We start from the raw sequence: 111,408 nt of genomic DNA on the forward strand, positions 1-111,408 counted from the left end.
CCTCGTTGCCGGGCTTGAGCCCCGCCTTCTCGAACTGCTGCTGCAGATAGGCGAGCGTCTTGGTCTCGCCCGCGCTGCCCGGCGCGCGTCCTTCGAACGCGTCCGACGACAGAGTCTTGGTAACCTCCTTCATCGTCTCGACGGAGATTTGCGGCAGGGTCTGCGCAGTGGCGGGCGCCGCGGCGGCGAAGAGGAGGGCGGCGAGGAAAGGACGGCGCATCAGGAACTCCGGCATGGCGACATGCCGCGTCTTGTGCCGCGAGGTGGGGGGCTTGTCCACGTTCGTAATCCCCGCGCGTCGCGCCCCGGCGCTATCCCGGCAGCGGGCGGGATGTGCCCTTGCCCCTTGACCACGAAAAAAGGCGGCCCCGACGGGACCGCCCTTTTCGATCGACCGCCGAACGGCGCCGTGGCGCCGCCGGTTGGCCTCGCCTTTGCTCAACTTAGCGCGAGTAGAACTCGACCACCAGGTTCGGCTCCATCTTCACCGGATAGGGCACCTCGTCCAGCGTCGGGACACGGACCAGCGAGACCTTAGCGTTGCCGTCGGCGGCGACGTAATCGGGAACATCACGCTCGGCCAGGCCCTGCGCCTCGAGCACCAGCGCCATTTCCTGCGCTTTCTTGCCCAGCGAGATCTCGTCGCCGACGTAGCAGCGGCGCGACGCGATGTTGCACTTCACGCCGTTGACGCGGATGTGGCCGTGGCTGACGAGCTGGCGCGCGGCGAAGATCGTCGGCGCGAACTTGGCGCGATAGACGATCATGTCGAGACGCTGCTCGAGCAGGCCGATCAGGTTCTGGCTGGTGTCGCCCTTCATGCGCGCCGCCTCGGTGTAGCAGGCGCGGAACTGCTTCTCGGTGACGTCGCCGTAATAGCCCTTGAGCTTCTGCTTCGCGCGCAGCTGCAGGCCGAAGTCGGAAACCTTGCCCTTGCGACGCTGGCCATGCTGGCCCGGGCCATATTCACGCTTGTTGACGGGGCTCTTCGGGCGGCCCCAGATGTTCTCGCCCATGCGCCGGTCGAGCTTGTACTTGGCGCTTGCACGCTTCGACATAATGATTCCTTGGCAACTACAACGACGTGATCCTGCAGCTTGGGCCGCAGGGGTGGTCCCGGTATCGCGCTGCTGGTCTCCAACAAGGAGGGCAGGCCCGCCGCTTCACCGGGATGCGGGGGCGGTTGCGAAGGCGCGCGCCTAGCGGGCGGGACGCGCGAAGTCAAGCTGGACAGGATGATGCCGCCCCGGCACAGGCGGGCGCATGACGACGATCCTCGCCGGCCCCGACTGCACCACCATGACCGAGGTCCGCGCCGGTGTCGACGCGCTCGATCGCGAGCTGGTCGCGTTGCTCGCGCGCCGATTCGCCTATATGGACGCGGCCGCGCGCATCAAGCCGCAGCGCGGTCACGTCCGCGACGAGGCGCGCAAGGCGCAGGTGATCGCCAATGCGCGCGCCGAGGCGGTGCGGCTCGGCGTGCCCGAAGAGGCTGTCGGCGAGCTGTGGGAGCTGCTGGTCGAGGCGTCGATCGCCTACGAACTCTCAGCGTTCGACCGGCGGGGCGGCTGATCGGTCCGCCGTTTTAATGCGGGGCGCGGCGCCGCGACGCGCTCGCCCGGTGCCCGCTCCTCCGCCGTGCCCCGGACTTACGGCTTGCGGAACTTGTAGACGAACTGGTCGGTGTGGCCGCGGATGGCGGGGTCGAACACCGGCTTGCTGTGGTCGTCGGCGGGGTTGGCCAGCACCTTGCTTTCGCCGACGAAGCGGAAGCCGACCGATTCGACTTGCCGGCGTACCAGGGTCGGATCGATGCGATGCTTGGTGCGGGTGTTGGCGAGGCCGGTGCCGGCGGCATCGGCGTGATCGATGATCACATAGGTGCCGCCCTTCTTGAGCAGCTTGTACACGGCGGTGTCGAAGGCGCGCAGCACCGGCTCGCCCGCGCCCGCATTGGGCACGTCGTGGTAGTTCTGCACGGTCCAGAACAGGTCGACCGGCTGCGGCGCCGTCGGCAGGTTGGTCGGCTGCACCTCCGCGGTCACGTTGGCGAGGTTGCGGGCCTTGAGCGCGGTGAGGCTCTTGTCGGCGCGCGCCGCCGCCGCGGCGGGCCAATAGGCGAAGACCTTGCCCTTGGGACCAACGACGCCGCTGAAGATGCGCGTCCAATAGCCGCTGCCCGGCAGGTAATCGATCACGGTGTCGCCCGGCTTGGCGCCGGAGAAGGCGACGACGGCCGCCGCCTGGCGCCGTTCGTCGTCACCCTGCTGGTCGACGCGGGCCGGATCGGCGAGCGCGCGCGCCACCATCCCGCCGGACGCGGGCGCCTTCGACGCATTCGTCTGCGCCTCGAGGCCCTGGGTCGTCGCCGCTCCCGCCAGCGCCATGACCGCCACCGCACCGATCCACCGCATCATCCGTCTCCATCGCTGGTTTGCGCCGTTCGCTACACTAAATGAATGCGATGAGCGATATCCGCGACGCGATCCAGGATCAGGTGCATCGGCTGGTCGGCTTCGGCGACGGCGGCGTCGACCTAAGCCGGCCGCCGGGTGACGACGGCCTGTTCGGCCCCGCCTCCGCTGCATGGCGGGTCCATGGCGACTTCACCGCGATGATGGCCGGCGGCGTCGCCGCCCTGCTGCTGCAGATGCTGCATCCCGGCGCGCTGGCGGGCGTGTGGGATCATTCGAACTTCCGCCAGGACATGCTTGGCCGGCTGCGCCGCACCGCACAGTTCATTTCCGGCACCACCTATGGCGCGACGGCGACGGCGGAGGCGCTGATCGACCGGGTCCGATCGATCCACGATCGCGTCGCCGGCACGTTACCGGACGGGACGCCATACAGCGCCAACGATCCCGCACTGCTGACCTGGGTGCATGTCGCAGAAGTCGCGATGTTCCTCGCCGCCTATCGCCGCTATCGCGACCCCGACGTGTCCGGGGCGGAACAGGACCGCTATCTGGCAGAGATGGCGACGCTCGGCGAACGGCTGGGCGCAACCGACGTGCCGCGTTCGCGCAACGAGGTGGAGGCCTATTTCCGCTCTGTACGCCCGCAACTGCGCGCCGACCACCGCACGCGCGAAGTGGCACGGGCCCTGATGCGGCAGCAGCCTGCCAGTGCGACGCTTGCCCCGGCGCAGGCCCTGATGCTCGAAGGCGGCATCGCGCTGTTGCCCGACTGGGCGCGGGCGATGCACGGTCTCGGCCGATCGCCGATCCACCGCCCGGTGGTGCGGGCGGGGATGGCGGGTGTCGGATCGGTGCTGCGCTGGGCGCTTACGGACGGGTCGGCGAAGCGCGCCCGGGCGCAATAGCGCTCCCTCCCCGCCGGCGTGACGCGCCGATCAGCCCTTGCGCGCGACCTGGAAGCCCGCAAACGATTGGCTGACGGGCATCAGTTCCAGCGAATTGATGTTAAGATGCGGCGGAAGCGTCGCGATCCACAGCACGGTCGCGGCGATGTCCTCGGCCGTCATCGGCTCAGCGCCGGCATAGAGCGTATCGGATGCCTGCTTATTGCCGCCGGTGCGCACCAGGGTGAATTCCGTCTCGACCATTCCAGGCTCGATCGAGGCGACGCGGACGCCGGTGCCGTGCAGGTCGGACCGTAGGCCGAGCGTGAATTGCTTCACGAACGCCTTCGTCCCGCCATAGACGTTGCCGCCGGTATAGGGGTAGGTGGCGGCGACCGACGACAGGTTGATGATCCCGCCCTTGCGTTCGATCAGCGTCGGCAGCAGCCGGTGCGTGATCGCCACCAGGGCGGTGACGTTGGTGTCGATCATCGTGCGCCAGTCGGCGAGGCTCGACTCCTGCGCGGGCTTGGTGCCGAGCGCGAGACCCGCATTGTTGACGAGCAGGTCGATCCCGCGGAATCCTTCGGGCAGCGCCTCGATCGCCGCCCCTGCCGCGTCCGCATCGCGCACGTCGAAGGCGGCGGTGTGGACCCGGCCGTCGAAGGCGGCGGCAAGCGCCTCGAGCCGGTCGGCACGACGGCCGGTAGCGACGACCTGCCACCCGGCGCCTGCCAGCGCGCGAACGGTGGCGGCGCCGATCCCGGCAGTGGCGCCGGTGACGAGTGCGGTCTTCATGTCTGCCTCCCTTGCCCGGGCATGATGATGGCCCGGCATGATCGTGGACTCGCCGCCATCCCGGATCGGTCCGGGACGGCGCGCGCGGTCAGACGTCGAGGTTCGCGACGTTCAGCGCATTGTCCTGGATGAATTCGCGTCGCGGCTCGACCACCTCGCCCATCAGCTGGGTGAAGATCATGTCCGCGGCCGAGACGTCGTCGCTGGTGACGCGCAGCATCGACCGGTTCGCGGGATCGAGCGTGGTTTCCCACAATTGCTCCGCGTTCATCTCGCCCAGCCCCTTGTAGCGCTGGATCGACAAGCCCTTGCGCCCCGCCGCCAGGATGGCGTCGAGCAACTGCGACGGGCGCGCCACGCGCGACTCGCCGCGCGCGAGCGTGGTCGGCACCTGCGCCTCCTCGTCGGTCGGATCGTCCGAAGCCTCGGCATGGCCCTTCATCGGCACCAGCTTGCCCGCGGCGGCGAAGCTGTCCGCCTCCTCGCTCGCCAGCGTGTGCAGCTTGCGCGCCTCCGCACTCGCCAGGAAGGTCGCCTCGACGATGTGATGATCGGTGACGCCGCGCCACAGCCGTTCGAAGTGGATGCCGCCATCCTCGGTCAAGCGCGCGGTCCAGGTCGCCTCGTCGTCGCCCGCGTCGAGCCGGCGGGTCACTTCCGCGACGCTCGCCCCGCGCTGGTCGCGCGTGAACGTCGGGTCGAGCGCGCCGCCCAGCGCAAGCACCTCGATGATCGAGGGATCGTAGCGGCGCGGCACGTAGCGCATCAGCGTGCGCATGCGCCGCGCATGATCGACCAGCGCCTTGAGATCGCCGCCGGAGCGCGGCCCGCCTGCGGTCTCGAACACCATCGAGCCGACGCCCGCCTCGACGAGATAATCGTCGAGCGCGGCATCATCCTTCAGATAGACTTCCGAACGGCCGCGCGTCGCCTTGTACAGCGGCGGCTGCGCGATGAAGAGATGCCCGCGTTCGATCAACTCGGGCATCTGCCGATAGAAGAAGGTCAGCAGCAACGTGCGGATATGCGCGCCGTCGACGTCCGCGTCCGTCATGATGACGATCTTGTGATAGCGCAACTTGTCCGCGTTGAACTCGTCGCGGCCGATGCCCGTGCCCATCGCCTGGATCAGCGTGCCGATCTCCTTCGAAGAGATCATCCGGTCGAAGCGCGCGCGCTCCGTGTTCAGGATCTTGCCGCGCAGGGGCAGGATCGCCTGGAAATGCCGGTCGCGTCCCTGCTTGGCCGAACCGCCCGCCGAATCGCCCTCGACCAGGAACAGCTCTGACTTGGCCGGGTCCTTTTCCTGGCAATCGGCGAGCTTGCCAGGCAACGAGGCGATGTCCATCACGCCCTTGCGCCGGGTCAGTTCGCGGGCGCGCTTCGCTGCTTCGCGCGCCGCGGCGGCGTCGATGATCTTGGCGACGATCGCCTTGCCGTGCGCCGGATTCTCCTCGAGATATTCGGCGAGCTTGTCCGCCATCAGGCTTTCGAGCGGTGCGCGCACCTCCGACGAGACGAGCTTGTCCTTGGTCTGGCTGCTGAACTTCGGATCGGGCAGCTTGACCGAGACGATCGCGGTCAGGCCCTCGCGCATGTCGTCGCCGGTCAGCGTCACCTTCTCCTTCTTCAGGAGCCCGGATTTTTCGGCGTAGTTGTTGAGCGTGCGCGTCAGCGCGGCGCGGAACGCCGCGATATGCGTGCCGCCGTCCCGCTGCGGGATGTTGTTGGTGAAGGCGAGGACGTTCTCGTAGTAGCTATCGTTCCACTCCAGCGCCACGTCCATGCCGATCGCGTCGCGTTGGCCGCTGATCGCGATCGGTTCGGGCATCAGCGGCGTCTTCGACCGATCCAGCCACTTCACGAACGCGGCGATGCCGCCCTCGTAATAGAGCTCGACGGTCTTGGGCTCATCGTGCCGCGCATCGGTGAGGAACAGGCGGACGCCCGAATTGAGGAAGGCGAGCTCACGATAGCGATGCTCGAGCTTGTCGAAATCGAATTCGGTGATCTTGAACGTCGCCGGGCTCGGCAGAAAGGTGACGCGCGTCCCCTTCTGGCCCGGCGCTGCCTGGCCGACCACGCGCAGCGGCGCGACGGCATCGCCATGGGCGAAGCGCATGTAATGCTCCTCGCCGTCGCGCCAGATCGTCAGGTCGAGATGTTCGGACAGCGCGTTGACCACCGACACGCCGACGCCGTGCAGACCGCCGGACACCTTATAGGCATTGTCGTCGCTGGTATTCTCGAACTTCCCGCCCGCGTGCAGCTGCGTCATGATGACTTCGGCCGCCGACACGCCCTCTTCGGGATGGATGCCGGTCGGGATACCCCGACCGTTGTCGGTCACGCTGACCGAGCCGTCGGCGTTGAGCTGGATGTCGATCCGGTCGCAGTGGCCCGCGAGCGCCTCGTCGATCGCATTGTCGCTGACCTCGAACACCATGTGGTGGAGGCCCGATCCGTCGTCGGTGTCGCCGATGTACATGCCCGGCCGCTTGCGCACCGCATCGAGGCCCTTCAGCACCTTGATCGAGGAGGCGCCGTATTCGCTATTCTGAGGTTCTGCCATGGCAGCCGATATAGGGAGCGGGTGCCTGTAACGAAAGCGAAATGGGACCAGGCACGCCCGCCGTCATCCCGGTTTTCGCCGGGATGACGGGGCTGCAAGCCGTTCCGGTCAGTAGCGAGCGAATTCCGTCGCGCGGCGGCCGAGCAGGGTGACTTCCACGCGCCGGTTCTGGCGCATACCCGCGGCGGTCGCATTGGTGGCAACAGGATCGCGTTCGCCATGGCCGGCGACGCTGAACCGCGCGCGCGTCACGCCCATCTGATCGAAGGCGGCACGGACGCTGGCGGCGCGACGCTCGGAAAGGTCCTGGTTGTGCGCGTCGGTGCCGCGGCTGTCGGTATAGCCGTCGATCGCGACGCGTATGCCGGGGTTGGCGCGCAGATAGGCGGCGAGCGGTCGCAGCTTCTCGATCGCGCCGGGGCGCAGCCGGTCGCTGTCAGTCGCGAACAAGACGTCTTCGGACAGCGTCAGCGTCGCCCCGCGCGGCGTCTGACGGAAGCCGTAGTCGTGCATCGCCTGGCGGTCCCAGCCGCCTGGCGCTCCACGCTCGATGATCGTCGTCCGCTCTTCCACCACCGTTCCCCGGCGGGTCGCATCCCAGTCAAAGCGGTCGCGACGCGGCCCCGCCGCCTGCGCAAAGGCGCGATTGGCGGCGTCCGCCTCGCGCGGGGACAGGATCCCATCATGATTCCAGTCGAAGTTGCGCATCACGAAAGCCCGCCCGCGCGGATTTTCGCGCAGCTCCGGAAACAGCATGCGCACGCCCGGTCCCACCAGGCGATACGGCCGGTCGCCGGGACCCCAATCCCAGCGGCCCTGCTCACCTCGGCCCTGCGCGCTCGCGGGCGTGGCGATGCCCGCCACCAGGGCGGCGGCGGTCGCGGCGGCAGTGATCAGCATCTTCATGGCGATTGTCTCCTTCTCGTCCCCGCTCTGAGCCGGGGAAACGTGACCGAAACGCCGTGAACACGCGATGAGCCGCACCGACAGGAGGGGTTCAGCCGCCACCCAGCGCGATACGGGTCGCCTCCGCCCCGATCGCCTCGAACAGCGCGGGTTCGGTCCCCGTCATCCACACCTGTCCCCGACCGGCCAAGCGTTCGAACAACGCGGCGCGGCGGCGCGGATCAAGATGCGCGGCCACCTCGTCCAGCAGCAGCACCGGCGGGCGGCCGACGCGCGCCGCGACCAATTCGGCATGGGCGAGAACGATGCCGAGCAGCAGCGCCTTCTGCTCGCCGGTCGACGACAAGGCCGCAAGCTGCCGCTTGCCGAGATGCGTGACGACGAGATCGCTGCGATGCGGGCCGACCAGCGCGCGCCCCGCCGCCGCATCGCGGGCGCGTCCCGTCCGCAGGTCGTCGAGCAGGCGGTCGGCACCGCCCTGCCATCCCTCCAGCAAAATTCCGGCGCGCGCGAACGGACCTTCCGGCTGCTCCGCCAGCGCGTCAGCGAGGAGGTCGACGGTGTTGCGCCGCGCAACTTCGAGCCGCTCGCCATGCTCCGCCATCTGCGCCTCGAGCGCCGCGAGCCATGCCGGATCGGGACGCCCCTCCTCGGCAAGCAGGCGGTTCCTCGCGCGCATCGCCGCCTCGTAGCGCGCGGCATGCTGGCCGTGCGCCGGGGTCAGCGCCAGCGTCAGACGATCGAGGAACCGCCGCCGCTCGCCCGCGGGCTCGACGAACAGCCGATCCATCGCGGGGGTCAGCCACAGGACGGTGATCCATTCCGTCAGCGCATTGGCAGTGGCCGCCGCGCCCTGGATGCGCGTCAGCCGCCGGTCGGGCGCGCTGGCCAGAGCTCCGGTCGCCAGTTCGACGTCCTCGCCGCCCAGCATCGCCGCAACGCCGAAGCCGCCGGGGCCGCCCTGCCGCGCCATGTCGGCGAGCGGCGCGCGGCGCAGCCCGCGTCCCGGCGCGAGCAGCGACACCGCCTCCAGCACGTTGGTCTTGCCGGCGCCGTTCTCGCCCGTCAGCAGGACGAAGCCCGGACCGGGCGTCAGCAGCAGCGCCGCATGATTGCGAAAGTCGGTCAGGGCGAAGCGCGACAGCATCGCGCCTGCGCCTAGCAGGATTGGCGCCGCTTAGGCGAGCGCGGCGGCGCGTTCCTTCATCGCACTGGCATAGGACGACAATTGCTCGCCCAGTTCGACCTGCGCGCGCTTGTAGGCGGCCGGCTCGGCGATCCGCAGCCGGTCGCGCGCCGCGTCGAGCGGCTCGTCCATCAGCGCCTCATAATCCTCACCCAGCAGCCACGCGGCGCGCTTGCCATTGCGATAGCCTTCGATCACCGCCTTGGCGAACAGCCGGTTGCCCGTGACCCGCAGCGACTTGAGCGCCGCCCCGCCGGCGATGAACGCCCAGCCCAGGCCCCGCGTCTGCGCATAGGAGAAGGCGACGAGGCACGCCTCGCCCATCGTCTCGTCGGCCTTGTAGCCGGTCAGCACATGCCAGATGTCGTGGACGTCCCGCGTGCGCCGCCCCATCCAGGCATAGGGATGCTCGACGTCGACGTCGCTGGGCTCGGCGCGGCTGACCTCGACCAGCCCGTCGGCCGAATAGCCCGTCGTCTCCAGGAAGTCGCGATAGGCGGCTCCGACCGTTCCGGGCTTGAACCCCGCGACCCAATCGCGATCGGAGAAACGCCGCGCCAGCTCGACCTGACGCACCGCCATCCGGCCGCCGTCGGCGCTAGCGATCAGCCGGCCATAAGCCGCCGCCGTGTCGCCGACGTTGAGCGCGCGCATGATGCGGAACACCTGCGTCGTGTCGTCGCCGTTCGCGAGCAGCGTGCGCAGCGCCCCGAAGGCGACTCGCCACTGACGGCGGCCGGTCGTGCCGGGGAAGGGGGGAAGCTTGGCCATCGGACTCGGGCTCCTACTTACAACAATGTCAGTATATCGTCGGTCTTCCCCGAAAACAAGAAGGGCCGCTCCTGTCGGAACGGCCCTCCACAATCGCCAGGTCGAGCCGCCGCGGCGGCTGCCCGTATTGCCGTCACACCCGCATCGGCATCAGCACGTAGAGCGCGGGCGCCTTGTCGTTCTCGCGGATCAGCGTCGGCGCCGCGGCGTCGGCCAGGTGTACCTCCACCGTATCGCTGTCGATCTGCCCGAGAATGTCGAGCAGGTAGCGGCTGTTGAACCCGATCTCGAACGGCAGCGCGGTATAGTCGCCGGGGACTTCCTCCGCCGCGGTGCCGTTTTCCGGGCTGGTGACCGACAGCGTGATCCGATCGCGGTCCAGCGCCATCTTGACCGCCCGCGTCTTTTCCGTCGCGATGGTCGAGACGCGGTCGACGCCTTCCATGAAGCTCTTGGGGTCGAGCTTCAGGATCTTGTCATTCGCGGTCGGGATGACGCGGCTGTAATCGGGGAAGGTGCCGTCGATCAGCTTGGAGGTGAGGATCGCGCTGCCGAGATCGAAGCGGATCTTCGTCCCGGACAGCGAGACGCCGACCGAACCGTCGACCTCGTCGAGCAGCTTGCGCAGCTCCGCGACGCATTTGCGCGGCACGATGACGTCGGGCATGCCCGCGGCACCCTCCGGGCGCGGCAGCGTGACGCGGGCGAGGCGGTGGCCGTCGGTAGCGGCGGCCTTCAGCGTCGGCTCGCTGCCGTCATCGGCGACGTGCAGGAAGATGCCGTTCAGATAATAACGCGTCTCCTCGGTGGAGATCGCGAACCGCGTCTTGTCGATGATCTGCTTCAACGTTTCCGCCGGAATCTCGAACTGCGTCGGCAGCTCGCCCTCGGCGATCACGGGAAAATCGTCGCGCGGCAGCGTACCCAGGCTGAAGCGCGCGCGCCCCGCGACGATCGTCATCCGCCCCTCGGCCGCCGTCAGCTGGACCTGCGCGCCCTCCGGCAACTTGCGCGCGATGTCGAACAGCGTGTGCGCCGACACGGTGGTCGCGCCCGGCTGGTCGACCGCCGCCTGGACCGATTCGTTGATCTGGAGATCGAGATCGGTCGCCATCAGCCGCAGTGCGCCCTCGACCGTCGCCTCGAGCAGCACGTTCGACAGGATGGGAATGGTGTTGCGGCGCTCCACCACCGACTGGACATGGCTCAGCCCCTTGAGGAGCGTCGCGCGTTCGATCGTCGCCTTCATGATAGTAAAACCCCCGTCCCCCGAGTCCGGGGCGTGTCCATCCATAGCTCTACCCACGAAAAAGGGATCGGAGCAAGCACTCCGACCCCTCCCCCGATTCCGGTTAACGCGGCGTTAGCGCGGGCGGCTTTCCACGACGCCGGCCAGCACCGCCGCTCGCTCAGAAACGCATGCCGACGCCGGCGACGATCTGGTGCCGATCAGCGTCGATGTCGTAGCTGCCCACCGAGCCGTTGGCGCGGCCGTAGTTGGAATAGCGGTACTCGCCCTTGATGTAGGTATTCGCGCCCATCTGATGCTCCAGCCCCGCGCCGAGGCGGAAGCCGTCGAGGTCGGTATGGTCGCGCACCTCGGTCGTGCCGCTGGTGTAGCGCGTGTCGATGCGCGCGTTGGTGTAGCCGCCCTTGGCATATGCGAGCGTCGTCGGGTTGAGCGGGAAGCCGACGCGCGCGCCGAGATAGACGTCGCGCCCCATGCCGACGCGGAAGCGATCGCCCTGGCTGACGAAATTGTCGGTGCGCGCGTCGGTGGTCGATCCGGTCAGTTCGCCCTCGGCGCCGACGACCAGATTGTTTAGCTGCACGTCGTAACCGACGCCGCCGCCATAGACCAGGCCGTCGCTCGACCCGTGACCGTCCTTCAGCGCGTCATAGCCCGCGACGCCTTCGATGCGCAGACCGGTGAACGGTGCCCCCGTGGTCTGCGCCGCGGCGGGGAACGCGGACAGGGCTGCGCCGGCAAGGGCGACGGAAAGGATGAGGTTACGCATGACGATACTCCGTTACAAAAGATGCTGTTCACACACGCCCGACCGTCTCGCGGCGCGGGGACGGATCCAATGGGCCAGCGCTGCTGTCGTTGCATGAACCTCACCTAAACGCGCAAAGCCGTTGCTTTTCGGCCACAGCCGGGGACACAGAGAGGTCATGAGCCACGCCGATACGCCGCGCCGCGGGCGCGATTTCATCGCCCGTCACGGCGAAACCGTGTTCAACGCCGCGCAGCGTCTGCAGGGCGATGCGCCGCACACGCCGCTGACCCGTGCGGGCTTCGCGCAGGCCGACGAGATCGGCACAGTTTTGCGCAACCTGTTGGGTGCACGTCCCGCTCTGGCTTTATGGGCGTCGCCGACCGGCCGCGCGTTGCAGACCCTGGCGGTGATCGCCGAGCATCTCGAGCTCGATTGGCATGCGGCATGCACCGATCCGCGCCTGATCGAGATCGGCATGGGCAGCTGGGGCGGCCGCTATTATGCGGATGTGATCGGAGAGGTCGGCCCGGTCGTCACCCCCGACGGTTTGCTGCGGCCGGCGGCGGATGGCGAGGATTATCCGGCCATCGCCGCGCGTGTCGCCGGCTGGCTTGCGGCGACGCACGACGATCCGGGCGATCGGCTGGTGATCAGCCACGGCATCACCAGCCGCGTCCTGCGCGGCGTGATGACGGGGGCGCCGGTGCATCCTGCATTCGCCACGCCGATCGCTCCCGGCCTGCCGCAGGGATCCCTCGTCATGGTCGAGGGCGCGCGCGAGTCGCTGGTGCATCGCGGCACCGGACACGCGCCGACGTGATCGCGCGGCTGCTGCCGGCCATGCTGCTGCTTGCCGTGCCGGCCGCGGCGCGCGAGACGATCGGCGTTTATCAGGGCTGGGGCGCGTTCCGGGATGCGACGCCGGCGCGCTGTTTTGCCATTGCACGCCCGGTGCGCGCGGGCGGTCGCGCCGGAGGCTGGACGAGCGTCGGGACCTGGCCGGGCGGCCCGTTGCGCGCGTCGCTGCACGTGCGCCTGTCGCGCGCCCGCGATCGTTCGGCACCGGTGACGTTGACTGTCGGTGAGCGGCGCTTCGCGCTCGTCGCCAACACGCGCGACGCCTGGGCGGCCGACGCGCCAAGCGATCGCGCGATCGTCGCGGCGCTGCGCGGCGGCCGCAGCATGAGCGTCGAGGCGGTCGCGCCGGGCGGCGCCCCCTTCGCCGACGTCTACCGTCTTGCCGGTGCCGCAACCGCCATCGACGCGGCGGGAATCGCCTGCCTCGGCGCATAAAGGCAAGATCGGCCGAGCCGTCCGCGCCGCGGGGCGGCTATCGCGTCGATCGCCACGACACGGGGAATGGGATGAACACGAAGACGACCCGTCGCTATCACGAGCGGATGCACAGGGTGCTCGATCATATCGAACGGCATCCCGACGCCGATCTGTCGCTCGACCGGCTGAGCGCGCTCGCCGCTTTCTCCCCGCATCATTTCCATCGCCAGTTTACCGCCTACCTCGGCCTGCCGCTCCATCGGTACGTCCAGCTGTCGCGATTGGAGCGTGCGTCGCACCGGCTCGCCTATCGCGCGGGCGAAACCGTCACGACGGTCGCGCTCGACGCGGGCTATGGCGCGCCAGATGCCTTCGCCCGCGCCTTCCGGGCGCGGCTGGGCCAGGCGCCGGCAGCCTTCCGCGCCGCGCCCGACTGGGCATCGTGGCATGGGGCACTTGCGCCGCTCACCCTCGCCAGGAGAAACTTGGTGACCGTTCCCACCCCCGCCGATGTCGTGGTCGTCGATCGCTCCGCCGTTCCGGTCGTCGTTCTGGAGCATCGCGGCGATCCCGCTCGGCTCGGGGAGACGATCCGCCGCTTCATCGCCTTCCGCAAGACCAACCATCTGCCGCCCGCGCGGCACGATACCTATAATCTCTTCCATACCGATCCGGAGGCTGTGGCGCCGGCGGACCACCGCCTCGGCCTTGCGGTCGCCACCGATCACCTCCCCACCGACGAGGAACGCGCCGCCGGCTTCCACCGCGACGTCGTCCCGGCCGGACGCGCCGCCATGCTGCGCGTGGTCGGCGGCGACGCCGCGCTCGCGGCAGCGGCCCTCGTGCTGTATCGCGACTGGCTGCCGCCGAGCGGCGAAGCCCCTGCCGACGCGCCGCTCTATGGCCGACGCCTGTCCTTCTTTCCCGACGTGCCCGAGAGCGAGGCGATGATGGAACTCTACCTGCCCCTGCGCTGAGCCTTTCCGGGCGGGAGTGGAAATCACGGCCGTTTTCGCCTATGTGCGCGGGCATGCTGACAGTGTCGTCCCCGCCCATGCCCATTCCGGGCCATATCGATCCTGTGCCCGTGCCGCGCGCGCCGTCGCTGCGCGAGGACGGGCGCATCGACCTGATCGGCCTGTCGAAGGAGCAGCTGCGCACCACGCTCGCCGAGGCGGGGTTGGACGCGCGCCAGGCGAAATTGCGCGCCAAGCAGATCTGGCACTGGCTCTACAACCGCGGCGCGACCGAATTCGCGCAGATGACCGATATCGCCAAGGCGCAGCATCCCTGGCTCGCCGAGCGGTTCGTGATCGGCCGCCCCGACGTCGTCGAGGCGCAGGTGTCGAACGACGGCACGCGCAAGTGGCTGCTGCGATCGCCGGACGGCCAGGATTACGAGATGGTGTTCATCCCCGATGCCGATCGGGGAACGCTGTGCGTGTCTAGCCAGGTCGGCTGCACGCTCAACTGCCGCTTCTGCCACACCGGCACGATGCGGCTGGTGCGCAACCTGACGCCGGGCGAGATCGTCGGCCAGGTAATGCTCGCGCGCGATGCGCTGGGCGAATGGCCGAGCCAGCCGGAGGGGCGCCTGCTCACCAACATCGTGATGATGGGCATGGGCGAGCCGCTCTACAATTTCGATGCGGTCCGCGACGCGTTGAAGCTGGTGATGGACGGCGACGGCCTTGCACTGTCGAAGCGCCGCATCACCCTGTCGACCAGCGGCGTCGTGCCGATGATGGCGCGGGCGGGGGAGGAGATAGGGGTCAATCTCGCCGTCTCGCTCCATGCCGTGACCAAGGACGTTCGCGACGAAATCGTGCCGCTGAACAAGAAATACGGGATCGAGGCGCTGTTGCAGGCGTGCGCCGACTATCCCGGCGCCAACAATGCGCGGCGCATCACGTTCGAATATGTGATGCTGAAGGACAAGAATGATTCGGACGACGACGCGCGGGAACTGGTGCGCCTGCTGCGCCAGTACAAGCTGCCCGCCAAGGTCAATCTGATCCCGTTCAACCCCTGGCCCGGCGCGCCGTACGAATGCTCGACGCCGGAGCGCATCCGCTCCTTTTCGAACATCGTGTTCGAGGCGGGGATCTCCGCCCCCGTGCGCACCCCGCGCGGCCGCGACATCGATGCCGCCTGCGGACAGCTCAAGACCGCCGCCGAGAAGAAGAGCCGCGCGCAACTCGACCGCGAGGCGGACGAGAAGATGGCCGCCATTGGCTGACGCCGCTTGATCGACGCGCCATCGCTCACGCTGGCGGGCGGCGCCGGCGTGCTCGGCGGCGCGATGAACGCGCTGGCGGGTGGCGGATCGTTCGCGACCATGCCGACGCTGATCGCGCTCGGCCTGCCGTCGACACAGGCCAATGCGACCAGCAATGTCGCGGTCCAGCCGGGTGCGATCGCCAGCGCCTGGACCTATCGCGCCGGGCTCGCGCCGATCGGCGGGGTCGCCGTCCGCACCCTGTCCGTCGTGACCTTCCTGGGCGGACTCGTCGGCAGCCTGCTGCTCGTATGGACGCCGGCGCGCGCGTTCGACGTCATCGTGCCCTGGCTGCTGCTCGCCGCGACGGTCGCGATCGCACTCGGCCGCCATGCCGCCGACTGGGTGGCGAGCCGCTTCCGCGCCGGTCCGCGCGCGGTGATGGCGGGGCAGGCGCTGCTGGGCGTCTATGGCGGCTATTTCGGCGGTGGCGTCGGCATGATGCTGACCGCGATGTGGGGCGTGCTCACCGGCGCGCATCCCGCCGTCCTCGCCGCGCCGCGCACGCTGATGCTCGCCGTCGCCAACAGCGCGGCGACGATCATCTTCGTCGTCTCCGGCGTGATCGCATGGCGCTACTGCCTGCCGATGCTGGCCGGATCGATCCTCGGCGGCTGGCTCGGCGCGCTCGTCGGATCGCGGGCACCCGCCTGGGCGATCCGAGGCTGGACATTGCTCGTCACCGCCGTGACCACGGCGGTGTTCTTCTGGCGCGCCTACGGCTGAGCGGACAGGCTCACCCCGGCCGGCGCATCCGGAACAGCGCGTCCTCGCCGATCTCGAAATAGTCGGCGGGGCCGCCGCCGCGCAGGATCGGGCGCGCGCGGGCGGTCTGATAGACGCCGTCCTCCAGCATCGCACGATCGATGTGGATGCCCACCGCCTCGCCGATCACCAGCCATTGGTCGAGTTCGCGCCCCTCCTTCGTCTCCAGCCGGATGAGCTGGGTCAGCCGGCATTCGAACGACGCGGGGCTCGCCGCGACCCGCGGCGGCGCGATCAGCCGCGACGGCGCGGTCTCGATCCCCGCCAGCGCGAATTCGTCCACCGCCGGCGATACGCTCGCCGCGCTCGCGTTCATCGCCTCCGCGAGGTCGCGCGTCGCGAGGTTCCAGGTGAAGGCGCCGGTCGCAGCGATATTGGCGACGCTGTCCTTCCACCCCATCGACGAGAAGGCGATCAGCGGCGGCGTGTAGTTGACGAGGTTGAAGAAGCTGTACGGCGCGAGATTGGCGACGCCGTCCTGCGACACGCTGCCGATCCAACCGATCGGCCGCGGCGCGACGATCGCGTTGAGGGGATCGTGCGCAAGGCCGTGGCCGGCGCGGGGTTCGTAGAAATGCCATTCGGTCATGACGCAAATTCTGCTACACATGGATCATGATTGCGCCAGCCCCCGATGTCGCCCGGACCGGGTCGCCACCCGGCACGATCCTGCGTCGCCATGCCCTGACGACGCGACTATGGCACTGGATCAATGCGATAGCCTTTTTCATCCTGCTCGGTTCGGGGCTCGGCATCTCGAATGCGCATCCCCGACTCTATTGGGGTCGCTATGGCGCCAACTTCGACCATGCCTGGGCGCAGCTGCCCCGTTTCCCCGCATGGCTGACGATCCCGTCGAGCTACAATCTCGCCATCTCGCGGCGCTGGCACCTCTTCTTCGCGCTCGTCTTCGCCTTCGGGCTCGCGGCGTTCATGATCGCGAGCCTGCTCAACCGACATTTCCGGCGGCTGCGGCTGACCCGCGCCGACGTCAGCCCGGCGCATCTGGCCGAGGACGTGCGCGATCACTGGAACTTCCGCTTCCACGATGCGGATGATCCGGCCGCGTACAATTCGCTGCAGAAGTGGAGCTACATCCTCGTCCTCTTCGTCGCATTGCCGGTGATGATCCTGACGGGGCTCGCGCTGTCGCCAGGGATGGACGCTGCCTGGCCGTGGCTGCTCGACCTGTTCGGCGGCCGCCAGTCGGCGCGGTCGGTGCACTTCATCGCGGCAAGCCTCCTCGGCGGCTTCGCGGTGATCCATCTCGTCCTCGTCATCCTGGCGGGCGCGGGCAACGAACTGCGTTCGATGATCACCGGTCGATGGAGGGTGCCCGAATGATCCTGCCACGCCCCTCTCTTCACCGGCGCAACCTGCTGGCCGGTGGCGCCGGGCTGCTGCTCGCCGGCTGCGACAAGGTGATCCAGCAGCCCGCCGCGCGACGAATCCTGTTCGCCGGCGACGACATGCACAAGGGGCTGCAGCGCGCGCTGACGGACCGCGGCGCGCTCGCGCCGGAGTTCCGTCCGGACCAGATGTCGCCGATTTTCCGCGCCAACGGCACGCGCGACCCCGGCACGCCCGCCTATGCCGCGATGGTGGCGGACGGCTTCGCCAGCTATCGCCTCGCGGTCGGCGGGCTGGTCGACCGGCCGCTGTCGCTGCGGCTCGCCGACCTCGCGGCCATGCCCTCCCGCTCCCAGATCACGCGGCACGACTGTGTCGAGGGGTGGAGCGCGATCGGCCAGTGGCAGGGACCGATGCTGGGCACCGTGCTCAAGGCGGCCGGCCTGCGCCGCAGCGCGCGCTACGTCGTCTTCACCTGCGCCGACCTCTACAACGGCCAGCCCTATTACGAATCGATCGACACGATCGACGCCTTCCATCCCCAGACGATCCTCGCGCTCAAGATGAACGGGCGGCGGCTGGAGGTCGCGCATGGCGCGCCGGTGCGCCTGCGCGTCGAACGGCAACTCGGCTACAAGCATGCCAAATACGTGACCGGGATCACCGCCGTCGCCAGCCTCGACGGCATCGGCAAGGGCCAGGGCGGCTATTGGGAGGATAACGTCGACTACGACTGGTACGCGGGCATCTGAGCCTCCCGCACGCGGCGTAAAGATGAAATAGCCGTAACCCTTACCAATGTCGGTTGCGCTCTGCCCCTGCGGGTCGTTACGGACACGGGCCATGGCGCTGATCGACACCTTCCTCCGCCGCGCTGTCACCCGCGGCGAACTGACCCTCCACCGACCCGGACATCCTGCCGTCACCTTCGGCAAGCCCGACGCCGACCTCGGCCATGTCGTGCTGCGCTTCCACAATGACGGCGTCGTCCGTCGCATCCTCGCCAATCCGTCGCTGGGCGCGGGGGAATCGTACATGGACGGCGGGATCAGCGTCGACGGCGACGACATCATGCGCCTCGTCCGGCTGATGACCGCAAACGACCCGTGGGAAGCGGGGCAGGACCGGCTCGGTGCCTCCGCCCCCGCGCGGGCGGCCGCGGCGGTCAAGCACCGCATCGACCGCGTCAACATGGAGCGCCGCTCGAAGCGCAACGTCGCGCATCACTACGACCTGTCGGCGCGGCTCTACGACCTGTTCCTCGACCGCGACAAGCAATACAGCTGCGCCTATTTCACCGATCCCGCCAATACGCTGGAGAAGGCGCAGGAGGACAAGCTCGCGCATATCGCCGCGAAGCTCGCGATCCGGCCCGGCATGCGCGTGCTCGACATCGGCTGCGGCTGGGGCGGAATGGCGCTCTACCTCAACCGCAAGTTCGGGGTCGAGGTGCTCGGCGTCACGCTGTCGGAGGAACAGCTCAAGATCGCGCGCGAGCGCGCGGCGGCGGCGGGCGTCGCCGACAAGGTGCGTTTCGAACTCATCGACTATCGCCGGGTCGAGGGCAAATTCGACCGCATCGTCTCGGTCGGCATGTTCGAGCATGTCGGGCCGCCGCAATATCGCACGTTCTTCACCAAGTGCCGCGATCTCATGACGGCGGACGGCGTCACCCTGCTCCACACGATCGGCCGGCTCGGCAAGCCCGGCGTCACGGACGACTGGACCGCCAAGTACATCTTCCCCGGCGGCTACAACCCGGCCCTGTCGGAAATCATGACGGCGTTCGAGGGGCTGCGCATGTTCCTGACGGACGTCGAGGTGCTGCGCCTGCACTATGCGCACACGCTCCACGAATGGTACCGCCGCACCGTCGCGGCGCGCGATGCGATCGTCGGCCTCTACGACGAGCGCTTCTACCGCATGTGGACCTTCTATCTCGCCGGCGCCGCGATGGCGTTCGAGAATGGCGGGATGTGCAACTACCAGATCCAGTTCTCGCGCAGCCGCACCGAACTGCCGATCACGCGCGACTATATGATCGAAGGCGAGCGCGCGCTGCGGGATTGAGCCTGCCCCTCCCGCCGGGGAAGGGGCGCCGTCACCGACCCTGCGGCGCCGCGCCCTTGCCGCCGTCGATCACCGCCGCGCGCGCCGCGGCACGCTCGTCCAGGCTGATGACGCCGTCGTGGTTCAGGTCGTAGCGCGAGGCGATGGCGCGGAACAGGCCCTGCATCTCGTACAGCGAGACCTTGCCGTCGTGATTCGCATCGGCGGTGACGAACCAGCGGTTGGCGAACATCTTCGCCTGATCCGGCGACATGCGGCTCTTGCCGACGTCCATCCTGGCGACGCGGGCGTCGATCTCCTCGCGGCTGAGGAAGCCGTCGTGATTGGCGTCGGTCCGCTCGAATTCGGCACGGATGCGGGGATCCACCTTCATCCCGCCGTGTGCCGCCTTTGGCTGGACCTTTTGCGGGGTTTTCGCCGGCGCCTTGTCCGCGGCCATCGCGGGCGTCGCGGCGAACATCAGGGGCACGAGCAGGAACAGGCGCGACATCAAGACTGGTTTCCGTTTTTGCGAACGACCGCCGGCGCCTAGCGCCGTCCGCCTAAACCCGATGTGAACGCAACCGTTGCACCTGCGGCGGCTTCGCCCTAGGGGCGCGGCGACATACCCCTTTCCCAAGTGCCGAAGGATGCTGCCGTGGCCGATCAGATCAACCGCGTCGTTCTTGCCTATTCGGGCGGCCTGGACACGAGCGTGATCCTGAAATGGCTGCAGCAGACATACAAGTGCGAGGTGGTGACCTTCACCGCCGACCTGGGTCAGGGCGAGGAGCTGGAGCCGGCGCGCCAGAAGGCGCAGATGGCGGGCGTCAAGCCGGAGCACATCTTCATCGACGATCTGCGCGAGGAATTCGTGCGCGATTACGTCTTCCCGATGATGCGCGCCAACGCGCTCTACGAGGGGCTGTACCTGCTCGGCACGTCGATCGCACGGCCGCTGATCGCCAAGCGCCAGATCGAGATCGCGAAGATGGTGGGTGCCGACGCGGTCAGCCATGGCGCGACCGGCAAGGGTAACGACCAGGTCCGCTTCGAGCTGGGCTATTACGCCCTCAATCCCGACATCAAGGTGATCGCGCCGTGGCGCGAGTGGGACCTGACCAGCCGTACCAGGCTGATCGAGTTCGCGGAGGCGCACCAGATCCCCGTCGCCAAGGACAAGCGCGGCGAATCGCCCTTCTCCACCGATGCCAACCTGCTTCACACCAGCAGCGAGGGTAAGGTGCTGGAGGATCCGTGGCAGGAGGTGCCGGATTACGTCTACAGCCGCACCGTCAATCCCGAGGACGCGCCGGATGCACCGGAATATATCACGATCGACTTCGAACGTGGCGACGGCGTCGCGCTGAACGGCGAGAGCGTGTCGCCGGCGACGCTGCTCACCCGGCTGAACGACCTCGGCCGCAAGCACGGCATCGGCCGCCTCGATCTCGTCGAGAACCGCTTCGTCGGCATGAAGAGCCGTGGCATGTACGAGACGCCGGGTGGCACCATCTATCACCTCGCGCATCGCGGCATCGAGCAGATCACGCTCGACCGCGGCGCGGCGCATCTCAAGGACGAGCTCGCGCCCCGCTATGCCGAGCTGATCTACAACGGCTTCTGGTTCTCCCCCGAGCGCGAGATGCTGCAGGCGGCGATCGATCACAGCCAGGCGAAGGTTTCGGGCACCGTCCGCCTGAAGCTGTACAAGGGCGGCGTCTACATCGTCGGCCGCAAGTCACCCAATTCGCTGTACTCGGAAAAGGTCGTGACCTTCGAGGACGATCAGGGCGCCTATGACCAGCGCGATGCGGCGGGCTTCATCAAGCTCAACGCGCTGCGCCTGCGCCTGCTCGGCCGGCGCGACGACTGACAGCCCTCCCCTCCCGCCAGCGGGAGGGGATCTCATCACCGCCGCACCCATCCCACATCAACGCGGAAGCGCTTGTCGGCACCCAAGCCGGCGCACTAAGGCGGTATGATGCAGGATCAACAGCTGCACTGGTGGCAGACGCGCAGTTTCGTCGTGGCGATGGTGATCGTCGCGATCATCCCCTTGCTGTGGCCGCAGATCCCGCCGCTGGTCGATCTGCCCGGCCATATGGGCCGCTATGCCGTGCAGCTCGACGGCGGCCGGCATCCGTGGCTCGCCGACTGGTACAATTTCCAGTGGTCGCTGATCGGCAATCTCGGCATCGACCTGCTGATCATCCCGCTCGCGCCGATCTTCGGGCTGGAGCTGGCGGTCAAGCTGATCGTCATCGCCATCCCGGCGCTGACCGTTTCCGGGCTGCTCTGGATCGCGCGCGAGGTCCATGGCCGCATACCGGCGACCGCACTGTTCGCGCTGCCGCTAGCCTACAGCTATCCCTTCCAGTTCGGTTTCGTGAACTTCGCGCTGTCGATGGCGCTGGCGCTCAACCTGTTCGCGCTGTGGCTGCGCCTCGCCCGGACGGGGCACCTGCGCCTGCGCGCCGCCCTGTTCGTGCCGCTGTCCTGCGCCCTGTGGGTATGCCACACGTTCGGCTGGGGCGTCTTGGGCGTGCTCGCCTTCTCGGCGGAGATGATTCGCCAGCACGACCAGATGACGGACCGCGGACCGCGCCATTGGGCGAGGGCGTTCGTCCGCGCGGGGCTTGGCTGCCTGCCGCTGTCGCTGCCCTTCCTGCTGATGGCCTTCTGGCGTTCGGGCGACCATGTCACCGGCCAGACCACGGACTGGTTCAACTGGCAGGCGAAGATCAACTGGGTGACGATGGTGCTGCGCGATCGCTGGATGGCGTTCGACATCGTGTCCGTCACGATCCTCTTCGTCATCCTCCTGAAGGGGGTGCGCGATTCGCGGGTCGAATATTCGCGCAACCTCGGGCTGTCGGCGCTGTTCCTGCTCGCCGTCTATCTGCTGCTGCCGCGCATCGTCTTCGGCTCCGCCTATGCCGACATGCGGCTCGCGCCGTTCGTGCTGGCGATCGCGGTGATCGCGCTGCGGCCGAAGCGCGGCCTGTCGCTGCGCGGTGCCTCGACCTTCGCGGCGCTCGGCCTCGCCTTCTTCGGCGTGCGCGTCGCGGCGCAGACGGCAAGCTATGGGCTCTATGCGCAAAGCTACGACCGTGCGCTCACGGCCCTCGACCACGTGCCGGTGGGCGCGCGCCTGGTGACGATGGTCGGCCGGCATTGCTATGACGACTGGACCTATTCGCGGTTCGAGCACATCCCCGGTATCGCGCTGGTCAGGCGGCATGCCTATGCGAACGACCAATGGTCGATGGCGGGCGCCCAGTTGCTGACCGTGCGCTACACCCCGGCCGGGCGCTTCGCGCACGATCCGTCGGAGATCGTCACCGACCGGCGCTGCCGGGGCGAATGGTGGCGGCCGCTGAAGCTCTCGCTCGCGATCCTGCCGCGCCAGGCCTTCGACTACGTCTGGCTGATCAATCCGTCCGACTATGGCCCGGAATTCGTCGCCGGCATGACCCCGATCTGGCGCGAGGGCCGCTCCGTGCTCTACCGCATCGACGACCGTCGCCAACCGGCGATCCCGATCGATCCGGCTTGGCTGCCGCCGCGGCGCAGGCCGCTCGCCGCCCCCTCGCCTATTCCGCCGCGCGCCTGAACGGCGCGAGTTCGGCGAGATAGGCCTGGTCGCTCTCGACCGCGGCACGTTCGCGCACCAGAAAGTCGGAGACGGCACGGCGAAAGCCCGCGTCGGGTATGTAATGCGCCGACCAGGTCGGCACGGGGACATAGCCGCGCGCGAGCTTGTGCTCGCCCTGTGCCCCGGCCTCGACCGTGCGCAGGCCGCGCGCGATCGCGGCATCGATCGCCTGATAATAGCAGAGTTCGAAGTGGAGGAACGGCACCTCCTGCGTGCACCCCCAATATCGGCCGTAGAGCGTATCGGCGCCGATCAGGTTGAGCGCCCCGGCGATCGGCACGCCGTCACACTCCGCGAGGATCAGCAGCACCTTGTCCCCCATCGTCGCGCCGAGCAGGTCGAAGAAGGCGCGGGTGAGATAGGGTTGCCCCCATTTGCGGCTGCCGGTGTCCTGATAGAAAGCCCAGAAGGCATCCCAATGCGCCGGCTGTATCGCCGCCCCGGAAAGATGGCGGATCGTCAGCCCCTGCACCGCCGCCGCACGTTCCTTGCGAATCGCCTTCCGCTTTCGGCTGGCGAGCGCATCGAGGAACTCGTCGAAGCTGGCGTAGCCCTGGTTCGCCCAATGGAACTGCGTTCCCTCGCGCACGAGCCAGCCCGCCTGTTCGAACAGCGGGATCTGATCGGGCGCGACGAAGGTGGCATGCGCGGACGACAGGTCGTGCCGGTCGGTGACCGCCTCCAGCGCGGCGATCAACGCCGGTGCCGCCGCCGGATCGCGCAGCAGCAGCCGAGGCCCCGGCACCGGGCTGAACGGCGCGGCGACCTGAAGCTTGGGGTAATAGCTACCGCCCGCGCGTTCCCACGCATCGGCCCAGGCATGGTCGAAGACATATTCGCCCTGGCTGTGCGCCTTGGCATAGGCCGGCGCGATCGCGGCGGGCAGACCGTCGGCGCCGTCGACGACGATCGGGATCGGCTGCCACCCCGAGCGCCCACCGACGCTGCCCGAATCCTCGAGCGCGGCGAGGAAGGCATGGCTGACGAACGGATTGGCCGTGCCCGCGCAGGCATCCCATTGCGCAGCGGGAATGGAACGGACGCCGTCGGCGAGGCGCGCGACGAGGTCGGTCATGCGGCGAAAGGGCTCGGACTCATCGCGTGCCGATATAGGGTCGTGGGGAAGGCATTCCAGCGCTCCCCACGCTTTGACCGCCGCAGCGCGACCCGCGACGCCGGACCGTCACCCCAGCTGCACGATCGCGTCGATCTCGACTGCGGCACCAAGGGGCAGGACCGGCACGCCGACCGCGCTGCGCGCGTGGCGACCCTCGTCGCCGAACAGCGCGACCATCAGCTCCGACGCGCCGTTCGCGACCTTCGGCTGGTCGGTGAAGTCGGCATGCGAGTTGACGAAGACCCCCAGCTTCACGATCCGCTTCACGCGCGAAAGATCGCCGTTCAGATACTTCTTCAGCTGTGCGACGATCATCAGGCCGCAGGCCCGCGCCGCCGCCTGACCGTCCTCGAGCGAGACGCCGTCGCCCAGCCGGCCGGTGATCAGCTGCCCGTCCCTGAACGGCAGCTGCCCCGACAGATGCAGCATGCCGGCGGCCTCCACGATGGGGACGTAGGCGGCGACGGGCGCGGCGGCCTCCGGCAGCGAAAGGCCGAGTTCCTCGAGCTTGCGGGCGATACGGTCGGTCATCACGGGTCCTTTGCTAGAGTCTGATCCACGTGCATGGAAGCGGTCCAGCTTCGCTGGATCGCACACCAGATTGCTGCGCCCGTAGCGGGATCAGGCCTCGGCCGGCAAGACCGGCGCCGCCGGCACGCCCGCCGCGAAGCGCGCCGCGATCCAGTCGGCCGCCTCGCGCCAGTCGTCGATCCGCGCATGCGCATGCGGCGCTGGCGGCACGGCTGGCGCCATTGCCGGTTCCGCGATCAGGTGCAGGCGATGGACCTGCGGCGCATGCCGCGCGACCGATTCGTGGTGCACCGCCAGATCGTCGACGAAGACGGTGACGGGATCGCCATGCTCGGCCACCAGCCGCGCGACCGGATCGCCCTTGCCGCCCTGGTTGCATTCGACGCGATGGTCGATGCCGAATTGTGCGAGCTGGTCGATGCGGGCGGTACGGCAATCGTCGGTCAGATTGGTGAGAATGACGATCTGTGCCTGCTGCGACAGCCGCGCCAGTGCCTCGGCGGCATGCGGCACCAGCGTCTGCCGGTGCATCTCGCGGGGGAAGAAACCGCCGAGCAGCCCCCACATCTCCTCGCGGGTCGGGGCACTGCCGTCGGCGCGCCGCATGGAATTGGCGAAATCGGCACCATCGGGGGTGAAGGCGATGTCATGCGACTCGCGCAGCCACACGCCGAAATGCCGCACCATGTGCAAAAGCACCTCGTCGCAATCGCAGATCAGAAGCGGCTTCATCACGTCTCCAGCTGTTCGCGTGCGCGTACCAGCGCCGCCGGTGGCACGCCGATCGCCGCCGCGCAGGCGACGAGATCGGGCTCGTGCGATTCGAGGAAATTCAGCGTCGCGGCGAGGACCGCCGGATCGCCCGCCCGGCCGCGCAGGTCGTCGGGATCCAGGCCGGTGACGGCCAGCAGACGTCCCGCACGGTCGCCGTCGCCGAGCGTCCAGACCAAGGCCTGCAGCGCCAGCGTCGCGGGTTCGGGGATGTTTGTGTCGGACGCGCGCATTGCCTACACGGTGTTCAGTGGAAAGGACGGTGTGCGAGGTGGCAAAAAGGATTCTCGTTGTCGAGGACAACGAGCTGAACCTGAAGCTGTTCTGCGACCTGTTGCGCGCGCATCAGTTCGCCGCCGAGCCGGTGCGCGACGGGCGCGAGGCGGTGGCGCGCGCACGCGACTTCGCCCCCGACCTGATCGTCATGGACATCCAGATGCCGCACGTCACCGGCTACGAGCTGATCCTGGAACTCAAGGCGGACGAGGCGCTGCGCCATATCCCCGTCATGGCGGTGACCGCCTATGCCGGCCGCGACGACGAGGATCGCATCCGCGCCGCTGGTGCCGCCGCCTATGTCTCCAAACCCATCAGCCTGATGCGCTTCATGGATGCGGTGAACGCGCTTCTCTGATGGTCCGGCCGCGCCGGCCGGCGGCCGCCGAGCCATCAGCGCACCAGCATCCATATCGCCATCGCCACCATCATCAGATTCTCGGTCAGCGACAGCGCGCCGAGCGGCACGTTGCTGTCGCCGCCGACGCAGGCGCATTTGAGGTCGCGGCCGTCGACATAGACCGCCTTGATCACGGACACCGCACCGATGCCGCCGATCGCCAGCGCCACCGGCACCGACAGCCAACGCGCCGCCCCCGCGATCATCAGCACGCCCGCCAGCCCCTCCAGATAGGGGTAGAGATAGGCATAGGGCACCCATCGGCGCGCGAGCAGGTCGTAGTTGAGGAACATCGTCGAGAACCGCTCGACATCCTGCAGCTTGAGCAGCGCGAGCACCGCCATGCTGAACGAAACGAACCATTCGCCGGCCCGCATCGTCCACGGCGTCCCGAAGGCGGCGGTGCTGGCGGCGAGCGCCATCAGCGCCGTCATCACGAAGACGGCGACGACCGGCCGATAGGTCGTCGCCTTCGGATCGGCTACCCGCTTGCCGAAGAACCGCCGCAGATCGTCGAAGCCGCCGACCCGCACGCCGTCGATGAACACCTGCGGCGTGGTCCGGACATCGTGAGCGGTCTTGAACGCGTCGGTTTCCGCCCGCGTCGTCAACCAATGGTCCTCGACCGCGAAGCCCCGCCGCCGGAGCAGGTCGAGTGCCTTGAGGCCGAACGGACAGACATGCCCGGGCATCACCATCCTGTAGAGAACGGCACTCGGGCGTGAGGCTCGTGACATGGATCGGCTCCTGGCGACGCTGGCACGGACCATGTGGGAGGCGGCCCCGCCGCTGCCAACAGCGGTCGGGCACGATCGGACATCGGCGACGACCAGTCCAAAAAACCAAGGGCGGCGGCTTCGATCGAAGCCGCCGCCCCCAGCCCGTAGTGACGCGATACAGGGCGGCCGGACGTTCCGGCCGCCGCAGCCCTCTTTGCCCGCAAAAGATGAACGCAACCTGTCCGCAACCGCACCGAATTAAGGCAAAGCGCACTTCATGCGGCGCCCGCGTCCGGGTCGCGCGCCTCCAGCGAGAGACTGATTCACGTGCGTGAAAGTGGTGCCGGCTCTCAGCCCACCGGCCGCCCATCCAGGATACGCTGTGTAGCCGGCCGGGTGGGGGTGGGGCCGGTACCGCGCCGATCCAGCTTTGCTGGATCGCACCCTAGCCGGAAGCAGACGGCGCGGAACGCGCCTGGGGCCGGCATGGTCGACATCACGACGAAAGCCGCCGGCACCATCACGGCACCGGCGGCTTTCGTCGATCCGACACGTCGGCAAGGGCGGCGGACCGCCCGCGACGCGCTTACTTGATCTTGGCTTCCTTGAACTCGACGTGCTTGCGCACGACGGGATCATACTTGTTGAAGCTCAGCTTCTCGGTCTTGGTGCGCGGGTTCTTCTTCGTGACGTAGAAGAAGCCGGTGTCGGCGGAGCTGACGAGCTTGATCTTGACGGTAGTCGGCTTGGCCATGGCCTGTATTCCTGAAAACGCATAAGAGCGGCGGCACGGACGCCACCGCTCGATCAGCCGCGGCGCATGGCGGATAGCAGCGGCAAAGTCAACCGCGGCGACACGCGGCGACAAGGGCACGGCCGCTTAACCATGAGGTTACCACCGTCGTGCGACCATGCGCCGACAAGGAAAGACGAAGCAGGGGGTGGATCATGGCAGGAACTGTGGAGGCGTCGCATCTCGCCGCGGTCAGGGCGGATCTCGCGGCGCGAATCGCGGCGATCGACGATCGGGCATCGCGCAGCGCGGCATGCGAACTCGCGCGTGACGTGGACGCGATCCGGCTGATCGCGCATCGCAACGGTCTGGCCCCGGCGGTGACGGTCGCGCATTTCCTCGATTCGGCGCTCGCGCGCGGCGACCATGGCGCGCTGGTGCATGGCTGGCTGGCCATTCTGGGCGATGCGGTGGCGTGCGAGCGACAGGACCTCGCCGCCTGCGACGCCTTTGCCGCAGCCTGCTCGGTCCGCCTGGCGCACTGATCGGCGCATGGACGCATTGATGGCGGCGCTGCTCGCGGCGGCCCTCGGCCAGATCGGCGACCGGCCCGCACGACTCGCGGCGATCCTTGCCGACCGCCACGCACGCGCCGGCGCCGTCATCGTCGCGAGCCTGGTGGCGCTGGCTGTCGCGTCGGGCATAGCCGCGACGCTTGGCGCGCTGCTCGCCCCGAGGCTGACGCCGGAGGCGCGTGCGCTGTTCGTGGCGCTCGCGCTGGCACTGCAGGGTGCCGGGATGCTGTTCTCCGCCAAGGCGCCCGAGCGGCTCGAACGGTGGCGGCTCGGCGCCTTCGGCACCAGCCTGGCCGGACTGTTCATCCTCGCCTTTGGCGACGGCGTCCAGTTCGTCATCCTCGCGCTGGCGGCGCGCGCAGGCGAGCCGCTGTTCGCGACGATCGGCGCCACCATCGGCGGGGTCGTGCCGCTTGCCGCCGCCGCGACACTCGGCGAGGCGGCGTGGCAGGCGCTGCCGCAGCAGCTGTTCCGCCGCATCGCCGCCGTGGCCTTCCTGAGCGCCGCGGCCTGGCTGGCACTCAGCGCGCTTCGCCTGATCTGACGCGTCGATCAGACAGGATGGGAATTCTCCTTCGACCCAGAGGGAGCCATCGGGCCATCGGATCGTTGCCGCAACGATTTTAAAACCCCAGTCTCGGGAGACCCATGATGGCCGATACCGATCCGGCGCTGCGCACGCCGACCGATCTCAGCAACACGCGATCCGTCGCCGACGCGCTCAATACCGCGCTCGCCGATTGTTTCGCGCTCTACCTGAAGACCAAGAATTTCCACTGGCACGTCTCGGGCCCGCATTTCCGCGACTATCACCTGCTGCTCGACGATCAGGCTGCGCAGGTCCTCGGCGTCACCGACGCGATCGCCGAGCGGGTTCGCAAGATCGGCAACACGACCCTGCGGTCGATCGGCGACATCAGCCGCCGTCAGACGATCGCCGACAACGACAAGGATTTCGTCGACGCGCAAACGATGCTCGCGGAACTGCGCGACGACAATCTGAAGCTGGTCGAGGCGTTCCGGACCGTGAAGGACGCCGCCGAGGATGCGAAGGACAATGCCACCAGCGGCATCGTCGACGAATGGACCGACCAGGCGGAAGAGCGCGCCTGGTTCCTGTTCGAGGCGAGCCGCAAGGGCTGATCCGCCGGAACATGGCGGCCTTCCACCGGTTCACTCGGTCAGGAGGCTGCCATGCTGAAGCTTGCACTCATTTTCCTCGTCGTCGGCGTGCTGCTGGGCGTGCTGGGGTTCGGCGGGATCGGCGGTGCGTTCATCGGGATCGCGAAGATCCTGTTCTTCATTGCGATCGCGCTGTTCCTGATCTTCCTCGTTCTCGGCCTGATCGCCGGCAAGACGGTCAGCGACGCTATCGACTGACCCCGCCGCCGACGGTAATCAGCCACCAGTCCGGCGGCGCGCCCAGGCGGATCGGCGCGGTGCCGCCACCGACCCCCGCGGTCACGATGACCGTCCGCCCCGGATCCTCGATCCGCCCGCATCGATACCGCGGATCGTACAGCCGCTGGCCGTTGGTCGGGCTGACCGTGATCGCGCCCCGCCCCGTCGGCCACACGACCTGGCCGCAATGCGTGTGGCCCGCCAGCAGAAGCGGCGCCTGACCCGCGGGGAGGCGCGGGATCACGTCCGGCGAATGCGTGACCGCGACCATCGCGCCCGTGCCCGTGCCGGCAAAGGCGCGCGCGATGTCGTCGTGCCCGCTATACGCATCGTCGATGCCCACGATCGTCACCGGCCCGGCCCTGACGCTCTGATTGGCCAGCGTCGGAATGCCCGCCGCGCGCAGCGCGCGCCGGACGTGGTCCGCGCCCGTCCAATGATCGTGGTTGCCGAGTACGGCATACCGCCCGGTCCGCGCGCGCAGCTTCGACAGCGGCACGGTCAGGCGCGCTGCCAGGCCCGCCCCGCCGGCCGCATCATGGCCGATGACGAAATCCCCCGCGAGCACGACCAGGTCGGGACGGCGGCCATTCACCTGGTCGACGATCCGCGCCAGCCTGTGCGCGTCCATCGCGCGATTGCCGATATGGATGTCGCTGATCAGAGCGACAGTGAGCGGCGGCGCGCCCGCGGGCCAGTGCGGCAGCGCGACGCGGGTCGTCCGCACGATCGGGTCGGCGACGATCTCGCGCGCGCCGATACCGCCCAATAGGGCGAGCGACAACGCCCCCGCCAGCAACGTCGCCCAGACCGTCCGCCTCCGCCATCCCATCGAGGCGACGATAGCGGGAGCGCTTGGCCACGCCTATGCGTTCAATGGCCATGCACGCCTTCGCCGCGCTCCTCGACTCTCTCATCTACACGCGCGGCCGCAACGCGAAGCTCAAGCTCATCGTCGACTATCTCCACACGACGCCCGATCCCGATCGCGGCTGGGCGATGGCCGCGCTGACCGGGGATCTCGACATTCCGGGTATCAAGCCGGCCGTCGTGCGGGCGCTGATCGAGGCGCGGGTCGACCCCGTGCTGTTCCGCATGAGCCGCGACTATGTCGGCGACACCGCGGAGACGGTAGCCCTGCTCTGGCCCGCCCCCGTCCCCGCCCCCGCCGGGCCACCGCTGACGGTGGCGACGGTGGTCGAGACGCTGCTCCACCTGTCGCGCTCGGACGCGCCCGCCGCGCTCGCCGGCATGCTCGACCGACTCGATGCGGAGGAGCGGTTCGCGCTGCTCAAGATGGCGACCGGCGCCTTGCGCATCGGCGTCTCCGCGCGCCTCGCCAAGACCGCGCTCGCCCAGGCCTTCGACCTCGACGTCGATGCGGTGGAGGAGGTGTGGCACGGCCTCGCGCCGCCCTATGAGCCCCTGTTCGCCTGGGCTGCGGGCGGCGCGCAGCCGACCGCCGCGGACGTGCCCGTGTTCCGCCCCTTCATGCTCGCGCACGGGCTCGAGGATGCGCAGGTCGACCTCGCCGATTATGCGGCGGAATGGAAATGGGACGGCATCCGCGTCCAGATCGTCCACACCGCCGGCCAGACGCGCCTCTACAGCCGCACCGGCGACGACGTCACCGCCAGCTTCCCCGACGTCGCGGCGGCCTTCTCCACGCCGGGCGCGGTCGACGGCGAACTGCTCGTCAAGGGCGAGGCGCAGGGCGGCACGCTGGAGGACGGCGGCGGCGCGGCGAGCTTCAACGCGCTGCAGCAGCGACTCGGGCGCAAGCAGGTGTCGGCGAAGATGCTTGCCGACTATCCCGCCTTCGTCCGCCTCTACGACATATTGTTCGACGGCGCGGAGGACCTGCGGCCACTGCCCTGGACCGAGCGCCGGGCGCGGCTGGAGGCGTTCGTCCCGCGCCTCGACCCCGATCGATTCGACATCAGCCAGATCATCGCCGCCGACAGCTTCACCGCGCTGGAGGCGATCCGCGCCGGCGCGCGCGACGCGGCGATCGAGGGCGTGATGCTCAAGCGGCGCGACAGCCCCTATGTCGGCGGTCGCCGCGCCGGCCTGTGGTACAAATGGAAACGCGATCCGCTCACCGCCGATTGCGTGATGATGTACGCGCAGCGCGGCAACGGCCGCCGCTCCTCCTATTATAGCGATTACACCTTCGGCTGCTGGACCGAGGAGGGCGAGCTGCTGCCCGTCGGCAAGGCCTATTCGGGGATTACCGACGAGGAACTGCGGATGCTCGACAGCTTCGTCCGCCGGAACACGGTGCAGCGCTTCGGCCCGGTGCGGGAGGTGGAGAAGACGCTCGTGCTGGAGATCGCGTTCGATTCGATCCACGCCTCCAGCCGGCACAAGTCCGGCGTCGCCATGCGCTTCCCGAGGATCGCCCGCATTCGCACGGACAAGCCGGCGGCGGAGGCGGACCGGGTGGAAACACTGCGGCGGCTGGTGACGTAGGACCACATCGGATCGCCCTCCGCTTTCTCAAGACCGGCGGCGTGCGCGGCACCCGTGGGATGGCACAGTATGCCGCGTCCGCTGAATTGCCCGATCGACCCGCCAATCCTATGTCCACGGGCTTGTCGCGGAGCACCCGCCGCGCGTGTATACCGCACGAGGAACACGGCGTTGCGACGGGAAAGGCCAGGCATGCCCGACGTTGGCGAGGAGCCCTGCTTCGGTTGCGGCGGACGGTTTCCAGCCATGTCCGGGCCGACGCACAGCTATATGCTGTCGACCCCCGGCTGCTGGTCTTCCTATGGTCGCCTGCTCGCGCGTGAATACGAGAATCCGGCCTTGTTCGGGGCCGTTCACAGGCTGACCGTCGACGCTTTTGCCTTGCAGCATCCCGGTGATGCCACCGACCGCCGCGCGGTACAGTCCGTATGGGTACATTATGCCGCCTTGCGGCTCGCTTTCGAACACGGGCGTGCGCACACCGAGATCACGCGAATCATGCAGACGCTTGCGCGGGGCACGTTCGCTCCCTGGCCGGAAGTGCCGAAGGGGTTCGATATGACCCACGCCGACGTGATCGCGGCAGCGGAAACACTGCACGCCTCGATGGTTCGGGATTGGGCGCGGTGCGCCTATGCCGCATGGGCGGCCCTGAGCCGTCCGACCGACATGCTGCTCGAACGACTCGGCGTATAGCTGGCGCTACCCCGCCGCGGGTTCCAGCTTCACCTCGAAGATCGTCGGCCACAGCTTGCCCGTAATGAACAGCCGACGGCCCTTCTCGTCCCACGCGATGCCGTTCGGCACGGCTTCCGGATCGGTCGCCTTCACTTCCGCGATGATGGGCCGGAGATCGACGACCGCGTCGACCTTGCCGCTGTTGGGGTTGATCCGCACGATCCAGGGCGTGCGCCAGACGTTGGCGAGGATCCGGCCGTCGATGAGCTCCAGCTCGTTGAGCTGATCGACCGGCTTGCCCCGGATCGTCACCGCCAGCCGACCGGTGACGCGCATCGTCGCCGGATCGAAGCGCTTCAGCGTCGCGCTGCCGTCGGATTCGATCAGGCTCTTGCCCTCGTTCGCGAGGCCCCAGCCCTCGCCCGGGAAACGCGCGGTGCCGATCGGGCGGAGCGTCTTGCGGTCCCAGCGGTGCGCGACACCGTCGTGCCAGGTGAGGCTGATCAGCTGGTCGCCCCAGCGGGCCAGCCCCTCGCCGAATTGCGCGGGCGGGATGGTCGCACGGGCCAGCACCTTGCCGTCGGCGAGCCGTACGCGCCGTACCTCCGATTCGCCTTCACGGCCGACGCTTTCGTAGAAGCCGCCGTCGGCGAAGATCAGCCCTTCGGTAAAGGCGCGCGTATCGTGCGGATATCGCGCGACGACATGCGCGACGAGCAGCGGGACGGGTGCATCGGCTGCAGGCGGCGCGGCTTGCGGCATCGGCGCGGCGGCACCGGCAAGCAGCACGGGAAGGGCGGACAGGATCGACCAGAAACGCATTGGCAGGCCCCCAGAACACGAACGGCCCGCCCGGACAATCCGGACGGGCCGCCGTCATCACATCAGGATCGGTTCGATCAGCTCGCCGAGGACAGGTTGACCGCAGCGTACTTGCCGCGACGATCGACCTCGATCTCGAACTGCAGACGGTCGCCCTCGTTCAGCGTCGGCATGCCGGCGCGCTCGACGGCCGAAATGTGGACGAACGCGTCGGGCTGGCCGTCGTCGCGCTGAATGAAGCCGAAGCCCTTCATCGCGTTGAAGAACTTGACCGTGCCGGTCGCCTTCTCGCCGGTCAGCTGTCGCTGCGGGCCACCCGCGCCGCCGCGCGGACCGCGGTCACCGCCGCCGAAGCCACCCTCGCGCGGTTCGCGCGGGGCGCGCTCCTGCACGGGCATCGGCTCGCCGTCGATCTTGAGCTCGGTCGCCGAAATGCGGCCGCCACGGTCGACGAGCGTGAAGCCGAGCGGCTGACCCTCGGCGAGACCGGACAGGCCGGCCTGCTCGACAGCCGAGATGTGGACGAACACGTCCTCGCCACCGTCGTCGCGAACGACGAAGCCAAAGCCCTTCTGCGCATTGAAGAACTTGACGACGCCGGTGCCCTCGCCGACGACCTGCGGGGGCATGCCGCGGCCGCCGCCGAAGCCGCCACCACCGCCGCCGAAGCCGCCACCGCCGCCGCCGCCGCGGTAACCACCACCGCCGCCGCCGCCGCCGAAGCCGCCACCGCCGAAGCCGCCGCGGTCGCCACCACCGAAGCCGCCGCCGCCGAAGCCGCCACGGTCACCGCCGCCGAAACCACCGCCACCGAAGCCGCCGCCGAAATCGTCGCCACCGAAGCTGTCGCGCTTGTCGCGACCACGTCCGCCACGATTGCCGCGGCCACCCTTGTCGTAACTCATAAACCTGTTCGTCTTCCCGGTTCGCCCGCATCCGATCCTGTCGAAGAACCCGTGCGCCGGACGACGAACGCGAGCCTTCGGGCGCGAAACCTTTTGCGCCATGCCCGAACCCATAGCGCACAAAGCAAGCCCCTGCGAACAAATTCGTCGCGTCCGGGGTGCGTTTGGTGTCAATACTTGCGCGGGCGTGGCCGGAACGGCACAGCCTGGGATAATCTTTCGGCTTTCCCTGTCGATCGCAACGCGCGCACGCCTCGCCCATTGAGCCGGCTGGCCGCACGGCGTAGGGGCGATTCGCATGACCGTTTACTTCCACGAGGAAGACCTCCCCGCCGACGTCTTCGCCCCCGGTGCCGCGATCGCGGTCGACAGCGAGACCATGGGTCTCATCACGCCGCGCGACCGCCTGTGCGTCATCCAGCTGTCCGACGGCGGCGGCGACGAGCATCTCGTCCGCTTCGCGCCGGGCAGCGACTATGCCGCGCCCAACCTGAAGGCGGTGCTCGCCGACCCCGCCCGGCTCAAGCTGTTCCATTATGGCCGCTTCGACGTTGCGGCGATCCAATATTATCTCGGCATCCTGGCCGCACCCGTCTGGGACACGAAGATCGCGTCGCGCCTGGTGCGTACCTATACCGACCGCCATGGCCTGAAGGAGCTGGTGCGCGAGCTGCTGGGGCAGGATCTGTCGAAGCAGCAACAGTCGTCCGACTGGGGCGGCCCCGAGCTGAGCGATGCGCAAAAGGATTATGCGGCCAGCGACGTGCGCTTCCTTCACCGGCTGAAGGACGAACTGGAGCGGCGGCTGGTCCGCGAGAACCGGATGGCGCTCGCCCAATCCTGCTTCGACTTCCTGCCGACCCGGGCGGCGCTCGATCTCGCCGGCTGGCCGGAGATCGATATCTTCGCTCACGCGTAATAGCCGCCATGTCCGACGTCGCCATCCGCGCCCGTACCGCCCGCCAGCGCTGGGCCGCCCCCGGCAGCCGTCACGACCGGCTGATCCGGGTGCTCGGCACCAGCCTGCCGATCGCGATCGGGGTGCTGGCGGCGTTCCTGGTGATGGCGCCGCTGACCGCGGGGAGCGAGGTATCGTTCGTGCTCGACAAGAACAAGGTCGAGGTCGCGCACGAGCGAATGAAGCTCCAGGCGGCGAGCTATCGCGGCCTCGACGATAAGGGGCAGGCGTTCCGTCTCGACGCCGGGTCCGCGGTCCAGCAATCCTCGTCGGTGCCGATCGTGCAGATCAATCGCATGGCCGCCGACCTGCAGCTGGCCGATGGCCCCGCCACCCTGCGCGCCGACAAGGGCAATTACGACCTCAACAGCGAACAGCTGCGCGTCCAGGGCCCGATCGCGGTGCGTGCGCCGAATGGCTACAGCCTCGACACCACCGATGCGGTGGTCGACCTCAAGTCGAAGACGGTGGAGAGCGACCGGCCGGTGACGGGCACGCTGAGCAACGGCCGCTTCCGCGCCGACAGCCTGCGCGCCAATCTGGATGATCGGCGCGTGCGGCTGGACGGCAATGTGCGCTTGCGGTTCTCGCCCGCAGGGGCGAAATAGCGCGCCATGCGATTTTCCGCCCAGATCCCGCTGTTGCTCCTCGCCGTCGCCGCGCCGCTGTCGGCGCAGCAGCGTCACAACTCGGACGCCCCGGTCAACGTATCCGCCGACAGCGCGGAACTGCAGGACAAGCAGCACCGCAGCGTGCTGTCGGGCCACGTCGTGATCCAGCAGGCGGAAATGACGCTGAACGCCGCGCGCGTGACGCTGGCCCTGACCGGCGAAGTCGTCGGCGGCAACCCGCAGATTTCGCGCGTCGACGCGGCTGGCGGCGTCCTGGTCCGCCGGCCGGGGCAGACCGCGCGCAGCCAATATGCGATCTACGACCTCAACCGCCGCGTGATCACGATGATCGGTGCAGTGACGCTGACGCAGGGCGGCAACACCGTCAACGGCGGCCGGCTGACGATCAACCTCGACACGGGTCGCGCGGTGATGGATGGATCGTCGGTCGCGGGCGGCACGGCGTCCGGCAGCGGCGGCGACACGGGCGGCGTCGTGACGCAGGGCGGCGGACGCGTCACCGGCACCTTCTCGGTGCCGAAGCGCAACTGAGCGGCGATCGATCGGGATGCCGCCGCGTTCCGTCCGCATCGGCACACGCGGGGGCTTTCCTCCCGACGCGTAACGGGTCATGACGGCGACCGACGCGTCAGGGCATGCACGAATCCTGCCAAGCGATCGGCATGCGCGGTAAAGCGACGAGGATGTAAGGACGATGGACGCCGTATCCGACCTTCACGCCGCCGGGGCGATCCACGAGGCACCGACGTCGCGCGGCCTTCAGGTCGTGTCGATCGCCAAATCCTACGACAAGCGGGTCGTGCTCACCGACGTGTCGGTCAGCGTCGACCGCGGCGAGGTGATCGGCCTGCTCGGACCGAACGGCGCCGGCAAGACGACCTGCTTCTATTCGGTGATGGGGCTGGTGAAGCCCGATTCAGGCCGCATCATGCTCGACGGCGAGGATATCACCCGCCTGCCGATGTATCGCCGCGCGATCCTGGGCCTCGGCTATCTGCCGCAGGAGACGAGCATCTTCCGCGGCATGTCGATCGAGAAGAACATCTCCTCCGTCCTCGAGCTGGCCGAGCCCGATCCGGCGGAGCGCACGCGCAAGCTCGACCGGCTGCTCGACGAATTCGGCCTCACCCGCCTGCGCGCCGCGCCGGCGATGGCGCTGTCGGGCGGCGAGCGGCGGCGGGCGGAGATCGCGCGGGCGCTGGCCGCGGAACCGTCGATCATGCTGCTCGACGAGCCGTTCGCGGGCATCGACCCGATCTCGATCGCCGACATCCGCGACCTGGTGAAGGACCTGAAGCGCCGCGACATCGGCGTGCTGATCACCGACCACAACGTCCGCGAGACGCTCGACATCGTCGATCGCGCCTACATCATCTATGACGGGCGGGTGCTGTTCACGGGCAGCCCCGAGGAACTCGTCGCCGACGCCAATGTGCGCCGCCTGTACCTGGGCGAGGGTTTCTCGCTCTAGTCATGCGCGAAGGGCGGTACCCCTTCCCCTCTCCGGTCGGCAGAGGGACCAGCCGCCAGGAGGCGCGGGGCCATGCCGGGCGCGGCGCGATGTCCTTCGGGGCCCACCCGATGCCGGGCATGCCATGAGCCTCGCGCCACGCCTCGACCTGCGCCAGTCGCAGTCGCTGGTGATGACGCCGCAGCTGCAGCAGGCGATCAAGCTGCTGGCGCTGTCCAACCTGGAGATCGAGGCGTTCATCGCCGAGGAGATCGAGAAGAATCCGCTGCTTGAGGCGCCGCAGACTAACGAGATCGTGCGACCCGAACGGCCCGAGGCGGAAGAGCCGGCCGGCGCCGACGCACTGGTGACCGGGGCGGCGGCGGCCGACCCGCTCGACGTCGACTATGCCACCGAAAGTCACCAGCAGGACAGCGTGGCGGACGGGGGCGGCGGCTTCGACGGCGCGCTCTCCATGAACGGCGGCAGCGGGGGCGGTCTGGGTGGCGAGGACGCACCCGACCTCGACAGCTTCGCTGCCGCCGACATCAGCCTCGCCGACCATCTCCTCGCGCAGGCGGGGGCGGTGGTCGACGCCGCCGACTGGTTCATCGCGCAGCATCTGATCGACCAGCTCGACGAGGCGGGTTACCTCACGGTGCCGCTGCTCGACGTCGCGAACCGGCTTGGCACGCCCCGCGCCCGGGTCGAGCGCGTGCTCGCGCAGATCCAGTCGCTCGATCCGACCGGCGTCGGCGCGCGCGACCTGGCGGAATGTATCGCGCTTCAGGCGAAGGAGGCGGACCGTTACGACCCGTGCATGGCGCGGCTGATCGACAATCTCGACCTGCTCGCGCGCGGCGAGATCGCGCGGCTCAAGCGCATGTGCGGCGTCGACGACGAGGACATGGCGGACATGATCCGCGAGCTGCGGAGCTACGATCCCAAGCCCGGATGCCGTTTCGGCGGCGAGCCCGCGCCCGCGGTGACCCCGGACCTCTTCGTGCAGAAGACGAGGAACGGCTGGGGCATCGAACTCAACGCCGCGACGCTGCCGCGCGTGCTGGTCAACCGGCGCTATTACCACGAGCTGGCCCATGGCCCGCAGGACAAGGCGTCCAAGGCGTGGCTGACCGACGCGCTCGCTTCGGCCAACTGGCTGATCAAGGCGCTCGATCAGCGCCAGCGCACGATCATCAAGGTCGCGGCCGAGATCGTGAAGCAGCAGGAGGCATTCTTCCTCCACGGCGTCGCGCATCTCCGGCCGCTGACGCTCGCCAAGGTCGCCGAGGCGATCGAGATGCATGAATCGACCGTCAGCCGCGTCACCAGCAACAAATATCTGAGCTGCGCGCGCGGCGTCTTCGAACTCAAGTACTTCTTCACCAGCGCGATCCAGGCGGCGGACGGCGGCGATGCCGTGTCGGCGGAGGCGGTGAAAAGCGCGATCCGCGCGCTGATCGCGAACGAGGGCGCGAAGATCCTGTCCGACGACACTTTGGTCGAGCTGCTCCAGGCCAAGGGCTTCGACATCGCCCGCCGCACCGTGGCGAAATACCGCGAGGCGATGGGCATCGGCAGCTCCGTCCAGCGCCGCCGCGCCAAGGCCCTTGGGGGATAAGGGCGCATCGCACATTTTTGCCTCGATGCTTCGCCCCCTCTTCGCACCTCACCCATCATGCTAGGTTCGCGCCGACCATAACGCGGGAAGATGTCGGCCATGCGCGGGGCGTAATCGGATATTCGACGGCGGCGGCCTTGCTGGTACCGCTGGGTTCCGTAGGAGCGGACCAGCCGCTCGGCGACATCTGGCGGCGGCAGAGCGAGGCGATTGTCGTGACGGCCTGCCCAGCCGGCGGTGACAGCGATAGCAGTTGCCGCGGGCTTTTGGCACGACGCGGGAAGCAGGCGGTCCGGCTCGGCGCAGGCTATAATGTCGGCAAGGTCTTATGGTCGGGGAAAGCGAGCGCGGCGTCACCGGACGTCGTCCTACTGGGCGACAGCGGGGGCTCTGGGGGGGCGGGCGATCTCTTTGCCGTCACCTTCGCCGATCCGATCCACGTCCGCCGGCTTCAGGGCGAACGCATGGACTGGGCGAGGGCGCAGCGCGCGTCGAACCGGCTGCATCTCGAGGTCGCCTTCAACATTGAGTATTTCAACGGCGTGCCACACGCCGGTGTGTCGATCGTTCCTCTGCCTATCGTCTGGTCGCATGGCGATTTCGCGATCGACCTTGCCGCCCTGACGAAACGGCCGGCGATAACTGCCAGGGAATCACGGGCGATCGCACGGGAGCTTGATGCCTGGGCGCGCGCCGAACGGTCCGGCACGATGCCGAATGGGACGGTGTCGACCGTGACCATATTGGCCACCCTGATGCTTAGCGGCCGGACCTTGGAGGCGCGTAGGCTGCTGCACACCGCATGGCCGAGGCAGTTCCACGGTGAGGCAGCATTCTGGAACTCACTGTGCGCGGCGATCGTGGCGCACCCCTGGTGGACCCGGTTCGGCCTGCGACGCATTCCCGAGGCGTCGCGTATCGTCGCGGCGAGCCGGGCCGAACCGAGGCTCTGACACCCCTAGTCGTCCTCGTCCTCGAACCCCACCAGCGCCAGTGCGCGCGCCTTCATCTGGCGCTGCTCGCACCAATGGACCAGCGCCTCCTCGCGACCGTGCGTCACCCAGACCTCGCGGGGCGCGATCTCGGTCAGCGTTTGAGTCAGTTCGTCCCAGTCGGCGTGGTCCGACAGGATCAGCGGCAGCTCGACGTTCTTCTGTCGCGCGCGCTGCCGCACCCGCATCCAGCCGCTCGCCATCGCGGTGATCGGGTCGGGCAGCCGCCGCGACCAGCGGTCGTTGAGCGCGCCGGGCGGGCACATCACGACATGGCCTGCCATGTCCGCCTTCTTCGCATCGGCCACGGGGCGCAATTCGCCCAGACGAACGCCGTGTTCGGCGTAGAGGTCGCACAGGCGCTGCAACGCTCCATGCAGGTAGATCGGCGCCTCATGCCCACGTGCGCGCAGCTCGGCGATGACGCGCTGCGCCTTGCCCAGCGCATAGGCACCGACCAGCACGCAGCGGTCGGGATTCGCGTGCAACCGCTCCAGCAGCTTGTCGATCTCGTCGCCGGTATCGGGGTGGCGGAACACGGGCAGCGCGAAGGTCGCCTCGGTCACGAACACGTCGCACGCCACCGGCTGGAAGGGCGTGCAGGTCGGATCCGGCCGACGCTTGTAATCGCCCGATACGACGACGCGCTCGCTGCGATGGTCCAGCACGATCTGCGCGGAGCCGAGCACATGGCCCGCCGGCACGAAGCCGACATCGACTTCGCCGCCCTTTCCGTCGGACAGTCGGATTGTCTCGCCATAAGCGACCGGCGCACCCGCCTGCGGGCCGTAGCGCGCCTCCATGATCGCCAGCGTTTCCGGCGTCGCCCAGACGATGCCGTGGCCGCCGCGGGCGTGATCGGCATGACCATGGGTCACCAAGGCGCGCGCGCTCGGTTCCGACGGATCGATCCACGCATCCGCCGGCCGCACGTAGATCCCGTGCGGATGGGGTTCGAGCCAGTCTCCGAGCCGTGCCATGCCCGCTTCTACGCGCAAGCGGATCGATTCGCCGCATCGCCTCGTTGAGCTCGCTCAGTTTCGGGAGAGTGCAAATGGCCGACAATCCCTCCGACGGGCTCTGGGCCTTCGTCGTGATCGGCGGCTTCATCATCCTGGGTCTAGCGATCGCCTTCGCCAAGTTTCGCAATCGCGCCAGTGCCGCCGACAAAGCACGTACCGAACAGGCGACACGCGACGTCTATGCCGCGGAAGAGGCGGATCGGCGGCGATCCTGAGCCGATCGTGCCAGGGGCTGACCGGCTGACGACCTGGGTTCGGCTTCCTACATAGGCCGGGATGCTCGACCCCATCCTTCCCGCGCCGCTCGCCGGCTGGTTTGCTGACAGGGGTTGGCGGCCGCGGCGGCACCAGCTCGACATGCTGCGCGAAGGGCGAGCCGGGCGTCATGCGCTGCTCGTCGCGACCACCGGTGCCGGCAAGACGCTCGCGGGTTTCCTGCCGACGCTCGCCGAGTTGATCGACCATCCGCGCGAGGGGCTGCACACGCTCTATGTCTCGCCGCTGAAGGCGCTCGCCGTCGACATCCAGCGCAACCTCGTCACGCCGATCGACGAAATGGGCCTCGACATCCGCGTCGAGACCCGCACCGGGGATACGCCGTCCGACCGCAAGGCGCGCCAGCGCGTGAGACCGCCGCAGATCCTGCTGACGACGCCCGAATCGCTGTCGCTGCTGCTCAGCTATCCCGACGCGGCGACGATGTTCGAGGGACTGAGGACGATCGTCGTCGACGAGGTCCATGCCTTCGCCACGGGCAAGAGGGGCGATCTGCTGTCGTTGTGCATGGCGCGGCTGCAACGGCTGGCGCCGGGCTGCCGCCGCGTCGCCCTGTCGGCAACGGTCGCCGATCCCGACGCCTACCGCGCCTGGCTGGCACCCGACGGCGACATCGACCAGGTTTCCCTGGTCCACGGCGAGCCGGGCGCCGACCCGAACATCGCGATTCTCCTGCCCGAGGGGCGGGTGCCATGGAGCGGCCATTCGGGGCGCTATGCCGCAAGCCAGGTGATGACGGAGATCGCGGCGCATCGCACCACGATCGTCTTCTGCAACACGCGCAGTCTCGCCGAGCTGATCTTCCAGGACCTTTGGAAGGAGAATGCCGACAGTCTGCCGATCGGCGTCCATCATGGCAGCCTCTCGCTCGAAGCGCGCCGAAAGGTGGAAGGCGCAATGGCTTCGGGCCGGCTTCGTGCGCTGGTCGCCACCGCCAGCCTCGATCTGGGCGTCGACTGGGGTGATGTCGACTGCGTGATCCAGATGGGGGCGCCAAAGGGATCGAGCCGTCTGCTTCAGCGGATCGGCCGCGCCAACCACCGGCTCGACGAATCGTCCGAAGCGATCCTCGTCCCCGGCAACCGTTTCGAATATCTGGAGGCGCGGGCCGCGCTGGATGCCGTGGAGGAGGGCGCGCTCGACGCCGATCCCTTTCGACCGGGCGCCCTCGACGTCCTTGCGCAGCACGTCATGGCCTGTGCCTGCGCCGCGCCCTTCCGCCGCGACGCGCTGCTCGACGAGATTCGCGGGGCGACTCCCTATTCGGCGCTGCCCGACGAGACGTTCGACCGCGTACTCGGCTTCATCCGCGACGGTGGCTATTCGCTCAAGGCCTATGATCGGTTCAAGCGGCTGACGGAGGATGCGGACGGCACCTGGCGCGTCAGCCATCCCCGGTTCGTCCAGCAACATCGACTCAACGCGGGCATCATCGTCGAGGCGACGATGCTGACCGTTCGCTTCAAGAACGGCCGCAGCCTGGGCAAGGTCGAGGAGGGGTTCGCCGCGACGCTGACGCCGGGGGACACGTTCTTCTTCGCCGGTCTCAGCCTTGAGGTGGAGCGGATCGACACGGAGGATCTCGTCGTCCGCGCATCGTCTCGGCCCGCGCGCATCCCGACCTATGGCGGTGCGCGCATGCCGCTCTCGACGAATCTAGCCGATCGGGTTCGCGCCTTCCTTGCCGAACCTGACGAATGGGCACGATTTCCCGACGATGTCCGCGAATGGCTGGAGGTGCAGGCGCGCCGGTCCGCGCTGCCCCGTCCGGGCCAGCTGCTCGTAGAAACCTTCCCGCGCGAAGGGCGGCACTATATGGTCGCCTACAGTTTTGAAGGCTGGAACGCCCACCAGTCGCTCGGCATGCTGGTAACGCGGCGGATGGAGGCGCAGGGGCTCAAGCCGCTCGGCTTCGTCGCCAACGACTATGCGATCGCGACCTACGGGCTCGAACCGGTCACCGATCCGGCGGCATTGTTCAGCCCCGACATCCTCGAGCATGAATTCGTCGAATGGGTGGAGCGCAGCCATCTGCTCAAGCGCGCCTTCCGCGAGGTCGCCGTGATCGGCGGTCTCGTCGAGCGGCAGCATCCCGGCAAGCGCAAGACCGGGCGGCAGGTGACCTTTTCCACGGACCTCATCTACGACGTGCTACGCAAGTACGAGCCGACCCATCTGCTGCTGCAGGCGGCGTGGGAGGACGCGCGCGCAAGAATGACCGACGTCGGACGCCTCGCGGATCTGCTCGATCGCGCTGCCGACACGATGCTGCACGTCGACCGTGACCGCGTGACACCGCTTGCGGTCCCGGTCCTGACGCTGATCGGGCGCGAGCGGGTGGCGACGAACAGCGCCGACGATGCGCTGCTCGTCGAGGCGGAGGCGCTGGCTGCCGAAGCGATGCGGATGGATTGAGATTCCTCCGTCATGTCCGCAGAGGCGGGAATCCAGACGCGCCGACGCCGCGGCGCCATCGATACGTCAGCGTCTCTAGATCCCCGCCTGCGCGGGATGACGAAGAAAGGGGCAAGCAAACCCTTCACCTCCCCCGCCCGCATCGCCTAAGGGACATGAACCATGTGGCAGCTCTACCAATTCCCCCTATGCCCCTTCAGTCGTAAGGTGCGGCTGCTGCTCGGCGAGAAGGGCGTCGGCTACGAACTGGTGCGCGAATCGCCCTGGGAACGGCGCGACGAGTTCATGGACATGAACCCCGCCGGGCAGACGCCGGTCATGGTCGACGCCGGTCGCCCGGGGGCGCCGCTGATCGATTCGATGGCGATCTGCGAATATTTCGAGGAAACCGTCGACAAGGCGGCGACGATAAACGGTACGGCAGCGAACCGCGCCGAGATCCGCCGGCTGGTTGCCTGGTTCGACACGCATTTCTACCGCGACGTGACCGGGCCGCTGCTCCACGAACGCGTCGTGAAGCGGTTGGCACACCGCGCGGCGCCGGATGCCAAGGGGCTGCGCGAGGCGATGAAGGCCGCGGTTAGCCATCTCGACTATACCGACTACCTGCTCGACCATCGCAACTGGCTCGGTGGCGCGACGTTGAGCCTCGCCGACCTTGCCGCCGCGGCGCAGATTTCGGTCGCGGACTATCTCGGCGGCATCGACTGGAAGGGGCATGAGCAGACCGCGCGCTGGTATCGCGGGCTGAAGAGCCGCCCCTCCTTCCGCCCGCTGCTGTCGGAGCGAATGGAAATGATCGGACCGCCGGCCCATTACGACAATGTCGATTTCTGAGCCGATCGCCTTCGCCGACTTCGATCGGGTCGATATCCGCGTCGGCACGATCGTCGCGGCCGAACCCTTTCCGGAAGCCCGCAAGCCCGCGATCAAGCTGCGCATCGATTTCGGTGCGGATTTGGGCGTGAGGAAATCCTCTGCCAAGATCACCGACCATTACACGCCCGGCGCGCTGATCGGTCGACAGGTCGCCGCGGTCGTCAATTTCCCGCCACGCCAGATCGGACCGTTCATGTCGGAGGTGCTGACGCTGGGCTTTCCCGACGCCGACGGCAAGGTCGTGCTGATCGGACCCGGCCTGGCGGTCCCGAATGGCGGTCGCTTGTTCTGATCATCGCCCGCATTCGTCCTCTGACGATCGCGACCGGGACATCCCCTTCCCATCAGGTTCGGGACGGTTCGTCCGCCGCCAGCAGGTTCAGCGTCGCCGGGTCGCCCCTGCCGTCGTAGAATCGCGTGAGCACCGCAAGAAATGGCGCGGGGTCGTCCGCCACGGCTGCGAACAAGGTCATCGACGACCGCAGCTTGATCGCATCGATCCCGCCAAAAATGGCTTCGGCCGAACCCCCGGCGGCTGTCGCGGCACGTGTCGCCTCGATCAGTCTGGGTCCCAGCACCGGGTGCGCGACATAGGCGCGCGCCGCTTCTGCCGACGAAATCGCATAGAAGCGCGCGTTCTCGCTCCGCCCCAGCCCCGCGAGCTGCGGGAAGATGAACCACATCCAATGGCTGGTCTTGCGCCCGCGCCGCAGTTCGCCGAGCGCGGCGGCGTAGGTCGAGGCCTGTGCCGCGAGGAAACGGTCGGGATCAAAGCCGGTCATCATCGAGGCAACCGCCGGAGCGGCTGCTGCGTTCCAACGGCATGACCCGCCTGCGCCCCGCCCTCGCGCTCCCGTTGCTCCTCGTGGTCGCCGCCTGCGGCAGCCGCGAAAAGGCCGCCGCCACCAATGCCGTCGCGCCGGCGGGTTTCGTGCCGCCGCCGATGCAAAAGGCAAAGCCGTTGCCGGGACAGGAACAACGACCGCCGCTAGGCGACTATGTCGGCAAATATCCCACCGATGCGGTTTCCGGCATCGCGTTCTTCGACCGCACCGAGGTCGCGCAGGCACTTGTCGACGCCGTCGGCGACGAAGCCTTGCGCCACCGCATCGTGGCGCGCGATTCGGTGACGGTACCCATCTTCCGCCTGCCGGATGGCCGGATCGCCGCACACGGTTGCACAGCCCACGATTGCGGCGACCAGAACTGGACCTTCATCATCCAGCCGGATGGCAATCGCGGCGAGGCATGCTGGCATGACGCGGACAAGGCGCGGGATGCGAGCTTCTGGTATGCCGGCAGCACCGCGATGCGGCGGCCCGGCGATTGTCCGCAGGGCTGAGGCACCGATGCTCGAACATATCCCGCATTGGCTGGGCAAGGCGCTGTCGGGGCTCCGGGCGGGCGCCGACAAGCTCGTCATCGCACGGCCCGAACTGGGCGGCGGCTATCCGGCGCTCACCCTCTCCAGTCCCGCGTTCGCCGACGGCGGACGCCTGCCGCCGCGGTTCACCGCCGACGGCGAGGGTATATCGCCGCCGCTGACCTGGGGAGAACCCCCTGCCGGGACGGCCAGCCTCGTGCTGATTGTCGAGGATGCCGACGCCCCGACGCCGCAGCCGCTCGTCCATGCGGTCGTCTGGCACCTTCCCGCCGATGCGGGACGGCTGGCGGAAGGGGCGATCGTCGCCGACGGCGGCGGAGAGGCCGCACGCGACGTCGGACGCAACAGCTATTTCGCGGAGGGCTGGCTGCCACCCGATCCGCCGACCGGGCACGGCGCACATCGCTATGCCTTCCAGCTCTTTGCATTGGATGCGGACGCGGGCGATCCTGGCGAGACGCCTGGCCGCAGCGCGGTGGTAACCGCCATGGCGGGGCATGTGTTGGCGGCGGGGGTGCTGATCGGTACCTACGATCGCGGCGAGGAGGCTTCCGTGGGGCCGTCAGGCACGGCGGCGATCGCTTGAGGCGGCGGACCGGCCCGGCATCGTGCCGGGCCCGGTGTCGCCAGACGGGCGTCAGGCCCTTTGGTCAGGCCCGGTAATCAGGCGAAGTGGACGCCGCCCTGGCTGGCGATGACGAGGACGGTGGTCGCGAACGACGCGACGGCGATGAACAGGCTGCGATACATCGTGTCTCTCCCAGGCATGGGTGCGATCAGGCGATCGGCAGGACGGGGACGGCGGCGCTGACCGCCAGTGCGGCGAAGGCGACGGCGACGATCATCGAGACGGCGGTGCGCTGGGCGGCTTCGAAACGGAGGAACATGGTGGCAATCCCTTTGTGTGTCCCGCGGTCCATTCCGCGATGACATACCGGGCTTTGCAGCCAGCGTGCCAGATTCGATAAATCTCTGTTTTTGCTAGTTTTTCTATCGTGGCGAACGGGCGTTTAGCGTATTACGCCAACCTTGCCTGGGAAATCACGCCATTGTCAGGCGGCACATACCCGGTCGCGGCCTTCCGCCTTCGCGGTGTAGAGCAAGCGGTCCGCCCGATCGAAGGCGGCGGCGCTGTCTTCGCCGAACTGCACCGCGGTAACGCCGATCGACATCGTCACCGAGCCGAGCGGCTGATCGCTCTCGCGTATGCGGAAGCGCTTCGCCGCCATCATCGCCCGGACGCTGTCGAGATGATCCGCCGCCTGCGCCAGCGTCATGCCGCGCAACAGGATCGCGAATTCCTCGCCGCCGTGCCGCACGACCAGCTGGCCCGCGCACTCTTCGACGAGCAACCGCCCGACGGCGCACAGGACGCGATCGCCGACCGGATGGCCATGGATGTCGTTGATCCGCTTGAACCGATCGATATCCGCGACGGCCAGGCAATAGGGCCCGTCGTGCTCGGGCCGGGTCACGAACGACTCTTCGAACGCGCGGCGGTTGGGCAGGCCGGTCAGCGCATCGCGTCGTGCGGTATCGTTCGCCTCGTCGAGCTTAGCGCGCAGCGCCTCCGCCTCGCGCGTCGCGGAGGCAAGCCGCGCCTCCGCATCGCGAACCCGGGCGAGCATCGTGCCGGTGATGCGCGCGATCGCTTCCAGTCCTACCGCATGCCCGACCTGGGGCGCGGTGATCGCAGCAGCGCTTTCGGCGAGGTCGCGGCCGAATCCTCGCGTTTCATTCTGCATCGCCTGCATCATCGTCGTGAAATCGGCGACCTGGGCCTGGGTTTCCGCGACGAGACGGGCGGCGTTTTCTTCCAGCGCATCCGCGTGGCTGATATCCGGCTGCCGGGGCTGACCGGCTTCCGCGGCGGCGGATGCGCCAAGCGAAACCTTGCCGCCCAGCGACTCGATGTCGCCGCGCTGCAGCCGGAATCCGCCGTCGGTGAGACGTCGCACGGCCTGGGCGATCACGCCGTCGGGTTCGGTGACGATGGAATAGGCGAAACTGTAATGGGAGGGCTCCGGACTCAGCCCCTGCTCCGACAGGAAAGCGCCAATGCGGGCGAACACGTCGCCCTCACCGCCCTTTCTCGCCGTCATGGGTCCGCGCATGCCTGTCCCCCGGATAGATAGGCAGAGCGCTTACCCGCCATTGGTTATCATCGAGTGAAATCCCGTCAGCGCGGGTGGCGTAATTTCTCGACCGCCGCGAGCGTCAGCGCGACGTGACGCGACGGATCGAGGTCGTCATGGACGAAAGCGACGCGGCCATCCTGGCCGATGACATAGCTCGTCCGCGACGTCAGGGCGCGGCCGGCCGGGCCGTTCTTGAGCGCCACGTCGTACCCCTGCACCACCTTCGGCCCGGCGCTCGCCACCGCGAACTGACCCGCACATTTCTCGCTCGAGAAGCGCTGCAGCGTCGGCACATCGTCCGCCGACATGCCGATCACCATCGCCCCAGCCTTCTTGAAGGCGGGAATGGCCTCGGCAAAAGCGTGCGCTTCGGCGTTGCAACCACCGGTGAACGCCGCCGGGAAGAAATAGAGGACCACCGGGCCCTTCTTCAACGCTTCGGCGAGATGGACGGGAATGACCTTGCCGGCCATGGCGCCACGCGTCGTGAAATCGGGTGCGGCGGCGCCGACGGTCAGCGCAGCGGTGGCCGGGGCGGCGACCAGCGCAATCGCCAAGGCGGCAGAAAACAGGCGCATGGACACGATCCTTTCCTTTGACGACACGCAGCCTAGCGCGATCCGGCTGAGCGCGATAGGCACGGTCGGATGCCGGTATCTTCCGCCGATCTCGCCCTTGCCCAGCGCCTCGCGGATGCCGCCGGCGCGGTCATCCGCCCGTATTTCCGCCGTGACTTCGGTGGCGAGACCAAGGCCGATCACAGCCCCGTCACGCGTGCCGACCGCGAAGCCGAGGCCGCGATGCGGCGTTTGCTCGACGCGGAGGCCCCGGGCGACGGCATCGTCGGCGAGGAATATGGCGACAAGCCGGGGGTCACCGGGCGACAGTGGGTGCTTGATCCGATCGACGGCACGCGCAGCTTCACCGTCGGTCGTGCGATCTTCGGCACGCTGATCGCCCTGGTCGAGGACGGATGGCCCGTGCTCGGCATCATCGACCAGCCGGTGCAGCGCGAACGCTGGGTCGGCGTCGCGGGCCGACCGACGCTGTTCAACGGTCAGGCGACGCGTACCCGTCCGTGCGTGCAGCTGGAGGGCGCGATCGTCGCCACGACCAGCCCGCACCTTTTCGCCGATGGCGACGTGCCGCACTACATGGCGCTCGTCGCCGCCGCCTCGGGCGGCCGCGCGCGACAGGGTCCCGTCTATGGCGGCGACTGTTACAATTACGGGCTGCTCGCCAGCGGCCATCTGGACGTCGTCGCGGAAAGCGGCCTGCAGCTCTACGATTTCGCCGCGCTGGTGCCGGTGGTTGAGGGCGCCGGCGGGCGGATGTGCGACTGGAACGGGGAGCCGCTGACCGGGTCGAGCGACGGCCACGTGCTCGCCATCGGCGATCCCGCGCGCACCGACGACGTGCTGGAGGCATTGCGCGCGACGCATCACGACCATTGATCGGCGCGACACGCGCCCTGCGCCAAAACAGCCGGTCGACGCCCTATCGCTCGCGCGTCGCGAGGAAGCGCACCTTGGGATAACGGTCGGCGACATAGCCGACTTCCCACGCGCTCTTGGCCAAGAAGACGGGGTTGCCGTCGCGATCCTTGGCCATGGCCGAGCGGTTGAGATCCATGAACGCCTTGAGGTCGGCCGGATCGTCCGCCGCAATCCAGCGTGCGGTGTCATAGGGCGCGGGCTCCAGCCCCGCCGCCACCTTGTACTCCGCCTCCAGCCGGCTCAGCAGCACGTCGAGCTGCAACTGCCCGACGACGCCGATGATCCAGTTGCTGCCGATCTCCGGATAGAAGACCTGGGTGACGCCCTCTTCGGCCATGTCGTCCAAGGCCTTGCGCAGCTGCTTGGTCTTGGTCGGATCCTTGAGCGCGACGCGGCGCAGGATCTCCGGCGCGAAATTGGGCAGGCCGGTGAAGCGTACGTCCGCCTTCTCGCTGAGCGTGTCCCCCACCCGCAACGTGCCGTGATTGGGAATGCCGATGATGTCGCCCGGAAAGGCTTCGTCCGCCACTTCCCGGTTCTGCGCGAAGAACAGGATCGGCGAATGGACCGCGATCGGCTTGCCATGGCCCGTCGGCGTCAGCTTCATGCCGCGCTTGAAGGTTCCCGAGCACAGCCGCATGAACGCGATGCGGTCGCGATGATTGGGGTCCATGTTCGCCTGAACCTTGAAGACGAACCCCGTCACTTCGCCGTTCTCGGGGCTCACCGGCGCGGGCTCGGCGGGCTGCGCGCGTGGCGGCGGGGCATGTTCGGCGAGTGCGGCGATCAGTTCGGCGGGCCCGAAATCCTTGAGTGCCGAACCGAAGAAGACCGGGGTCAGGTCGCCATGGCGATAGGCGGCGTCGTCGAAGGCCGGATAGCCGATCTGCGCCAGTTCGATCTCCTCCGCGATGTCGTCGGGAAGCGCGGGGTCTTCTTCGACCTTGCCCTGGAACGTGCGGCTGTCGCCTTCGGGACGGGTGATCCGCTTCGTGGCGAGGTCGAGGATGCCCTGGAACGTGCCGCCCATGCCGACCGGCCAGGTCATCGGGGACACGTCGAGCGCCAGCATGTCGGCGATCTCGTCGAGCAGCTCGAAGACCGGCCGTCCCTCGCGGTCGACCTTGTTGACGAAGGTGATGATCGGCACCGATCGCAGCCGGCAGACCTCGAACAATTTGCGCGTCTGCGGCTCGATTCCCTTGGCGGCGTCGATCACCATGATCGCCGAATCGACCGCGGTCAGCGTGCGATAGGTATCCTCCGAGAAATCCTCGTGCCCTGGCGTGTCGAGCAGGTTGAAGGTGATGCCGTCATGCTCGAACGTCATCACCGACGAGGTGACGGAGATGCCGCGCTGCTGTTCGATCTTCATCCAGTCCGATCGCGCGCGCCGGTTCGCGCCGCGCGCCTTGACCTCGCCGGCCAGATGGATGGCGCCGCCGAAATAGAGCAGTTTTTCGGTCAGCGTCGTCTTGCCCGCATCGGGGTGGGAAATGATCGCGAAGGTGCGGCGGGGGGATGTCATCACTGGGTCCGGTCAGAAGGCGTCATCCCCGCGCGGGCGGGGATCCAGATACTCAGGCGTTCGGGCAGGAGTCGCTGGGGTTGCGTCGATGGATTCCCGCCTACGCGGGAATGACGAAAATGGGAATTGCCCCGTCGCGCGACCAGCCCCGCGCTTATGCGGCCAGCGTCACACGCATGCGGATACTCTTTGTGTCGCCCGGCGCGATCTCGAAGACGCCGGGCTTGTCGCGGAAGTCGCCGGCGAAACCCTCCGGATCGGCGATGCCGTGCCAGGGCTCGACGCAGACATAGGCGGCGCCCGGCTTGGTCCAGATGCCGAGTTTCGGCGTGTCGGGAAAGGCGATGTCGAGCTGCGGGCCATCGCTCGCGCCGTAGCTGACGCGCTGCGAGCGGATATGATCCCAGACGAGCGCATCGTCGGTAAACAGGTCATCATGCAGGACGAGCGTACGACCGTCGAGCGGCGAGGGCCGCGTGGCAGCCGCGATCAGGCCATCCGGCGCGATCTCGCGCAGCGGATCGGGCTCTTCGCGTTCGAAGACGATGCGATGATCGGCGCGTTCCCGGCCATACGGCAGCGGCCAGGCGAACGCGGGGTGGAAGCCGAAGCTGGCCGGCATCGGTCCTGCGTTGCGATTGGTGATCCGCGCCTCGATCGACAGCGTCGTATTCTCGACCGAGAAGGCGATTTCGAGCCGGAAGCCGAAGGGATAGGCGGCGCGCGTCTGCTCGCTATCCTCGAGCGCGAAGACCGCGCGACTGTCGGATAGTTCCACAACGTCGAATAGCGAGTGGCGCGCGAAGCCGTGCTTGGGCATCGGATAGGTCGTGCCGTCGAGCCGGATCCGTAGGCCGTTGGTGACGCCGATCACCGGGAACAGGATCGGCGCGCGGCCAGTCCAGAAGGCGGGATCGGCGTTGGTCATCAGCTCGCGCCCCTCGCCGTCCTCGAGGTGCGAGAGTTCCGCGCCGAAGGGGTTGATCGCGGCGGTGAGCTGGTGCGAGCGGATGCGGATCATCTGGCGGTCGGTCATGATGCGGCGTGTAACGCATGTGCCGGCCAAAATCCTCCCCTGCCTTCGCAGGGGAGGCGGTGGAGGAGCAGCCAAGCAGAGCCAGCGCCCGTGGCTGCCCCTCCACCATTCGGCTGCGCACCTAGATCCCCCTCCCCGCCCAGCGAGTAGGATCTAGGCGCGCAGCACCGCGCCCTGTTTCGCGGCCGCGGCGACGATCTTGTCGCCGATGGCCTTCAGGGCCTCGTCGGTGAAGCTCTTGTCGGTTGGTTGCAGCACCACCTCGACCGCCACGGACTTCATGCCCGGTTCGACGCCGGTGCCGGTGAACACGTCGAAGACGCGCGCGCCGGTGATCGCTGCCTTGTCCGCACCCCGCACGCTGCGCACCAGCGCATCCGCCGAGAGCGCCGCGGGGACGAGGAAGGCGAAGTCGCGGCGCACCGCCTGCAACGCGGGCGGCGCGAAGGCGGGCCGCATGAAACCACCGCCGCCGCGCTTCGCGGGCAAGGCATCGAGGTAGAGTTCGACAGCGGCGACCGAGCCATCCAGGTCGAACGCCTTGAGCAGCGCCGGGTGCAGCATGCCGAAGCGCGCGAGGATCGTCTTCGGGCCAAGCCGCAACGTTCCCGACTGCCCGGGGTGCCAGGCATCGCCGGCCTCGCCCATGACCTGCAGATTGTCGACCGGCGCGCCGGCGGCGGCGAGCAGCGCGACCGCCTCCGCCTTGGCGTCATAGGCATCGAAGACCGCCGCCTTCCCCGCCTTCCAGCCGCGTTCGCGCGCGTTGCCGGCAAGCACGACGCCGAGCGTGGGATGCTCGCCGTCCGCGAGATAGCGGCGGCCGACCTCAAACAGGCGCACCTGCGCGGTGCCGCGCGCGACATTGCGGCGGGTCGCGGAAAGCAGGCCCGGCAGCAGCGAGGGCCGCATGACCTTGAGGTCCTCGCTGATCGGATTGGCCAGGGTGAAGGCGCCGCCGCCGAAGGGTGCGGCCTCGGCTTCGGAAACGAAGCTCCACGTCACCGCCTCGTCGAGGCCGCGCGCGGCGGCAGCGCGGCGGACGCGGCGTTCCAGCTTCTGCTGCGGGGTGGCGGTCGGCTTCGCCACGCCGGGAACGCGCGGCAGCGGGACGGGCGCGACCTTGTCGATCCCCTCGATCCGGATCACCTCCTCGACGAGGTCGGCGGGGCCGTCGATATCGCGGCGCCAGGTCGGCGGCGTCACCTGCCAGTCGGTGGTTACGGTGAAGCCGAGCGACGCGAGGATGGCGCGCTGACGCTCGGCGGGGATGGCGAGGCCGCCCAGCGTTTCCGCCAGATCGGGATCATAGGCGTAGCTTCGCATCGCCAGCGGCGGCTGGCCGGCCCGCGTCACGGCGCTGGCGGTGCCGCCGCAATATTCGAGCACGAGGAAGGTCGCGATGGCGAGGCCATCGTCGAGGAACGCGGGATCGACGCCACGCTCGAACCGCTGCCGCGCGTCGCTGGTCAGCGCCAGCGCCTGGCCGGTGCGCGCGATCGCGTCGGGCGCGAAATAGGCGCATTCGATGATCACGTCGGTCGTCGCCTCCGACACGCCCGAATGCGCACCGCCCATGATGCCGCCGATATCGTGGACCGCGACATCGTCAGCGATGACGGTCATGCCCTCGCTGAGCGCGTAGGTCTTGCCGTTCAGCGCCTCGACGGTTTCGCCGGCGCGGGCATGGCGCGCGACGAGGCCGCCCGACAGCTTCGCCCGGTCGTAGACGTGCAAGGGGCGGCCGAGGTCGACGGTCAGGTAATTGGTGATGTCGACCAATGTCGAGATCGGCTTCTGTCCGATCGCGGTCAGCCGGCGACGCATCCATTCCGGCGACTCGCCGTTGGCGAGGCCGCGAACCTCCTGCGCATAGAAGGCGGGACAGCCGGCAGCATCCTCGATGCGTACGTCGGGGCCGGGGCCTTCGCCGGGGACGGACGGGACGGTCGGGGGCACGAGCGTACCGAGCCCGGCGGCGGCGAGGTCCCGCGCGATGCCGTGGACACCCATGCAATCCTGGCGATTGGGGGTGATCGACACGTCGATGACGGGATCGTTCAACCCCGCGTAATCGGGGAAGGGCGTGCCGACCGGCGCATCGCCCGGCAGCTCGATGATGCCGTCATGCCCCTCGCCCACCTGGAGCTCGCGGGCGGAGCACATCATGCCGTTCGATTCGACGCCGCGAATCGCCGCGACCTTCAGCGTCACGTCGAGCCCGGGGACATAGGCACCGGGCGCGCCGAATACCCCGACCAGACCGGCACGCGCGTTCGGGGCGCCGCAGACGACCTGCATGGGGCCGTCACCCGCGTCGATTGAGAGGACCTGGAGCTTGTCCGCCTGCGGATGGCGCTCGGCCGACAGGATGCGCGCGACACGGAAGCTCGCCAGCGCCGCGCCGGGATTGTCGACGCCCTCGACCTCCAGCCCGATGCGGGTCAGGCCGTCGAGGATCTCCTCGAGGCTCGCGTCGGTGGTCAGGTGATCCTTGAGCCAGGAAAGGGTGAACTTCATGTCCGGTACCTTCGTCATCCCGGCGAACGCCGGGACCCATGGGTGCGGGCGGCTGATGGTAGCCGCCCCGTGTCCTCACCCCCCGCGCCGTGTCCGTGGGTCCCGGCTATTGCCGGGATGACGGAGGGGATGGGTGTTCGTGTCAGGCCGCGACGCCGACGCCGCCCGACAGCGTCGGCACGTCCAGCGCGGCGAAGCCATAATGCTTCAGCCAGCGGATATCGCCGTCGAAGAAGGGGCGAAGGTCGTCCATGCCGTATTTGAGCATGGCGAGCCGGTCGATGCCGCAGCCGAAGGCGAAGCCCTGCCATTCGTCGGGGTCGAGGCCGCAGGCGGCGATGACCTTGGGGTGAACCATGCCGCTGCCGAGCACCTCCATCCAGCCGCCGCCCCCCTCTCGTCCGGGATGGCCGCCGATGACGCGCTTGCCCTTTTCGATCGTGTAGCCGACATCGACCTCCGCCGACGGTTCGGTGAAGGGAAAATAGCTGGGGCGCAGGCGCAGCACGATGTCGTCGCGCTCGAAGAACGCCTTCAGGAAGGTCTCCAGCGTCCATTTGAGGTGGCCGAGCGTGATGCCCTTGTCGATCACCAGCCCCTCGACCTGGTGGAACATCGGCGTGTGCGTCGCATCCGAGTCGGACCGGTAGGTGCGACCAGGCGCGATGATGCGGATCGGCGGCTTCTGCTCCAGCATCGTGCGGATCTGCACCGGCGAGGTATGCGTGCGCAGCAGCGAGAAGGTGGTACGCTCGTCGAACGTCCCCGCCGCCTTCGCCTCCTGTCCCTGGGTTAGGTAGAAGGTGTCGTGCATCGCACGCGCCGGATGCGTCTCCGGGATGTTGAGTGCGGAGAAATTATGCCAGTCGGTCTCGATCTCCGGCCCCTGGGCGACGGCGAAACCGAGGTCGGCGAAGATCTCCGCCAGCTCGTCCATCACCTGGCTGACCGGATGGACGGTGCCGGCGAGCGGCGCGTCGGCGGGCAGCGTCATGTCGAGCGTCTCGGCGGCGAGGCGCGCATCGAGCGCCGCCTTCTCTAACGCCGCCTTGCGCGCCGCGATCGCGTCGCCGACCGATTCGCGCAGGGCGTGGATGCGGGGACCCTGTAGCTGACGCTCCTCGGGGCTCATCTTGCCGAGCGTCTTGAGCAGCTGGGTGACGCTTCCGTTCTTTCCCAGGGCGTCGATGCGCAGCATCTCCAGAAGCTCCAAGCTGGACGCTTCCGCAATCTGCGGCAGATAGGACCTGATATGGCTGAGGTCGTCGGTATCGGTCACTTCATCACTCCCGGACGGGTGCTATCAGGCAAAGGCGGAAGGCCCAACCCGATCGCGAGATCGTCCCAATGCTCGTTGTGCGCTTCGATCAGCTCGATCTTCCACGCCCGCCGCCATTCCTTCAGCCGCTTCTCGCGTACGATCGCGGCCTCCATCGTGTCGTGGACCTCGTACCAGACGAGGCGCTTGACGCCGTATCGGCGAGTGAAGCCCGGGATCAAGTCTTCTCGATGCTGATGGATGCGTTGGATGAGGTTCGAGGTCACGCCGATGTACGGCGTCCCATGGCGGCGGCTGGCGACAAGGTAGACGCAGGGACAGAAGTCGATACGGACCATCATCCTGTTCCCTCAATCGTCATCCCGGCGAATGCCGGGACCCATGGATACGATCGGCCTGCGTGTGCGTGCTGCCTTTGACGGAGTCGAGTCCATGGGTCCCGGCATTCGCCGGGATGACGAGGGGAACGGACGGCTGGCCACCTTGACGCGCCGCCAAACCAAAACGGGCGCCGGTGTTGCCACCGGCGCCCGCTGATCGGTCGCGTCGCGAGGGGGCGGTTAGGCCGCCTGCTCCTGCGGCAGCGCCGCCTTCGCCTGAGCGATGATGGCGCTGAACGCCTCACCCTCGTGCATGGCGATGTCGGCCAAGACCTTCCGGTCCAGCTCGATGCCCGCCAGCTTCAGCCCGTGCATGAACTGCGAATAGGTCAGGCCTTCGGCCCGGACGCCGGCGTTGATGCGCTGGATCCACAGGCCGCGGAACGTGCGCTTCTTCACCTTGCGGTCGCGATAGGCGTACTGGCCGGCCTTCTCCACCGCCTGACGGGCGATGCGGATCGTGTTCTTGCGACGGCCGTAATAGCCCTTCGCCTGATCCAAAATCCTCTTGTGCTTGGCCTTGGTCGTCGTGCCGCGCTTCACTCGTGCCATTGTTCAGCTCCTCAGTTCAGGCCGTACGGCGCCCAGGCCTTCACCGTCGCGGTGTCGGCCTTCGACAGCACCGTGGTGCCGCGGTTCTGGCGGATGTACTTGCCGTTGTGGCTGATCAGGCGGTGGCGCTTGCCGGCGACGCCGTGCTTCAGCTTGCCGGTGGCGGTGAGCTTGAAGCGCTTCTTGACGCCGCTCTTGGTCTTGAGCTTGGGCATTTTGGTCCTTTCGCATGAGAGCGTCGCTTGAACAGCCGCGGCAGCCCTTGATGGCCGGGCCGTTCGTCCACGCAACGCTCGGGAAGCTGGGCCCCTTAGCCGCGTCGCACGGCAAAAGCAACCGATGCGGAACCGGAACGACGCGCGGACGCTTGGATGGGTTGCGATGGACCAGCCTCTTCCCGCCGCGGCGCCCGCCGACACGCCGCCGCGCCGCGCCGCCGGGTGGCGCATCGCCCGCGACGTCGCCCTGGCCATCGTCGGCCTGATCTTCGCCTTGTGGCTGATCCTGTTCCTCACCAAGGGCCGATTCCTGAAGCATCCGTTCGAGACGATCGTCGGCAAACTGACGCATCGCGAGGTACGGGTTGCAGGCGACTTCCAGCTCTATTTCGCGCCGCTGCAGATCAAGTTCGCGGCGCAGGGCTTCAGCATCGCCAATCCGGGCTGGGCGAGCCGACCCTATCTGTTCCGCGCCGACGCCCTCGACTCGCGGATCGCGCCGCTATCGCTGCTGTTCGGTCGCCGGCGCTTCTACCGGCTGGATCTGACCAACGGCGCGGTGGACCTCGAATGGCTGCCCGACCATGCCACCAACACCTGGACGTTCAGCAACAAGAAGGGCGGCAAGCCGCTGGCCTTTCCGGTCATCGACCGCGCCACCGTCGTCGGCACGACCGTACGCTATCGCGACCCGCGACTGCGCCTGCTCGCCGACATGCGGATCGATCCGATCCGCTCGACCGATGCGCGGATCGGCGACGCGGTAGGGCTGGCGGGCAATGGCCTGATCCGCGGCACGCCTTTCACAATGGACGCCCGACTGCTGTCGCCGAACCAGACGGTGGCGCGCGGGGCGAACCGGCTGGACCTGACCGCGCGGGCGGCGGGTAACGTCGTCGACGTGACCGGCACGCTGCCCAGCCTGGCGGCCTTCGAAGGCGTGCCGCTGCAGACGCGCGCACGCGGCCGCGACCTGTCGGATCTGCTCGCGATCATCGGCGTCGCGATCCCCCATACGCGCACCTATCGCCTGAAGGCGCAGCTGGTGCAGCAGGGGCGCGACTATCGCTTCACGCATCTGACGGGCACGTTCGGCGACAGCGACGTGGCGGGCAGGCTGACCGTCACCAACGGCGACCGGCTGCACCTCGATTCGACGCTGGCGACAAGGACGCTCGACATCGTCGATGCCGCACCCTTCATCGGCTACAATCCCGACATCGTCGCGACGCGGGGCGCGGAGGCCGCCGCCGCCGCGACCGGCGCCGCGCCGCAGCGGCTCCTGCCCGATGCGGCGCTGCCGGTGGCGACGATGCGGCGGTTCGACGCCGACCTGAAATGGACCATCCGTGCCGTCCGGTCGCGGCGCGTGCCGATCAGCGACGTCGACCTGACGCTGGCGCTCAAGGACGGGCGCCTGGCGCTGTCGCCGATGGCGTTCGCGATGGCGCGCGGCAACGTCGCCGCCGATGTCGTGTTCGACACTCGCCGCCGACCGGCGGCGGACAGCTACGATATCCGGCTCGCGCCGACGCCTCTGGGGCGGCTGCTGGCGGGCTGGGGCGTGGCCGAAGCGGGCACGACGGGTGTGATCAAGGGCCATATCCAGCTGGCGGGTCGTGGCGATACGGTCCACGATTCGCTGGCCAACGCGCGCGGGCGTATCGCCTTCGTGCTGCCGGCGGGATCGATGTGGACGCGCAACGCGCAGCTGTCCGAGCTCGACATCGGCGTCTTCGTCCAGAAGATGTTCCAGAAGGAGCTGAAGGAGCCGGTGCGGATCAACTGTGGGCTGATCGGCTTCACGGTCCGCGACGGGGTGGCGGCGGCGGACCCGATCCTGATCGACACCACCAAGAACGTCGTTACCGGGCGTGGCGGATTCAGCTTCCGCAACGAGACGGTAGACCTGGCGATCCGCGCCGACGGCAAGGAATTCAGCCTATTCTCCGGCCAATCCCCGGTCGGCATCGGCGGCACGTTCGCGCATCCGTCGCTTGCGGTGATCAGTCCGCAGCTGTTGGCGCGCGCGGGTGCCGGGCTGGGACTGGCGGTGGCGGCGACGCCTTTGGCGGGCATATTGGCCTTCGTCGACGTCGGCGACGCCAAGGCGGCGGCCTGTGGCCCGGTGCTCGCCGGCGCGAATGCCCGCGCCCAGCGCACGACCAAGGGCAAGCCACGCGAGGACGTCGGCACGGGCACCACGGCGAAGAGCGGCGACGGCGAGACGACCAAGGCGCAGCGCAAGAAATTCCTGGGAATCTTCTGACGGACCCCACCGTCCGCCTGTGCGGCCGGGACGAAACAGAAGGAGCCTCAGGCCTCCCCGGCCGGTACCTCTAGTGTGCGATCCAACAAAGCTGGATCGGCGCGGTACCGGCCCTCACCCCCACCCGGCCGCCCACCCAGGATACGCTGAGTGGGCGGCCGGGTGGGGGTGAGGGCCGGCACCGCTTCCCACGCACGTGAATCACACTCTAGGCGACCCAGTCGCGTCGCAACGCCCTGACCGCGCCCAGCATCAGCGCGGCCGCGACGAGGTAGAAGCCCAGCGCATAAAAGGTGGCGAAGCGCAGCGCGTCGACGCCATAGGCCGCCTTCATCGCGTCCGACAGGCGCCCCATCAGCCACGATCCCAGCCCGAGGCCGATCAAATTGTTGATGAACAGGAAGCTTGCCGAGGCGGTCGCGCGCATGGGCGCGGGCACCAGATGCTGGACCGCCGTGGTGACGGGCCCCAGCCACAGGATGTTGAGGCCGTTTGGCACGACGAACAGGAACCAGGCGAGCACCGGAGACGGGCTCATCAGCGCCGCGCCGAACAGGGGCACTGTCAGCACCCAGGCGATGGCCGGCAGCCTCGCATAGGCGCCGCGGTCGCGCGCGCCGAGCCGGTCTGCCAACCACCCTCCGCCGAAGACGCCGATCGTGCCGCCGACGAGCAGCAGGGACGCGACATAGTGCGACGTCCCCAGCAGCGTGAATCCGAAGCTGCGGATCAGCACCGAGGGGATCCAGAACGCCAATCCATAGCCGCACATGGAGCTGAATGCGGCGGCGAAGGCCATCAGCCAGAAGCTCCGCTTGCCCGCGAGCAGCCGGAACACCGCCACGACGCGGACATGCTCACCCGCGGCGCTCGCAGGGCGCGGCGGATCCTTGACGACGAGCCGAAAGACGGGGGCAAGCACCACGCCCGCCAGCCCGACGACGATGAACGCCCAGCGCCAATCGACGAGGCTGGCGATCACGCCGCCCAGCAGGGCGCCGCCCGCAAGGCCGATCGGGATCCCGAGCGAGTAGATCGCCAGCGCGCGCGCACGGCGTTTGGGAGGAAAATAGTCGGCGATCATCGCATAAGAGGGCGCGACGCCCCCCGCTTCCCCGACTCCGACGCCGAGGCGGAAGGCGAACAGCTGCCAAAAGCCCGTCGCAAGACCGCATAGCGCGGTGAAGCCGCTCCACACCGCCAGGCTGCCCGTGACGACCCAGCTTCGGCTGGTCCGGTCCGCGACGAGCGCCAGCGGAATGGCGAGCGTCGAATAGAGCAAGGCGAAGGCGATGCCGCCGAGCGCACCGAGCTGGGTATCGCTCAGCTTCAGATCGGCCTTGATCGGCTGCGCCAGGATCCCGAGGATCTGCCTGTCGAGGAAATTGAATGTGTAGACGAGCAAGAGCATCGCCAGCACGAGCATCGGGTAGCGGGGACGGGTGGTCGTGCCGGTCATGATACCCTCTTCTCGATCATCCTCACCCTTTCGTCGCTGCGCGAGGCGCTGGAAAGGGTGAGGGCATCGGATCGCCGCGAGGCGCGACATCAGAAGCGCGCGGTGAAGGTGCCGAAGATCTGGCGCGGGCTGCCGTAGAACGCCGTGGCGATCCCCTCGCGCCCCAGGGTCGGGACATAGCCCGTGCCGTTGGTGATCGGCTGGTTGGCGGCGTTGAGCGGCGTGCCGGCGATGTCGGTCTTGATATACTGATAGCCGCTCGTCTTGTACCTCTTGTCCGTCAGGTTGCGACCATAGACGCCGATCGAATAGCGCCGCTCCGCGCCGAAGGCATAGGTCAGGCCGGCATCCCACAGGGTATAGCCAGGCTGATCGAGGAAGGGGCTCGCGGTTTCGAACTGGTGGGTCAGGCTGCGGTAGGAAATCGTGGTATTGGCGGTGAACAGGCCGTTGCCGACTGGAACCGTCCCCGACGCCGTGCCCGATGCGGTCCACTTGGGCGTGTTCTGGAAGACGCGGACATTCGCGATGTCGACGCCGGTCGGGCCGATGAAGCGGCGATAGCGCGCGTCGAGATAGCCCATCGTCCCGGCAAGGTTGAACGACGATCCGGCACCGGCGAAGTCGCGCGCCAGCACGGCGTTCGTCTCCAGCTCGATGCCTTTTATCCGCGCTTTCGCCGCATTGGTGGTGATGCCGACGAAGGTGGTGATGCCGTTCACCACCGACGCCGCCGATCCGGGCACCTGCACGTCGGTATAGTCGGCGTAGAAGCCGTCGAGCGCCCAGGTCAGCCTCCGGTCGAACGCCGCGCCCTTCCAGCCGATCTCGTAGCTCGTCACCGATTCAGGGCGGAACAGCAGATAATTGTAGATGTCCTGGTATGTGCGCCCGGCCGCCGGATTGCTGATCGGCGCCGACGCTCCCGAGCCGCGAGGATCGAAGCCGCCGCCCTTGAAGCCTTCCGAATAGGACACGTAGAGCAAGTGGTCCTCGCTCGGCTTGAAGTTCAGCGAGGCGCGCGGCGTGAAGCGCTTGAAATTCGCCTTGCCGCGAAAGTTGGTCAGCGGCGCGCCGAGCACGACCGCATTGCCCCCGAAATCGCTCGAAAGGCCGCCGATCTTGTTCGCCTTGAAGACGAAGGCCTGGCGTTCGTCCCAGGTATAGCGGCCGCCCAGCGACAGGCTGATCTGCGGCGTGAAATCATAGGTGAAGTCGCCATAGACCGAGGACGTCTCGGTGCGGACGTCGCCCGCCGTATTGGCATTGAGCGTCGGCAGGCCGAGCAGCGCACCCTGCTGGAACAGCAGGACGTCGAACACCGTCGAGGCCTTGGCGCCCAGATAATAATAGCCCACCAGGCCGTTCAGCTTGTCGGAACTGTAGAGAAGCTGGAATTCCTGACTGGTCTGCTCGTTGCGATAGACCGCGGGCACGTCGACATCGACCGCGGGCAAGGCGTCGAAATCGATCGGCGTATAGGACGTGTCGGCACGATAGGCGCTGATGCTGCGCAGCGTCAGCTGGTCGGTCAGCTTGGCGTTGACGCTCATCGACAGGCCGCCCGCCTCAATGTTCTGGCGCGGCGTGTTGAGTCCGGCCTGCGTGTCGAAGACGTTCGACAGCACCGGCGTGCCTGAGAACAGACCGGGGATCAGGCGGTGGCCGTTGCGCGGATTGCTCTTGTCATGCGTATAATCGCCGGTGATCCGCACGAACAGGCGCGTGTCCGGGCTTTCGAACTCGACTGTGCCGCGTGCAGCCCAGATGTCCTTGTTGTAATTGTCGATGTTGAGGTTCGTATTGCGACCGAAGCCGTCGCGGCTGAGCCGTGCGCCGGCTACGCCGACCTTGAGCATGTCGCCGATCGGCGTCGACAGCGCGACCACCGCGTCCGCCTGATTGTAGCTGCCATAGGTTCCCTTGACGCGCACCTCGGGCGTATCGGGCAGCCGCTTGGTGACATATTTCACCGCGCCGCCGATCGTGTTGCGGCCGTACAGCGTCCCCTGCGGCCCGCGCAGCACTTCGATGCGATCGACGTCGTAGATGTCGAGCACCGCGGCCTGCGGCCTGTTGAGATAGACGTCGTCCAGGTAGATGCCGATGCCCGCTTCGAAGCCCGGCACCGGATCCTGCTGCCCGACGCCGCGGATGAAGGCGGCGAGCGTCGAGTTGGAGCCCCGCGCGACCTTCAGCGTCGTATTGGGTGTCGTGTTCTGAATGTCGGTCAGGTCGATCGCGCCGGTCTTGGCCAGTTTGTCCGCGGTGAAGGCGGTAACGGCGATCGGCACCGACAGCAGCGTTTCCGCGCGGCGGCGCGCGGTGACCACGATATCGCCATTGTCCTGCGCCGGATCGCCAGCGGTGGCCGGCTCCGTCTCGGCGGCGGCGGCGCCCTGTCGAACGTCCTGTGCGGGATCGGCAGGAGAGACCTGCGCGAGCGCCGGCGAGGCGGCCAATGCCGCGAGCGCAGCGCCCAGCATGAGTGTCGTGGACGTACGAAGCGCCTTCATAGCCTATCCCCTCCTGTCGGCGCCGCGACCCTCGTCGCGCCCGGTTGATCCGGGTTGTACGCCGTTGCAGGGGCACTATACTGAAACCTGAACCATGTTTCAACTTATGATGACTGCATGGGTTCGTGGGGGTGGAGGGGATGCGATGACGCAGCAGGGCGGGGAAGCGATCGGCGCGCCGAACGACAAGACGCCGCGCACCGACCGCGGCCGGCGGACGCTACGCACGCTGCTCGATGCGGCGGCGGTGGAGTTCGGGGAACGCGGCTTTCACGATGCGTCGATCAGCGCGATCACGCGGCGCGCCGGCGTCGCGCTGGGCACTTTCTACACATATTTCGATTCGAAGGATGCGGTGTTCCGCGCGCTGGTGCGGGACATGTCGGACCAGGTACGCGATCATGTCGCACCCGTGGTCCGGGCCGCGCCGGATGGGCTCGCCGCAGAGCGGGCGGGCCTGGTGCAGTTCATCCGCTTCGTTCGCGCCCACAAGGAGATCTATCGGATCATCGATGAATCCGAGTTCGTCGATTCAGCCAGCTTCCGCGACCATTATGCGACGACCGCGGAGCGGATCGCGCAGCGGTTGCGCGCGGCGGCGACGCGGGGGGAGGTACGCGACGACGTGAACGACGTCCACGCCTGGGCGGTCATGGGGATGAACGTGTTCCTGGGCCTGCGGTACGGTGTCTGGGACGAGGATCGAACCGCCGAGGCCGTCGCGGATGCAGCGGCGTCGCTGCTGCGCGATGGCCTGGCGCCGCGCGACGGACGCGGCAAACCCGATGCGTGAGGCCCGCGCCGCACGCGGAACACCTGCTGCGCCCGGCGGTCGAACCTGTAGTCAGCGCGTCGGGTCGTCCGCGTCGAGCGCGCCGGCCAGTCCGTCGCGTATCGATCGCAGCGCCTCCACCGTATCGGCGGGCGTCCGCGCGCGGCGCCCCTCGTTCGCGAGCAGTTGCTGCACGCCGCGCATCGTATAGCCTTCGCGGTTGAGCAGCGCGTCGATACGACGCACGAGTGCCACGTCCTCCGGCCGATAGTAGCGGCGGTTGCCGGCCCGCGTCACCGGCCGCAGCTGGGGAAACCGCCCTTCCCAATAGCGGAGGATGTGATGCGGCACGCCCGTGTCCGCCGCCACCTCGCCGATCGTGCGGAACGCGCCGCTCGCCTTGGTAACCTCCGGCTTGCCCCCCTGCGATGCGATCCCCTGCGATCCGGCCTGTTCCGATCCGGCTCGGTCTGACCCGGCCACGTCCGAGGCGATCCGTCTCAGCCGGCGTTGACGATGCGGTCGCGCATCATCTGGCTGGCGCGGAAGGTCAGGACCCGGCGCGGCGCGATCGGCACTTCCACCCCGGTCTTCGGATTGCGACCGACGCGCTCACCCTTGTCGCGCAGCACGAAGGTGCCGAATCCGGAGATCTTGACGTTCTCCCCTCGGCCCAGCGCTTCGCACATCTCGACCAGTATCTGCTCGACCAGCTTGGCCGAATCCGCGCGCGACAGACCGATCTGCCTGTGCAGTGCCTCGGCCAGATCGGCCCGCGTCAGCGTTCCCGCGGTTGTCATCAACACTTCCAGCCCCCGCCTTCTGCAGTTCGTCCATGTGGTGCCGTGCTTACAACACCAAAAACGTGTCCGAAAGGGACTTTGTTTGCCTGAGGGTACAGCGGGGGCATATATTTGATCAACATCAATACCGAAGGACGGCCGCGCCCCACGTAAAACCGCCGCCCATTGCCTCCAGCACGACGATCTGTCCCGCTTTGATACGGCCGTCGCGCATCGCGACGTCGAGCGCGAGGGGGACGGAGGCGGCGGAGGTGTTGGCATGCCGGTCGACCGTCACCACCACCTTCTCCGGTGGCAGGCCAAGCTTGCGGCTGGTCGCGTCGAGGATGCGCGCGTTCGCCTGATGCGGCACGACCCAGTCGACGTCCGCCGCGGTCAGGCCGGCGAGGCCGAGCACCTCGTCCATCACCGCGGCGAGGTTGACGACGGCGTGACGAAAAACCTCGCGCCCCTTCATCCGCAGTTTGCCCACGGTGCCCGTCGTCGACGGTCCGCCGTCGACATAGAGCAGTCCGTTGTGCCGCCCGTCGGCGTGCAGCCGGGTCGCGAGGATGCCGCGGCCGTCGCCCTCGGCGCTGTCCTGCGCCTCGAGGACGATCGCGCCGGCACCATCGCCGAACAGCACGGCGGTGGTCCGGTCCTCCCAGTCGAGGATGCGGCTAAACGTTTCGGCGCCGATCACCAGCGCGCGGCGCTGCACGCCGGAGCGGAGCATCGCATCGGCGACCTGCACCGCATAGAGAAAGCCGGAGCAGACAGCGGCGACGTCGAAGGCGACGCAATCGTCGATGCCGAGCATCGCCTGCACCTTGGTCGCGGTGGCGGGAAAGGTCTGATCCGGCGTCGCCGTCGCCAGCACAATCAGGTCGATGTCTTGCGCCACCCTGCCCGCCGCGGCGAGCGCGGCGCGTGCGGCATCGGCGGCGAGCGTCGCGGTCGTCTCGTCCGGCCCCGCGATGTGCCGCATGCGGATACCCGTCCGCTCGACGATCCATTCGTCGCTGGTGTCGATCTGCTGCGCGAGGTCGTGGTTGGAGACTTGGCGGGCCGGAAGCGCGGAGCCGGTGCCGAGGAGGACCGAACGAATCATGACGCTTCCTTACGCGGCTTTTTCGAAGTTACCGAGGTCGTCGGCGATGCGCCGCGTCAGATCGGCCCGGACCATCTTGGCCGCATTGCCGATCGCGGTGGCGACGCCCAGCTCGTTCGCGCCACCGTGGCTTTTCACGACGATCCCGCCCAGGCCGAGGAAGACCGCGCCATTGTGATTATTGGGGTCGAGGTGGTCGCGCAGCAATTCGGTCGCCGGGCGCGAGATCAGAAAGCCGATCTTCGACCGCGCCGAGCTGCGGAACGCGCGCTTGAGCAGGTCGCCGACGAAGCGGGCGGTCCCCTCGGCGGTCTTCAGCGCGATGTTGCCGGCGAAGCCGTCGCAGACGATGACGTCGTGATGACCGCGAGCCAGCCGGTCGCCCTCGACGAACCCGGTGAAGGTCAAGGGCAAGTGGTTGGCGCCCCGCAGGATCGCGGCGGCGTCGCGGATCTCGTCGGTGCCCTTCTGGTCCTCGCTGCCGATGTTGAGCAACGCGACGCGGGGCGATTCGAGGTCGAGGATGGTGCGCGCATAGGCGGCGCCCATCACCGCGAACTGGACGAGGTTGCGCGCGTCGCACTCGGTGTTCGCCCCGAGGTCGAGCATGATCACGTCATTGTCGCCGAGCGTCGGCAGCGGCGCGGCGAGTGCGGGACGATCGATGCCCGGCAGCGTGCGCAGCGCCAGCTTCGCCATCGCCATCAGCGCACCGGTATTGCCGGCGGACACCGCGGCACCGGCCCGACCCTGCTTCACGAGATCGATCGCGACGCCCATCGACGTCGTCCTGGCGCGGCGGATCGCCTGGCTGGGCTTTTCGCTGGAGCCGATCTGATCGGCGGCGTGGACGATCTCGCTCGCCTGGCGAAGGTTGGGATGTCCCTTCAGCCCCTCGGCGATGGCGGACTCGTCCCCGACCAGCAGGAACCGCATGCCCTCGTGGCGGCGGCGCGCGCGGGCGACGCCGGCCAGCATCACCGCCAGCCCCTCGTCGCCGCCCATCGCATCGACGGCGATCCAGGATTGGTCGGGCATGATGTTCAGCGCTTATCCAGAGGTGAGGTGGAGGGCTTAGCCCTCGACCGAGACGATCTCGCGACCGTTATAGTGACCGCAGGCGGTGCACAGATTGTGGGGACGCTTCAGCTCGCCGCAGTTCGGGCATTCCTGGAACGATTCGATCGACAGCGAATCGTGGCCACGACGCATGCCGCGCTTCGAGGGAGAGGTCTTTCGCTTGGGGACGGCCATTGCGGCACCTTGTTCTTGATCAAATGACGAACCGATACGCACGACCGGCGCCGCCCGCACGACCCGCGCTCGCCGCCGGTCGCTGGGCGCCGCCGTACAGCCGGGCGCATCGCGAAGCGCGGGCCTATAGCGAATTCGCCGATTGTTGCAAGCTTTGCCCGCCGGCAACCGGCAGACCCCCCGGAAAATTACATTCGCCTATCCCACCGGATCGCCCGACGGTCTCACCCGCCCGCGCGTTCGGGGAGGATTCGCCGGGCAAGATCCGACCCCCCGTTGTGAAAAGTCACAAAGGTCACACTGTTCGCGGGTCATACGCCCGGAGCGCGACGACGATAAGAAACAGCGCGCCGCGTCGAGCCAATCGCATGACCATAGCCGATTCGGACCGTGTAGGAAAGGCCGAGTCGGTTCTTTTCGATGCCTCCCGTTCCGGCTCCCGAGCCTTGGCCAGGCTTCTCTTGGCCAGGCTTCTATCGCGACCCGCCGGGGGACGTGCGTCGTCTATAGCGTCGTCCCCCCAGTCTCGTGAAAAGCCGCTGCGCTGCCGATGAGGAGCACAGGGCGAACGATGGTCTGCGTGCCGCAGGTTCCCGGCCCCCTGACCACCATCGACAGCTGCCCCGACTGCCGGACGCGGGTGCGGTTGGCAGTCCCAGACACGACCATGCCAGCTGGCGCAGTGCGGAAGCCCGCCGTTGCGACGTGGGGGAACGACCGTCGCTCGACGCGTCGATCAGACCCGGGGAAGGAGGCCAGCCGGGGAGAGGGATATGGCCGCGGCGCCTACTCCACCGCGAGCGCGCGGTCACTGACGAACATGTTGTGCGCGCGCTCGTGCGCGAAGGTGCTGGGATTGCCGTGGCCGGGGATGAAGGCGGTGTCGTCGCCCAGCGGCCACAACTTGGTGACGATCGATTCGATCAGCTGCTGGTGGTTGCCGCCGGCGAGGTCGCTGCGCCCGACAGAGCCCTGGAACAGGACGTCGCCGACCTGCGCGAACTTCGACGGCGCGTGGTGGAAGATGACGTGGCCGAGCGTATGGCCCGGCGTCTCGTAGACATCGAGCGTCAGGTTGCCGACGGTGACGGTGTCGCCGTCGACCAGCCAGCGGTCGGGCTCGAACACCTCGCCGCGGATGCCATAGGTACGGCCGTCCTCGTCGAGCCGCGCGAGCCAGAAGCGGTCCGCCTCGTGCGGCCCCTCGATCGGCACGCCAAGATCGCGCGCCAGCGCCTTCGCCTCTCCGGCATGATCGATATGACCGTGGGTGAGCAGGATCTTCTCGACGGTGATGCCCGCCTGGCCGATCGCCGCCTTGATCCGCGGCAGGTCGCCGCCGGGATCGACGACGGCCGCCTTCATCGTCTCCGTGCACCAGATCAACGTGCAATTCTGCTGGATCGACGTCACGGGGACGATCGCGGCGCGAAGGGGGGAAGGCTGGTTCATCGCCGCAGGAGATAGGCCGCGCATCGGGTCGCGGCAATCGCGGCTTGCGCGAAGTCGCGTCGCCTGTGCATCTGGGCCGATGACCGCCGCTCCGTTCGTGCTGCTCGACGATGCCCGCCCCGGCGGCACGGCACGCCTGTACCGCGACCCGGTCGCGACCGTCACGGCGACGGATACGGCGGCGGTGGCACCCGCGCTGGCGCGGTTGCGGGCGGCACGGGCGCAGGGGCTGCATGCCGCGGGATATCTGGCCTATGAGGCCGGCGCCGCACTGGTGCCGCGCGCGCCGCAGCGCGACGCGATCGACGGCGGCGATGCGCCGCTGCTGTGGTTCGGACTGTTCGCGGCGTGGCAGGCAGTGGACGCGGCGGCCTGGCTGCCCGATCCGGCGGGCGCCTATGCCGGTCCGCCCGTGCCGCGGATCGGCCGCGACGCCTATGACGCGGCGCTGGCACGCGTGCTCGACTGGATCGCGGCGGGCGACATATACCAGGCGAACCTGACGCTGCGCGCCGACGTGCCGGTCGCGGGCGATCCGCTGGCGCTCTACGCCCGGCTGCGTGCCCGGTCCGCGGCGGGCCATGGCGCGGTGGTGGCGACGGGCGCACGGACGATCGTGTCGCTGTCGCCCGAAATGTTCTTCGCGCTGGACGGCGACCGCCTGACCTGCCGCCCGATGAAGGGCACGGCCGCGCGCGGCGATACGGCGCTTGCGGACGCGGAGGCGGCGGACCGGCTGGCCCGGGACGAAAAGCAGCGCGCCGAGAACCTGATGATCGTCGACCTGATGCGCAACGACCTGTCGCGCGTCGCGGTGCCGGCCAGCGTCGCGGTGCCGACGCTGTTCGCGGTCGAAACCTATCCGACGATCCACCAGATGACCTCGACCGTCACCGCGACGCTGGCACCCGGGCGCGACGCCGTCGATGTGCTCGAGGCGCTGTTTCCCTGCGGTTCGATCACCGGCGCGCCCAAGCTGCGCAGCATGGACGTGATCGCCGCGGTCGAGACGGAAGCGCGCGGCGTCTACACCGGGAGCATCGGGCGGATCGATGCCGGCGGCGACGCGGCGTTCAACGTCGCGATCCGGACGCTGGAGGTCGCCGACGGCGCCGCCGCGGCGACGCTGGGCCTGGGATCGGGCATCGTCGCCGACAGCCGCGCGGACGCGGAATGGGCGGAATGCCTCGCCAAGGGTGCCTTCGTCACGGCCGGGCAGCGCCCGGTCGACCTGATCGAGACGATGGCGTTCGACCCGGAAGACGGCATCGCGCTGCTGGAGCGTCATCTGGCGCGACTGAAGACGAGCGCGTCGGCGCTGGGCTTTGCCTTCGACCGCCACGCCGCGCGCAACGAACTGCAGGCGGCGACCTTCCGGTTGCGCCAGCCGGGGAAGGTGCGGCTGCTGCTCGCGCGAAGCGGCGCGATCGCGATCGAGGTCGCGCCCCTTCCCGCGCCGCGCGCGACGCCGATGCGTGTCGCCATCGTACCCCTGCCCGTCGCGCCGCACGACTATCGGCTGCGCCACAAGACGAGCGACCGCGGCTTCTACGACGCCGCGCGGCGTGCGGCGGGAACGGACGAGGTCGTCTTCGCGAGCAAGGGCGTGTTGACGGAGGGAAGCTTCACCTCGCTGTTCGTGCCGCGCGACGACGGCCTGCTGCTGACCCCGCCATCATCCCGCGGCCTGCTGCCCGGCATATTGCGCGCCGAATTGATCGAAACGGGCGTGGCGATCGAGCAGGATGTGTCAATCGACTTGCTCCCTGCGCAATTTTTTGTCGGAAACGCGGTGCGCGGCCTGATTCCGGCGGTTCTCGCGGTTGCGGAAAACGGCACCGGGTCGCTATAGGGCGCGCGCGCTCTTTCCAGCTCGAAAGTCCCTGTCATGAAGCCCTCTGCCGCGCTTGGTCGCATCAGCCCCTCGCCCACGCTCGCGATCACCAGCCGCGTGCTCGAGCTGAAGCGCGCCGGTGTCGACGTCATCGGCCTTGGCGCGGGCGAGCCCGACTTCGATACGCCCGACTTCGTCAAGGAGGCCGCCATCCAGGCGATCCGCGACGGCAAGACGAAATACACCAACGTTGACGGCACGATCGAGCTGAAGCAGGCCATCGTCGCGAAGTTCGCGCGCGACAACCATCTGACTTACACGCCCGACCAGGTGACGGTGAACGTCGGCGGCAAGCACACCTTGTTCAACGCGATCGTCGCCACGGTGGATGCCGGTGACGAGGTAGTGGTACCCGCGCCGTATTGGGTTAGCTATCCAGACGTCGTCCAGTTCGCGGGCGGCACGCCGGTGATCGCGATCGCCGGGCCCGAGACGAACTACAAGCTGACCCCCGAGGCGCTGGACGCCGCGATCACGGAACGCACCAAATGGGTGATCCTGAACTCGCCGTCGAACCCGACTGGTGCGGCCTACACGGTCGACGAGCTGAAGGCGCTCGGCGAAGTGCTGGCGCGGCATCCGCACGTGTGGATCTTCGCGGACGATATGTACGAGCATATCGTCTATGACGGCTTCCGCTTCGCGACGATCGCCGAGGTGTGCCCCGACCTGTACGACCGGACGCTGACGGTCAACGGCTGCTCCAAGGCCTATGCCATGACGGGCTGGCGCATCGGGTTCGCCGCCGGCGCGGCGTGGCTGATCAAGGCGATCGCCAAGCTGCAGTCGCAGTCGACCAGCAATCCCTGTTCGATCGCGCAGGCGGCCGCCGTCGCCGCGCTGACCGGACCGCAGGATTTCCTCAAGGAGCGCGCGCAGGCGTTCCAGGCGCGGCGCGACCTCGTCGTCGGCATGCTCAATGCGATCGACGGCATGACCTGCCCCACGCCGGAGGGCGCCTTCTACGTCTATCCGTCGTTCGCGCCGCTCATCGGCAAGACGACGCCGGGCGGACGTCTGATCGCGAGCGACGAGGACTTCGTCGGCTACCTCCTCGACGATGCCAAGGTCGCGGCGGTGCAGGGCGCCGCGTTCGGCCTGTCGCCGGCGATGCGGATCAGCTATGCGACGTCGGACGATCTGCTGCGCGAGGCCTGCACGCGCATCCAGGCGGCCTGCGCCGCCCTGCGCTAGGGCCTCGCGCGCACATCATTAACATAGATCGCTGCACGATGAACGGCGCGCCCACGCGTCGTTCATCGGTGCGTTTCCATAAACGCGATTGAGATCAACATGCCGCGCGACCATGTCGCACGGTGAAGGCCGGGCCAGCGACGACGCCGCGCCCGGGTGACGTAAAGGTGACAGACGATGTCCAAGACCATGCAGAAGCTGGTGAAGTCCGATTTCTTCTGGCGGTTCGTCGGCGGCTTCGCGATCGGTGCCGTCGGCGTCGTGACGCTGCAGCCGGCTAGCGCCCAGCACCAGTCGCAGCCCGCGCCGGCCGCCGCCGTCCACCCAGTGCGATAACGCACGATGCGGGTCGCGGCCTCTGGTAAATCGGCGGTCGCCGCCCATCTTGACGCCATGCTCAAGACGCTCTTGCCGATGGCTGCCGCAGGCGGCCTGCTTCTCGCCTCCGCCGGCTTCGCGCATGCGGAGCGCGCCGTGCCGATCCCCGCGGCACGTGTCGACGTGCCGGCGACGCCCGGTACGCAGACCGCGGTCCTCGCCGGCGGCTGCTTCTGGGGAATGGAGGCGGTGTTCGAGCGCGTGAAGGGCGTGAAAACCGTGACCGCGGGCTATGCCGGCGGGACGCGCGGCGACGCCAGCTACCCGCAGGTTTCGACCGAGACGACGCGCCACGCCGAGGCGGTGCGGATCGTCTTCGATCCGCGCGAGGTCAGCTATGCAACGCTGCTGCGCGTCTATTTCTCGATCGCGCACGATCCGACGCAACTCAATCGCCAGGGGCCGGACAGCGGGCCGAGCTACCGCTCCGCGATCTTCCCGCAGGATGCGCGGCAAGCGGCGGTGGCCCGCGCCTATATCGCGCAGCTGGGCCAGGCGAAGAGCTTCGGCAAGCCGATCGTCACGCGGATCGAGCAGGGCGCCTTCTACCCGGCCGAGGCCTATCACCAGAACTTCTTCGACCGTAACCCGAACCACCCCTATATCGTCGCGTGGGACAAGCCGAAGGTCGCGGCATTCAAGGCGGGCTTTCCCACGCTGGCACGCTGAAGTGCGATCCAGCGAGGCTGGATCGGGGCGGTGCGGTCAGCGCCCGGGATGATCGCCGGCGCGCTGCGGCGTGACCAGGATGAGCGCGACGATCGCCGCCGACAGCAATGCCGTCGCGAGCGGGCGGCTGAGGTCCAGGCCGCCCCGCGCGATCGGCTTGTCGAGGAAATCGCCAACCGTCGCGCCTAGCGGCCGGGTCAGAATGAACGCCGCCCAGAATAGCAGCACCCGCGACAGGCGGGTGGCGACGTAGAGCAGCGCCAGCACCGCCAGCGCAGCCCCGAACAGCAGGGCGGCACCGGCATAGCCGAGCGTCCCGTCCGCCACCCGGTCGCCCAGCGCGGTGCCCAGCGTCTGCGAGAAGGTGATGGTCACCCAGTAGAAGACCTCCGCCTTCGTCGTCGCGATCCGCTCGACGTTCACCGAACCGAGCGCGCGATGCCAGCTGAACAGCGAAAGCAGCACGAGCGCGAGCAGCAGCAGCGACCCGCCGGGATAGCCCAGGCCGAGCGACCGCGTCGCGAAATCGGCAAGCGTCGTGCCGGCGGTCGTCGAGGCGATGATCGTCGCCCAGTACAACCAGGGATGGAACCGCCGCGCGCGGATCTGCAACCCGGCGAGGCCGATCAGCAGCACGCCGAAGATCGCGGAGCCGACCAGATAGCCGTTGACGCCGCCCTCGCCGGCGGCGGGCGTCGTTTCGCCCAGCCAGCTCATGCTGACCGCGTCGCCGCCGGTCTCGCCGAGCGTCGTCGCCAGGATCTTGATGATCCAGAAGGTCAGCGTCACCGCCGGCACCTTTCGGGGTATCGGCCATGCATGGTCGGTCGTCATAGCCTTCTTACCCTTGGACATGCCGCGGCAGGATGCCCCGATCCGGGGGAGGGCGGCACGCCGTCCGCGAAGGGCGGCGCTCAGGCCGCGATCGGGAAGCGCAGCAAGCGGTCGTCGACCGGCACCAGCGCCTCCGCGCCGCGACCCACGGCCGCGGTGAGCGCGGGATGGTCGACGTCGAGGCCGCCGGTCAGCGCGCCGAAGGCGGGCAGGACGATCTTGCGCGCGGTCGCGACGAAGCAGCGGCGGGCGACCTGCTTGCCGCGCACCCGCAGGCGCAGCTTGGGATGGAAATGACCTGAGAGCTCGGGGCGCGGCTCGTCCGGCGCCGCTTCGTGGCGCAGGACCAGGCCCTCGACCGTCGCCTCCTCGACGACGTCGCCGCCACAGCGATCGACGAGCACGGGATCGTGGTTGCCGGTGATCCAGGTCCAGGCGAGCCGCGCCGTCAGGTCGCGCAGCAGCGCCTGCGCGGCAGGCGGCAGCCGCTCGCATCCGGCCGAGTCATGGAAACTGTCCCCCAGGCACCACAATTCGACCGCGCCCGTCGTCGCGACGAGACGCGCAAGCTCGGTCAGTGTGGCGATCGAATCATAGGGCGGCAGCATCTGGCCGCGCATGGCGAACCAGCTCGCCTTCTCGAAATGCAGGTCCGCGACGAGCAGCGCGCGCCGCGCCGGCCACCACAGGGCGCCGTCGCGAAGCGCGGCGAGATCATGACCGCCGAACGAAAAGGGAACCATTCCGCCGCCTTGCCGTCATGACTCCGGCAAATCAAGCGCTTGAAGTGGCCGATGCGAATAGACTTGCCTTGTCATGGATTAGGCGTAAAGCGCGCCGTCCTTCGCAAGGGGCGCTCTTTACAGGGGTAAGTCGCGCGCCATGTCCACGCTCGCCGGTCCACCGACCGTTCAACAACCAACGTCGCACGACCTATCGTCGTCGCACCATCCGCATCCCGCGCTGCCCGGCCTGATCCTGGGCGCGATCGGCGTGGTGTTCGGCGACATCGGCACCAGCCCGCTCTACGCGTTCCGCGAGGCGCTGGGCCAGACCGCCGCCGACGGCATCGACCCGTCGGAGATCCTGGGCGTGCTCAGCCTCGCGCTGTGGACGCTGACGCTGATCGTCACGATCAAATACGTGCTGTTCCTGATGCGGGCGGACAATCACGGCGAGGGCGGCGTGCTCGCGCTCGCGGCGCTTGCCCGGCGGGCGATCGGCGTGCGGTCGCGCATCGCGATCGTGCTGGGCGCGATCGGCGCGTCCCTCTTCTACGGCGACGCGATCATCACGCCGTCGCTGTCGGTGCTGTCGGCGATGGAGGGGCTGCGCACCATACCGAGCGCGGCGCACATCTTCGACGAGGGTACGATACGCGCGCTGACGATCGTCATCCTGATCGCGCTGTTTTTCATCCAATCGCGCGGCACGGCGATGGTCGCGACGCTGTTCGGCCCGATCTGCGTCGTGTGGTTCGTCGTGATCGGGGGGCTTGGCATCTGGCATATCGCCGACGAGCTCTCGATCTTCCGCGTGCTGTGGCCGAGCTATGGCATCCACTTCCTCGCGACGCACGGCACGGTCGGCCTGTTCGTGCTGGGCGCGGTGTTCCTGACCGTGACGGGCGCGGAGGCGCTGACCGCTGACATGGGGCATTTCGGCAAGCGCCCGATCCGCCTCGCCTGGCTGTTCCTCGTCTTCCCCGCGCTGATGCTCAACTACCTCGGCCAGGGCGCCTTCGCTTTGTCGAAGCTGGAGGCGGCGCAGGCCGCCGGCAAGACGTTCACCAATCAGGACTGGTTCTACCTGATGGCGCCGGAAAGCGTGCGCGGGCCGCTGGTCGTACTCGCCGGCCTCGCCACCGTCATCGCCAGCCAGGCGGTGATCACGGGCGCCTTCTCGCTGACACAGCAGGCGGTGCAGCTCGGCCTGCTGCCGCGCATGCGCCTGCGCCAGACATCCGCGGATTTCGCGGGGCAGATCTACCTGCCCGCGATCAACTGGATGCTGCTGGCCGGCGTGCTGGTGCTGATCCTGCAGTTCAAGACCTCGTCGGACATGGCCGCCGCCTATGGCATCGCCGTCACCGGCACGATGGTGGTGACGACGCTGCTCGGCTATCTGGTCGCGCGCCACGTCTGGGGCTGGCGCCGGCCGCTGGCGCTCGCCGCCATCCTGCCGTTCCTGCTGCTCGACACGATCTTCTTCGGCGCCAACATCCTGCGCGTGATCGAGGGCGGCTGGGTGCCGCTCGCGATCGCGGCGGCGATCGGCTTCCTGATCTACACCTGGGTACGCGGCAAGGGCATCGTGCGCGCGTTCGAGGCGCGGCAGAGCATCCCCCTCGCCGATCTCGCCGCGGCGCTGGCGAAGCGGCCGCCCGAGCGCGTGCCGGGCACCGCCGTGTTCCTGACCGGCAATCCGGAAGCCGCACCCGGCGCGCTGCTCCACAACCTCAAGCACAACAAGGTGCTGCACGCGCGCAACCTGGTGGTCAGCATCCGCACCGCGGACCGGCCGGTGGTCGACGCCGAACACCGCGCCAGGGTCGAGCGGCTCGACGACAATTTCGAGGTGGTCGTGCTGACCTATGGCTTCATGGAGAGCCCGGACGTGCCGGCGGACCTGGGTGTCGGCGCACGCACCGAGGTGCAGGGGCTGGACGCGATGAAGACGAGCTTCTTCATCGGCCGCAACACGCTGAAGCCGGAAGCGGACCAGGGAATGCCGCTATGGCAGGACCGCGTGTTCATGTTCCTGCAGCGCAACGCCAGCGACCCGACCGAATTCCTGCGCATCCCGCCGGGCAAGGTGCTGGAGCTGGGCGAGCAGGTGACGGTTTAGTCCGCGATCCAGCAAGGCTGGATCTGCGCGGTACCGGCCCTCACCCTTTCCACCGCTTTCGGCGGCAGGCCCCTTCCCTCTCCCGGCGGGAGGGGGAGCAGCCGGCGAAGGGTGAGGGTGCCCCCCTTACCCCGCGTAGGTCTTGACCAGATCGTACAGATAGTCGCGGCCTTCGTAGAGCGACTTGACCCCGATCCTTTCGTTGAGGCCGTGGATGCCGCCGCCGTCCTTCTCGATGAACATGCCGGGCACGCCATAGACGGGGATGCCGATCGCCTCGAAGAAGATGCCGTCGGTCGCGCCCGTCGACATCAGCGGCACGACGGGGGTGCCGGGGAAGTATTTCGCGGCGAGCGTGGTCGCCGGCCCGACGATCTTCGGGTCGAGCGTCGGCGGGATCGCGGTGGGACGGACGGGCTGGTTCGCCGTCACCTTGACCTTGGCGCCCGCCAGTTTCTGCAGCGTCGCCAGCGTCCCGTCGACCGTCTCGCCCGGGAAGATGCGGCAGTTGATGTTGGCGGTGGCGCGCTGCGGCAGCGCGTTTTCGGCATGGCCGGCACTCAGCAGCGTCGCGACGCAGGTGGTGCGCAGCGTCGAGTGGAAGGTCTTGTCCCGGCTGACGATCGCGTCGGCCGCCTTGTCATTGGGGTTGGCGAGCAGACGGGTGATCGCCGCGCCCGTCTCGCCGCCCGCCTGCTTCGCCGCGGCGGTGAAGAAGGCGCGCGTGGTATCGGTGAAGCGGATGGGGAATTCATAACCCTGCACCGCCTTCACCGAGTCCGCGAGTTCGTAGATCGCGTTGTCGGGCACCGGCTGCGAGCTGTGGCCGCCGGGATTGGTGGCGAGGAAGGTGTAGTTCTGCGCGGCCTTCTCGCCGACCTGGATCGCCAGGACCTCGCGCTTGCCGTCGGCGGTCAGGCGGCCGCCGCCGCCCTCGTTGAGCGCGAATTCGGCGGCGATCAGGTCCGGTTTGGTCTTCGCCAGCCATTCGGCGCCGTTGAAGGCATAGGTCGTCTCCTCGCCGCAGGTCAGCGCCAGCTTGATCGTCCGGCGCGGCGGCTTGCCCGCCTGCTTCAGCCGGATCATCGTATCCGCCCACACCGCCGCCATCGCCTTGTCGTCGACGGTGCCCCGGCCGTAATAATAGCCGCCTTCCTCGATCAGCTTGAACGGGTCGCGTACCCAGTCCTCGCGCTTGGCCGCGACGACGTCGATATGACCGAGCAGCAGCATCGGCTTGGCGGCCGGGTCGCTGCCCCGCAGCACCGCGACGACACCGCCGTCCTGCGGATGATCGGGGGTGGAAAACAGCGTGACGTCGCCATCGGCATAGCCGGCCGCCTTCAGGCGCGTCGCGATCTGCGTCGCCGCCTGGGTGCAGCTGCCGACGCCAACCACGGTATTGGTCTCAACGAGCTGCTTGTAGAGATCGAAGAAGGCGCGCTGGTCCGGCCGGGTCTGCGCCGGGGCGGCGGTGGCCGAGGCGAGCGCGACCGCCGCGGTGGCAAGGCCGGTGATGGTACGCGTCATGAATGCCCCTCTCGTTTCATTTCAAGCGAGTAGAGCGCGAAAGGAGACCAGGCGCAACAGGCTCCCCGCCCGCCTGCGGGAGGCGCCGGGGGTGGGCGCGTCCCCGCGTGACGGCGATCGCATGGCGGACGTGTCCGTTATCCCCGGACCGGCCCCCTCCTGCCCCCTCCCGCTAACGGGAGGGGCAAACGGTCACTCCGCCGCGACCGCCTCCGGGCTGTCGTCGAGCGGATGCGTCTGGCGGGACAGCATCTCCTTCGGCACGACCTGCCAGAAGCGACCGAGCGCCTGGTCCCAGTCGGCGAGCAGGCCCTTCGACCAGCGGCTGTCGGTCGCCGCCGCGTGTCGCTCGACGAGCGCGCGCAGCACGGCTTCCCAATGCGCGGACGCCAGCCGCTGCCAGACGATGTTTTCGGGGTTGGCGCGGCGTTCGAAGCTGTCGTCGGCGTCGTAAACGAAGGCCATGCCGCCCGTCATGCCGGCACCGAAGTTGGCGCCGACCTGACCCAGCACCACCGCGACGCCGCCGGTCATATATTCGCAGCCGTTGGCACCGCAGCCTTCGACCACCACGGTCGCGCCCGAATTGCGCACGGCGAATCGCTCGCCCGCCTGTCCCGCCGCCAGCAACGTGCCCGATGTCGCGCCGTAGAGGACGGTGTTGCCGACGATCGTATTGTCCTGGCTGGCAAGCGGCGAGGACACCGCGGGGCGGACGATGATCGTGCCGCCCGACAGGCCCTTGCCGACATAATCATTGGCGTCGCCGAACACCTCCAGCGTGACGCCCTTGCACAGGAACGCGCCGAGCGACTGGCCGGCCGAGCCGCGCAGGCGGACCGTGACATGGCCATCGGCGAGCGTCGCCATGCCGAACCGGCGCGTGATCTCGCTCGACAGGCGCGTGCCGACCGCGCGGTGGGTGTTGCGCACCGAATAGGTCAGCTGCATCTTCTCGCCGCGCGCGAACACCGGGGCGGCATCCTTGATGATCTGCGCATCCAGGCTGTCGGGCACGTCGTTGCGGAAGGTCGACAGGCTGAAGCGCCGTTCCGCGTCGGTCGCGTCGACCTTGGCGAGGATCGGGTTCAAGTCGAGATCGTCGAGATGCTCTGCGCCGCGGCTTACCTGACGGAGCAGTTCGGTACGGCCGATCACCTCGTCCAGGCTGCGGCAGCCCAGGCGGGCGAGGATGTCGCGCACCTCTTCGGCGATGAAGGTCATCAGGTTGATGACCTTTTCCGGCGTGCCGGTGAACTTGGCGCGCAACCGCTCGTCCTGCACGCAGACGCCGACCGGGCAGGTGTTCGAATGGCACTGGCGCACCATGATGCAGCCCATCGCGACGAGGCTGAGCGTGCCGATACCGAATTCTTCCGCGCCCAGGATCGCGGCGATGACGATGTCGCGCCCGGTCTTGAGCCCGCCGTCGGCGCGCAGCCTGACCCGGCCGCGCAGACCGTTCAGCGTCAGCACCTGGTTCACTTCGCTGAGCCCCATTTCCCAGGGCGTGCCCGCATATTTGATGCTGGTCTGCGGACTGGCGCCGGTGCCGCCGACGTGACCGGACACGAGGATGACGTCGGCATGCGCCTTGGCGACGCCCGCCGCGACCGTGCCGATGCCCGCCGAGCTGACCAGCTTGACCCCGACACGCGCGCGCGGGTTGATCTGCTTCAGATCGTAGATCAGCTGCGCCAGATCCTCGATCGAATAGATGTCGTGGTGCGGCGGCGGGCTGATCAGCGTCACGCCCGGGGTCGCATGGCGCAGCTTGGCGATGAATTCGGTCACCTTGAAACCGGGCAGCTGCCCGCCCTCGCCGGGCTTTGCCCCCTGCGCGACCTTGATCTCGATCTCCTCGCAGGCGCCGAGATATTCGGCAGTGACGCCGAAGCGGCCGGAGGCGACCTGCTTGATCGTCGAATTGGCGTTGTCGCCATTGGCATAAGGCGTGAAGCGGCTGACGTCCTCGCCACCCTCGCCCGACACCGCCTTGGCGCCGATGCGGTTCATCGCGATCGCCAGCGTCTCGTGCGCCTCCGGCGACAGCGCGCCCAGCGACATGCCCGGCGTGACGAAGCGCTTGCGGATTTCCGTGATCGCCTCGACCTGGTCGACGGGCACGCCCTCCGCGGGGAAATTAAACTGGAGGAGGTCGCGCAAATAGACCGGCGGCAGGTCGGCGACGCCACGGCTGAACTGGAGATAGCTGGTATAGCTGTCGGTCGCGACCGCCGTCTGTAGCAGGTGCATCAGCTGCGCCGAATAGGCATGCGTCTCGCCGGTATGACGCTGGCGATAGAAGCCGCCGATCGGCAGCTTCGCGATCCCCTCGTCCCAGGCAAGCTCGTGCCGGACGATCGCGCTGTGGTGCAGCGAGGCATAGCCTTCGCCCGAGATCTTGGCGGGCATGCCGGGGAACAGATCGTTGACGAGCGCGCGGCTGAGGCCGACCGCCTCGAAATTATAGCCGCCGCGATAGCTGGAGATCACCGCGATCCCCATCTTCGACATGATCTTGAGCAGCCCCTCCTCGATCGCGACGCGATGGCGGGCGAGGCAGGCGTCGAGGCCGAGATCGCCGAACAGGCCGCGCGCCTGGCGGTCGACGATCGCGGCTTCCGCCAGATAGGCGTTCACCGTCGTCGCGCCGACGCCGATCAGCACCGCATAGTAATGCGTGTCGAGGCATTCGGCCGAGCGGACGTTGATCGAGGCGTAGGAGCGCAGGCCCTTGCGGACGAGATGCGTATGCACCGCGGCGACGGCGAGCACGCCCGCGATCGCGACGCGGCCTTCGGAGACATGCTCGTCGGTCAGGAACAGCTCGCTCTTGCCCTGGCGCACCGCCTGTTCCGCCTCGTTGCGGATGCGCTGGATCGCGGCGCGCAGCTTTTCCGGGCCGCCGTCCGCGTCGAAAGTGCAGTCGATCTCGCTCGCGCTGCTGCCGAAATGCGCGCGCAACCGAGCCCAGTCGTGCCCGGTCAGCACCGGCGAATCGAGCACCAGCACGCGTTCGCGGCGATCCTCCGTGTCGAGGATGTTGGCCAGATTGCCGAAGCGCGTCTTGAGCGACATGACGTAACGCTCGCGCAGCGAGTCGATCGGCGGGTTGGTGACCTGGCTGAAGTTCTGGCGGAAGAACTGGCTGATGAGCCGCGGCTTGTCGCTGATCACCGCGAGCGGCGTGTCGTCGCCCATCGAGCCGACCGCTTCCTTCGCCGAATCGACCATGGGCGACAGGATCAGCTCCATGTCCTCCAGCGTCAGGCCGGCGGCGACCTGGCGGCGGGTGAGGTCGGCGCGATCGTAGCGGACGGTGGCGTCCGGTACCTCCGGCAGGTCGCGCATCGCGTGGAATTCACCGATCATCGCGGCGTAATCGTGCTCGGCGGCGATCCGGTCCTTGACCTCGCGGTCGTTAAGGACGCGCCCTTCGTCGAGGTCGACCGCGATCATCTGGCCCGGCCCCAGCCGCCCCTTGGCGACGATCGTCGATTCCGGAACGACGACCATGCCGCTTTCCGATCCGACGATCAGCAGGCCGTCGGCGGTCTGCGTGTAGCGCAGCGGGCGCAGCGCGTTGCGATCGACGCCGCCGACCGCCCAGCGTCCGTCGGTCATCGCCAGCGCGGCGGGGCCGTCCCACGGCTCCATCACCGAGGCGAGATAGTTGTACATCGCGGCGTGCGGCGTGGGCAGGTCGGCCGACATCGCCTCGGGCACCAGCATGATCTTCGCGGTCGGCGCGTCGCGCCCCGAGCGGCAGATCGTCTCGAACACCGCGTCGAGCGCCGCGGTGTCGCTGGCGCCGGCCGGGATCACCGGCTTGATATCCTCCGAGTTGTCGCCGAACGCCGTCGCCGCCATCCGGATCTCGTGGCTGAGCATCCAGTTCTTGTTGCCGCGGATCGTGTTGATCTCGCCGTTATGCGCGAGGCAGCGGAACGGCTGCGCGAGCCACCATTGCGGGAAGGTGTTGGTCGAATAGCGCTGGTGAAAGATCGCGACGCGGCTTTCGAACCGCTGGTCCTGCAGGTCGGGGTAGAAGACCGACAGGCTCTCCGCGAGGAACAGGCCCTTGTAGACGATCGAGCGGCAGCTGAGCGAACAGACGTAGAAGCCCTGGATCTGCGCGGCGATGACGCGCTTCTCGATCCGGCGGCGGATGAGATACAGGTTCTTCTCGAACTCGGCCGCCGACATCTCGTCGGGCATCGGCCCGGCGATCATGATCTGCTCGATCTCGGGACGCGTCGCCTGCGCCTTGATGCCGATGACGGAAACGTCGACCGGGACCTGACGCCAACCGTAGATGGTGTAGCCCGCCTCGATGATCGCGCTTTCGACGATCGTGCGGCAACTCTCCTGCGCGCCGAGGTCGGTGCGCGGCAGGAAGATCATGCCGACCGCGAGCCGGTTGGGCAGCACCTTGTGGCCGGAGGCGACGACGGCATCGTCGAAGAAGCGGTGCGGCAGGTCGATGTGAAGACCCGCGCCGTCGCCGGTCTTGCCGTCGGCATCGACCGCGCCGCGGTGCCACACCGCCTTCAGCGCGTCGATCGCCGACTGGACGACGCGGCGCGACGCGCGCCCGTCGGTCGCGGCGACGAGGCCGACGCCGCAGGCATCGCCCTCGTAATCCGGACGGTACATGCCATGGTCGGCGAGATGCCGGCGTTGATCGGTCATGGCGGCGGTCACGGCATCAGTCATGGGATCGGTCCATCGTCGGGCCGCCGCGGGCGGCCGGTGTCGGTGTCGAAGCGGGAATCAGGCGGCGACCTTCGCGCGCCTGGCGCTGGCCTTCAGCCACTTGTGCATCGCGCTCGCGACGTCGCGGCCGTCGCGGATCGCCCAGACGACGAGGCTGGCGCCGCGCACGATGTCGCCCGCCGCGAAGACCCCGTCGAGGCTGGTCATCAGCGTCTTGCCGTCGACCAGCACGGTGCCCCAGCGCGACACGCCGAGTTCGGGCGCGCCGAACAGGCCGGGGAGGTCCTCCGCGTCGAAGCCGAGCGCCTTGATCACCAGGTCGGCGTGCACCGTGAAGTCGCCGGACGGATCGGCTTCCGGCGCGCGCCTTCCGCTGGCGTCGGGCGCGCCCAGCCGCATCCGTCGCGCCCGCACGGTTCCGTCGGCGTCGAAGGCCGCGGGGGCGGAAAGCCAGACGAACTCCGCGCCCTCCTCCTCCGCATTGGCCACTTCGCGCTGGCTGCCCGGCATGTTGGCGCGATCGCGGCGATACAGGCACTTCACGGACGCGGCGCCCTGGCGGATCGCGGTGCGCACGCAGTCCATCGCGGTATCGCCGCCCCCGATGACCACGACATGCTTGCCCTGCGCGTCGAGCGCGCCGCCGTCGAAGGCCGGCACCGCATCGCCGAAGCCCTTGCGATTGGAGGCGATCAGATAGTCGAGCGCGGCCACGACACGCCCGTCGACACCCTGGCCCAGGTCGAGGTCGCGCGCGCGATAGACGCCGGTGGCGATCAGCACCGCGTCATGCCGTCGGCGCAGCTCGTCGAGGCTCGCCTGCTCGCCAACGGAAAAGCCGGTGTGGAAGACGATGCCGCCGGCCGCGAGCCGCTCGACCCGGCGCATCACGACCGGCTTCTCCAGCTTGAAGCCGGGGATGCCGTAGGTCAGCAGCCCGCCGGCGCGATCGTGCCGATCGTAGACATGGACGTCATAACCGTGACCGCGCAGATATTCCGCCGCGGTGAGGCCCGCCGGCCCCGCGCCGATGACCGCGACCGACTGGCCGCGCGCCGGACCCGGCGCGAGCGGCTCGACCCAGCCCTCTTCCCAGGCGGTGTCGGTGATGAACTTCTCGACCGAACCGATCGTGACCGCGCCGTGCCCGGAGAATTCGATGACGCAATTGCCCTCGCAAAGCCGGTCCTGCGGGCAGATGCGGCCGCAGATCTCGGGCATGGTCGAGGTCGCGTTGCTCAGCTCATAGGCCTCGCGCAGCCGGCCCTCCGCGGTCAGGCGGAGCCAGTCGGGGATGTGGTTGTGCAGGGGACAGTGCACCGAGCAATAGGGCACGCCGCATTGCGAGCAGCGGCCCGCCTGTTCCTCGGCCGCCGGCACGGCATAGCGCGCGGCGATCTCACGGAAATCGTCCGCCCGCGCCTCTGCCTCGCGCTTTTCGGGATATTTTTGTTCCCGTCCGACGAACTTCAGCATCGATTCGTGCGCCATGGAGCCTCCTGATCGTGCCGCTACGCACGATCGGGGGCCATGTCACGTACAAAATGGCCGATAGGGCAGAACTTGTTACCTATTTTATCGACTGTGCGGTATCTGCCGCCGACTGCCGGTCCGATTGCCGGGGAAATACATACCGATACGGTACTATCTAAGCTGGAGTGCGATCAGCGCGACGACGCCGACGATGATGCGATACCAAGCGAAGGGCGCGAAACCGTGCCGCGTGATCACCGCCATGAACCAGCGGATCACCAGCATCGCGACGATGAACGACACCACGAAACCGACCGCGATCGCCAGCCATTCACCCTGCGCCAGCGTCGCGCCCGACTTGAGCAGGTCGTAGCCGCTGGCGGCGAGCATCGTCGGTATGGCGAGGAAGAAGGAGAATTCCGCCGCCGCCTGGCGATCCACCCCCAGCGTCAGCGCGCCCATGATCGTCGCGCCCGATCGACTGACGCCCGGGATCATCGCGAGGCACTGCATGAAGCCGATGCCGAGCGCGGTCGTGGCGGGCATCGTCTCCACCGATTCGACACGCGCGCGCTTCGCCATCCGCTCGATCGCCAGGATCGCGACGCCGCCGACGATCAGCGCGACCGCGACGACGGTCGGCTTTTCCAGCAGGGCCTTGACCGCCTTGTAGACGACGAAGCCGATCGCCATCGCGGGCAGGAAGCCTAGGACGACGTTGCGCACGAAGGCGATCGACCGGCGCTCCGCCGCGAACAGGCCGACCGCGACGCCCCAGAAGCGGCGCCAGTATAGGACGATGACCGCAAGGATCGCACCCAGCTGGATGACGATGTCGAACGTCGCCGTGCCCTGGTTCTGCACGCCGAGCAGCGTGCCGGCGAGGATGAGATGGCCGGTCGAGGAGACGGGCAGGAATTCCGTGACCCCCTCGACGATGCCGAGGAGGATGGCGGTGAGGAGGTCCATGGTGATGTCCTAGCCGAAGAGGGGCGTGTCAGGCGTGATAGAGGGTCTCGGCGCGGCGGCCGAACCGCCCCTTGCGACGGAAGCGGACAAGCCAGTCGGGTGCGACAGTGGCGAGCGGCGTCGCCTCGATGCCCAGCGCCGCGAGGCCCGGCGCGTCCGGCGCGACGACATTGTCGCGCTGGAGCATCTGCCACTGGTCGGTGGTGATGGGCGCGAGCGGCAGGCGGGCGAGCAGCGCCCCCGCCGCATCGGGCAGTTCGACGATCGACGGCTTGCGGCCCAGCGTGGTGGCGAGCCAGCGGATGATCTCGCCCATGCTCATCACGTCGGGACCGCCAAGCTCGAAGGTGCGGCCGGCATGCTTCGGGGCCAGCGCCGCGGCGAAGGCATCGCCGACGTCGGCGGCGAACACCGGCTGGAACTTCACCGGCGCGCGCAGCACCGGCACGACCGGGAAGGCCTCGATCATTCCCGCGAAGCGGTTGAGGAACTGATCCTCGCGACCGAAGACGATCGAGGGACGGATGATCGCGGCACGCGGGAAGGCGGCGCGCACCGCCTCCTCGCCGCGACCCTTGGTGCTGCCATAGGCCGAGCGCGCGGCGGGATCGGCGCCGATCGCCGACATGTGCACCAGCGCCTCGACTCCCGCGCCCGCCGCCGCCTCGGCGACGTTGCGGGCACCGGTGACGTGGATCGCCTCGAACGCCCCCTCGAGAACGCCGACGAGGTTGATCACCGCGTCCGCCCCCGCGACGGCGCGATGCACCGTATCGGCCCGCGTCACGTCGGCCGCGACGAACTGCATCTGACCCAGGCCGCCCAGCGGCTTCAGGAACCAGGCCCGCCGCGGGTCGCGCTCCGCGACGCGGACGCGCGCGCCGGCGCGCAGCAGCGCCTGCACGACGTAGCGGCCGACGAACCCGCCGCCCCCGAACACGGTTACCAGTTTGTCGTTCATGATCGGCCCTTCTCGCCGGAATGGGAAAATTCGCTGTGCCGCCCTTGCCCCGCGAAAGTCGTGTTGACAAGGCGGCGCCGCGCCCCCTAAAGGCCGCCGCCTACCCCGTGCCCAGATGGCGGAATTGGTAGACGCACCAGCTTCAGGTGCTGGCGATCGCAAGGTCGTGGAGGTTCGAGTCCTCTTCTGGGCACCACCCTTCCCCTAAGGGGTTGAGAAGGCAAGAAACGTCGGAAATCCGTGGCTTACAGGTCTTCGTCCGGTACAAAAACTGGAGCAAAGACCTGGATGGGCAAGAGCATTCCACACGTCTCCGCGGACGCAGCAACCGGCCGCCTCTTCTATCGCCGGGCATTCCCTGAAACGCTCCGCCCGTTTCTCGCCAAGGCCCGCCGGGAACTAAAAGTGCCCTTGGGTGCCAAGCATTTTCTCACGGCCGAAGCGATGCGGCATTGGGAGGCAGCTCACCGGCAGTTCGCACGGCAGGTGCAGGAGGCGGAAGCGGCGAGGCGCCTCAAGGCCAAGGCAGAGGCAGGCGCCTACGACCCCCTCACGCCCGAGCGCCTCCAGTACCTCGTTGAGGTCTTCATCCGTGAGTGGCACCGCCGCGACGAAGAGGCCCTCCGGACCCAAGGAGGCGATTGGGCCGACCGGTCCCTTGGTGGATGGGCAGAGCATCTATCCGACTTTAAGCAGTGGCGGGTCGAGGGCGACACCGATGCCTTGGAGAGCTGGTGGGGCAAGCAGGCCGATCGCCTCCTGTCGTCGGAAGGGTTCCGGCTGGCACCCGAGGACGACAGCGGACGCGAGACGCTGCTGTGGGAGATGAACGCCGCCGCCATTCGGATGAGCGAAGACGCCCAGGCACGCCTTAGGGGCAGCGTGGTGCCGGTACCGGCTCGCCCCGTCCGCCCGCCGCGGCCAAGCGCCTCTCAGGCTCCTGAGTTGCCCACGGCATCCGGGGAGAGCTTCGAGGCGATCACAGAGCATCTCATGGCGCGGGCAAGCAAGCCGATGAGCGCCACCACCAAGGAAAGTGTCCGCACTGCCCTCCGGCTGTTCCGTGAGACGCACGGCACGCCAAGCCCCGACGAGATCACCCGTCGCATGGTCGCCGACTGGCTGGACCTCCTGGCTCAGCGTCCCTCCAAGCTGCCGCCGGAACACCGGGCGGCCCCACTGCCGCAGCTTGTGGCGATCTATCGTGAGCGGAACGATGTGCCCCGCCTGAGCGCAAAGACCCTCGCCCAGCACGTGAGCGCCTTGGGCGCCCGGTGGACCCAAGCAGGACGCGCGGGGCGCCTCGACCAAGCTACGCCCAACCCGTTCAAGGATCACGAGCTTGATCGCGCGTCCCGCCCCCTGGAGCCCAAGGGTTTCTCGCCGGACGAAATCGCCTCCATCTTCCGCCTGCCCATCTTCACTGTCGGAGAGAGGCCGCGGGGCGGCAAGGGCGAGGCATCCTACTGGCTCCCGTTGCTCCTGCTGCATACCGGCGCAAGACCTGAGGAGATCGCGCAGCTCCTGGTGACTGACCTGTTCAAGGAGCCGAAGAGCGGGCGTTGGATGCTCCGGATCACAGACCAAGGCATCCATCCTCAGAAGGGCCCCCAGCGTCTCAAGAACGCAGGCAGCCGCCGCACCTTCCCGGTTCCGCTACCCCTGATTGACCTGGGGCTCCTTCGGTACCGGTCGGCACTCAAGGCCGCCGGGGAGACAGCGTTGTTCCCCATGCTTCGCACGAAGAGCCAGCGAGGCCTCCTGTTCGCAGGCTTTGGCGATTGGTGGGGCAAGTATTTGAGGGAGCATGGCGTGCACCTGGAGGGCAACGGCCGCCAGCCGGCCCGTGAGACCCGGCACACCTGGAGCACGGCGGCGCGAGCCTGTGGGGTCCCGCGGGAGAACATGGCGTACATCATGGGCCACGCGCTGTCGGATGCGACCTCCGGCGAAAGCTATGGAGACCTCAATCCACTGGGGGCCGCAATCGACCGTGTGACCATCCCTGGCTTCGACGTTGCTAAAGTCGCCCCGTGGTCGCCTTAGGTCATGTTCATGAGGACATAAATTAGCTTGACGTCGGGAACTACCGCCTCCACTTCGTTGGCCGCGAGTTGCTCTACCTTAGCCACAAATGAACGGATGGGGCCGACAGTTACCGACAGTGATTGCCGGCCCCCTTGGTTCTCAAGGTAGCTCGTCAAGCTTCATGAGGTGAATGGGCAATTTGCGCTCCGGCGCCGCCTTCTGCCACACGGTTCCTTTAATACTGCCCAGCACCCCATCGTCGGCGAAGTACGCGCCATCCAATTCGATATCAATCCGCTGATTTCCGATCGAACCGAAAGCAGTAGTTACCAATCCGTGCGAAGCATTATACGCCCATGTCTCTGCTACAGCCGTGACGTGCGCCCCGTCCAACTCGTACCGGCCCCGATATGCCATCAGGCTATCGCCGCCGAAAATGCGACCAGACTCTAATACGAGGATACCGCTATTTGCGGACGGGTTACGGCTGTCGACATCCCCGAAATACGCCGCCCACATTCCTTCGATGCTCATGTTGTTCGCCCAAAGTGCGGGCAACGTCGGCTGCTGCTGTTCGATTATCAAGGGGCGATCTTCCGGTAGCTCCAGCGGGCGTTCACCCTTTCACCGCTGGGGCTTTCCGAACGATAATGACGGTGATCGGAAACGACGAAAGAGCTTCGTCAGGCGGTACCGCAGTACCGCGCAACGGTGGCCTTGCTGATCCCAAAGCGCTTCATGGTCTCCCGGATCGTCGCCGGACCGTTCGACGCTCTCCAGGCACGGACTTCGGCAGCATCGGCCGCTTTGGGCCGTCCCAGGCTCTCTTTACCCCTGTGGGTCTTGCCAGTCGCCTCCAGGGCCGCACGGGCAGCCTGCCGGCCGCTCTCACACCGCTCCTTGATCCGGCCACGCTCCATGTCGGCCATCTGGGCGAGGACGGCCACGATCAGTTCCCCCACGCCCCTGCCGATCACGCCAAGGCCTCGCACGTCCAGCGAGACGCCCTTGTCGAGAAGTCGCCGGACGGTAGCCTGGACGTCCAAAGCATCACGCCCCAAGCGGTCAATCGAGTAGACGTGGATGGTGTCGCCCTTACGGGCCACCTGGAGAAGCTGAGCGAAGCCTGGGCGGTCTTCCGCTTTGACGGCTCCACTGATGCCGACATCCTGAAACTCAAACTCGAAGTCGACACCACCGGACGCAAGCGCCTGCCGCTGCGCCTCGATTGACTGATCGCCCGACGAGACACGGTAATAGGAAATTCGGCTCATGGTCTCGGCTCCAACGTCTCAGAAGGTTAGCCATCTTTGTGAGACATGTCGCATTACCTGTCAAATATCTTTTGAGACAACCAGACGGGCGCCGCAGGGGCTGACCCGAAACCTACACCTTTCGAGGCTTTTGAATGTGCGATCATCGTGGCACTCTTTACGCAAGGAGTGTCGGGAGTGGTGTCGATATCACAGTCATCGAAAGAGACGCGTTGCGAGCACCATTGGGCGGACATGATCGCCGGCCTCCTACGGGTCGAGATCGACGCTGGTCGGCTGGTCCAGGTCCAGCTCCCAGGCGCCAGGGTGCCCATCCTGGTAGAGGATGCCCAGCGTTGGGTCGAGTTCCTGGTCGTGAAGGACCCACAGGGCGTCCTCTACTACGCCTACGACCCGGCGGGGATCGTGGTGATCGCTGAGCCCACGAGGGCACCGAAAGAAGGCGAGAAGCCCTACTGGATGCGGGTGGACGACTGATGCAAAACGAAGAAGGCATTGACTGGGAGGGACTGGCCCCCTCGACAATCCGAGCTGTGGCGCGGCTTGCCCGAAGCAGGGCAAACCAGCCGCTACCTGCCGATATTGAGCAGGCCTATCCAGTTCACGTGGAGCAAAAGGCATTCCGCGTCTTCGCTATGGCGCTGTCTGCGATTGCGGATGACCTTGAGCAGAAGCGGTCTGGCTAACCGACCCCTGGTGCAATTACGCATGTCGTCAATGGTGGGGGAGGATGGGACGCAGCACAACAACTTGCACGCATGGGCCAGCTCACGGCCAAGGTGCGAGATGCCCCGAAGAGGGATTACGAGCGCGACAACAAGCGGCTCACTTGGGCCGATGTGGCCGCCAGCGAGGAATACGATGAGCCTGGGATGGATGCCGCGAATGTTGAGATGCAGCGCCGTGACCTGGGTCATTAAGCGGTGATCGCAGTTCCGCAGGCGATCGTGGCCGCCGAGCCGGGCGAGAAGATCGACCTTCGGGTGCGCCGAGAGCCAAGCTGTGCCGCAGAGGCCAGCGGCGACGATGTCATTGTGTGCGGCAAGCGTGATAACGAGCAGTACCGGCTCCGACCTTTGCCGCCGCCTCCGGAGACGCCCGGACTGTTGTCTCGCCCCCTTCGAATGCAGATCGCGCCCGGCGTGTCCTTCGGGTTCCAGCGGGGCGGCGGGTTCGGGTTCAAGGCCGAGCTGGGGCCGGGGAAGAAGACAGATGATGCGGGTAAGTAGGGAGGGCATGACTGTCACCCTCGGGCGATTACATGCGTAGTCAGTGGTGGGGAGGCTTGGATGCGGGTCAGGTTAAACGTCTGGATGCGATTGGCGATCGTGGTCACCGGCTTGTGGCTGATCGGCGCCACGTTGACGATCCACATGGCTACGATGAACCAAAGATTTGATTTTGCGGGCCGCCTGTATTCGATGTGCTACGACGGCTTCTCTCGCCTACAAGATCAGTATCCACTGGCTGACTATTCCAAGGACAAGGAGAAGTGCAGCCAGGACTCTGCTGACTACTTGGACCGCGAGCCGTCCGCCCTCTCGACGCTGGGCATGTCCTTCCTGGGCAGCGCGGTCCTCGCGGCGATCGCATGGGTCCTCGGGGGTATCGCCTACGTGCTCGTGCGCTGGGTCTTGAGGGGACGATCAGGCACTGTGTGAGCCAGTGAGGGGACGGCGAGGTCGCCCTCAAAGCATGACAAGGGCATGGAGCGCAGCGGCGCCTTGGCGGCCGACTAGTGCCAACGATATGACGATTGTCGCAAAGGCCACGAGGAGCAGCGTGAGCGCCAGCATGGCCACCCAGGGGCGCTTGTCGGGCCTGAAGGCGACCACGAGGTGATAGATCAGGTCAGTGAGCTTCATCGAACGGTCCTCCGCGCAGCGCTAATGCGATCACGGTCCGTTCCTGCGTTCCGCACATATCCGAGGCCCGGCGAGTCGCCAAGCGTTCGCCGTTCTGGATAAGCGAGTGGCGCGGTGCGCGAGGGGCGCGATCGTCTCCCAGCTAGACGAAGCCTTCGATCATCTCCTTGTCGAGGACGGTGGGCTCGCTGGGCCGAAACGTCGCCGCGCAAGAACCACAAGGCCGGCGAGGGCCGGCATGGGGTCGGTCCCTCATCGTGCATCGACTACAGGTGTGGTCATCCGGCATCGCCACACAGGGCCTAATGTCCGGCGGCGACGAGGGCAGGACCGAGCGAAAGGGCGCAATCCCCCCGGTCCATCGTGCCCATGGTGGGGGAGCACCGGCTTCGGCATCCAGCGACAAACCGCAGTTTTCCGCGGGTTACAGCCCTGGTGGGGGACGGATGAGAGGGGGAATAGCTGGCCGGGTCCCCTCCGGCTGGGCGGCGGGAGCCCGTGGCTGCGGTGGCAATCTCGGCTCGAAATCGGCGGCTTCGCTCGCGCGGCTCTACGGCCAGTCCGACCTTCAAACTTTGCACGCCTTCCTAATGGGACGCTGGATTTACGGAGCGTAGGAGGAGAAGCCTAAAGCAACGAAGAACAAAAGGATAATGGCATTCAAGCCCGTTATGCACCAAAATCGAACTGGATCGGTGGTCCTACTATACTTTGACCAATTAGCGCCATAGGCCACGCCAGAATGTACGGCACGAACAACGCGGCCACCGACAAAGATCATCGCAAAAGCGGTGAAAGCTAAATGTAGCCACTGCATCGGCATCGTATACTTGGTTTGAAGCGGTGTGTCACCACCTCGCCGGCCCCTTCAGTCCCATCCAGTCCTGACCGATCCCCCACCCGATTATTTCTTCGGGCCCCTCCGGGTCCCATCCGGTGCCCAATGTCCGCTATTGGGGGAAAGCGGACATTGGCTCCATGCAATCTGCACACTGTGCCAATAGGCACTCAGGGGTGAGCTACGGATAGCGCGATGCGGACGACTGGTATTGATCAGGGCCTCGGATGCTTGTCTGTTTTTCCGGCGGCGATCATCGGCTTCGCTGGATTAACGGACGGCATCGGACCTACGGGCTGGCGAGGCTTCTCCGAGCTGTTCGGCTGGTTCGTTGCGTGCCTAGTCGCAGCCAAACTTCTCGCACTCCTACTTGGTCGAGGACGTCAGGCGGGCAATTCATCCTTTGTGCTCGGACTGGCGGGTACGGCGGTGATAGGCGTGCTCGCCTACGAGCTCCTCACCTGGCTAGGTCTTGATGCTCCGATGCCGGCGAAGATCATCTTTACCCCACATTTCCCAAGTAAGGCGCTGATTTCGCTGTCCTGACCATTATATTTCCTATATAAAACATGGTGTTGAAGGCTGCGAGGGGCGCGTTTCATGGATCACCCAGAGGGTGCGGGCTTGCAACGGGCAGATCGGGTGGATTTCGACCCTCGCGTGCGGCTGGAATTTCGCGGCACGCAGCTCAGTTCCGACGGCGGCCTTCTGGTGATGCGCGAGCTTGATGACGCGCTCGGGTTGTCCGATTTGGCGTCAGCGGCGCTGCGCGATACTCGCTCTGGCAAGAACACGGTCCATCGGCTCGACGGCCTGTTCCGGCAATCAGTCTTTGGGCGGCTGGCCGGATACGAGGATGTCAACGACGCCAACCGTCTCGCCTGCGATCCGGTCATGCGCCAAGTTGTCGGCGGCAGAGCGGTCGATGCACAAGCGGCCTCGGCATCGCAGATGGGACGGTTCGAGACCGAGACGCTGGCTCTGGCCGGGAACCGTGCCGCGCTGGCCGACCTGAACGGGCAATGGATCGACCGGTTCCATGACCGTAACGGGCTGAAGTACATCGTTCTGGACATGGACAGCTCGGTCAGCCCGACCCATGGCGACCAGGAAGGGTCCGCCTGGAATGGCCATTTCGACTGTAGCTGCTATCACCCCAACTTTCTGTTCAACCAGTTCGGGATGCTGGAACGCTGCGCCCTGCGCCATGGCAACGTCCACAGCGCCGATGGCTGGCGTGATGTTCTCGACCCCGTCATTGCGCGCTACGCGGAGCGCGACCTTGGTGGCAGGTTCTTCCGGGCCGATGCTGCCTACGCGATCCCGGCGATCTATGAGCGATTGGAAGAAGCGCGGTTCTTCTACGCCATCCGGCTGCCCGCAAACGCGGTCCTCAAGGACAAGATCGCGCATCGGCTAACGCGCCCTGTCGGGCGGCCGTCACTGACCAAGGTCAAGCGGTTCTTCGAGGAATTCGAGTATCAGGCGGCGTCCTGGGACAAGGAACGCCGGGTGATCGCCAAGATCGAATGGCATCCGGGCGAACTGTTCCCGCGTGTCGGCTTCATCGTCACCAACCTGCCGATGGAGCCGGACTGGGTGGTGCGGTTCTACAACCAGCGCGGCACCGCCGAGCAGCACATCAAAGAGGGCAAATACGCCTTTCGCTGGACGCGGCTGTCGTGCCGGAAGTTCCGCGACAATGAGGTGCGGCTGCAACTGCACGCCCTGGCGTACAACCTGGCCACCTTCTTGCGCTGCATCGAGCTGCCCGAGGCCATGGCCGACTGGTCGTTGACCAGCCTGCAACTGAAGCTGATCAAGATCGGGGCACGTGTGGTCCGTCACGCCCGCACCATCACCTTCCAGCTGGCCGAGGTCGCTGTCACCGGCACGATGGTACGCGCCATCCTCGCCGCTATCCGCCGATTGCGAGCGCCACCGCTATGCGCATGATCGCGATCCACGCTCAAACTGAACGAAAGCGGCTGGACAGATCTGTCCGCTGCGCTGAAAAACGCCGCCCCTGGGCAAGGAAACAGCGGCTTCGCGGTCTGATCCGTCCAGACCCAGCAGTCTGCGCGACCGCAGGTGCCGCTTGCGGCAGAAAATCCTTGTCTAGCGCTCGGATACAGGCGATCTTCACCTCAAACGACACGCCACTTGGGGAATGCAGGTTTACTTCGTCGATGCAGGCACTTGGCGCGCTTGCGGCAGGGCTGAGTGTGCTCCTTCTCGGTCACGCGGTCTGGACGGGCAAACGAGGCTGATGTCCGCTATTGGGCGAAAGCGGAACGTCCGCTTTTGGAAGGGGAGCGGAACGGCCGCTCTCGGGAAAGGCGTCGTGGCAAGATGCCGGCACGTTGCTGAATTGGTTCACGCCCGATGTAAGTCGAATGCCTGAACGGCGCTCCAGACAGCCAAGCCGGCGATAAATGCTGCTACAAGCCAGAATTGCACAGGACGCTCGTCGCGACGCGGGTTCATCTTCGCATTCCCTGCTGGCATGCCTGTTCGAACTGTGCGCCAAGCCAGCCATGCCCAAACCAGCGCCGCTGCACATCTGATCGCTACATGAGCTGCGTTGCCGAGGGTCATTGCCCGATCCTGCCGTGCTGAACGGCTGTCCGCAATCGGGAAGAGTGATTGTGGTCGGGAATGGCGGGGATTGGGCGTTAGCAGACATTGCGATGCGCGGCCGCCAGAATGGCATCGGCTGTCGCTTCCGGATCGACTACAGCCACTTCGGACAGGATGGTGATGAGGGTATCGCGATTACGCGCTTCCACAGCCACGTCGAAACTGTCGAGTAGCCCGGTCGAAAACAGGCGCTCGTTGACCGTCATGCCGTCGAACCACTCGTTCTCCATCCACTAAGCGTAGTGTCCCGCATCGGGCGACACCAGTGCCCGCCGAATGTCCGCTGCTGGGCGCTAGCAGACATTCGTCCCTCCGGGTTTCATCTGGCCCATCCGGTCCCATCTGGGTATCAATCCGGCCCCATTCTGAAGACCCCCGGCCTTTGTATACACGAGGGACCCTGGGTCCCATCCAGGCCCCCGAGGCGCTCCCGAAACCCACGGTTTTCTGCGGTTCCTGGCAAAAAGGGGGCTTAGTACGACCATATGCACAAGCAACTTAGTGCGACCATATGCACGACAGGTCACAAATGCGGCCGACAATACCGGACGGGGGAAAGGGGGCCTTGAGGGACCTACAGGACCCTAAAGAGATATATACATGTATATCTTAGATATATTCCTAAGTGTCCTGTAGTAATCTAAGGTACCCTCAAATTGTACCGCGTTCATCACCTATAATCCTCTACCACTACTCCCTGAACATTTTCTCTGTTCCGTCCTGAGAATTGCACCTCTTCGCACGCGGGACGCCTTAAGGCCCCTTAGGGCATCCAGCTTCTTTCCGTCCAATCTATGGTCCAGCCTCGATGCTGCCTTAAGGGCCGCGTGCACTGAGCATCGACTCGACGACACTCTCATTTCAAAGCCTGGACCCGAACCCCATGCCCGCCGCCCCACCCCCCGACCTCGACCGCATCCGCGGCAACGTCGCCTCCATGATCGACCAAGGCGCCTCAGAGCGTGAGGTGGACAGCTACCTCGCCAGCGAGCACATCACGCCGCAGGACCTCCGCGGCGCCCACATGGCTCCGCACGAAGAAGCGGCGTACACTCGGCTTGCACAAGACCCGCAAAGCACCGCGGCCGACCTCCAGGCCTTCGCCCGTCAACGTGGCTTCGACGTTACCGACGAGGATGCCCGAGCCTTCATCGCTGCCCGTTCCCGCAGCGGTGGCAAGGTGGCGGAGACGGTCACCTACATCGGCAGGGGACCCGATGGCGCTCGGTACAACATCGAAGCGCCCGCAGGTTCCACCGAGGCCGACATCCAAGCTCGCGTCCAGGATTACGCCCCAGCTAACACCACCCTGGAGAGCATCTCCGCCACAGCTCAAGAGGCCCTCAACGGACTGGTCCCCGGCTTCGGCCGAACGATGGCAGGCGTCGGCGGCGCGATCGGCAACTCCATCGCCGCCCCGCTGTCGGACGAGATCGACTGGCAGCCCCTCCAGGCGTTCCGTGAAGAGGCAGCCGCGTCGGATCAGGACCGCGCTCGCCTGGAGACTGACCATCCAGACGTAGCGAGTGCCGCATGGGGAACCGGCCTCCTCAGCTCGCTTGCTCTGCCCCAGGCCCGCGTCCTCCGCGGAACGTCGCTGGCATCCGGGATCGGCAATGCTGGCATCAACGGGGCGACCTATGGCGCCCTTTCCGGTGCCCTGAACGACACAGGCGATGGTCGATTGACCAACACCCTCCTGGGCGCTGGAGCAGGCGGCGTGTTGGGCGGTGTCGCCCCTGTGGCGGGCCGCGGGGTTGCGGCAGCGACCTCCGCGGCCCGGCGGAACCTCCCCGGCCTCAACGGCATCCTGACGGGCCTGGAGAACGTCCCTCGCCGCCTCAGGGGTGAGAACCTTATTACACCAGCGGCCTCTGCCCACGCCCAAGCGGAACGCATCCTGGCGCGGGACATGGCCGGGGGCACCATAACGACTGGGATGGGCACGGGAGAGGTTCCGGCGACACCTGTCAACGTCGCTTCAGAGGTGGCACGCCGCCAGTCCCTGGGGGTTCCTGCGATCCCGGCTGACACCAGCGAGCCCCTTCGCCAGACCTTCACAGGCGCTCTTTCCGGCGGCGGTCGCATGGCCTCCCGAGCCCGCCGCGCCTTAGCGTCCCGGCAGGCTCAGCAAGCCTCACGCATCCGTGGACACCTTGCGGAGACGCTGGGCCCGGCCATTGATCCTATCGTAGAGGGTGAAGCGATACTCTCCCGTGCGAAGGCCGCCGCCGGACCGGCGTACCGGACGGCTTACGCTCAGGGGAGCCCGATGGTCCTGACGCCCGAGCTACAGTCCCTCATGGCCCGCCCGGCCGTCAGGTATAATTTCGGGCAGGCCTACGACAACATCCGCAACCGCGGGGGCAACCCCGAGGCCATGGGCTTCCGCCTAGACCCCAGCTCAGGCGAGGTGGTCCTCTCCCAGCAACCTACCTTCGAGGCCTTCGACCAAGTCGTCCGCTCCCTGAATGGCGGGGTTAAGCGAAACCCACTGACCGGACGTCCCGAGATGGACAATCAGTCCGCCAGCCTCTCCGCGGCGGCGCAGGACCTCGACCAGTACCTCCGGCGAACCAACGGGGCCTATGCGGATGCCAAGGCGGCCTATGCCGACGACATGGCAATTCGTGACGCTCTGGAGCGGGGACGGGATGTGGCGGCCCTCAGTGGGCCAGAGATCAACGCCCAGCGCCGCACCATGCCCCAGCACGCTCAAGAGGCCTGGACGGCGGGCGCTCGCACTGGCTTGGCCGAACGCACCACCACCGTAGGGCTGAAGCCTGGAGCGAATGGCGCAGCGAGCCTCAGGGCCTCCCTGGGCCTTTCAGGCGCCGGGGCACTGTCGGCCGGCGGAGACGCCAGCAAGCAGCAAGCTATCGAGGTGATGGCAGCACGCCCAGGTGTATTGAGCCGCCTGGACGACCGCCTGGAGGCCGAGCACCAAGCGTATCAGACCTTCGCCGAATTGGCCGCGCCTTCAGGACGAGGCAAGACACCTGTCAGTGACGCGGCAGAACAACTCGGCTTGCTGGTCGACGTCGCCGCCAAGGCTTCCACCGGCCGCTTTGTGGGCGCTCTGGCTGCCGCAGCCCGCGGCAACCCGCGGGGCTCTGCCGCCTTCCGTCGAGACGTCCAGGACCGCACTGCCGAAATTCTGGGAGCCGCGGAGCCTGGAGCCGTCCAGGAGGCCATGAGAGCGCTGGACCGCCGGCCTTCTTTGGATGCTTCTCAATCCTTAAGGCGAGACGCCACTATGTCGGCCGCGAGCCGCTCGGCAGTGCTCCAGGCGGCAGGCCAAGATGCCTCCCCCGCGCCGTCCTCTTACTTCGAAGCGGAGCGAGCGTGGGCACCACCTGACCCGTTGGCGCCCCTCTACGGCCGTTGGGCTCCTGGCCGGCCCTGACCCCCTTGGTGGCCCCTGTCGCTGTTCGGAAGCGATGCGGAACATCACGACCCCTCCAGGTTCCTTCGGGAGCTTGAGGGGTTCTTTTTTCGATCGTTCCGCAGTCGCTTATCGGCGCATGCCCGCAACGCCCCGGAGAGACTCACTGAGGGCCGACAAGGCCCGCAGGCTACCATGGTAGCTTCCAGGCCCCACTTCGCACCCTGTGAGTCTTACAGCGACTCCCTGAGCCTCATCACAGCGGACGGCGAGATTAGCCCCGGTACCGCCGAAGCCGTACCGCTATGGCCCCGTCACACCGCGGCGGAAGCCAGCATCGCCTCCAGGTCCTGCAGGTGCAGCGACACACGGCTGTACCGTTCCGGCCCGCGAAGGGTGTCGTCAACGGTATCGATCACGAACATCCCATCGCCCATGTAGGTGGCGGTCCCTTCGGACAGCTTGATCCCTGCCGACGTTTTCCGGTTGCTCAGCTTGCGGCCCATCTTACTCGGTCCCCGTCATAATTATCGTCCCAAACGGTCCGACGAAACACTTGATTGCATGGTGCGATTTGAGGTACAATACACGGTACAAAGTGTCTGGCCGCTCAGCGTGCTAAGCCATTGATTTACCTGCGTTCTCGTTTTGGTCTCCCCAGTCCTCTTCTGGGCACCATTTTTTCCCCATTTCGATCAATACCGCCATAGTTATGGCTTGACGTGATATTTCGCGTGCCTACGGCTGCTCTTTGGTCAAAGGAGCAAACTATGACTGACGAAACCACTGGTCTGAACGCCGTCGAGCTAGCAACCGAATTGACGATTGCTTGGCTCGGCAATCCCAACACTCGTACCAGCGCCGACGAGGTGCCGGCTTTCCTCGGCAAGATGCACGACACCGTGCGCGGACTGCTTGGCGCGACGGACACCGCGCCGGAAGCACCGGTCGCCACCGAGTATACGCCCGCCGTGTCGGTGCGGAAATCCTTGGCCTCCAAGGACTACATCATCTCGATGATCGACGGTAAGCCGTACAAGACATTGCGCCGCCACCTCGCGACGCATGGCCTGTCGCCCGAGGAGTATCGCGAGCGTTACGGCCTGAAGTCGGATTACCCGATGGTGTCGGAGAATTACTCCGAAAGCCGCCGCGCGATGGCGAAGAAGATCGGTCTCGGCCGCAAGCCCGGCCAGCGTCCTGGCGAAGGCGCCGCGCGCCGCGGCCGCAAGGCGGCTGACGCCGAGGCCTGAGGCGACCGCTTCTGCCGACGAAAAGGGGGCCTTCCCGTGCGGGAAAGGCCCCCTTTTTCATGCCGGCTCCCGCCGAGGCGCCGTTCCGCCGCACCCCGTCGCCCGACCCGGCCGGAGGATCGGGCTTTCGCGCTCGCCATTACTGGCCGAAGACGCCCTTGCGATACAACAAGGTGATGGCGACGCGGCGATTGCGCGCGTCATAGGGATCGCCGGCGATGATCGGCTCGCGGTCCGCGACGCCTTCGATCCGCTCGAACCGCTGTTCGGGAATCCCGCCCAGCGCCAGCCGCCGACGCGTCGCCTCGGCCCTGCCGGATGCCAGCATCCAGTTGTTCATCGCGCGCGGATCGCCGTAGGGTACGCTGTCGGTATGGCCGCGGATCATGATCGTGTTGGGCGTTCCGGCGATCGACTTGGCGATCATGCCGATGAGGTCCGACGCCTTGGCGTCGAGAACCGTCGTGCCCATCGCGAACATCGAATAGTCGGCATCGTCGACCAGGTCGATGCGCAGCCCGTCCTGCGTCGGAACGAAGCGGATATGGCTTGCAAGCTTGGCGAGACTTTCCGAACTCTTCAGCGCCGCCTCGATGTGGCGCTTGATCGCCTCGAACGCCTTGAGATCCTCCGCCCTGGCATCGCGGTTGCGCAGCGATCCCTTCTCGCCGGTGCCGCTGCGTTCTCCCCCCGACGCCGCTACCGGGATACCGATCGAGGCGATCGGTGCCGCCGCCGCCTTCGGCCCCAACTTGTTGTTGCTGAGGATCGATTCGCCGCCCAGGACGCCGCTGCCGCCAAGGCCCAGCACCTTCTTGTCGATCAGCGTGGGCGCGAAATAATCGGCGATGCCCTTGCGCTGCTTCTCGGTCGTCGCGCCGAGCAGCCAGAGCAACAGGAAGAACGCCATCATCGCGGTGACGAAGTCCGCATAGGCAACCTTCCACGCACCGCCGTGATGGCCGCCGCCGGCTTCGCCGACGATCTTCTTGACGATGATGATCTTGGGCGGCTGATTGTTGCCGTGCGGGGCTGCGCGCGCCATCCTATTATATTCCCTGCGGCCCGTCGGCGGCTGCCGACTTCAGATTGACGCCACGCATCACTTGCCGCGCAGTCCGTCGAACACTTCGGCGAAGCCGGGCTGGTTCTTGTGCGCGATGCCGCTGCGCGCCGCCTCGATGACGAGCGGCTGCGGATGGCCGTGGAGCGAGGCGATGATGATCTGCTTCACGACATGGTAAATCGCGGCGTCGGCGTGGATCACCTGCTTCAGCCGGCTGGCGAGCGGATTGACGATGCCATAGGCGAGCAGCACGCCCATGAACGTGCCGACCAGCGCCGAGCCGATCATGCCGCCGAGGATCGCGGGCGGCTTGTCGATCGAGCCCATCGTCTTCACGATGCCGAGCACCGCCGCGACGATGCCGAGCGCGGGCAGCGAATCGGCGAGCGTGGTCAGCGTATGCTCCGGCCCCTCGACCTCGTGGTGGTGGGTCTTGATCGAATGGTCCATCACCTCCTCGACCGCATGGACGTCGAGTGTGCCCGACGACACGACGACGAGGCGCAGCGTATCGGCGATCAGCGCGACCAGGGTATGATCGGCAAGCAGCCGCGGATATTCGGAGAAGACGGCGGAGGACTTGGGATCCTCGACATGCGGCTCGAGCGCGATCGGGCCATCCATGCGCAGCATCTTCATCAGCTTGCTGACCAGGAAGATGACGTCGAGATAATCCTGCTTCTTGTACTTGGGTCCCTTGAACACCTTCGCGAGGCCGCCCCCCATCGCCTTGAGCTCGGCGCCCGAGTTGCCGATGATCAAGGCACCGGCGGCGGCGCCACCGATGATGAGCATCTCGTGCGGGATCGCTTCGAACACGGGGCCGAGGGCACCGCCGGTGATGGCGAAGCCGCCGAACACCATGCCGAGAAGAACGACGAGACCAATTGCTGGGAACACTGTGGGCTACCCCCGGAAAGGCGATGCCGGCGGCCCTGCCGGCTGTACTCAATCCCGGTTAACCGCATTTCCTAGATAAACGGTTACCAACCCCGCCCAATGCGGCGGACGGTGTGGGATAGGCGAAACTGCCTGGAGGTCGGCCCGGCCCGTGGCCGGTCGCGGGGCCCGACGCGATGTCGCCCCCGCGTCCGCGCCGCGGCATTCGCTCCCTGGAGGCGGCAGACGTAGCCCGCCGCACCGCGGCACTTACTTCAAATAGTCGAACAGCGAGAGATTGGAGAGCTTGCTGAAGCTCGCCTGCGTCGCCGACAGCGCGGTCATCATCTGCTGCAGCTCGACGATCGCCTGCGTGGTGTCGACCGACTCGAGTTTCTGGCGCAGGTCGGCGCGGTCGGTGTTCGCCGTGGTCAGCAGCTGCTGCTGCAGGTCGACGCGCGCGCCGCGCGCACCGACCGAGGCCTGGACGTTCGCGACCTGGTCGATCCCCGCCTTGAGATCGGTGAGCGCGCTGGACACGGTGTCGGACACGTCGCCGCCCGCCTGCAGCGCGCTGGCGAGGTTGCTCAGCACCGACAGCGTGTCCTTGCCGTTCGCCATCTTGAACAAGCGCGTGGCGCTTTCGGTCGCCTGCACCGTCTGGCCGTCCGCGATCGGAACTTCCGACACGTTGGTCGTGGCATAGGCATAGCTGCCATCGGCATTGGCGGTCACCGCCTGCGTGCCGCCCGGCGTGCCGAACAGCGGCTGGCCGCGGACGTTGGTGGAATTGGCCAGCCCGACGATCGCGTCGACGATCGACTTCAGCTCGACGCCGATCGACTGGCGCGAGGCGTCGGTCTGCGTGCCGTTGCCCGCCTGCGTCGCCAGCTCGGTCGCGCGGGTCAGCTGCGTGTTGATCTGCGAGATAACGCTGCTTGCCTGATCGAGCAGCGACCCCGCCATGGTCAGGTTTGTGCCGTACACGGCGGCGTCGGCATCCTTGCGATCCAGTTCCGCGATCTGCGAGGCGGCGTTGGGATCGTCCGACGCCTGCTGGATCTTCTTGCCGGTCGCGATCTGCGTCTGCAGGACCGAGGCGCGCTGGTTCATCTGCGACATGCGGGTGGCCGCGGTATCGTAGAACAGGCTGGTGGATATCTGCATCGCGCGCCCTACCGGATATCGAGGATGGATTGCATGGTTTCGCGCGCGACCTGGATGATGCGGCTCGAGGCCGAATAGGCCTGCTGGAACCGCATCAGGTCGATCGCTTCCGAATCGAGATTGACGCCGCTCGCGCTCGACAGCGCGGTCTGCGCGCCGTCGCGGATCGAGGTCTGCGCGTCCGCGATCGTCATCTTCTGCTTATAGGCGGTCGCATTGTCGGTGATCTGCGACGCCAGGGCCGCCTCGAACCCCTTGGACTGACGCGATGCCTCCAGGTTGGCGAGGTTGCTCGAATCGCGCGAACCGCCGCCCGGCGACGCCGCGGCGATCTGGCTGCCGCTGGTCAGTGCGACGCTGATATCGGTCGGGGACGTACCGACGGTGAACATCGCCGTGCCGGTCGCGCCCGTCTGGTCCTGGCCGGCGGCCTGATTGTCGTTGACGGTCTTCACGAAATCCGCGGCGATGCCGTTCAGCTGGTCGCGGTTGGCGGCGACCCGCTGCGCGCCGTCGATGATCCCCGCCATCGTCCCGCCGCTCGGCGACATCGCCGTCTCGACGCCGTTGACGGTGTAGGAGAAGCTCGCCTGGCCGTTGGTGTCGCGCGCATAGGCGACGGTCCCGACCTGATCGCCCTTGACCAGCGGCACACCGGTCGCGCCCGTCAGCGTCAGCGTCGTACGGCCGATCGAGTCGAAGGTCGCGGTCACGTCGGCCAGACCGCTGACCTGCGCCAGTATCTGGTCGCGCTGATCCATCAGCTGGGCCGCAGCGGTACTGCCCGGCGCGGCGCGCCCCAAGCCGTCGTTGATTCCGGCGAGCGAGGCGGAAAGAGAGGACATGTCGACCGCCGCCTGCCGTCCGGCGGTATCGAGATCTGCGTCGACCTGGTCGAACGCCTTGCCGGTCGCGGTGAAGGCCGTGGCGGCGGAGCCGGCGGCGCTCAGCATGCTGGTCCGCAACGCGCTGGAGCTGGGTTCGGCCGCGAGCGCCTGGGACGCGGCGAAGAAGGACGTGACCCGCGCGGTCAGCGCGTTGCCGGTCAGCGCGCCGTCGACGCGATCCAGCCAGCTCGCGCCGCTCGTCGTGCGGCTGAGATCGGACGTGGAGGCGCGCAGCGAGGCGGCGGCGTAATTGTCACCGGCGCGCACGATGCCGGTGAGCACCACCCCGTTGCCGGCGCCATATTGGTTGACCGAGCCGCTGCCGCCCGGCACCTCGTTCATGCGAACGGTCCGACGGGTATAGCCCGCCGCCCCCACGTTGGCGATGTTCTCGCCCACGGTGGCTAGCGCCGTCTGATAGGCGCGGACGCCGGAGGCGCCGATGCTGAGCAGGTCGCTCATGATGCCGGCGGATCTGCCACGGATGTGTTAACATCCGCTTGCGGCTTCAGGTCGGGCTGGGCCTTGGCGAGGAACGCGGTCATCGCCTTGCCGATGCCGATCGGCGCATGCTCCGCCATCGACTGCGCGAGACGCTGGTCCTGCATGTCGGTGAAGGTGTCGATCGCCTTGGAATCGAACAGCGGTTCGGCGAGGTGCGTCTGGCGCATGCTCTTCAGCATCATGCCGGTGAACACCGCCTCGAACCGCTCGCCCGCCTTCTTGAGGTTGTCCGCGCTTTTCAGGCGCGACGTATCGGTCGAAAGCCCGCCCGCGGTCGACTGGATCGCGCCGGACGACGGGGGGACGATGCCGGTCACAGGACGATCAGCTCCGCCTTGAGGCTGCCCGCTTCCTTCAGCGCCTCGAGGATCGCGACGAGGTCGGCGGGCGACGCGCCGATCGCGTTCACCGCCTTCACCACATCGGCGAGCTTCGGGCCGGGATTGAGCAGGAACATCGGCTTCTTCTCCTCCTCGACCGCGATGTTGGAGCGTTGCTGCACCGCGGTCTGGCCCTGGCTGAACGGCGCGGGCTGGCTGATCTTCTGATTCTCGTCGATGCGCACGGTCAACTTGCCGTGCGTCACCGCGGCAGGACCGACCCTGACCGCAGAGGATATAACGACCGTTCCGGTGCGCGCATTTACGATTACTTTTGCCGGGGGCTCGGCCGCGACCACATCGAGGTTCTCGATCGTCGACATCAATGTCGCGCGCACGTCCGCACCGGGAGGGGCGCGCACCGCGACTGACACCGCGTCGATCGCCTGCGCGGTGCCGAATCCGAGCGTCTTGTTGATCGCCGCGGCGACGTTCTGCGCGGTGGTGAAATCGGCGCGCTGCAGGTTGAAGGTGAGCGTCGGGGCGGTGTCGAAGCCGGTCGCGACCGCGCGTTCGACCGTCGCGCCTTCCGGAATGCGGCCGGTGGAGGGCACGTTGACGACGATGCGCGATCCGTCCGCACCCTCCGCGCCGAGGCCGCCCACCGCCAGATTGCCCTGCGCCATCGCATAGATCTGGCCGTCAGCGCCGAGCAGCGGCGTCAGCACCAGGCTGCCGCCGCGCAGCGACTTGGCCTTGCCCATCGAGGCGACGGTGATGTCGAGCCGCTGGCCCGGCTTGGCGAAGGGCGGCAGATCGGCGGTCACCATCACTACCGCGGCGTTCTTCATTCCCGGATTCGCGCCGGGCGGCAGCTGCAGGCCGAACCGCGAGGCGACGGCCTTCAGCGACTGGACGGTATATTCGAGATTGTCGTCGCCCGTGCCGGGCAGGCCGACGACGACGCCATAGCCGGTCAGCTGGTTGGACCGGATACCCTGGAACCCGCCGAGATCCTTGATCCGGTCGGCATGGGCCGGGCTTGCCGCAAGCAGCAGCGCGGCCAGGCCAAAGAAAAGCGCGCGAATGGTCATGGGCGTGATCCTGCCGTCCGCATGGTTACCGAACCGCTAACCATGGGCGCGAAAAAGCATCAGAAGGGGCTGATGACGGAGAAGAAGCGGCTCAGCCAGCCCTGGCGGCTGGCGCGGGCGACATCGCCCTTGCCCGTATAGGCGATCTGCGCATCCGCGACGCGCGTCGACAGCACCCGATTGTCGGCGTCGATGTCGGCGACCCGGACCAGGCCCTTGATTCGCACATATTCGTCGCCGCGGTTCAGCGTGACGCGCTTCTGCCCCTGCACCATCATCGTGCCATTGGGGTAGACCTGCGACACGGTGACGGAGATTTCGCCGGACAGCGAATTCGCCTGGTCCGCAGCGCCCTTGCCGTCGAAGCTGCGCGCGCCGCTGGCGGAGGCGTCGCTGTTCTTGAACAGGTTGAGCAGACCCGTGGTCGGCGGCGTGATGCTGCCGGAACCCGAGGAATCGAGCTTCGAGCTCGCGGACTTGGAGGCGGCGGTGCGCTCCACCAGCACGATGGTGAGCGGATCGCCGACCTTGCGCGCGCGCCAGCCCTCGTACAGCGCGGCATAGCCGTCGCCCGCCTGGAAGATCGCGCCATTGGCGGGTGCTGCCACCGGCGCCGCCAGCGGCGCGCGCGTGACGCTGAAATCCTCCGGCGGCGCCTTCTTCCCGAAGATGCCGGCATGCGCCTCGGTCGGCGACAGCGCCGCGATGACGAGCAGGCCCGATGCCGCGGCGAGCGCAATTTCGACCCAATGGGTGCCGAAGCGGAAAGGCGTGGGAGCGCGGGATGCCATGATATGCGTACCGATCAGACGTTCTGGTTGACGTATTTGAGCATGTCGTCGGTGGCCGAGATCATCTTCGAGTTGACCTCATAGGCGCGCTGGGTCTCGATCATGTCGACCAGCTCCTCGACGACGTTGACGTTGGACGCTTCCAGCGTGCCCTGGCGGACGTTGCCGCGGCCGTCCTGCCCGGGGATGCCCATGTTGGGCGCACCCGACGAGGCGGTCTCGCGCAGGTAATTGTCGCCCGTGGACTGGAGGCCGGTCGGATTGGGAAAGCTCGCGACCTGGATCTGCCCGAGGTTGCTGCCGGTCGTCTGGCCGGGCAGCTGCGCGGTGACGGTGCCGTCCGTGCCGATCGTGATCCCCGTGGCGTTGGGCGGGATCGTGATGCCGGGCTGGACCTGATAGCCTTCGGACGTGACCAGCAGGCCTTCCGGGCTGCGCGAGAAATTGCCCGCACGCGTGTAGCCGAGCTGACCGCCGGGCATCTGGATCTGGAAATAACCGTCGCCGTCGAGCGCGAGGTCGAGGCTGTTGCCCGTCTGTTGCAGCGATCCCTGCGTATCGATCCGCGCCGTGCCCTGGATCCGCACGCCGGTGCCGAGATTGAGGCCGGTGGCATATTTGGTGTCGGCGGTCGACTGGGCGCCCGGCGCGGTGATCGTCTGATAGGCGAGCGTCTCGAACGCCGCGCGATCCTTCTTGAATCCCGTCGTCGAGACGTTGGCGAGATTGTTCGAGATGACGCGCATGCGCGTGTCCTGGGCGTCGAGCCCGGTACGCGCGATGTGCATGGCTGCGGATGACATGCTCTTTTATCCCTTAGCTCGGCAGACGCATCACGGAGGTGCTGCTCTCGTCCATGTCCTTGGCCGATTTCATGATGTTGGCCTGAACCTCGTAGCTGCGCTGGTTCTCGATCATGTCGACCAGCGCCTGCGTCATGTTGACGTTGGAGCCTTCCAGCGCCCCGCCCTGCACCCTGGCGTCGAGGTTGGCGGGAAGCGTGCCGCCACCGCGCACGCGCAGCAGGTTGTCGAGGCCCTTGACGGTGTCGGCACCCTTGGTGCTGACCAGCTTCAGCCGGTCGAGCACCTGCGGGTTCTTCGGATCGCCGCCCTGCGGCACGATCGTGATCGTGCCGTCGCCGGCGATCGTCAGGCTGTCGTGCGGCGGCACGGTGATCGGGCCGCTCTGCCCCTGGACGATATAGCCGTCGCCCGTTTGGAGCACGCCCGAGGGCGCGACCTCCAGATCGCCGCGGCGGGTATAGGCCTCGCTGCCGTCCGCCGCCTGCACCGCGAGCCAGTCGCTGTTGCCGGAAACCGCGACGTCGAGCGGACGGCCGGTCGACTGGATCGCGCCGGGGGTGCGATCCGCGTCGGTGACCTCCTCGCTGGTCGGCATGCGCGCCTCCAGCGTCGAACCGCCGCCCTTGAGCAAGATGCGGTCGAAGACGACGCGATCGGCGCGAAAGCCCGTCGTGGACGCGTTCGCCATATTGTTGGCGATGGCCGCCTGCGCCGCCATGTGCGCCCTGAGGCCCGTCGCCGCCGTATAGACCAGCTTGTCCATCTAGATGCCCTTCGCGCCGCCGCCGTCGATCAGCTGCGGATGTTGAAGATGGTCTGCGAGACCTGGCTGGCGGTATCGAGCGCCTTCGCGTTCGCCTGGAAGTTGCGCTGCGCCGCGATCAGGTTGACCAGCTCTTCGGTGATGTCGACGTTCGACCCCTCGATCGTCCCCGACATCAGCGAACCGAAGCCGTCGGCGCTCGCCGAACCCAGCTTCGCCGCGCCAGACACGCCCGTCGCCGCCCAATAGCTGTTGCCGATCTGGCGAAGACCGGTCGGCGTCGAGAAGCTCGACAGCGCGACCTTGCCCAGCGGCACGATGTCGCCGTTCGAGAAGCTGGCCTGGATCAGGCCGGCGTCGGTAACGGTGACGCCGGACAGCTGGCCGACGGGAACGCCGTCCTGCGTCTTCGAATTGACCGAGAAGGCCGAAGGCAGCTGCGTCGAATTGGCGAGGTTGAGCGTGACGCTCTGCGCCGCCGCGCCCGAGGTGGGGACGAACTGGTCGTAGGAAATCGACTTGGCGTTGGCATCGCCGTTGACCGAAGCGAGCGCACCCTTGCTGTCGAAGGTCAGCGTGACGGGCGCGGGCTTGCCGTTCGCGTCCATCTGGTTGTTCACCGACAGCTGCTGGTCGCCGACGAAGCTGTACACCGACCAGGTGCCCAGCGTCGGCGGGGTGGCCGCCGCATTCGCATCCGCCGTGCGGATGTAATAGCTCGTCATCGTCTGCGGGTTGCCGTTGGCATCGTAGATGCGCGTCGCGACCGAGTTGTTGTAGGTCGTCGGGTCGGTGCGGACGAACGGCTTCTGCGCCGTCGGCGTCTTCACCGTCGAGGTGGCCGACAGCTGCACCGCGGTCGAGACGTTGGCCGTGCCCTTCGGCGTGCCGCTGGTCTGCTGGATCTGCAGCTGGGTCAGGCCCGACTGGCTGGTCGAGGTGACGTTGCCGTCGCTGTCGACGGGATAGACCAGCAGGTAGGATCCCTGCGCGTCGACGACGTTGTTGTTCGAATCGACCGAGAAGCTGCCGTTGCGGGTATAGGCGAGCGCGTCGCTGACGCCGGTCGTGCGCAGCGTGAAGAAGCCTTCGCCGACCAAGGCCAGGTCGAGCGCGTTCGACGTGGTGGTGAGGTTGCCTTCCTTGAACTGCTGCGCCGATCCCTTCACGACGACGCCCGAGCCGACCATCTTGCGCGGATCGGTCGAGACGCTGGACGCGATGATGTCGGCGAATTCGGTGCGGCTCTTCTTGAAGCCGGTCGTCGAGACGTTCGCGAGATTGTGCGAAATGGTGGCCATGTCGGTCTGCGACGCCTGGAGGCCGGACAGCGAGGTATAGAAGGACATCGGAAGCTACTCCTGAGAAAGACGGGGAAAGGGATGCGAAAAGGGATCAGGTGGCGGACCGGACGTCGGCGGGTTTGACGTCGCCGACGCCGACGACCTTCAGCGTCGGCGTGCCGCTGGACGGCAGCGACACCGACTGGACCGGGGCCCAGACGAGGCTTCGGGTGGTGATGTCCGTGTTGGCGTTGGCCGCGGCGACGCTGACCGTGAACGGGCCGTTGGTGACGGCGTTCCCGTCCTCGTCCTTGCCGTCCCAGCTCCACTCGGCGCTGCCCGCCTTGGTCGCGCCGAGCTGCAGCTGACGGACGGTGCCGCCGTTCGCATCGGCGATCGAGACGGTGACCTGGGTCGCATCCTTGTCGAGTTCGACCGCACCGTCGAGCGAACCGTCGGAGCGCGGATAGGCCGTGGTGCCCGGCACGAGCACGGTCTTGCCGACATAGCTCATCGCGTCGGCGGCGCTCGATCCCCCCAGCTTGGTGGCGATGCCGCTCAACGTCGAGTTCATCTGGCTGATGCCGGCGACCGACGAGAATTGCGCCATCTGGGCGACCATCTGCGTATTGTCGACCGGGTTGAACGGATCCTGGTTCTTCAGCTGCGCGGTCATCAGCGCGAGGAAGTCGGACTGGTCGAGCGTCGTCTTGGTCCCCGTGGAGGAGACTTTGGGCGCAGTCTGCGACGCGGTGGTGGCGATGCCCATCGCGGCATAGTTCGGCTGCGTACTCGACGTCGTATTGGTGATATCTGCCATGATCAGCGGCCCAGCTTGAGGGTGTCGATGGTGAGCTGCTTCGCAGTGTTCATCACCTCGACGTTGTTCTGGTACGAGCGCGCGGTCTCCATCATGTCGACCAGCTCGCGGCTTTCATCGACGGCGGCCTCGTAGATATTGCCGTCCTTGTCGGCCAAGGGATTGGCCGGGTCGTACCGCTTGGTCGGCGCTTCGCCGGCCGTCACGATCTTCTCGACGTCGACGGTCGCGAGCCCGCTCGCCGCGTCGAAGCTGGTGCGGAACACCGGCTTCATCGTCTTGTAGGCGGCGTCCGCGGAACCGGCGATGCCGCCGGCATTGGCGAGGTTGGACGCGGTCGTGTTCATGCGCAAAAGCTGCGCGCTCATCGCGCGCCCGGCGACCTGGAACACCGACATGGGATTGTCCGCCATGGCTTATTCTCCCTTCAGCGCACGGGTGATCTGGCTGATGCGGCCGTTCAGGAACGACAGCGTCGTCTGGTACTGGACCGCATTCTCGGCGAAGGCGGTCTGCTCCTGATTGAGTTCGACCGTATTGCCGTCCATCGAGGTCTGCAGCGGGACGCGATATTTGGTCGCCGCCGTGATGCCCTGGGCGCCGGCGTCGTTCTCGACCGACGCGAGCGCCGACTGGAAATCGATGTCGCGCGCCTTGAAGCCGGGGGTCGAGGCATTGGCGATGTTCGACGCGAGCACGCCCATGCGCTGCGAGCGCACCTCGAGGGCGGCCCCGTGAATTCCGAACAAGCTGTCTGCGGCCATTGGCCTCTTGCCTCCCGCGCCCCATTGCGCTGCCGCCATGCCAAGCAACAGGCGTGCCAATTTCGATCGGACGAGGCGCGAAGCCGCGCAAAATCTGAAAAGGCGGTGGATATGCCGGGCGTCGGCAAATGGAGCGGCAAGCCTTTGCCGGTCGGCGGCAAGTCTTGCCGGGTCGCGGCAAGCGCCTTGGCTGCCGCCGCCGTGGACATGCGGTTCCCACGGCATCCGCATGAACTGGCCCGGCCCTTGCATGAGGGCGGGATCATGACGATCGCCCAGTTCCTCGATCCGACCGCTTTCGCCATCGTCGGCGGCGGCACGCTGCTCGCGACGATGCTGCGCGCGCCGGGGCGCGACCTGATCCGCGCGCTGAGCGCGCTGCGCGTGCTGGCACGACGTCCGTTCCGTGCCGACTCCCTGCTCGATCAGATCGCGGCGCAGGATCGGATCGCCCGGCGGCACGGCGTGATGGCGCTGGACCGTTCGGTGATCAAGGACGTGGATGTCGCCGTCGCAATCGCGGCCATCGTCGACGGGGCGATCCCGCGCGATGTCGAGGCGCGGTTGCGGCAGGCACGCGCCGCACGGATCGAGCGTCACAGTGCCGCCGCCGATGTCTGGTCCGGCGCCGCCGAGGCCGCGCCCGCCATGGGCATGGTAGGCACGCTGATCGGCCTTGCCGCGATGTTCGCGCACCTGTCCGATCCGCATGCGATCGGCGCAGCGATGGGAATCGCGCTGCTGGCGACGCTGTACGGCGCGCTGCTCGCCAATCTGGTGCTGATGCCGATATGCCACCGGTTGCGTGTGGCG

The 111,408-nt window shown here is 67.6% G+C and carries 114 protein-coding genes and 1 tRNA gene (2 of these 115 only partly in view); 50 read left to right on the forward strand and 65 right to left on the reverse strand.

Features of this window, described 5'->3' with window-relative positions:
* Both RF701_RS10450 and rpsD read right to left on the reverse strand, forming a co-directional pair.
* Positions 1–220, reverse strand: partial view of a M28 family metallopeptidase gene (locus tag RF701_RS10450; RefSeq protein WP_308815653.1) — the start only. The gene continues 1,418 nt to the left of window position 1, outside the view; the window shows 220 of its 1,638 coding nt (coding positions 1–220); it begins with the start codon at positions 218–220; its stop codon lies beyond the left edge, outside the window.
* A 223-nt stretch (positions 221–443) separates the two neighbouring features.
* Positions 444–1,058, reverse strand: a complete 615-nt coding sequence (gene rpsD, locus RF701_RS10455) for a 30S ribosomal protein S4 (protein WP_203309242.1) — start codon at positions 1,056–1,058, stop codon at positions 444–446.
* Between the two features lie 205 nt (positions 1,059–1,263).
* Between rpsD and RF701_RS10460 the strand changes: the two genes are divergently transcribed.
* Positions 1,264–1,572 carry a chorismate mutase gene (locus tag RF701_RS10460; protein ID WP_288935127.1) on the forward strand — a complete coding sequence of 103 codons (309 nt, stop codon included), beginning with the start codon at positions 1,264–1,266 and terminating at the stop codon, positions 1,570–1,572.
* A 77-nt stretch (positions 1,573–1,649) separates the two neighbouring features.
* Here the strand turns inward: RF701_RS10460 and RF701_RS10465 are convergent, their stop codons facing one another.
* Positions 1,650–2,414: a class I SAM-dependent methyltransferase gene (locus RF701_RS10465; RefSeq protein ID WP_203309371.1), complete on the reverse strand. Its 765-nt coding sequence runs from the start codon at positions 2,412–2,414 to the stop codon at positions 1,650–1,652.
* A 50-nt stretch (positions 2,415–2,464) separates the two neighbouring features.
* Here RF701_RS10465 and RF701_RS10470 point away from each other — a divergent pair, with 50 nt between their 5' ends.
* A complete protein-coding gene (locus tag RF701_RS10470; RefSeq protein ID WP_308814923.1) occupies positions 2,465–3,322 on the forward strand; it encodes an oxygenase MpaB family protein in 858 nt (285 codons plus the stop codon).
* Positions 3,323–3,352: 30 nt separating this feature from the next.
* Here the strand turns inward: RF701_RS10470 and RF701_RS10475 are convergent, their stop codons facing one another.
* The 7 genes from RF701_RS10475 to RF701_RS10505 all read right to left on the reverse strand — a co-directional run bounded on the left by RF701_RS10475 (position 3,353) and on the right by RF701_RS10505 (position 11,552).
* Positions 3,353–4,099, reverse strand: coding sequence for an SDR family NAD(P)-dependent oxidoreductase (locus tag RF701_RS10475; RefSeq protein ID WP_308814924.1), 747 nt, complete (start codon positions 4,097–4,099; stop codon positions 3,353–3,355).
* Between the two features lie 88 nt (positions 4,100–4,187).
* Positions 4,188–6,671 (reverse strand): DNA topoisomerase (ATP-hydrolyzing) subunit B, encoded by a 2,484-nt coding sequence (gene gyrB / locus RF701_RS10480; protein WP_203309238.1) that lies wholly within the window; start codon positions 6,669–6,671, stop codon positions 4,188–4,190.
* Between the two features lie 108 nt (positions 6,672–6,779).
* Positions 6,780–7,577, reverse strand: coding sequence for an OmpA family protein (locus tag RF701_RS10485; RefSeq protein WP_308814925.1), 798 nt, complete (start codon positions 7,575–7,577; stop codon positions 6,780–6,782).
* A gap of 91 nt (positions 7,578–7,668) precedes the next feature.
* A complete protein-coding gene (gene recF, locus RF701_RS10490; RefSeq protein ID WP_308814926.1) occupies positions 7,669–8,724 on the reverse strand; it encodes a DNA replication/repair protein RecF in 1,056 nt (351 codons plus the stop codon).
* 30 nt (positions 8,725–8,754) lie between these two features.
* Positions 8,755–9,534, reverse strand: a complete 780-nt coding sequence (locus RF701_RS10495) for a Coq4 family protein (protein ID WP_308814927.1) — start codon at positions 9,532–9,534, stop codon at positions 8,755–8,757.
* A gap of 133 nt (positions 9,535–9,667) precedes the next feature.
* Complete coding sequence (gene dnaN, locus RF701_RS10500; protein WP_210357587.1) at positions 9,668–10,783, reverse strand: DNA polymerase III subunit beta; 1,116 nt, start codon at positions 10,781–10,783, stop codon at positions 9,668–9,670.
* 160 nt (positions 10,784–10,943) lie between these two features.
* The gene (locus RF701_RS10505) at positions 10,944–11,552 is read right to left on the reverse strand and encodes an outer membrane beta-barrel protein (RefSeq protein WP_308814928.1); all 609 of its coding nucleotides are present in this window, start codon (positions 11,550–11,552) and stop codon (positions 10,944–10,946) included.
* A gap of 157 nt (positions 11,553–11,709) precedes the next feature.
* On the opposite strand from RF701_RS10505, the gene RF701_RS10510 reads away from it, so the two are divergent.
* The 5 genes from RF701_RS10510 (at position 11,710) to RF701_RS10530 (ending at position 15,813) form a co-directional block, all read left to right on the forward strand.
* Complete coding sequence (locus RF701_RS10510; protein ID WP_308814929.1) at positions 11,710–12,354, forward strand: histidine phosphatase family protein; 645 nt, start codon at positions 11,710–11,712, stop codon at positions 12,352–12,354.
* 20 nt (positions 12,355–12,374) lie between these two features.
* A complete protein-coding gene (locus RF701_RS10515) occupies positions 12,375–12,827 on the forward strand; it encodes a hypothetical protein (RefSeq protein ID WP_374758650.1) in 453 nt (150 codons plus the stop codon).
* 71 nt (positions 12,828–12,898) lie between these two features.
* Positions 12,899–13,786 carry a GyrI-like domain-containing protein gene (locus RF701_RS10520; protein WP_308814931.1) on the forward strand — a complete coding sequence of 296 codons (888 nt, stop codon included), beginning with the start codon at positions 12,899–12,901 and terminating at the stop codon, positions 13,784–13,786.
* A gap of 77 nt (positions 13,787–13,863) precedes the next feature.
* Entirely contained in the window at positions 13,864–15,048 is a 1,185-nt protein-coding gene (gene rlmN, locus RF701_RS10525) for a 23S rRNA (adenine(2503)-C(2))-methyltransferase RlmN (protein ID WP_308814932.1), read from the forward strand.
* 6 nt (positions 15,049–15,054) lie between these two features.
* Complete coding sequence (locus tag RF701_RS10530; protein WP_308814934.1) at positions 15,055–15,813, forward strand: sulfite exporter TauE/SafE family protein; 759 nt, start codon at positions 15,055–15,057, stop codon at positions 15,811–15,813.
* Positions 15,814–15,823: 10 nt separating this feature from the next.
* Here the strand turns inward: RF701_RS10530 and RF701_RS10535 are convergent, their stop codons facing one another.
* The gene (locus RF701_RS10535) at positions 15,824–16,441 is read right to left on the reverse strand and encodes a flavin reductase family protein (protein ID WP_203309229.1); all 618 of its coding nucleotides are present in this window, start codon (positions 16,439–16,441) and stop codon (positions 15,824–15,826) included.
* A gap of 26 nt (positions 16,442–16,467) precedes the next feature.
* Here RF701_RS10535 and RF701_RS10540 point away from each other — a divergent pair, with 26 nt between their 5' ends.
* From RF701_RS10540 to RF701_RS10550, 3 genes are all read left to right on the forward strand, one after another.
* Positions 16,468–17,196 (forward strand): cytochrome b/b6 domain-containing protein, encoded by a 729-nt coding sequence (locus tag RF701_RS10540; RefSeq protein WP_288935145.1) that lies wholly within the window; start codon positions 16,468–16,470, stop codon positions 17,194–17,196.
* Positions 17,193–17,954: a molybdopterin-dependent oxidoreductase gene (locus RF701_RS10545; protein ID WP_238940800.1), complete on the forward strand. Its 762-nt coding sequence runs from the start codon at positions 17,193–17,195 to the stop codon at positions 17,952–17,954. The genes RF701_RS10540 and RF701_RS10545 overlap by 4 nt, the downstream gene beginning before the upstream one ends.
* Positions 17,955–18,045: 91 nt before the next feature.
* A complete protein-coding gene (locus RF701_RS10550) occupies positions 18,046–19,272 on the forward strand; it encodes a cyclopropane-fatty-acyl-phospholipid synthase family protein (RefSeq protein ID WP_203309226.1) in 1,227 nt (408 codons plus the stop codon).
* A 31-nt stretch (positions 19,273–19,303) separates the two neighbouring features.
* On the opposite strand, the gene RF701_RS10555 is transcribed toward RF701_RS10550, so the two are convergent.
* Positions 19,304–19,762 carry an EF-hand domain-containing protein gene (locus RF701_RS10555; protein ID WP_308814936.1) on the reverse strand — a complete coding sequence of 153 codons (459 nt, stop codon included), beginning with the start codon at positions 19,760–19,762 and terminating at the stop codon, positions 19,304–19,306.
* A gap of 147 nt (positions 19,763–19,909) precedes the next feature.
* Here RF701_RS10555 and RF701_RS10560 point away from each other — a divergent pair, with 147 nt between their 5' ends.
* Positions 19,910–21,127: an argininosuccinate synthase gene (locus RF701_RS10560; RefSeq protein WP_308814937.1), complete on the forward strand. Its 1,218-nt coding sequence runs from the start codon at positions 19,910–19,912 to the stop codon at positions 21,125–21,127.
* Between the two features lie 108 nt (positions 21,128–21,235).
* On the forward strand, positions 21,236–22,867 hold the full coding sequence (locus tag RF701_RS10565) for a hypothetical protein (RefSeq protein ID WP_374758614.1): 1,632 nt from the start codon (positions 21,236–21,238) through the stop codon (positions 22,865–22,867).
* On the opposite strand, the gene RF701_RS10570 is transcribed toward RF701_RS10565, so the two are convergent.
* From RF701_RS10570 to RF701_RS10585, 4 genes are all read right to left on the reverse strand, one after another.
* Complete coding sequence (locus tag RF701_RS10570; RefSeq protein ID WP_308814938.1) at positions 22,848–23,984, reverse strand: GNAT family N-acetyltransferase; 1,137 nt, start codon at positions 23,982–23,984, stop codon at positions 22,848–22,850. The two genes, RF701_RS10565 and RF701_RS10570, sit on opposite strands and share 20 nt — an antisense overlap.
* 108 nt (positions 23,985–24,092) lie before the next feature.
* Entirely contained in the window at positions 24,093–24,557 is a 465-nt protein-coding gene (locus tag RF701_RS10575; protein ID WP_308814939.1) for a RidA family protein, read from the reverse strand.
* A gap of 90 nt (positions 24,558–24,647) precedes the next feature.
* On the reverse strand, positions 24,648–25,289 hold the full coding sequence (locus RF701_RS10580) for an HAD family hydrolase (RefSeq protein ID WP_203309221.1): 642 nt from the start codon (positions 25,287–25,289) through the stop codon (positions 24,648–24,650).
* Positions 25,289–25,561: a DUF3572 domain-containing protein gene (locus RF701_RS10585; RefSeq protein WP_203309220.1), complete on the reverse strand. Its 273-nt coding sequence runs from the start codon at positions 25,559–25,561 to the stop codon at positions 25,289–25,291. The genes RF701_RS10580 and RF701_RS10585 overlap by 1 nt, the downstream gene beginning before the upstream one ends.
* A gap of 38 nt (positions 25,562–25,599) precedes the next feature.
* Between RF701_RS10585 and RF701_RS10590 the strand changes: the two genes are divergently transcribed.
* On the forward strand, positions 25,600–25,962 hold the full coding sequence (locus tag RF701_RS10590) for a response regulator (protein ID WP_308814940.1): 363 nt from the start codon (positions 25,600–25,602) through the stop codon (positions 25,960–25,962).
* Between the two features lie 35 nt (positions 25,963–25,997).
* Here RF701_RS10590 and RF701_RS10595 read toward each other — a convergent pair whose 3' ends face one another.
* Complete coding sequence (locus RF701_RS10595) at positions 25,998–26,741, reverse strand: MauE/DoxX family redox-associated membrane protein (protein ID WP_210357574.1); 744 nt, start codon at positions 26,739–26,741, stop codon at positions 25,998–26,000.
* A gap of 568 nt (positions 26,742–27,309) precedes the next feature.
* Positions 27,310–27,477: a 50S ribosomal protein L33 gene (rpmG, locus tag RF701_RS10600; protein ID WP_007407030.1), complete on the reverse strand. Its 168-nt coding sequence runs from the start codon at positions 27,475–27,477 to the stop codon at positions 27,310–27,312.
* Positions 27,478–27,671: 194 nt separating this feature from the next.
* Between rpmG and RF701_RS10605 the strand changes: the two genes are divergently transcribed.
* From RF701_RS10605 to RF701_RS10620, 4 genes are all read left to right on the forward strand, one after another.
* Positions 27,672–28,001, forward strand: coding sequence for a hypothetical protein (locus RF701_RS10605; RefSeq protein WP_287980284.1), 330 nt, complete (start codon positions 27,672–27,674; stop codon positions 27,999–28,001).
* 7 nt (positions 28,002–28,008) lie between these two features.
* Entirely contained in the window at positions 28,009–28,575 is a 567-nt protein-coding gene (locus tag RF701_RS10610) for a TMEM165/GDT1 family protein (RefSeq protein ID WP_308814941.1), read from the forward strand.
* A 107-nt stretch (positions 28,576–28,682) separates the two neighbouring features.
* On the forward strand, positions 28,683–29,174 hold the full coding sequence (locus tag RF701_RS10615) for a DNA starvation/stationary phase protection protein (RefSeq protein WP_308814942.1): 492 nt from the start codon (positions 28,683–28,685) through the stop codon (positions 29,172–29,174).
* 51 nt (positions 29,175–29,225) lie between these two features.
* Positions 29,226–29,411 (forward strand): DUF1328 family protein, encoded by a 186-nt coding sequence (locus RF701_RS10620; protein WP_308814943.1) that lies wholly within the window; start codon positions 29,226–29,228, stop codon positions 29,409–29,411.
* Here RF701_RS10620 and RF701_RS10625 read toward each other — a convergent pair.
* The gene (locus RF701_RS10625; protein ID WP_308814944.1) at positions 29,401–30,216 is read right to left on the reverse strand and encodes a metallophosphoesterase; all 816 of its coding nucleotides are present in this window, start codon (positions 30,214–30,216) and stop codon (positions 29,401–29,403) included. The two genes, RF701_RS10620 and RF701_RS10625, sit on opposite strands and share 11 nt — an antisense overlap.
* Positions 30,217–30,314: 98 nt before the next feature.
* On the opposite strand from RF701_RS10625, the gene RF701_RS10630 reads away from it, so the two are divergent.
* A complete protein-coding gene (locus RF701_RS10630; protein ID WP_308814945.1) occupies positions 30,315–31,904 on the forward strand; it encodes a cisplatin damage response ATP-dependent DNA ligase in 1,590 nt (529 codons plus the stop codon).
* Between the two features lie 192 nt (positions 31,905–32,096).
* Positions 32,097–32,600 carry a DUF5946 family protein gene (locus tag RF701_RS10635; RefSeq protein WP_210357567.1) on the forward strand — a complete coding sequence of 168 codons (504 nt, stop codon included), beginning with the start codon at positions 32,097–32,099 and terminating at the stop codon, positions 32,598–32,600.
* A gap of 6 nt (positions 32,601–32,606) precedes the next feature.
* Here the strand turns inward: RF701_RS10635 and RF701_RS10640 are convergent, their stop codons facing one another.
* A complete protein-coding gene (locus RF701_RS10640; protein ID WP_308814946.1) occupies positions 32,607–33,404 on the reverse strand; it encodes a glutaminyl-peptide cyclotransferase in 798 nt (265 codons plus the stop codon).
* Positions 33,405–33,481: 77 nt separating this feature from the next.
* Positions 33,482–34,309, reverse strand: coding sequence for a cold-shock protein (locus RF701_RS10645; protein WP_210357565.1), 828 nt, complete (start codon positions 34,307–34,309; stop codon positions 33,482–33,484).
* Positions 34,310–34,607: 298 nt separating this feature from the next.
* Between RF701_RS10645 and RF701_RS10650 the strand changes: the two genes are divergently transcribed.
* The 6 genes from RF701_RS10650 (at position 34,608) to RF701_RS10675 (ending at position 39,923) form a co-directional block, all read left to right on the forward strand.
* Positions 34,608–35,228 carry a ribonuclease D gene (locus tag RF701_RS10650; RefSeq protein ID WP_210357564.1) on the forward strand — a complete coding sequence of 207 codons (621 nt, stop codon included), beginning with the start codon at positions 34,608–34,610 and terminating at the stop codon, positions 35,226–35,228.
* Positions 35,229–35,236: 8 nt separating this feature from the next.
* Positions 35,237–35,875 (forward strand): LPS export ABC transporter periplasmic protein LptC, encoded by a 639-nt coding sequence (gene lptC / locus RF701_RS10655; RefSeq protein WP_203309207.1) that lies wholly within the window; start codon positions 35,237–35,239, stop codon positions 35,873–35,875.
* Positions 35,876–35,881: 6 nt separating this feature from the next.
* A complete protein-coding gene (locus RF701_RS10660) occupies positions 35,882–36,430 on the forward strand; it encodes an LptA/OstA family protein (protein ID WP_210357563.1) in 549 nt (182 codons plus the stop codon).
* A 163-nt stretch (positions 36,431–36,593) separates the two neighbouring features.
* The gene (gene lptB / locus RF701_RS10665) at positions 36,594–37,370 is read left to right on the forward strand and encodes an LPS export ABC transporter ATP-binding protein (RefSeq protein ID WP_203309205.1); all 777 of its coding nucleotides are present in this window, start codon (positions 36,594–36,596) and stop codon (positions 37,368–37,370) included.
* Positions 37,371–37,494: 124 nt separating this feature from the next.
* Positions 37,495–38,970: an RNA polymerase factor sigma-54 gene (rpoN, locus tag RF701_RS10670; protein WP_210357561.1), complete on the forward strand. Its 1,476-nt coding sequence runs from the start codon at positions 37,495–37,497 to the stop codon at positions 38,968–38,970.
* Positions 38,971–39,107: 137 nt separating this feature from the next.
* Complete coding sequence (locus tag RF701_RS10675; protein ID WP_308814947.1) at positions 39,108–39,923, forward strand: hypothetical protein; 816 nt, start codon at positions 39,108–39,110, stop codon at positions 39,921–39,923.
* A 5-nt stretch (positions 39,924–39,928) separates the two neighbouring features.
* Here RF701_RS10675 and RF701_RS10680 read toward each other — a convergent pair whose 3' ends face one another.
* A complete protein-coding gene (locus tag RF701_RS10680; protein WP_308814948.1) occupies positions 39,929–40,942 on the reverse strand; it encodes a ligase-associated DNA damage response exonuclease in 1,014 nt (337 codons plus the stop codon).
* Between the two features lie 74 nt (positions 40,943–41,016).
* Between RF701_RS10680 and RF701_RS10685 the strand changes: the two genes are divergently transcribed.
* The 4 genes from RF701_RS10685 to RF701_RS10700 all read left to right on the forward strand — a co-directional run bounded on the left by RF701_RS10685 (position 41,017) and on the right by RF701_RS10700 (position 44,846).
* A complete protein-coding gene (locus RF701_RS10685; RefSeq protein ID WP_210357559.1) occupies positions 41,017–41,199 on the forward strand; it encodes a hypothetical protein in 183 nt (60 codons plus the stop codon).
* A 61-nt stretch (positions 41,200–41,260) separates the two neighbouring features.
* Complete coding sequence (locus RF701_RS10690) at positions 41,261–43,675, forward strand: ligase-associated DNA damage response DEXH box helicase (RefSeq protein ID WP_308814949.1); 2,415 nt, start codon at positions 41,261–41,263, stop codon at positions 43,673–43,675.
* A 162-nt stretch (positions 43,676–43,837) separates the two neighbouring features.
* Positions 43,838–44,512, forward strand: a complete 675-nt coding sequence (locus tag RF701_RS10695) for a glutathione S-transferase family protein (protein WP_203309199.1) — start codon at positions 43,838–43,840, stop codon at positions 44,510–44,512.
* Complete coding sequence (locus RF701_RS10700) at positions 44,499–44,846, forward strand: tRNA-binding protein (RefSeq protein WP_308814950.1); 348 nt, start codon at positions 44,499–44,501, stop codon at positions 44,844–44,846. The genes RF701_RS10695 and RF701_RS10700 overlap by 14 nt, the downstream gene beginning before the upstream one ends.
* A 52-nt stretch (positions 44,847–44,898) precedes the next feature.
* On the opposite strand, the gene RF701_RS10705 is transcribed toward RF701_RS10700, so the two are convergent.
* A complete protein-coding gene (locus tag RF701_RS10705) occupies positions 44,899–45,336 on the reverse strand; it encodes a DUF1810 domain-containing protein (RefSeq protein WP_308815654.1) in 438 nt (145 codons plus the stop codon).
* A 41-nt stretch (positions 45,337–45,377) separates the two neighbouring features.
* Between RF701_RS10705 and RF701_RS10710 the strand changes: the two genes are divergently transcribed.
* Both RF701_RS10710 and RF701_RS10715 read left to right on the forward strand, forming a co-directional pair.
* On the forward strand, positions 45,378–45,896 hold the full coding sequence (locus RF701_RS10710) for a hypothetical protein (RefSeq protein ID WP_308814951.1): 519 nt from the start codon (positions 45,378–45,380) through the stop codon (positions 45,894–45,896).
* A gap of 7 nt (positions 45,897–45,903) precedes the next feature.
* Positions 45,904–46,524, forward strand: coding sequence for a YbhB/YbcL family Raf kinase inhibitor-like protein (locus tag RF701_RS10715; RefSeq protein WP_308814952.1), 621 nt, complete (start codon positions 45,904–45,906; stop codon positions 46,522–46,524).
* A gap of 466 nt (positions 46,525–46,990) precedes the next feature.
* Here RF701_RS10715 and RF701_RS10720 read toward each other — a convergent pair whose 3' ends face one another.
* Both RF701_RS10720 and RF701_RS10725 read right to left on the reverse strand, forming a co-directional pair.
* A complete protein-coding gene (locus tag RF701_RS10720) occupies positions 46,991–48,040 on the reverse strand; it encodes a GGDEF domain-containing protein (protein ID WP_308814953.1) in 1,050 nt (349 codons plus the stop codon).
* A gap of 77 nt (positions 48,041–48,117) precedes the next feature.
* Entirely contained in the window at positions 48,118–48,654 is a 537-nt protein-coding gene (locus tag RF701_RS10725) for a peroxiredoxin (RefSeq protein ID WP_308814954.1), read from the reverse strand.
* A 69-nt stretch (positions 48,655–48,723) separates the two neighbouring features.
* On the opposite strand from RF701_RS10725, the gene RF701_RS10730 reads away from it, so the two are divergent.
* Entirely contained in the window at positions 48,724–49,530 is an 807-nt protein-coding gene (locus RF701_RS10730; protein WP_308814955.1) for an inositol monophosphatase family protein, read from the forward strand.
* Between the two features lie 43 nt (positions 49,531–49,573).
* On the opposite strand, the gene RF701_RS10735 is transcribed toward RF701_RS10730, so the two are convergent.
* From RF701_RS10735 to rpmI, 7 genes are all read right to left on the reverse strand, one after another.
* Positions 49,574–51,100: a peptide chain release factor 3 gene (locus RF701_RS10735; RefSeq protein WP_308814956.1), complete on the reverse strand. Its 1,527-nt coding sequence runs from the start codon at positions 51,098–51,100 to the stop codon at positions 49,574–49,576.
* Between the two features lie 154 nt (positions 51,101–51,254).
* Complete coding sequence (locus tag RF701_RS10740; protein WP_308814957.1) at positions 51,255–52,136, reverse strand: aldose 1-epimerase family protein; 882 nt, start codon at positions 52,134–52,136, stop codon at positions 51,255–51,257.
* A gap of 153 nt (positions 52,137–52,289) precedes the next feature.
* The gene (gene pheT / locus RF701_RS10745) at positions 52,290–54,656 is read right to left on the reverse strand and encodes a phenylalanine--tRNA ligase subunit beta (RefSeq protein ID WP_308814958.1); all 2,367 of its coding nucleotides are present in this window, start codon (positions 54,654–54,656) and stop codon (positions 52,290–52,292) included.
* A gap of 142 nt (positions 54,657–54,798) precedes the next feature.
* A complete protein-coding gene (gene pheS, locus RF701_RS10750; protein WP_210357549.1) occupies positions 54,799–55,935 on the reverse strand; it encodes a phenylalanine--tRNA ligase subunit alpha in 1,137 nt (378 codons plus the stop codon).
* Positions 55,932–56,273, reverse strand: coding sequence for a GIY-YIG nuclease family protein (locus RF701_RS10755; RefSeq protein WP_308814959.1), 342 nt, complete (start codon positions 56,271–56,273; stop codon positions 55,932–55,934). Before RF701_RS10755 ends, pheS begins: the two co-directional genes overlap by 4 nt.
* A 222-nt stretch (positions 56,274–56,495) precedes the next feature.
* Entirely contained in the window at positions 56,496–56,867 is a 372-nt protein-coding gene (gene rplT / locus RF701_RS10760) for a 50S ribosomal protein L20 (protein ID WP_203309188.1), read from the reverse strand.
* A gap of 11 nt (positions 56,868–56,878) precedes the next feature.
* Complete coding sequence (rpmI, locus tag RF701_RS10765; RefSeq protein WP_066489358.1) at positions 56,879–57,082, reverse strand: 50S ribosomal protein L35; 204 nt, start codon at positions 57,080–57,082, stop codon at positions 56,879–56,881.
* 166 nt (positions 57,083–57,248) lie between these two features.
* Here rpmI and RF701_RS10770 point away from each other — a divergent pair, with 166 nt between their 5' ends.
* The gene (locus tag RF701_RS10770; RefSeq protein WP_308814960.1) at positions 57,249–59,354 is read left to right on the forward strand and encodes an AsmA family protein; all 2,106 of its coding nucleotides are present in this window, start codon (positions 57,249–57,251) and stop codon (positions 59,352–59,354) included.
* A gap of 208 nt (positions 59,355–59,562) precedes the next feature.
* Here RF701_RS10770 and RF701_RS10775 read toward each other — a convergent pair whose 3' ends face one another.
* Together RF701_RS10775 and RF701_RS10780 are read right to left on the reverse strand one after the other, a co-directional pair.
* The gene (locus tag RF701_RS10775; protein ID WP_308814961.1) at positions 59,563–60,813 is read right to left on the reverse strand and encodes an MFS transporter; all 1,251 of its coding nucleotides are present in this window, start codon (positions 60,811–60,813) and stop codon (positions 59,563–59,565) included.
* 89 nt (positions 60,814–60,902) lie between these two features.
* On the reverse strand, positions 60,903–63,329 hold the full coding sequence (locus RF701_RS10780) for a TonB-dependent receptor (protein ID WP_210357546.1): 2,427 nt from the start codon (positions 63,327–63,329) through the stop codon (positions 60,903–60,905).
* A 145-nt stretch (positions 63,330–63,474) separates the two neighbouring features.
* On the opposite strand from RF701_RS10780, the gene RF701_RS10785 reads away from it, so the two are divergent.
* The gene (locus RF701_RS10785; RefSeq protein WP_308814962.1) at positions 63,475–64,122 is read left to right on the forward strand and encodes a TetR/AcrR family transcriptional regulator; all 648 of its coding nucleotides are present in this window, start codon (positions 63,475–63,477) and stop codon (positions 64,120–64,122) included.
* Positions 64,123–64,173: 51 nt separating this feature from the next.
* Here RF701_RS10785 and RF701_RS10790 read toward each other — a convergent pair whose 3' ends face one another.
* From RF701_RS10790 to RF701_RS10815, 6 genes are all read right to left on the reverse strand, one after another.
* Positions 64,174–64,536 (reverse strand): MerR family transcriptional regulator, encoded by a 363-nt coding sequence (locus tag RF701_RS10790; RefSeq protein ID WP_210357881.1) that lies wholly within the window; start codon positions 64,534–64,536, stop codon positions 64,174–64,176.
* 65 nt (positions 64,537–64,601) lie between these two features.
* Positions 64,602–64,901 carry an integration host factor subunit alpha gene (locus RF701_RS10795; RefSeq protein WP_203309183.1) on the reverse strand — a complete coding sequence of 100 codons (300 nt, stop codon included), beginning with the start codon at positions 64,899–64,901 and terminating at the stop codon, positions 64,602–64,604.
* 124 nt (positions 64,902–65,025) lie between these two features.
* On the reverse strand, positions 65,026–65,994 hold the full coding sequence (locus RF701_RS10800) for a beta-ketoacyl-ACP synthase III (RefSeq protein WP_308814963.1): 969 nt from the start codon (positions 65,992–65,994) through the stop codon (positions 65,026–65,028).
* 9 nt (positions 65,995–66,003) lie between these two features.
* Complete coding sequence (gene plsX, locus RF701_RS10805; protein ID WP_210357544.1) at positions 66,004–67,032, reverse strand: phosphate acyltransferase PlsX; 1,029 nt, start codon at positions 67,030–67,032, stop codon at positions 66,004–66,006.
* Positions 67,033–67,068: 36 nt separating this feature from the next.
* A complete protein-coding gene (gene rpmF, locus RF701_RS10810) occupies positions 67,069–67,248 on the reverse strand; it encodes a 50S ribosomal protein L32 (RefSeq protein WP_198354171.1) in 180 nt (59 codons plus the stop codon).
* A 786-nt stretch (positions 67,249–68,034) separates the two neighbouring features.
* Positions 68,035–68,700: an MBL fold metallo-hydrolase gene (locus RF701_RS10815; RefSeq protein WP_210357542.1), complete on the reverse strand. Its 666-nt coding sequence runs from the start codon at positions 68,698–68,700 to the stop codon at positions 68,035–68,037.
* 79 nt (positions 68,701–68,779) lie between these two features.
* Here RF701_RS10815 and pabB point away from each other — a divergent pair, with 79 nt between their 5' ends.
* The 4 genes from pabB (at position 68,780) to msrA (ending at position 72,835) form a co-directional block, all read left to right on the forward strand.
* Positions 68,780–70,552 (forward strand): aminodeoxychorismate synthase component I, encoded by a 1,773-nt coding sequence (gene pabB, locus RF701_RS10820; RefSeq protein WP_210357541.1) that lies wholly within the window; start codon positions 68,780–68,782, stop codon positions 70,550–70,552.
* Between the two features lie 36 nt (positions 70,553–70,588).
* The gene (locus RF701_RS10825; RefSeq protein ID WP_287980862.1) at positions 70,589–71,788 is read left to right on the forward strand and encodes a pyridoxal phosphate-dependent aminotransferase; all 1,200 of its coding nucleotides are present in this window, start codon (positions 70,589–70,591) and stop codon (positions 71,786–71,788) included.
* Between the two features lie 177 nt (positions 71,789–71,965).
* Positions 71,966–72,124 carry a hypothetical protein gene (locus tag RF701_RS10830; protein ID WP_203309381.1) on the forward strand — a complete coding sequence of 53 codons (159 nt, stop codon included), beginning with the start codon at positions 71,966–71,968 and terminating at the stop codon, positions 72,122–72,124.
* Positions 72,125–72,181: 57 nt separating this feature from the next.
* On the forward strand, positions 72,182–72,835 hold the full coding sequence (gene msrA / locus RF701_RS10835) for a peptide-methionine (S)-S-oxide reductase MsrA (RefSeq protein WP_210357539.1): 654 nt from the start codon (positions 72,182–72,184) through the stop codon (positions 72,833–72,835).
* 36 nt (positions 72,836–72,871) lie between these two features.
* On the opposite strand, the gene RF701_RS10840 is transcribed toward msrA, so the two are convergent.
* A complete protein-coding gene (locus RF701_RS10840; protein ID WP_308814964.1) occupies positions 72,872–73,669 on the reverse strand; it encodes a hypothetical protein in 798 nt (265 codons plus the stop codon).
* An 80-nt stretch (positions 73,670–73,749) separates the two neighbouring features.
* Positions 73,750–74,412, reverse strand: coding sequence for a ligase-associated DNA damage response endonuclease PdeM (pdeM, locus tag RF701_RS10845; RefSeq protein ID WP_308814965.1), 663 nt, complete (start codon positions 74,410–74,412; stop codon positions 73,750–73,752).
* Positions 74,413–74,551: 139 nt separating this feature from the next.
* On the opposite strand from pdeM, the gene RF701_RS10850 reads away from it, so the two are divergent.
* Positions 74,552–76,516 (forward strand): potassium transporter Kup, encoded by a 1,965-nt coding sequence (locus RF701_RS10850; protein ID WP_203309174.1) that lies wholly within the window; start codon positions 74,552–74,554, stop codon positions 76,514–76,516.
* A gap of 126 nt (positions 76,517–76,642) precedes the next feature.
* Here the strand turns inward: RF701_RS10850 and RF701_RS10855 are convergent, their stop codons facing one another.
* The 5 genes from RF701_RS10855 to RF701_RS10875 form a co-directional block, all read right to left on the reverse strand.
* Entirely contained in the window at positions 76,643–78,046 is a 1,404-nt protein-coding gene (locus tag RF701_RS10855; RefSeq protein ID WP_308814966.1) for a M20/M25/M40 family metallo-hydrolase, read from the reverse strand.
* Between the two features lie 192 nt (positions 78,047–78,238).
* Positions 78,239–82,765: a glutamate synthase large subunit gene (gene gltB / locus RF701_RS10860; RefSeq protein WP_246848031.1), complete on the reverse strand. Its 4,527-nt coding sequence runs from the start codon at positions 82,763–82,765 to the stop codon at positions 78,239–78,241.
* A 57-nt stretch (positions 82,766–82,822) separates the two neighbouring features.
* Entirely contained in the window at positions 82,823–84,256 is a 1,434-nt protein-coding gene (locus RF701_RS10865; RefSeq protein ID WP_308814967.1) for an NAD(P)-dependent oxidoreductase, read from the reverse strand.
* A 153-nt stretch (positions 84,257–84,409) separates the two neighbouring features.
* Positions 84,410–85,213 carry an undecaprenyl-diphosphate phosphatase gene (locus tag RF701_RS10870; protein WP_308815655.1) on the reverse strand — a complete coding sequence of 268 codons (804 nt, stop codon included), beginning with the start codon at positions 85,211–85,213 and terminating at the stop codon, positions 84,410–84,412.
* A 22-nt stretch (positions 85,214–85,235) separates the two neighbouring features.
* Positions 85,236–86,168 (reverse strand): complex I NDUFA9 subunit family protein, encoded by a 933-nt coding sequence (locus tag RF701_RS10875; RefSeq protein WP_308814968.1) that lies wholly within the window; start codon positions 86,166–86,168, stop codon positions 85,236–85,238.
* A 109-nt stretch (positions 86,169–86,277) separates the two neighbouring features.
* Here RF701_RS10875 and RF701_RS10880 point away from each other — a divergent pair.
* Positions 86,278–86,364: transfer RNA gene (locus RF701_RS10880), tRNA-Leu, on the forward strand.
* A 92-nt stretch (positions 86,365–86,456) separates the two neighbouring features.
* Positions 86,457–88,214, forward strand: a complete 1,758-nt coding sequence (locus RF701_RS10885) for a hypothetical protein (RefSeq protein WP_308814969.1) — start codon at positions 86,457–86,459, stop codon at positions 88,212–88,214.
* Between the two features lie 141 nt (positions 88,215–88,355).
* On the opposite strand, the gene RF701_RS10890 is transcribed toward RF701_RS10885, so the two are convergent.
* Positions 88,356–88,781 carry a hypothetical protein gene (locus RF701_RS10890; RefSeq protein ID WP_308814970.1) on the reverse strand — a complete coding sequence of 142 codons (426 nt, stop codon included), beginning with the start codon at positions 88,779–88,781 and terminating at the stop codon, positions 88,356–88,358.
* Between the two features lie 98 nt (positions 88,782–88,879).
* A complete protein-coding gene (locus RF701_RS10895) occupies positions 88,880–89,470 on the reverse strand; it encodes a recombinase family protein (RefSeq protein WP_308814971.1) in 591 nt (196 codons plus the stop codon).
* Positions 89,471–89,704: 234 nt separating this feature from the next.
* On the opposite strand from RF701_RS10895, the gene RF701_RS10900 reads away from it, so the two are divergent.
* The 4 genes from RF701_RS10900 (at position 89,705) to RF701_RS10915 (ending at position 91,131) form a co-directional block, all read left to right on the forward strand.
* The gene (locus tag RF701_RS10900) at positions 89,705–89,947 is read left to right on the forward strand and encodes a hypothetical protein (RefSeq protein ID WP_308814972.1); all 243 of its coding nucleotides are present in this window, start codon (positions 89,705–89,707) and stop codon (positions 89,945–89,947) included.
* A 281-nt stretch (positions 89,948–90,228) separates the two neighbouring features.
* Complete coding sequence (locus RF701_RS10905) at positions 90,229–90,390, forward strand: hypothetical protein (RefSeq protein WP_308814973.1); 162 nt, start codon at positions 90,229–90,231, stop codon at positions 90,388–90,390.
* 3 nt (positions 90,391–90,393) lie between these two features.
* Positions 90,394–90,699: a hypothetical protein gene (locus RF701_RS10910; RefSeq protein ID WP_308814974.1), complete on the forward strand. Its 306-nt coding sequence runs from the start codon at positions 90,394–90,396 to the stop codon at positions 90,697–90,699.
* A gap of 84 nt (positions 90,700–90,783) precedes the next feature.
* Positions 90,784–91,131: a hypothetical protein gene (locus tag RF701_RS10915; RefSeq protein WP_308814975.1), complete on the forward strand. Its 348-nt coding sequence runs from the start codon at positions 90,784–90,786 to the stop codon at positions 91,129–91,131.
* 27 nt (positions 91,132–91,158) lie between these two features.
* Here the strand turns inward: RF701_RS10915 and RF701_RS10920 are convergent, their stop codons facing one another.
* Positions 91,159–91,335, reverse strand: a complete 177-nt coding sequence (locus RF701_RS10920) for a hypothetical protein (RefSeq protein ID WP_308814976.1) — start codon at positions 91,333–91,335, stop codon at positions 91,159–91,161.
* Between the two features lie 1,033 nt (positions 91,336–92,368).
* Here RF701_RS10920 and RF701_RS10925 point away from each other — a divergent pair.
* On the forward strand, positions 92,369–92,719 hold the full coding sequence (locus tag RF701_RS10925) for a hypothetical protein (protein ID WP_308814977.1): 351 nt from the start codon (positions 92,369–92,371) through the stop codon (positions 92,717–92,719).
* Between the two features lie 54 nt (positions 92,720–92,773).
* A complete protein-coding gene (locus tag RF701_RS10930) occupies positions 92,774–94,129 on the forward strand; it encodes an IS1380-like element IS1247 family transposase (protein WP_006473457.1) in 1,356 nt (451 codons plus the stop codon).
* A gap of 719 nt (positions 94,130–94,848) precedes the next feature.
* Here the strand turns inward: RF701_RS10930 and RF701_RS10935 are convergent.
* On the reverse strand, positions 94,849–95,043 hold the full coding sequence (locus RF701_RS10935; protein ID WP_308814978.1) for a hypothetical protein: 195 nt from the start codon (positions 95,041–95,043) through the stop codon (positions 94,849–94,851).
* Positions 95,044–95,696: 653 nt separating this feature from the next.
* On the opposite strand from RF701_RS10935, the gene RF701_RS10940 reads away from it, so the two are divergent.
* Complete coding sequence (locus RF701_RS10940; protein WP_308814979.1) at positions 95,697–98,219, forward strand: hypothetical protein; 2,523 nt, start codon at positions 95,697–95,699, stop codon at positions 98,217–98,219.
* A 293-nt stretch (positions 98,220–98,512) separates the two neighbouring features.
* On the opposite strand, the gene RF701_RS10945 is transcribed toward RF701_RS10940, so the two are convergent.
* Positions 98,513–98,704, reverse strand: a complete 192-nt coding sequence (locus RF701_RS10945; protein ID WP_308814980.1) for a hypothetical protein — start codon at positions 98,702–98,704, stop codon at positions 98,513–98,515.
* A 264-nt stretch (positions 98,705–98,968) separates the two neighbouring features.
* On the opposite strand from RF701_RS10945, the gene RF701_RS10950 reads away from it, so the two are divergent.
* Positions 98,969–99,451 carry a MucR family transcriptional regulator gene (locus RF701_RS10950; RefSeq protein WP_203309170.1) on the forward strand — a complete coding sequence of 161 codons (483 nt, stop codon included), beginning with the start codon at positions 98,969–98,971 and terminating at the stop codon, positions 99,449–99,451.
* A 139-nt stretch (positions 99,452–99,590) separates the two neighbouring features.
* Here RF701_RS10950 and RF701_RS10955 read toward each other — a convergent pair whose 3' ends face one another.
* The 13 genes from RF701_RS10955 to RF701_RS11015 form a co-directional block, all read right to left on the reverse strand.
* The gene (locus tag RF701_RS10955) at positions 99,591–100,496 is read right to left on the reverse strand and encodes a flagellar motor protein MotB (protein WP_308814981.1); all 906 of its coding nucleotides are present in this window, start codon (positions 100,494–100,496) and stop codon (positions 99,591–99,593) included.
* Positions 100,497–100,553: 57 nt separating this feature from the next.
* A complete protein-coding gene (gene motA, locus RF701_RS10960; RefSeq protein WP_203309168.1) occupies positions 100,554–101,417 on the reverse strand; it encodes a flagellar motor stator protein MotA in 864 nt (287 codons plus the stop codon).
* 249 nt (positions 101,418–101,666) lie between these two features.
* Positions 101,667–102,563, reverse strand: a complete 897-nt coding sequence (locus tag RF701_RS10965; RefSeq protein ID WP_210357532.1) for a flagellar hook-associated protein 3 — start codon at positions 102,561–102,563, stop codon at positions 101,667–101,669.
* 8 nt (positions 102,564–102,571) lie between these two features.
* Entirely contained in the window at positions 102,572–103,912 is a 1,341-nt protein-coding gene (flgK, locus tag RF701_RS10970) for a flagellar hook-associated protein FlgK (protein WP_308814982.1), read from the reverse strand.
* Positions 103,909–104,271, reverse strand: coding sequence for a rod-binding protein (locus RF701_RS10975; protein ID WP_287980874.1), 363 nt, complete (start codon positions 104,269–104,271; stop codon positions 103,909–103,911). Before RF701_RS10975 ends, flgK begins: the two co-directional genes overlap by 4 nt.
* Positions 104,268–105,368, reverse strand: a complete 1,101-nt coding sequence (locus RF701_RS10980; RefSeq protein WP_210357530.1) for a flagellar basal body P-ring protein FlgI — start codon at positions 105,366–105,368, stop codon at positions 104,268–104,270. The genes RF701_RS10975 and RF701_RS10980 overlap by 4 nt, the downstream gene beginning before the upstream one ends.
* Positions 105,369–105,427: 59 nt before the next feature.
* Positions 105,428–106,159, reverse strand: coding sequence for a flagellar basal body L-ring protein FlgH (locus RF701_RS10985; protein ID WP_203309164.1), 732 nt, complete (start codon positions 106,157–106,159; stop codon positions 105,428–105,430).
* Positions 106,160–106,173: 14 nt separating this feature from the next.
* Positions 106,174–106,962 carry a flagellar basal-body rod protein FlgG gene (gene flgG, locus RF701_RS10990; protein WP_203309163.1) on the reverse strand — a complete coding sequence of 263 codons (789 nt, stop codon included), beginning with the start codon at positions 106,960–106,962 and terminating at the stop codon, positions 106,174–106,176.
* A gap of 13 nt (positions 106,963–106,975) precedes the next feature.
* Positions 106,976–107,728, reverse strand: a complete 753-nt coding sequence (locus RF701_RS10995; RefSeq protein WP_308814983.1) for a flagellar basal body rod protein FlgF — start codon at positions 107,726–107,728, stop codon at positions 106,976–106,978.
* Positions 107,729–107,757: 29 nt separating this feature from the next.
* Complete coding sequence (locus RF701_RS11000) at positions 107,758–109,077, reverse strand: flagellar hook protein FlgE (RefSeq protein WP_203309161.1); 1,320 nt, start codon at positions 109,075–109,077, stop codon at positions 107,758–107,760.
* A gap of 46 nt (positions 109,078–109,123) precedes the next feature.
* Entirely contained in the window at positions 109,124–109,831 is a 708-nt protein-coding gene (locus RF701_RS11005) for a flagellar hook capping FlgD N-terminal domain-containing protein (protein ID WP_308814984.1), read from the reverse strand.
* 2 nt (positions 109,832–109,833) lie between these two features.
* Positions 109,834–110,244 carry a flagellar basal body rod protein FlgC gene (flgC, locus tag RF701_RS11010; protein WP_203309159.1) on the reverse strand — a complete coding sequence of 137 codons (411 nt, stop codon included), beginning with the start codon at positions 110,242–110,244 and terminating at the stop codon, positions 109,834–109,836.
* Between the two features lie 3 nt (positions 110,245–110,247).
* Positions 110,248–110,595 carry a flagellar basal body protein gene (locus tag RF701_RS11015; protein WP_203309361.1) on the reverse strand — a complete coding sequence of 116 codons (348 nt, stop codon included), beginning with the start codon at positions 110,593–110,595 and terminating at the stop codon, positions 110,248–110,250.
* 264 nt (positions 110,596–110,859) lie between these two features.
* Between RF701_RS11015 and RF701_RS11020 the strand changes: the two genes are divergently transcribed.
* Positions 110,860–111,408, forward strand: partial view of a MotA/TolQ/ExbB proton channel family protein gene (locus RF701_RS11020; RefSeq protein ID WP_308814985.1) — the 5' portion only. It continues 99 nt past the right edge of the window; 549 of the gene's 648 nt are visible here — the first part of the coding sequence; the start codon lies at positions 110,860–110,862; its stop codon lies beyond the right edge, outside the window.

The organism is Sphingomonas sp. GV3 (assembly GCF_031082075.1).
In the GTDB taxonomy this organism is placed as follows: domain Bacteria; phylum Pseudomonadota; class Alphaproteobacteria; order Sphingomonadales; family Sphingomonadaceae; genus Sphingomonas; species Sphingomonas beigongshangi.

Excerpts from the sequence above, each read along its gene's own strand:
- plsX (WP_210357544.1), bottom strand. The coding sequence starts at position 67,032 with ATGCCCGACCAATCCTGGATCGCCGTCGATGCGATGGGCGGCGACGAG.
- RF701_RS10510 (WP_308814929.1), top strand. The coding sequence starts at position 11,710 with ATGAGCCACGCCGATACGCCGCGCCGCGGGCGCGATTTCATCGCCCGT.
- RF701_RS10630 (WP_308814945.1), top strand. The coding sequence starts at position 30,315 with ATGCACGCCTTCGCCGCGCTCCTCGACTCTCTCATCTACACGCGCGGC.
- RF701_RS10555 (WP_308814936.1), bottom strand. The coding sequence starts at position 19,762 with ATGTCGCGCCTGTTCCTGCTCGTGCCCCTGATGTTCGCCGCGACGCCC.
- RF701_RS10770 (WP_308814960.1), top strand. The coding sequence starts at position 57,249 with ATGGACCAGCCTCTTCCCGCCGCGGCGCCCGCCGACACGCCGCCGCGC.
- RF701_RS10735 (WP_308814956.1), bottom strand. The coding sequence starts at position 51,100 with ATGACATCCCCCCGCCGCACCTTCGCGATCATTTCCCACCCCGATGCG.
- RF701_RS10740 (WP_308814957.1), bottom strand. The coding sequence starts at position 52,136 with ATGACCGACCGCCAGATGATCCGCATCCGCTCGCACCAGCTCACCGCC.
- RF701_RS10800 (WP_308814963.1), bottom strand. The coding sequence starts at position 65,994 with ATGATTCGTTCGGTCCTCCTCGGCACCGGCTCCGCGCTTCCGGCCCGC.
- RF701_RS10775 (WP_308814961.1), bottom strand. The coding sequence starts at position 60,813 with ATGACCGGCACGACCACCCGTCCCCGCTACCCGATGCTCGTGCTGGCG.
- RF701_RS11015 (WP_203309361.1), bottom strand. The coding sequence starts at position 110,595 with ATGGCCGCAGACAGCTTGTTCGGAATTCACGGGGCCGCCCTCGAGGTG.
- RF701_RS10685 (WP_210357559.1), top strand. The coding sequence starts at position 41,017 with ATGGCCGACAATCCCTCCGACGGGCTCTGGGCCTTCGTCGTGATCGGC.
- RF701_RS10640 (WP_308814946.1), bottom strand. The coding sequence starts at position 33,404 with ATGCGTTTCTGGTCGATCCTGTCCGCCCTTCCCGTGCTGCTTGCCGGT.
- RF701_RS10710 (WP_308814951.1), top strand. The coding sequence starts at position 45,378 with ATGACCCGCCTGCGCCCCGCCCTCGCGCTCCCGTTGCTCCTCGTGGTC.
- RF701_RS10690 (WP_308814949.1), top strand. The coding sequence starts at position 41,261 with ATGCTCGACCCCATCCTTCCCGCGCCGCTCGCCGGCTGGTTTGCTGAC.
- RF701_RS10940 (WP_308814979.1), top strand. The coding sequence starts at position 95,697 with ATGCCCGCCGCCCCACCCCCCGACCTCGACCGCATCCGCGGCAACGTC.
- RF701_RS10945 (WP_308814980.1), bottom strand. The coding sequence starts at position 98,704 with ATGGGCCGCAAGCTGAGCAACCGGAAAACGTCGGCAGGGATCAAGCTG.
- RF701_RS10565 (WP_374758614.1), top strand. The coding sequence starts at position 21,236 with ATGCAGGATCAACAGCTGCACTGGTGGCAGACGCGCAGTTTCGTCGTG.
- rpmF (WP_198354171.1), bottom strand. The coding sequence starts at position 67,248 with ATGGCCGTCCCCAAGCGAAAGACCTCTCCCTCGAAGCGCGGCATGCGT.
- RF701_RS10535 (WP_203309229.1), bottom strand. The coding sequence starts at position 16,441 with ATGACCGAATGGCATTTCTACGAACCCCGCGCCGGCCACGGCCTTGCG.
- lptC (WP_203309207.1), top strand. The coding sequence starts at position 35,237 with ATGTCCGACGTCGCCATCCGCGCCCGTACCGCCCGCCAGCGCTGGGCC.
- RF701_RS10865 (WP_308814967.1), bottom strand. The coding sequence starts at position 84,256 with ATGGCGCACGAATCGATGCTGAAGTTCGTCGGACGGGAACAAAAATAT.
- flgC (WP_203309159.1), bottom strand. The coding sequence starts at position 110,244 with ATGGCGGACAATCCCATGTCGGTGTTCCAGGTCGCCGGGCGCGCGATG.
- RF701_RS10885 (WP_308814969.1), top strand. The coding sequence starts at position 86,457 with ATGGGCAAGAGCATTCCACACGTCTCCGCGGACGCAGCAACCGGCCGC.
- rpmI (WP_066489358.1), bottom strand. The coding sequence starts at position 57,082 with ATGCCCAAGCTCAAGACCAAGAGCGGCGTCAAGAAGCGCTTCAAGCTC.
- flgG (WP_203309163.1), bottom strand. The coding sequence starts at position 106,962 with ATGTCATCCGCAGCCATGCACATCGCGCGTACCGGGCTCGACGCCCAG.
- rlmN (WP_308814932.1), top strand. The coding sequence starts at position 13,864 with ATGCCCATTCCGGGCCATATCGATCCTGTGCCCGTGCCGCGCGCGCCG.
- RF701_RS10550 (WP_203309226.1), top strand. The coding sequence starts at position 18,046 with ATGGCGCTGATCGACACCTTCCTCCGCCGCGCTGTCACCCGCGGCGAA.
- RF701_RS10930 (WP_006473457.1), top strand. The coding sequence starts at position 92,774 with ATGGATCACCCAGAGGGTGCGGGCTTGCAACGGGCAGATCGGGTGGAT.
- RF701_RS10915 (WP_308814975.1), top strand. The coding sequence starts at position 90,784 with ATGCGATTGGCGATCGTGGTCACCGGCTTGTGGCTGATCGGCGCCACG.
- rpmG (WP_007407030.1), bottom strand. The coding sequence starts at position 27,477 with ATGGCCAAGCCGACTACCGTCAAGATCAAGCTCGTCAGCTCCGCCGAC.
- RF701_RS10725 (WP_308814954.1), bottom strand. The coding sequence starts at position 48,654 with ATGCGCCTGTTTTCTGCCGCCTTGGCGATTGCGCTGGTCGCCGCCCCG.
- lptB (WP_203309205.1), top strand. The coding sequence starts at position 36,594 with ATGGACGCCGTATCCGACCTTCACGCCGCCGGGGCGATCCACGAGGCA.
- RF701_RS10570 (WP_308814938.1), bottom strand. The coding sequence starts at position 23,984 with ATGACCGACCTCGTCGCGCGCCTCGCCGACGGCGTCCGTTCCATTCCC.
- recF (WP_308814926.1), bottom strand. The coding sequence starts at position 8,724 with ATGCTGTCGCGCTTCGCCCTGACCGACTTTCGCAATCATGCGGCGCTG.
- RF701_RS10615 (WP_308814942.1), top strand. The coding sequence starts at position 28,683 with ATGGCCGATACCGATCCGGCGCTGCGCACGCCGACCGATCTCAGCAAC.
- RF701_RS10785 (WP_308814962.1), top strand. The coding sequence starts at position 63,475 with ATGACGCAGCAGGGCGGGGAAGCGATCGGCGCGCCGAACGACAAGACG.
- gltB (WP_246848031.1), bottom strand. The coding sequence starts at position 82,765 with ATGACTGATGCCGTGACCGCCGCCATGACCGATCAACGCCGGCATCTC.
- RF701_RS10610 (WP_308814941.1), top strand. The coding sequence starts at position 28,009 with ATGGACGCATTGATGGCGGCGCTGCTCGCGGCGGCCCTCGGCCAGATC.
- RF701_RS10515 (WP_374758650.1), top strand. The coding sequence starts at position 12,375 with ATGCTGCTGCTTGCCGTGCCGGCCGCGGCGCGCGAGACGATCGGCGTT.
- RF701_RS10895 (WP_308814971.1), bottom strand. The coding sequence starts at position 89,470 with ATGAGCCGAATTTCCTATTACCGTGTCTCGTCGGGCGATCAGTCAATC.
- RF701_RS10980 (WP_210357530.1), bottom strand. The coding sequence starts at position 105,368 with ATGACCATTCGCGCGCTTTTCTTTGGCCTGGCCGCGCTGCTGCTTGCG.
- RF701_RS10465 (WP_203309371.1), bottom strand. The coding sequence starts at position 2,414 with ATGCGGTGGATCGGTGCGGTGGCGGTCATGGCGCTGGCGGGAGCGGCG.
- RF701_RS11005 (WP_308814984.1), bottom strand. The coding sequence starts at position 109,831 with ATGGCAGATATCACCAATACGACGTCGAGTACGCAGCCGAACTATGCC.
- RF701_RS10485 (WP_308814925.1), bottom strand. The coding sequence starts at position 7,577 with ATGAAGATGCTGATCACTGCCGCCGCGACCGCCGCCGCCCTGGTGGCG.
- RF701_RS10645 (WP_210357565.1), bottom strand. The coding sequence starts at position 34,309 with ATGAGTTACGACAAGGGTGGCCGCGGCAATCGTGGCGGACGTGGTCGC.
- RF701_RS10695 (WP_203309199.1), top strand. The coding sequence starts at position 43,838 with ATGTGGCAGCTCTACCAATTCCCCCTATGCCCCTTCAGTCGTAAGGTG.
- RF701_RS10985 (WP_203309164.1), bottom strand. The coding sequence starts at position 106,159 with ATGGCATCCCGCGCTCCCACGCCTTTCCGCTTCGGCACCCATTGGGTC.
- pabB (WP_210357541.1), top strand. The coding sequence starts at position 68,780 with ATGACCGCCGCTCCGTTCGTGCTGCTCGACGATGCCCGCCCCGGCGGC.
- pheT (WP_308814958.1), bottom strand. The coding sequence starts at position 54,656 with ATGAAGTTCACCCTTTCCTGGCTCAAGGATCACCTGACCACCGACGCG.
- pdeM (WP_308814965.1), bottom strand. The coding sequence starts at position 74,412 with ATGGTTCCCTTTTCGTTCGGCGGTCATGATCTCGCCGCGCTTCGCGAC.
- RF701_RS10875 (WP_308814968.1), bottom strand. The coding sequence starts at position 86,168 with ATGAACGACAAACTGGTAACCGTGTTCGGGGGCGGCGGGTTCGTCGGC.
- rpoN (WP_210357561.1), top strand. The coding sequence starts at position 37,495 with ATGAGCCTCGCGCCACGCCTCGACCTGCGCCAGTCGCAGTCGCTGGTG.
- rplT (WP_203309188.1), bottom strand. The coding sequence starts at position 56,867 with ATGGCACGAGTGAAGCGCGGCACGACGACCAAGGCCAAGCACAAGAGG.
- RF701_RS10705 (WP_308815654.1), bottom strand. The coding sequence starts at position 45,336 with ATGACCGGCTTTGATCCCGACCGTTTCCTCGCGGCACAGGCCTCGACC.
- RF701_RS10495 (WP_308814927.1), bottom strand. The coding sequence starts at position 9,534 with ATGGCCAAGCTTCCCCCCTTCCCCGGCACGACCGGCCGCCGTCAGTGG.
- RF701_RS10470 (WP_308814923.1), top strand. The coding sequence starts at position 2,465 with ATGAGCGATATCCGCGACGCGATCCAGGATCAGGTGCATCGGCTGGTC.
- RF701_RS10680 (WP_308814948.1), bottom strand. The coding sequence starts at position 40,942 with ATGGCACGGCTCGGAGACTGGCTCGAACCCCATCCGCACGGGATCTAC.
- RF701_RS10955 (WP_308814981.1), bottom strand. The coding sequence starts at position 100,496 with ATGGCGCGCGCAGCCCCGCACGGCAACAATCAGCCGCCCAAGATCATC.
- RF701_RS10780 (WP_210357546.1), bottom strand. The coding sequence starts at position 63,329 with ATGAAGGCGCTTCGTACGTCCACGACACTCATGCTGGGCGCTGCGCTC.
- RF701_RS10575 (WP_308814939.1), bottom strand. The coding sequence starts at position 24,557 with ATGACCGACCGTATCGCCCGCAAGCTCGAGGAACTCGGCCTTTCGCTG.
- RF701_RS10715 (WP_308814952.1), top strand. The coding sequence starts at position 45,904 with ATGCTCGAACATATCCCGCATTGGCTGGGCAAGGCGCTGTCGGGGCTC.
- flgK (WP_308814982.1), bottom strand. The coding sequence starts at position 103,912 with ATGAGCGACCTGCTCAGCATCGGCGCCTCCGGCGTCCGCGCCTATCAG.
- RF701_RS10755 (WP_308814959.1), bottom strand. The coding sequence starts at position 56,273 with ATGGTCCGTATCGACTTCTGTCCCTGCGTCTACCTTGTCGCCAGCCGC.
- RF701_RS10825 (WP_287980862.1), top strand. The coding sequence starts at position 70,589 with ATGAAGCCCTCTGCCGCGCTTGGTCGCATCAGCCCCTCGCCCACGCTC.
- RF701_RS10815 (WP_210357542.1), bottom strand. The coding sequence starts at position 68,700 with ATGAACCAGCCTTCCCCCCTTCGCGCCGCGATCGTCCCCGTGACGTCG.
- RF701_RS10460 (WP_288935127.1), top strand. The coding sequence starts at position 1,264 with ATGACGACGATCCTCGCCGGCCCCGACTGCACCACCATGACCGAGGTC.
- RF701_RS10965 (WP_210357532.1), bottom strand. The coding sequence starts at position 102,563 with ATGCAGATATCCACCAGCCTGTTCTACGATACCGCGGCCACCCGCATG.
- RF701_RS10935 (WP_308814978.1), bottom strand. The coding sequence starts at position 95,043 with ATGGAGAACGAGTGGTTCGACGGCATGACGGTCAACGAGCGCCTGTTT.
- gyrB (WP_203309238.1), bottom strand. The coding sequence starts at position 6,671 with ATGGCAGAACCTCAGAATAGCGAATACGGCGCCTCCTCGATCAAGGTG.
- RF701_RS10580 (WP_203309221.1), bottom strand. The coding sequence starts at position 25,289 with ATGAAGCCGCTTCTGATCTGCGATTGCGACGAGGTGCTTTTGCACATG.
- RF701_RS10920 (WP_308814976.1), bottom strand. The coding sequence starts at position 91,335 with ATGAAGCTCACTGACCTGATCTATCACCTCGTGGTCGCCTTCAGGCCC.
- RF701_RS10830 (WP_203309381.1), top strand. The coding sequence starts at position 71,966 with ATGTCCAAGACCATGCAGAAGCTGGTGAAGTCCGATTTCTTCTGGCGG.
- RF701_RS10730 (WP_308814955.1), top strand. The coding sequence starts at position 48,724 with ATGCCGGTATCTTCCGCCGATCTCGCCCTTGCCCAGCGCCTCGCGGAT.
- RF701_RS10520 (WP_308814931.1), top strand. The coding sequence starts at position 12,899 with ATGAACACGAAGACGACCCGTCGCTATCACGAGCGGATGCACAGGGTG.
- RF701_RS10995 (WP_308814983.1), bottom strand. The coding sequence starts at position 107,728 with ATGGACAAGCTGGTCTATACGGCGGCGACGGGCCTCAGGGCGCACATG.
- RF701_RS10925 (WP_308814977.1), top strand. The coding sequence starts at position 92,369 with ATGCGGACGACTGGTATTGATCAGGGCCTCGGATGCTTGTCTGTTTTT.
- RF701_RS10850 (WP_203309174.1), top strand. The coding sequence starts at position 74,552 with ATGTCCACGCTCGCCGGTCCACCGACCGTTCAACAACCAACGTCGCAC.
- RF701_RS10545 (WP_238940800.1), top strand. The coding sequence starts at position 17,193 with ATGATCCTGCCACGCCCCTCTCTTCACCGGCGCAACCTGCTGGCCGGT.
- rpsD (WP_203309242.1), bottom strand. The coding sequence starts at position 1,058 with ATGTCGAAGCGTGCAAGCGCCAAGTACAAGCTCGACCGGCGCATGGGC.
- RF701_RS10905 (WP_308814973.1), top strand. The coding sequence starts at position 90,229 with ATGGGCCAGCTCACGGCCAAGGTGCGAGATGCCCCGAAGAGGGATTAC.
- RF701_RS10595 (WP_210357574.1), bottom strand. The coding sequence starts at position 26,741 with ATGTCACGAGCCTCACGCCCGAGTGCCGTTCTCTACAGGATGGTGATG.
- RF701_RS10700 (WP_308814950.1), top strand. The coding sequence starts at position 44,499 with ATGTCGATTTCTGAGCCGATCGCCTTCGCCGACTTCGATCGGGTCGAT.
- RF701_RS10720 (WP_308814953.1), bottom strand. The coding sequence starts at position 48,040 with ATGACGGCGAGAAAGGGCGGTGAGGGCGACGTGTTCGCCCGCATTGGC.
- RF701_RS10620 (WP_308814943.1), top strand. The coding sequence starts at position 29,226 with ATGCTGAAGCTTGCACTCATTTTCCTCGTCGTCGGCGTGCTGCTGGGC.
- RF701_RS10950 (WP_203309170.1), top strand. The coding sequence starts at position 98,969 with ATGACTGACGAAACCACTGGTCTGAACGCCGTCGAGCTAGCAACCGAA.
- RF701_RS10540 (WP_288935145.1), top strand. The coding sequence starts at position 16,468 with ATGATTGCGCCAGCCCCCGATGTCGCCCGGACCGGGTCGCCACCCGGC.
- RF701_RS10475 (WP_308814924.1), bottom strand. The coding sequence starts at position 4,099 with ATGAAGACCGCACTCGTCACCGGCGCCACTGCCGGGATCGGCGCCGCC.
- RF701_RS10855 (WP_308814966.1), bottom strand. The coding sequence starts at position 78,046 with ATGACGCGTACCATCACCGGCCTTGCCACCGCGGCGGTCGCGCTCGCC.
- RF701_RS10505 (WP_308814928.1), bottom strand. The coding sequence starts at position 11,552 with ATGCGTAACCTCATCCTTTCCGTCGCCCTTGCCGGCGCAGCCCTGTCC.
- RF701_RS10840 (WP_308814964.1), bottom strand. The coding sequence starts at position 73,669 with ATGACGACCGACCATGCATGGCCGATACCCCGAAAGGTGCCGGCGGTG.
- RF701_RS10585 (WP_203309220.1), bottom strand. The coding sequence starts at position 25,561 with ATGCGCGCGTCCGACACAAACATCCCCGAACCCGCGACGCTGGCGCTG.
- RF701_RS10650 (WP_210357564.1), top strand. The coding sequence starts at position 34,608 with ATGACCGTTTACTTCCACGAGGAAGACCTCCCCGCCGACGTCTTCGCC.
- RF701_RS10635 (WP_210357567.1), top strand. The coding sequence starts at position 32,097 with ATGCCCGACGTTGGCGAGGAGCCCTGCTTCGGTTGCGGCGGACGGTTT.
- dnaN (WP_210357587.1), bottom strand. The coding sequence starts at position 10,783 with ATGAAGGCGACGATCGAACGCGCGACGCTCCTCAAGGGGCTGAGCCAT.
- RF701_RS10660 (WP_210357563.1), top strand. The coding sequence starts at position 35,882 with ATGCGATTTTCCGCCCAGATCCCGCTGTTGCTCCTCGCCGTCGCCGCG.
- msrA (WP_210357539.1), top strand. The coding sequence starts at position 72,182 with ATGCTCAAGACGCTCTTGCCGATGGCTGCCGCAGGCGGCCTGCTTCTC.
- RF701_RS11000 (WP_203309161.1), bottom strand. The coding sequence starts at position 109,077 with ATGTCCTTCTATACCTCGCTGTCCGGCCTCCAGGCGTCGCAGACCGAC.
- RF701_RS10605 (WP_287980284.1), top strand. The coding sequence starts at position 27,672 with ATGGCAGGAACTGTGGAGGCGTCGCATCTCGCCGCGGTCAGGGCGGAT.
- RF701_RS10900 (WP_308814972.1), top strand. The coding sequence starts at position 89,705 with ATGATCGCCGGCCTCCTACGGGTCGAGATCGACGCTGGTCGGCTGGTC.
- RF701_RS10795 (WP_203309183.1), bottom strand. The coding sequence starts at position 64,901 with ATGACAACCGCGGGAACGCTGACGCGGGCCGATCTGGCCGAGGCACTG.